Genomic DNA, 111,829 nt, shown 5'->3' with positions numbered 1-111,829 from the left:
AGTCGCCGCGCAGCTTCAGGGTGGGTGCGCCCAGCACCATGCCGAAGAAGCCGGCCAGCGCCGCCCCCAGCGGGATCACAATCCACAGCGGCGAGTGCAGCCCGTCGGGGAAGGCGGCCTTGAAGGCCTCGAAGTTCTCGCTCAGGTGCGGGCTGGCCAAGAGGCCGAACATATAGGCCCCCAGCGCGTAGAAGGCCACATAGCCCAGGTCCAACAGGCCCGCATAGCCCACCACGATGTTCAGGCCCAGGGCCAGCAGCACGTACAGCAGGGCCAGGTCGATGATGCGCACCGGGCCGTTGCCGAACTGCTGTGCAAACAGCGGCACCAGCAGCAGGCCGACGGCGGCCAGCACGAAGACGATCAGTTTGTTCTTTTGCATGGAAGACTCCTCAGCGATGGCCTCGCAGCCATTTGCATTCCCAAGCGAACACCGCAGATCCGGCTTTGCCGGGCTGCCGGTGTTGCCCCCTTGAGGGGGCGCGCGCAGCGCGTAGGGGGTGGTTCATATCAGGCGCGGTCGGCCACGCGTTCGCCCAGCAGGCCGGACGGTCGCAGGGTCAGCACCAGGATCAGCGCGATGAAGGCGAAGATGTCGGCGTAATGGCTGCCCAGCACACCGCCGGTCAGCTCACCGAGATAGCCGGCGCCGATGGCTTCGATCAGGCCCAGCAGGATGCCGCCCACCATGGCCCCGGCCAGGTTGCCGATGCCGCCCAGCACCGCCGCGGTGAAGGCCTTCAGCCCCGGCAGGAAGCCCATCGAGTGCTGCACCGTGCCGTAGTTGGCCGCCCACATGATGCCGGCCACCGCGGCCAGCGCCGCGCCGATCACGAAGGTGGCCGAGATCACGAAGTCCGGCTTCACCCCCATCAGCCCCGCCACGCGCGGGTTCTCCGCCGTGGCCCGCATCGCGCGGCCCAGCTTGGTGTGGTTCACCAGATAGATCAGTCCGGCCAGGATCATCACCGTCAGCCCCAGGATCAGGCATTGGGTGACCGTGATCACCGGGCCGCCCAGATCAAACGGCGTGGTCGGCAAGAGCAGCGGGAAGGGCTTGGGGTTGGGCTTCCAGATGATCATCGCCAGGGTCTGCAAGAGCAGGCTCATGCCCATGGCCGTGATCAGCGGGGCCAGGCGCGGCGCGTTGCGCAGCGGCCTATACGCGATCTTCTCCACCGTGAAGTTCAGGACCGTGCACACCACGATCGCGCACACCGCCCCGATCAGCATCAGCGACCAGCCCGGCAGCCCCGAACCCTCCAGCGCCGTGATCACCGTCCACGCCACCAGCGCTCCCACCATCAGGATCTCGCCATGCGCAAAATTGATCAGGTTGATGATCCCGTACACCATCGTGTACCCCAACGCCACCAACGCATACATGCTCCCCAGCACCAGGCCGTTGATGATTTGCTGGAAAAAAATCTCCATCGCGATCTCCGTTGCGGCCGCCGATCGCTGAGCGCAAAAGGCGGTCTTGTTCTGGTCTGGTAGGGGCCAGATGGCAGAAGGCCCGCCACCAAGGGGGCGGGCCATCGGCCATCGGTCTTGCAGGCTAAGGAAATTCTAGGAGTGCGGGGATCGCCCCCTTTCTGGGATTTACCCGTTGGCCCGGATACATCGTCGAGCCTCAGGGCAGCATCGCCTTCTTCACCACCTCCGGCGAGCCATGGCGGCCGAGGATCTGCTTCAGGCGGCCATCGGCGCGCATCTCGGCCACCGTCTGCGTCATCAGCGCGATGTCGGCCGGCCGCACGCGCTCGCGCGAGAAGGCCAGGCCGGCCTCGATCGTCATCTCCGGACTGCCGGGCAGCACGGCGACCCGACCCTCCAGCTTGTGCGCCTTGAAGATCGGCGACCAGGCCAGGTTGGAGGCGATGAAGGCGTCGGCCTTGCCGCTGCCAATCACCCGCGCCACCGCATTGGCATCGCCGTATTCGCCGACGCGCCCCTGCTGGCGCAGGTCCGCGATGATCGCGTCCATCTGCGGACCGTAGCTGTAGCCCTTGGAGATCGCCAGCTTCCAAGGGCCGCGGGTCACGAAGGTCTGCAGCGAATCGACCGTGCCGGCCAGCTCGGAGCGCACATAGACCGAGGGCTGGCCGCGCAGATAGATCGCGAACTCGGCGTGCAGCTCGCGCTGCGGCGTGCGCACCGCCGAGACCGTGATGTCGGCCGTGCCGCGCGCCAGATGCACCCAGGTCGCGACGCGGGACACCACGCTGGTGATGAAGCGGCAGCCGGTGCGCCGCGCCAGCTCGTCGACCAGCTCCTTGTCCACGCCCTCGCCCTGCCCCTGCTCGCCGCGAAAGTACATCGCGCCGTACTCGTAGAAGGCCACGCGATAGGGCCCGCAGGGCTGGGAACTCGGGACTTGGGTATTCGCGGCCTGGACCGAAAGGCCAATTCCTAACAGCAGCGACGCGAGCAGCACCCGGGGCATGGACCACATGCGAATCCCCTGTTCAAAGCCAGGACCGGCCTCCCTCCGGTCCTTGGCGACAAGGCCTTTATCACATGCCGCGATGAAAGCGTCTAGCCGTTTTTGCCCGCCTCTTCGTCGAGCCGGCGCAGGAAGGCCAGCTTCTCGCCGATCTTGCTCTCCAGCCCGCGCGGCACCGGGCGATACCAGTCCGGCTCCGGCATGCCGTCCGGCAGATAGGTCTCGCCGGCCGCATAGGCATGCGGCTCGTCGTGGGCATAGCGGTACTCGTGGCCGTAGCCCAGCTCCTTCATCAGCTTGGTCGGCGCATTGCGCAGGTGCACCGGCACCTCGCGGCTGCCGTCCTGCTTCACGAAGGCGCGGGCCGCGTTGTAGGCGTTGTAGCCGGCATTGCTCTTGGCCGCGATGGCCAGATAGATCACCGCCTGGCCCAGCGCCAGCTCGCCCTCGGGGCTGCCCAGGCGCTCGAAGGTCAGCGCCGCGTCGTTGGCGATCTGCATCGCGCGCGGGTCGGCCAGGCCGATGTCCTCCCAGGCCATGCGCACGATGCGCCGCGCCAGGTAGCGCGGGTCGGCGCCACCGTCCAGCATGCGGCTGAGCCAGTAGAGCGCGCCGTCCGGGCTGGAGCCGCGCACCGACTTGTGCAGCGCCGAGATCTGGTCGTAGAAGTTGTCGCCGCCCTTGTCGAAGCGGCGCGCGTTCAGGCTCAGCGCATTGCTGACGAACTCGGCGTCGATCTGCGCGATGCCGGCGGCACCCGCCGCAATCTCGCATTGCTCCAGCAGGTTCAAAAAGCGCCGCGCGTCGCCGTCGGCATAGCCGACGATGGTGTCGACCGCCTTGTCCTCGAACTGCAGATGCGCCAGCGCCTGGCCGCGCGCGCGCTGCAGCAGCTGGCGCAGCTCGGCCTCGTCCAGCGACTTCAGCACATAGACCTGGGCGCGCGACAGCAGCGCCGAGTTGACCTCGAACGAAGGGTTCTCGGTGGTCGCGCCGATGAAGGTGAACAGGCCCGATTCGACATGCGGCAGCAGCGCGTCCTGCTGCGACTTGTTGAAGCGGTGGATCTCGTCGACGAACAGGATGGTGCGCTTGCCCTGCGACAGATAGGCTTGAGCCTGCTCCATCGCCGCGCGGATGTCCTTAACGCCGGAGAACACCGCGGAGAGCGCGATGAACTCGCAGTCAAAGGCGGTGGCGGTCAGGCGCGCCAGGGTGGTCTTGCCGACACCCGGCGGGCCCCAGAAGATCATCGAATGCGGCTTGCCGGAGCGGAAGGCCAGCGCCAGCGGCTTGCCCTCGCCGAGCAGATGGCTCTGGCCGATCACCTCGTCCAGGCTGCGCGGGCGCAGCGCCTCGGCCAGCGGCACGCGCGCGCCGGGCGTGGCGGCCGGCACGGGCCGCGGATCGAGATCGGGAAACAGCGATTCGGAGGAGGAAGACGACATGCGCCGATTGTCTCAGGCGGCGCGCGCGCCCATGCCCTCCAGGGCACGGCGCGTCAGCGCCTCGGCCAGGCATTGCTCGGCCACGAACACCTCGCCCAGCTCGGCCTCGCGCAGCAGGCGGGCCTCGTCCTCGTTGTGGGCACGCAGCAGCACCCGCACCGCCGGGTTGAGCTGGCGCGCCGTCTCCACCATCTGGCGCGCCTGCAGGCTGTCGCCGCCGGCGATCACCAGCAGCGCGGCGCGCGCGATATGCGCCTGGATCAGCACCGCCGGCTCGCTGGCATCGCCGGCCACCGCGGCGACGCCGCGCGCGCGCAGCGCCTCGACCACCTCGCGCTCCTGCTCGGCCACCACCAGGTGCAGCCCCTGGGCCAGCAGCGCTTCCGCCACCTGCTTGCCGATCCGGCCGTAGCCAACCACGACCACCTGGCCGCTGAGCTTGGACTCGTCGGTGCTGGCGGGCAGCTCGGCCAGCGGGTCGTCGCGCAGCTCCATCTTGCGGGCCCAGGCCGACTTGCGCAGGATCCAGGCCTTGGCCGGCTCCACCGCCGTGAACAACAGGCTGTTCAGCGCGATCGAGATCAGCGCGCCGGCCAGGATCAGGCTCTGCCCCTGCGCCGGCAGCAGGCCCAGGGCCTTGCCCAGGCCGGCCAGGATGAAGGAGAACTCGCCGATCTGCGCCAGGCTGGCGCCGACGATCAGCGCGGTGTTGAGCGGGTAGCGCAGCGCCAGCACCAGGCCGATCGCGGCCAGGGTCTTGCCGACCACGATGATCGCCACCACGGCCAGCACCTTCAGCGGCTGCTGCAGGATCACCTGCGGGTCGAACAGCATGCCCACCGAGACGAAGAACAGCACAGAGAAGGCGTCGCGCAGCGGCAGCGACTCGTCGGCCGCGCGGTGGCTGTATTCCGACTCGCGCATCATCATGCCGGCGAAGAAGGCGCCCAGCGCGAAGGACACGTCGAACAGCGCCGCCGAGCCATAGGCAACGCCGACCGCCACCGCCACCACGCACAGGGTGAACAGCTCGCGCGAGCCGGTGCCGGCCACCGTCCACAGCAGGCGCGGGAAGACGCGCCGGCCGATCACCAGCATCAGCGCGATGAAGGCCGCCACCTTGGTCAGGGTCCAGCCCACCGTGGCCAGCAGGTCGGCATTGCCATGCGGACGCGCCGCGCCCTGCGGTCCCGCGCCGGGCTCCAGCAGGCCGGCCAGCGGCGGCAGCAGCACCAGCACCAGCACCATTACCAGGTCCTCGACCACCAGCCAGCCGACCGCGATGCTGCCGTTGGCGGTCTCCAGCTGCTGCCGCGCCTCCAGCGCGCGCAAGAGCACCACGGTGCTGGCCACCGACAGCGCCAGGCCGAACACCAGGGCCGCGCCATTGTTCCAGCCCCACCAGCGCGCCAGGCCGAAGCCCATCGCGGTGGCGACCATGATCTGCACCACCGCGCCCGGCACCGCGATGCGCTTGACGGCCAGCAGGTCCTTCATCGAGAAATGCAGGCCGACGCCGAACATCAGCAGCATCACGCCGATCTCGGCGAGCTGGCCCGCCAGGTCGATGTCGGCGACGAAGCCGGGCGTGGCCGGGCCGATCGCGACACCGGCGAGCAGATAGCCGACCAGCGGCGGCATGCGCAGCCGCGAGGCCAGCAGGCCGAGGATGATGGCCAGGCCGAAGCCGACCGCGATCGTGGAGATGAGGCTGACGTTATGCGGCATCCGGTGCCGCCCTTACTGCTCGATCAGGTCGGCACCGGGCGGCAGCACGAAGCGAAAGCGCTCGGCCGCCACCGGCGCATTCGCCTGCACGCCGCTGAACTGCAGCAGCGAGCGCTGGCCGAAGCCGTCCACCACCTCGATGGCGGCCAGCTCCTTGCCCTTGAAGCCGATCTTCAGGCTTTGCAGATTGTTGTCGGCCTGGCGCGGCTGGGCCTGCACCCAGTCGAGCCCGCCGCTGCTGGGTTGGGCCTTCAGCTCGAAGTCCTTCTCCAGGTTGGCTCCCGCCAGCAGGGCCGCGGGCGTGGCGCCCAGGGCCTGGTTCATGCGGCGCGAGCTGGCCTGCTTCAGGTCGGGGTCGTAGATCCAGACCTTCTGACCGTCACCGACGATCAACTGCTCGAAGGGCTTGGCATAGGCAAAGCGGAACTGGTTCGGGCGCTGGAACTCGAAGCTGCCCGAGGAGGTCTTCTTGCGCTGGCCATCCGGCGAGCTCACGGTCTGCGTGAACTCGGCCTTGCCGCTCTTCACCTCGCGGCCGAAGTCCTTCAGGGTCTGCACCGCGTCGGCATGGGCCGCCGAAGCAAGGACAAGCAGCAGTGACGCAAGACGTTTCATCGGTGATCGGGTCTATGGGTGAAGTTCACGATTGGGGCCGCGCGGAGCCCGAGGATCCGGCTTCGCCGGGCCTGCGGGCTCGCCCCTTTGAGGGGGCACGCGCAGCGCGTAGGGGGTGGTCAACCATCGTCTCGCTTCGGGATGATGAGGTCGCGGCTGCCGTTGGTGTTCATCGCGCCGACCAGGCCGGATTTCTCCATCTGCTCCAAGAGGCGCGCGGCGCGGTTGTAGCCGATGCGCAGATGGCGCTGCACCAGCGAGATCGAGGCGCGGCGGTGCTGCAGCACGATGCCGACCGCCTGGTCGTACATCGGATCGGTCTCGCCATTGGCTTCACCCGGTGCCGGGGGCTCGCCGCCGCCATCGCCTTCCAGCACCCCGCCCTCCAGGATGCCCTCGATGTAGTTGGGCTCGCCGCCCTGGGCCTTCAGGTATTCGACGACGCGGTGCACCTCGTCGTCGCTGACGAAGGCGCCGTGCACGCGCACCGGCAGGCCGGTGCCACTGGCCATGTAGAGCATGTCGCCCATGCCCAGCAGGGCTTCGGCGCCCATCTGGTCGAGGATGGTGCGGCTGTCGATCTTGGAGCCGACCGAGAAGGCGATGCGGGTCGGGATGTTGGCCTTGATCAGGCCGGTGATCACGTCCACCGAGGGCCGCTGCGTGGCCAGGATCAGGTGGATGCCGGCGGCGCGGGCCTTCTGCGCCAGGCGCGCGATCAGCTCCTCGATCTTCTTGCCGACCACCATCATCAGGTCGGCCAGCTCATCGATCACGACCACGATGTGCGGCAGGCGCTCCAGCGGCTCGGCACCATCGGGGCTTTCCGCCGAGAGGCTGAAGGGGTTGGGGATCTTCTCGCCGCGCTCGGTGGCGTCGTCGATCTTCTTGTTGTAGCCGGCCAGGTTGCGCACGCCCATCTTGGACATCAGCTTGTAGCGCCGCTCCATCTCGCCGACGCACCAGTTCAGCGCGTTGCCGGCCTGCTTCATGTCGGTGACGACCGGAGCCAGCAGATGCGGGATGCCCTCGTAGACGCTCATTTCCAGCATCTTCGGGTCGATCATGATCAGGCGCACATCGCGCGCCTCGGCCTTGTAGAGCAGGCTCAGGATCATCGCGTTGATACCGACCGACTTGCCCGAACCGGTGGTGCCGGCCACCAGGCAATGCGGCATCTTGGCCAGGTCGGCCACCAGCGGCGCACCGATGATGTCCTTGCCCAGGGCCATGGTCAGCAGCGAGGAGGCGTCGGCATAGACCTGGGAGCCGAGGATCTCGGACAGGCGGATGGTCTGGCGCCGCGCATTGGGCAGCTCCAGCGCCATGTAGTTCTTGCCGGGGATGGTCTCGACCACGCGGATCGAGGTCAGGCTCAGCGAGCGCGCCAGGTCCTTGGCCAGGCCGACGATCTGCGAACCCTTGACGCCGGTGGCCGGCTCGATCTCGTAGCGCGTGATCACCGGGCCCGGCGAGGCCGCCACCACCCGCACCTCGACGCCGAAATCCTTCAGCTTCTTCTCGATCATGCGGCTGGTCATTTCCAGCGACTCGGGCGTCACGCTCTCGACCCGCACCGGCGCGGCGTCCAGCAGGTCGACCTGCGGCAGCTTCGTGTCCGAGAGTTCGCTGAACAGCGGGGTCTGGCGCTCCTTGGCGACGCGGGTGGACTTGGGCACCTCGACCACCGGCGGCTCGATCACGATCGGCAGATGCTCCTCGACCACCTGGCGCTCGACCTCGACCACCTGCTCGCGCTCGCGCTTGGCCTGCTTGCCGACCTTCTGGTCTTCCTTGATCTCGCGGCGCTCCTGGCTGCGCTCGCGCAGGCGCTCCAGCCGCGCGCCCAGCGACTCGGCGACGTTGAGCCAGGAGAAGCGCAGCGCCATCGAGCTGCCGGCCAGCAGCGCAACGATCCAGACCACGCCGGAGCCGGCAAAGCCCAGCGCCTTCATGCCCCAGGGCCCCAGGGTGAAGCCCAGCACGCCGCCGGCATGGCCGGGCAGGCGCGTCTCCCAGGCGTACAGGCGCGACCATTCCAGGGCGCAGCTCGCACACATCAGCAGGATCACGCCGCCCCAGAACAGGCTGCGCTCGCGCCAGGTCTTGCCCTGCTGCTGTACCTGCCCATCGGCACGCAGCCGCCCGGCCAGCGCGCCCAGCCAGGTGCGCAGCCCCACCAGCATCAGCCACCAGGTGGAGAAACCGAAGGCGAACAGCAGCAGGTCAGAGATCCAGGCGCCCAGGGCGCCAACCCAGTTGGCCGACAGCTCGCGGCTGCCGGAAATCGAGAACGCGGCATCGGCGCGGTCATGGCTGAGCAGCGCCAGCAGGGTCAGGCCCCACAGCAGCGCGCCGGCCACCAGCCACAGTGGCGAGCTGGCGCTGCGCACCGGCGCGGCCGGGGCGGCCTTCTTCTTGGGCTGGCGTTGATAGGTCTTGCCGCCGCCGGCGCTCGCGCCGCCACTTGCGGCAGAGGGGGCGGCGTTGGGGGCGGCGGCATCGTCGCCGCCCATCAGGGATCCCAGGGGAAAACTCATGGCGCCATTGTGGCGCATGACATGACCCCCACCGTCAATCGTGCTGTAAGCGTTCTTTGATGACGACGGAGCCGTTTTCCAGGGTCTCGATCACGCCCTTGTCCTCCAGGTCCTTCATGACCCGGCTGACCATCTCGCGCGAGGCGCCGACCACCTTGGCCATGTCCTGGCGCGAGACCTTGCCGCGGATGATCTTCAGGCCCTTCTCGTCCTCGGCCATGTCCAGCAGGGTGCGGGCCACGCGGCCGTAGACATCCAGCAGGGCCAGCGACTCGATCTGGCGGTCCGCATTGCGCAGCCGCGCGACCAGGCCGCGCAGGATCGCGTAGGACAGGCTGCTGCTCTCGGGCAGGCAGCGCGAGAACTCGGTGCGGCCCAGCACCAGCATGTCGGTCTGCACCTCGGCGCGCACGGTGGCCGAATGGGGCTCGTTGTCGATCAGGCTCATCTCGCCGACATAGTCGCCCGGCTGCAGCACCGCGAGGATGACCTCGCGGCCGCGCGTGTCGGCGGTCAGCACGCGGGCGCGGCCGTTCAGCAGGATGAACAGGGCATTCGACTTGGTGCCCTGCTCGACGATCAGCTCGCCGCGCTTGAAGCGGCGCTTGACCACGCTGTCGGCGATCGACTGCGCCTGGTCGGTGGTCAACAGGGAGAACAAGGGCACCCTGCGGATCAGGTCCAGATTGGACAGCATGGCCATGAACTCACTCCTCGGATTGGCAACGTTTGGTTTGTGCTTGTTTCGCGGCGCCAGGCGCATGTGAGGCGCGCCTGCCTAGAATTGCGGCTATTGTGCCAACTAGATCACGTGACTCTATAGGGTCAAGGCCGTATAAGCACGGCCCGACGCCTCTTGTGTGTTGCGTACACAACCCCATATCCAGCCCATGAGCCAAAATCCCCAACACCATTCCCTGCTGATCCTGGGCTCCGGCCCGGCGGGCTACACGGCGGCCATCTACGCCGCGCGCGCCAACCTGAAGCCCACGCTGGTGACCGGCATGGCACAGGGCGGCCAGCTGATGACCACCACCGAGGTGGACAACTGGCCGGCCGACGTGATGGGGGTGCAGGGGCCTGAGCTGATGCAGCGCTTCCAGCAGCATGCCGAGCGCTTCAACACCCAGATCGTCTACGACCATATCAACGAAGTCGATCTCGCGAAGCGCCCGTTCACCCTGAAGGGCGACAGCGGCACCTACACCTGCGACGCGCTGATCATCGCCACCGGCGCCTCGGCCAAGTACCTGGGCCTGCCCTCGGAAGAGAGCTTCATGGGCCGCGGGGTCAGTGGTTGCGCGACCTGCGACGGCTTCTTCTACCGCGACCAGGAGGTCTGCGTGGTCGGCGGCGGCAACACCGCGGTCGAGGAGGCGCTGTACCTGTCCAACATCGCCAGCAAGGTGCATGTGATCCACCGCCGCGACAAGTTCCGCGCTGAACCGATCCTGGTCGACAAGATGATGGACAAGGTCAAGGCCGGCAAGATGGAGCTGCACCTGTTCAACACCCTGGACGAGGTGCTGGGCGACCAGAGTGGCGTCACCGGCGTGCGCATCAAGAGCACCAGCGACGGCGCCACGAAGGAGCTGAAGCTGCAGGGCTGCTTCATCGCGATCGGCCACCAGCCCAACACCGACATCTTCAAGGGCCAGCTGGAGATGAAGGACGGCTACATCATCACCAAGAGCGGCCTGAACGGCTTCGCGACGATGACCAGCGTGCCCGGCGTGTTCGCCGCTGGCGACGTGCAGGACCACGTCTACCGCCAGGCCATCACCTCGGCCGGCACCGGCTGCATGGCCGCGCTGGACGCCCAGCGCTTCCTGGAACAGGAAAACGGCTGATCCGGCCCAGCCTTGGCATGACCCGCATTTGCGGCTATACTCGCCGGCTTGCCTGCTGGATGGACCGCCCCGGGCGCCGTTGACGAGAGTTCGTTCACCGAGACAGCGCCAGGCTTAGCAGGCATAGAGCGGTCATGTGGTCGCTTCGCAGTGCGCGGAGCGGCTGGATAGAAGAGAAGTCAAACCGGAGAAGCGTCATGGCACGCGTCTGTCAAGTCACGGGCAAGAAGCCCATGGTGGGGAACAACGTCTCCCACGCCAACAACAAAACCAAGCGTCGGTTCCTGCCGAACCTGCAGTACCGCCGTTTCTGGCTGGAGAGCGAAAACCGCTGGATCCGCCTGCGCATCAGCAACGCCGCTCTGCGTTTGATCGACAAGGTCGGCATCGACCAAGTCGTTGCCGATCTGCGCGCCAAGGGCGAGCTGTAATCTCAACCGTCCACGAGTAATCAAGGAGCATCACCATGGCATCCAAAGGCGGACGCGAAAAGATCAAGCTGGAATCCACCGCAGGCACCGGCTTCTTCTACACCACGAACAAGAACAAGAAGACCACGCCCGAAAAGCTGGAATTCATGAAGTTCGACCCCAAGGCCCGCAAGCATGTCCTGTTCAAGGAAGTGAAGCTGAAGTAATTCGGCCTCAGGTCTTGCGACCCAAGAAAAAACCGCCAGTCTCCTGGCGGTTTTTTTTGGCTCTTTGCGCATTGCATGATGACGCGTCAGGCCGCGACAGCCAGAGCCAGGAACGGCGTGGGCTGGCGGTGAGTTTGGGCTGACCGGTCCAAGGCGCGGAACCAGCCCAGATAGCTGGCCAAGTACGAACTGGCCACGCCGTTGAAGCGGCGTACCCAGTTCTTGAACCTGGCGTGATACGCGTTGGCGTTCTGGATGTGCCAAGCGCCCTGCATCAGCTCACCTCTGGCGAGATTCGGCGCGTGGTGCTCGACGCCCAGATGCCTGGCGGCCGCTCCTAGCGAGCCACTGCAATCCGTGCACAGCACAACGTCCGGGGCTAGCACTGGCGCCAACGCGATGACGCCAGCGGAAGGCCGTGCTGGGCGCCACCGATAAGGTCTCGGCCGCCTGATGCACGCTCAAGCCCTGGCGCAGCACTTCGGCTTGGCGCTCCCATTTCCCCTTGTGCCACAACCGAGCCCGCGGCGTGTCGGCCAGTGCGTTAAAGGTCCTGTCGCAGTTGCGGCACTTGTAGCGCTGCAACCCGCTGGCGTGTCCATTGCCAACCACGCGCTCACTTTGGCAGTGCGGACAGACCAGCGGACGCGATTGCACCGTCTGCACGACCCGTGCGACCTCATCGGTGCCGCTCAAGGCCTTCATCAACTCCTGCCATTGCCCCGGCGTCAGCTTCAATGCCTCGGCCAGCATCCTATTGAGCTCTCGGCTGCGCATCCGTCGCTCCTGTCGCCCGACCTCCGGGGCCATGCGAGCCAACATCCGTTCTCTCAGGCTCACCATGTGAGCCATCACGAATCAATGCGCAAAAAGCCAAAAACAAAGGCCGGGAAACCCCGGCCTTGCGTTTGAAGCAGCTAGGGCGGACCGCTCAGCTCGAGGCCGCCGAGGCCGCGGGCACGGCGGGGGACGAGGCGGCCGGCTCGTGGTCGATGCCATGCTTCTCGCCGCTCATGTCGATGTCGCCGCCCTTGCTCAGCAGGAACAGCGCCAGCGCGGCGAAGACCGCGAAACCGACCAGAATCTTCCACATACCAGGGTCTCCTTGCTGCTTGTCGATGCATCGATCGACAGATAGATGATGGTTGCTCTGCGGCCGATTCTCAGCCGCCTTGCTGACGGCAGGCTGAGCGCCAGGCGGTGAAGAACTCGTCCGCTTCCGGCAGCGGGCCGCGCGCCTCGCACAACGCCGCCGCATAGCGGTTGGCCAGTTCCAATGTGGCCGGCAGCGCCCGCCCCTGCAGATGCGCGGCCAGCAGCATCGCGCTGAAGCCGTCGCCGGCGCCCACCGTGTCCACCAGCCGCGCCAGCGGCAGGCCGGGCCCCTCGGCCAGGCAGCGGCCCGCGGCGTCGTAGCAGGCATAGCCGGCCGCGCCGCGCGTCAGCACCAGACGCTGCAGCCCAAAGCGCGCCATCAGCGCCGGCACATCGGGCGCGAACCAGGCCAGCAGGCGCGCCAGCTCCTCCTCGTTGACCTTGAGCCAGTCGGCGTGGGCCAGGTTCCAGGCGGCCAGCTCGGGATCGTCGGCACCTTCGCGCAGATTCAGGTCCAGGTAGCGCAGGGTCTCGCCGCCGCGCGGGAAGTCGGCGATCAGCGCCCGCAGGCTGGCGCGCGAGACCGGCGCACGCTGAGCCAGGGTGCCGAAGCAGAGCGCGCGCGGCGCGGGCCGGCCCGCCAGCAGCGCGCGCACCGGCGCCAATTCCAGATGGTCCCAGGCCGCATCGGGCTCGATCACAAAGCGATGATCTGTGCCACCGGGCGACTCCAGCACCCGCACCCGCCCGCTCGCATGCTCGGCGTCGCACTGCAGCCCGGACTCGTCCATGCCAAAGCGGCGCAGGCTGGCCAGCAACAGCGCGCCCGCCGGGTCGGCGGCGCCGATGCGGCCGACAAACAGCGGCGCCAGGCCCAACGCCGCCAGCGAGCGCGCCAGGTTGAAGGGCGCGCCGCCGGCCACCGGGCCGCTGGCGAATTCGTCGACCAGGGCCTCGCCCAGCACCAGGATGTCCATCGTCGTCGCGGTAAAGAGAAAGAAAAAGGGCGGCCATGGCCGCCCTTTGGGATTGATGACACTCAGGCCATCTTAGTTGCCCCTCCCGATTCGCGTGGGTCTCGACGCATGCAGCGCCGATGAATCCCAGCGAGCGGCGCCGATCCGGCTTTGCCGAGCGGTCGGCGCTGCCCCCTTGAGGGGGCCGGCGAAGCCGGTAGGGGGTGGGCCGTCACTTAATCATTGGCGTAGATGTCCACGTCCTTGGTTTCCTTGACGAACATCATGCCGACCACGAAGGTGATCGCCGCGATCACGATCGGGTACCAGAGGCCGTTGTACATATTGCCGGTCTGGGCCACGATGGCGAAGGCGGTGGTCGGCAGCAGGCCGCCGAACCAGCCGTTACCGATGTGGTACGGCAGGCTCATCGAGGTGTAGCGGATGCGGGTCGGGAACATCTCGACCAGCATCGCGGCGATCGGGCCGTAGACCATGGTCACGTAGATCACCAGCACCACCAGGATCGCGATCACCAGCGGCTTGTTGATCTTGGCCGGGTCGGCCTTGGCCGGGTAGCCGGCGGCCTTCAGGGCCGCGCTGACTTCCTTCTTGAACTCGGCGTCCTTCTTCTTGGCTTCGTCCGCGGGCAGGCCCTTGGAGCTGTAGCCGTTGATGACGGTCTCGCCGATCTTGATCGTGGCGGGGGTACCGGCGGGGGCGACCACGTTCTCATAGCTCACCGAACCGGCGGCCAGCACCTGCTTGGCGATGTCGCAGGAGCTGGTGAACTTGACGGTGCCGGTCGGGTTGAACTGGAACGAGCATTCCTTCGGATCAGCCGTGACCACCACCTGGGCCTTGGCCTGCGCGGCGGCCAGATCGGGGTTGGCGGCCTGGGTCAGCGCCTTGAACAGCGGGAAGTAGGTCACGACGGCCAGCAGGCAGCCGGCCATGATGATGGGCTTGCGGCCGATCTTGTCGGACAGCGAACCGAAGATCACGAAGAACGGGGTGCCGATGATCAGCGAGATCGCGATCAGGATGTTGGCGGTGGCGCCGTCGACCTTCAGCGACTGGGTCAGGAAGAACAGCGCGTAGAACTGGCCGGTGTACCAGACCACGGCCTGGCCGGCGGTCAGGCCGATCAGGGCCAGGATCACGATCTTCAGGTTCTTCCACTGGCCGAAGGATTCGGACAGCGGCGCCTTCGAGGTCTTGCCCTCGGCCTTCATCTTCTGGAAGGCGGGCGACTCATTCATCGACAGGCGGATCCAGACGCTGATCGCCAGCAGCAGGATCGAGACCAGGAAGGGAATGCGCCAGCCCCAGTCGGCGAACGCCTCTTCGCCGATCCAGGTGCGGGTGCCCAGGATCACCATCAGCGACAGGAACAGGCCCAGGGTCGCGGTGGTCTGGATCCAGGAGGTGAAGGCGCCGCGCTTGCCATGCGGCGCATGTTCGGCCACATAGGTGGCCGCGCCGCCGTACTCACCGCCCAGGGCCAGGCCCTGCAGCAGGCGCAGGATGATCAGGATCACCGGTGCGGCCACGCCGATCGAGGCGTAGGTGGGCAGGATGCCGACGATGAAGGTCGACAGGCCCATGATCAGGATCGTCACCAGGAAGGTGTACTTGCGGCCGATCATGTCGCCCAGACGGCCGAACACCAGCGCGCCGAAGGGGCGCACGATGAAGCCCGCGGCGAAGGCCAGCAGCGCGAAGATGAAGGCCGAGCCCTGGTCCAGGCCGGCGAAAAACTGCTTGGCGATGATGGCCGCCAAGGAGCCGTACAGGTAGAAGTCGTACCACTCGAACACGGTGCCGAGCGAGGAGGCGAAGATGACCTTCTTCTCCTCGCCCGTCATCGGCGTGTTGGCGGTGGACACCGCGGATGCAGTCGCCATGGTGTTGTCTCCGTTGATGTTGTCCCAGAACCACCGCCCGGTGGTCCATGGGGCGCACTATCGGAGCCGCCTCTGACCCGTCTCTGACGCGAGACTGAATCGAGGCTGACAAAACCCGTTGCAACCCTAGGCCGCCATTTCTCGATGTGAGATGGCGGCGCGGCTGCGGGAAAGCCCCGAGGGGCTTTCCACGCCCTCGATGCTCAATGCTTGCGCACGACGCCGGGCCGCGGCGCGGCGGCGGCCTCCCAGGTGCCGCTGGCGAACCAGGGGTCGCCCTTCAGATAGGCCGCCAGCATCGGCAGCGCATCCAGGCCCCAGAACAGCCGGCCGTCCACCTCGATCGTCGGCACGCCAAACACGCCACGCTGGATCGCGGCCTCGGTGCTCTCGCGCAGGCGCTGCTTGATCGCCTCGCTGCCCGGATCCTGCGCCGGGGCCAGGTCTTGCGTCAGCGCGGCCAGGCGGGCCGGATCGTTGGCATCGGCGCCGGCGGCGCGCCAGACATGGTGGAACAGCTTCTCGACCACCAGCCGGTTCGGCGTGCCGGCCGGGCCGGAGCCGGCGGCCCAGGCCAGGCGCAGCAGCGGCAGCGGGTTGAAGGGATGCTGGGCCGGAATGTCCAGCGGGATGTTCAGCTGATGCGCCAGCCAGGCCACCTGGCGGAAGGTCCAATGGCGCTTGCTCTCGATCTCGGCCGGGCCCTTCTGGCCCAGCGCATGCAGCAGCGCGGCGAACAGCACCGGCCGGTACTCGACCTCGTAGCTGCAGCCCTCGAGCACCTCGGGCAGGCGCTCGAAGGCCAGCGCGGCGTAGGGGGAGACGGGGTCGAAGTAGAAGCTCAGTTTTTTCATGGCGGGGGCCTCAGGGCGATTGGATGGACTCGGCGGCGCTGAACACGCCCTGCTCCACCAGCAGCGCGCGGCGCTCCGGCAGGCGCGCCAGGATGGCCAGGCGGCTCGCGTCATCGGCGCGCGACCAGGCGGCGATCTCGTCGATGGTGCGGGCGCAGCCTTCGCACAGGCCGGTCAGCGCGTGCATGCGGCAGATGTTGATGCAGGGCGAGGCCACCTGGCTCAAGACCTGGCCCGGGAGCGGCGGCGGGCAGGTCACGCTCATGCGGACTCCTGCACCACGTCGATCACCGACGCTCCGGTCAGCGCGGCCAGCTGCTGCGGCGTCATCTTGAACACGCCGTTCGGATGGCCGGCGGCGGCCCAGATGATGTCGAAGCGGAACAGCTCGCGGTCGACGAACAGCAGCGGCGCCGGCGCGCCCTCGATGGGCGCGAAGCCCAGCGGCGAGACGCCGCCGATCGAGAAGCCGGTGCGCGCCTTCACATAGTCGGCATCGGCGCGCGACAGCGGGCCGGTGTGCTCCTTCAGCTTCTTCTCGTCGACGCGGCGGTCGCCCGAGGCGATCACCAGCACCGCCTGCTCGTCGGCCTTGCGGCGGAACACCACCGATTTGGCGATCTGGCCCAGGCTGACGCCTAAAGCGTCGGCCGCCTCCTGCGAGGTGCGCGCGGCGACCTCCAGCCACAGCGGCGGATGGTCGTGGCTCAGGGCGAGCAGCGCGGCGCTGACGCGTTGGAAACCGTCGGGGCGGGGGGTGGTGAGCTCGTCAGGGGCTTGCATGCCCCGATTGTCTCGCAGCCGGCGCGCGGCCGCCGCCGGTCAGCACCGAGCGTGCCTGCACCAGCGCCGCCAGGCGCTCGCGCAGATAGTCGGCCAGGCGCGGATGCTGGCCGAACACCACGTTGAAGCGCAGATGCTCGTCGGGCTCGCCGGCCGGCGGCGGCGCGGCGCGGAAGGTGGCGCCGCGCACCAGCAGGATCTTGTTGCGGTAGGCATCCTGGGCCAGCAGCGCCGCGTCGACGCCCTCCGGCACCCGGCCCCAGAGGAACAGCCCGCCCTCGCCCGGCTGGTCGAAGGCGATGCCGGCCTCGCCGAGCTGGCGCATCGTGACATTGCGCGCCGCCAGCAGCTTGCGCTGCAGCCGCTCCAGATGCTTGCGCCAGCGCCCCGCGGCCAGCAGCTCCAGCAGCACCAGCTCGTTGAGCGCCGCGGTCGTCAGCACGCTGAGGATCTTCTCGCGCAGCAGCACCTTCAGCAGCTCCGGCGCCGCCGCCACATAGCCCAGGCGCAGCGCCGGGCTCAATGCCTTGCAGAAGCTCGAGTAGTAGATCACCCGGTCCAGCCCGGACAGAGCCGCCAGCCGGGTGGCGTGGCCGGGATGGAAATGGCCCTGCACGTCGTCCTCGGCGATCAGGAAGCCATGCTGCTGCGCCAGCATCAGCACCTTGTGCAGATTGGCCGGGCTGCTGCCCCAGCCGGTCGGGTTGTGCAGCACGCTCTGGATGAACAGCAGGCGCGGCGGGCGCGGCGCGCGGCAGGCGGCCTCCAGCGCGGACAGGTCCAGCCCGTCGGCGCGGCGCGGGATCGCGACGATGTTCACCCCGGCCTGGCGCAGCCGGCCGAACATCAGGAAATAGCCCGGGTCCTCGACCAGCACCGTGTCGCCCGGCTGCAGGAAGCCGCGGCAGATCAGGTCGATCGCGTGGCTGCCGCCATAGGTGGTCAGCACCCGCCCGGCATCGGCCGCAATGCCCTGCGAGCGCAGCAGCATCGCGATGCGTTCGCGCAGCTCCGGCAGGCCCTGCGGCGGGCAGCGCGAGGCCATGCCGGCGGTGCTGCGCGCCAGCGCGCGCTGCACCGTCACCGCCGGCACCGCGTCCTCCAGCCAGGCCCCGGGCAGCGCGCCGCTGCTGGCCAGCAGCACGCCGGCGCGCTGGTCGTTGGCCTGCTGGGCCAGCCAGACCGGCTCCTGCTCCTCGGCCGCCTCCAGGAAGCCGTCGTCGTCGGCCGCCAGGCGGCGCGTCTCGCAGACGAAGAAGCCGGCCGTGCCATGCGAGTCGATCAGCCCGGCCGCCACCAGGCGGTCGTAGGCGGTGATCACGGTCTGCGGGCTGACCGACAGCTGCTGGGCCTGCTGGCGGATCGAGCTCAGGCGCGCGCCGGGGGGCAACTGGCCGGACTGGATCAGCTCGCGCAGCCGGGCCTCGACCTGGTCGGCGAGCGGGATGGGGGATTGGCGGTCGATCGAGAACATCAGGCCCCGAGCCTACCGCAGCAGCGACAGCGCCAGCAGCGCCAGGGTCGCGGCCATCAGCCCGTTGAAGATGCGGCGGCGCCGCGCATTGCTCAGAAAGCCGCGGATCGCGACGCCGAACAGCGCCCACATCGAGTTGCAGGGAAAGCCGATCACCCAGCCGACCAGGCCCACCAGCAGCGCACCCTGCAGTGGCGCCATGCCGACCGGCATGAAGACCGAGGCCAGGGTGATCGCCTTGATCCAGCTCTTCGGATTCACCGCCTGGAAGGCCAGCGCCTGCCAGAAACTCAGGCGCCGCGCCGGTGCGCCATCGGCGCTGCGGCTGCCGGACAGCTGCCAGGCCAGCAGCAGCAGGTAGGTGACGCCGGCGATGCGCAGCAGCTGATGCGCCAGCGGATAGGCCTGGAACAGGCTGGCCAGCCCCAGGCAGGCCAGGAAGGTCTGGGCGAACACGCCGGCATTGATGCCCAGGATCGGCGCCAGCGCGGCGCGGTAGCCGAAGTTCGCCCCCAGGCTGGTCAGCATCACATTGTTCGGCCCCGGCGTGCTGGACATCAGCAGGCAGTAGCTCATCAGGGGCAGCAGCTCGTTCATGGGCATCAAGCGTAGGCCGCCGCGGCAGCGCCGGCCAGCCACAGCCGGGGCGGCCGTGCGTGACGCTGTACCGCTCGCGGCAGCGGTACAGCCGGCCCCGAGAGGCAGCTCAGGTCGGCCGCAGCGCCGCCAGCACCTGGTGCGTGATCGACTCGCGCGCCGCCTCGAAGTCGCCCTCCTCCAGCGCCGGCTTGCCCAGCAGGATCGCGAACTGCGGGCCCAGGTCGGCATAGGCCTGGGTGCTGGCCCAGAGGCTGAACATCAGGTGGCGGAAGTCCAGCCGGGCGATGCGCTTCTCGCGCGCCCAGCGCTCGAAGGTCTTGACGTCGGCATTCAGCGCCGGCAGCACCAGGGCCTCGATCGCGTCGCGAAAGCGCGGCGCGCCGGCCATCACCTCGCGCGCGAACACCTGCGAGCCGGCCGGCCGCTCGCGCGAGAAGCGCAGCTTGGCGGCGATGTACTCACGCATCGCGGCCTCGGGGTCGGTGCCCGAGACGATGCCGGCCATGCGCGCCAGCCACTCGGCCAGCACCTCCTCCAGCACGGTGCGGTACAGCGCCTCCTTGCTGGGGTAGTAGTACAGCAGGTTGTGCCGGCTGATGCCGACCGCCGCGGCGATGTTCTCCAGCGATGCGCCCTCGAAGCCGTACTGCGCAAACTGGCGTTCCGCTTCGGCGCAGATGGCGGACTCCTTCTTCAGCCGCGCCGCACGCGGTTGGGGCGCGGCCGGGGCGGAAGGCGCCGCCCTGGTGCGGCGTGCGAGGGATTCACTCGGTTCGGACATGGCGGGATTATCTCGAGCCGCTTCTGAGTCCCGATCTCAGCACAGGCGCGCAAACTTGAACCGAGGGAATTTACCGACTGGTGATTTTTTACCAATGCGTAAATTATTCACAGCACCGCATACCCAGCGAACCGGAGCCCTTGATGGACACCAACACGCCAGGCATTGCCGCCGGCCGCCTCTCGGCCGCGGATTACGCGCTCAACTTCGGCGACGCCCATCCGCCGCTGAACCGCACCCAGGCCCTGATCGAGGCCGAGCGCTGCTACTACTGCTTCGATGCCCCCTGCCAGACGGCCTGCCCCACCGGCATCGACATCCCGAGCTTCATCCAGCGCATCGCGCAGGACAACCTCCGCGGCGCGGCCCAGGCCATCCTGGAGGCGAATCCGCTGGGCGGCATCTGCGCGCGGGTCTGCCCGACCGAGGTGCTGTGCGAGCAGGGCTGCGTGCGGAGCACCAACGAGAGCAAGCCGGTCGAGATCGGCCTGTTGCAGCGCTACGCGACCGACGCTTTTTTCTCCGCCAAACCCGAGGCCAAGCCCCTGTTCACCCGCGCCGCGCCGAGCGGCAAGAAGGTCGCCGTGGTCGGCGCCGGCCCGGCCGGGCTGGCCGCGGCGCACGGGCTGGCGCGACGCGGGCATGAGGTGACCCTCATCGAGGCGCGCGACAAGCTCGGCGGCCTGAACGAGTACGGCCTGGCCAGCTACAAGACCACCGGCGGCTTCGCGCAGCGCGAGGTCGACTGGCTGCTGGCCATCGGCGGCATCACGCCGCGCACCGGCCTGCGCCTGGGCCGCGACATCACGCTGGCGCAGCTGACGGCCGAGTTTGATGCGGTGTTCCTGGGCCTGGGCCTGGCCGGCGTCAATGCGCTGGGCATCGCGGAGCCGCCATGCGAGGGCGTACGCGCGGCGGTGGACTTCATCGCCGAGCTGCGCCAGTCCGATCCGGCCGCGGTGCCGGTGGGGCGCCGGGTCGTCGTGATCGGCGGCGGCATGACCGCGGTGGATGCCGCGGTGCAGAGCCGCAAGCTCGGGGCGCGCGAGGTCACGATGGTGTATCGCCGCGGCGTCGAGGCCCTCTCCGCCTCGCCCTACGAGCAGGACTGGGCGCAAAGGAATGGCGTGACCCTGCGCACCTGGGCCGCGCCCAGGCAGATCCTGGCCGAGGGCGGCCGGGTCACCGGTGTCGAGTTCGCCGTCACCGCCGAGCAGGACGGCCGGCTGGTCGAGACCGGCGAGCGCTTCGTGATCGAAGCCGACCTGGTGCTAAAGGCGATCGGCCAGAGCTTCGTCGCGCGGGAGGTGCCGGAGATCGAGCTGAAGAACGGCCGCATCGCCACCGATGCCGCGGGCCGCAGCAGCCATGCCAAGGTCTGGGCCGGCGGCGACTGTCGCTTCGGCGGGCGTGACCTGACGGTCGAGGCCGTCGAGCATGGCAAGCAGGCCGCCATTTCCATCGATGCCTTCCTGAGCAGGAGCTGAGCCATGGCCGACATCAGCAGCAACTTCCTCGGCATCAAGAGCCCGAACCCCTTCTGGCTGGCCTCCGCGCCGCCGACCGACAAGGAGATCAATGTCGTGCGCGCCTTCGAGGCGGGCTGGGGCGGCGTGGTCTGGAAGACCCTGGGCGAGGACCCGCCGGTCGTCAATGTGTCAGGCCCACGCTACAGCACCCTGATGAGCCAGGACCGGCGCGTGATCGGTCTGAACAACATCGAGCTGATCACCGACCGGCCGCTGAGCACCAATCTGGAGGAGATCGCCCGCGTCAAGCGCGCCTGGCCGGACCGCGCGATGGTGGTTTCGCTGATGGTGCCCTGCACCGAGGCCAGCTGGAAGCACATCCTGCCCCAGGTCGAGGACACCGGGGCCGACGCCGTCGAGCTGAACTTCGGCTGCCCGCATGGCATGAGCGAGCGCGGCATGGGCTCGGCGGTGGGCCAGGTACCCGAGTACATCCAGATGGTGACGGCCTGGTGCAAACAGTACTCGAGGCTGCCGGTGATCGTGAAGCTGACGCCCAACATCACCGATGTGCGGCAGCCGGCGCGCGCGGCCAAGGCCGGCGGCGCGGACGCGGTCTCGCTGATCAACACCATCAACTCGGTGATGGGCGTGGACCTGGACCGCATGGTGATGCACCCCAGCACCGACGGCTGGGGCTCGCATGGCGGCTACTGCGGCCCGGCGGTGAAGCCGATCGCACAGAACATGGTGGCCGAGATCGCGCGCGACGCCGAGACCGCGGGGCTGCCGATCTCCGGCATCGGCGGCATCACGACCTGGCGCGATGCGGCCGAGTACATCGCGCTGGGCTGCGGCACGGTGCAGGTCTGCACCGCGGCCATGGTCTACGGCTTCAAGATCGTGCAGGAGATGTGCAGCGGCCTCGCCAACTACATGGACGAGAAGGGCTACGCCAGCATCGACGCGATGCGCGGCCTGGCGGTGCCGACGGTGAAGAACTGGAACCAGCTGAACCTGAACTATGTGGAGAAGGCGGTCATCCACCAGGACAGCTGCATCCAGTGCGGGCGCTGCCACATCGTCTGCGAGGACACCTCGCACCAGGCCATCCTCGCAAGCAAGGATGGCAAACGCCATTTCGAGGTCAACGAGGCCGAATGCGTGGGCTGCAATCTCTGCGTCTCGATCTGCCCGGTGCCGGACACGATCACGATGCGGCGCGTGATGCCCGGCGAGATCGACCTGCGCACCGGGCGGCCGGTCAGCGGCGAATACGCCAACTGGACCACCCATGCCAACAACCCGATGCGGGTGGCCGGCGCCTGAACCCGCGGCCGGGTTTCCCGCATGGCGGGGCCCGCTCACCGGCACAAAGATTGCTCGTTTCCTGTTGTTGATTGGATGACCCCGATCCGGATGACCTCAACTCAAGGAGAAGCCGAATGAGCCTCAGCGCGAGCGCCAAGCCCGGTGCCCAGCCCGCCGCCCCTCACAACCCGCTGGCCAACGCGGACCTGCTGCCCACCACCGCCGCCCAACGCCACTGGAGCTGGAAGGACTACGCGGCGCTGTGGGTGGGCATGGTGGTCTGCGTGCCGACCTACACCATGGCCAGCTCGATGCTGGACCAGGGCTTCTCCTGGCAGATGGCGGTCTGGCTGGTGTTCCTGGCCAATGTGATCGTGCTGGCGCCGATGCTCTTGATCGGCAAGGTCGGCCCCAAGCATGGCATTCCCTTCCCGGTGCTGGCGCGCGCCTCCTTCGGCGTCAAGGGCGCCAACCTGCCGGCGGTGCTGCGCGGCCTGGTCGCCTGCGGCTGGTTCTCGATCAACTGCTATTTCGGCGCGCTGGCCCTGCATGGTTTCCTCAACGTGCTGGGCATGAGCCTGGCCGGCCCGGCCGAGGGCGAGACCATCAGCCAGTCGCAGTTCCTGTGCTTCCTGGCCTTCTGGGCCCTGCACATCTGGTTCATCTGGCGCGGGCTGGAGTCGATCCGGCTGCTGGAGGTGATCGCCGCGCCGCTGATGATCGCGGCCTCGCTGCTGCTGGTCGTCGTGCTGATGATCCAGGTGCCGGCCGGCCAGCTGTTCAACCTGCCGGCCAAGGTGGTCGAAGGCGGGCCCAAGACCTGGGCCGCGCTGACCGGCCTGGTCGGCTTCTGGGCCACGCTGGCGCTGAACATCCCCGACTTCACCCGCTTCGCCAAGAGCCAGAAGGACCAGGTGCTGGGCCAGGCCATCGGCCTGCCGATCCCGATGGCGCTGTTCTCGATGGTGGGCATCATCGGTTTCTCGGCCTCGGCGATCCTCTATGGCAAGGCGCAACTGTTTCCCGATGGCCTGCTGACCCAGATGGGCCCGGTCGCCGCCGGCCTGGGCCTGCTGGTGATCCTGCTGGCCAATCTGACCACCAATGTCGCGGCCAACCTGGTCTCGCCCTCCTACGACTTCAGCCAATGCGCGCCCAGCAAGATCAGTTTCCGCACGGGCGGCCTCATCGCCGCGCTGCTGGGCCTGCTCTTCATGCCCTGGAAGCTGCTCGCCACCTCGGGCGCCTATCTGTTCACCTGGCTCGGTGGCTACGGCACTCTGCTGGGCGCGATCGCCGGCATCCTGCTGGTCGACTACTACCTGGTGCGCAAGACCGAGCTGAAGCTGGACGATCTGTACCGCCGCGGCGGCGCCTACGAGTACAGCGGCGGCTGGAACCTGCAGGCCGTGATCGCCTTCGCGCTGGGCGTGCTGCCCTGCCTGCCGGGCTATCTGGCGGTGTCCGGCGTGATCGCGAAGGAAGGCGTGCCGCCGCTGCTGCTGAACCTGTACGACTTCGGCTGGTTCTTCAGCCTGGCCGTGGCCGGCCTGTACTACTACCTGACCGCGCCCAAGCAGCGCTAGGAGACCCGCACCATGAGCAGCAGCCCTGCCCTCCTGATCCGCGGCGGCACCGTCGTCAATGCCGACCGCGAGTTCGCCGCCGATGTGCTGTGCCTCGGCGGCAAGATCGCCGCCGTCGGCGCGCGGGCGCAAGACCTGGCCCCCGCCGGCTGCCAGACCCTGGACGCCTCCGGCCAGTACCTGCTGCCAGGCGGCATCGACCCGCACACCCATATGCAGCTGCCCTTCATGGGCACGGTGACGATGGACGACTTCTTCACCGGCACGGCGGCGGGCCTGGCCGGTGGCACCACCTCGATCATCGACTTCGTGATCCCGAACCCGCAGCAGCCGCTGATGGAGGCCTACCGGACCTGGCGCGGCTGGGCCGAGAAATCGGCCGCGGACTACGGCTTCCATGTCGCGGTCACCTGGTGGGGCGAGTCGGTGCATGCCGACATGGGCCGCCTCGTGAAGGAGGAAGGCATCAACAGCTTCAAGCACTTCATGGCCTACAAGAACGCCATCATGTGCGACGACGAGACCCTGGTGAACAGCTTCAAGCGCGCACTCGAATTGGGCGCGATGCCCACCGTGCATGCCGAGAACGGCGAGCTGGTCTACCTGCTGCAGCAGGAGGTGTCCAAGATGGGCATCACCGGGCCGGAGGGGCATCCGCTGTCGCGCCCGCCGATGGTCGAGGGCGAGGCCGCGAACCGCGCGATCGCGATCGCCGATGTGCTGGGCGTGCCGATCTACATCGTCCACGTGTCATGCATCGAGGCGGCCGAGGCGATCGCCCGCGCCCGCGCGCGCGGCCAGCGGGTCTATGGCGAGGTGCTGGCCGGCCATCTGCTGATCGACGACAGCGTCTACCGCCACCCCGATTTCGCCAGCGCCGCGGCCCATGTGATGAGCCCGCCCTTCCGCCCCAAGATCCACCAGGAATTCCTCTGGCGCGGCCTGCAGAGCGGCCAGCTGCACACCACCGCGACCGACCATTGCACCTTCTGCGCCCAGCAGAAGGCCGCCGGCGTCGAGAACTTCGCGAAGATCCCGAACGGCTGTGGCGGCATCGAGGAGCGCATGGCGGTGATCTGGGACGCCGGCGTCAACAGCGGCCGCCTGACGCCTGCTGAGTTCGTCGCGATCACCTCGAGCAACACCGCCAAGTTGTTCAACCTCTACCCGCAGAAGGGCTCGATCAGCGAGGGCGCCGATGCCGACCTGGTGCTGTGGGACCCGCAGGGCTCGAAGACGATCTCGGCCAGGACCCAGCACAGCAAGGGCGACTTCAATATCTTCGAGGGCCGCACCGTGCGCGGCATTCCCAGCCACACGATCAGCCAGGGCGTGATCGCCTACGCGAATGGCGATCTGCGCGCCGAGCCGGGCCGCGGCCGCTACCTGAAGCGCCCCGCCTTCGGCCCGAATTTCGCCGCCGCGCAGGCACGCGCGCAAGACCTGGCCCCGACCGCCGTGGCCCGCTAAGGAGCAGTACATCATGGACATGAAGACCAAGTCCGAGATCGACAAGCTGCGCGTCAATGGCGGGCGCCTGTGGGCCTCGCTGATGGAGCTGGCGCAGATCGGCGCCACCGAGAAGGGCGGCGTCTGCCGCCTGGCCCTGACCAGCCTGGACCAGCAGGGCCGCGACCTCGTCACGCGCTGGGCGCGCGAGGCCGGCCTGACGGTCACGGTGGACAAGATCGGCAATGCCTTCATGCGCCGCCCCGGCCGCAACAACGCCCTCCCCCCGGTGATGACCGGCAGCCATATCGACACCCAGCCGACCGGCGGTAAGTTCGACGGCAACTACGGCGTGCTGGCCGGGCTGGAGGTGGTGCGCACGCTCAACGACCACGGCATCGAGACCGAGGCGCCGATCGAGGTGGCTTTCTGGACCAACGAGGAAGGCTCGCGCTTCGTGCCGGTGATGATGGGCTCGGGCGTGTTCGCCAAGGCCTTCACCCTGGAGCATGCCTATGCGGCGAAAGACACCGAGGGCAAGTCGGTACGGGAGGAGCTGGAGCGCATCGGCTACATCGGCCCCGAGGAACCGGGCGAGCACCCGATCGGCAGCTATTTCGAGACCCATATCGAGCAGGGTCCGGTGCTGGAGGACCATGACAAAACCATCGGCGTGGTGACCGGCGTGCTGGGCATCCGCTGGTACGACTGCACCGTCACCGGCATGGAGGCCCATGCCGGCCCGACGCCGATGGCGCTGCGCAAGGACGCGCTGCAGGTCGCGAGCACGCTGATGCAGGAAGTGGTCGCCTGTGCGCACCGCCACCCGCCGCATGGTCGCGGCACGGTGGGCATGGTGCAGGTACACCCGAACAGCCGCAACGTGATCCCGGGCCGGGTCAAGTTCAGCATCGACCTGCGCAATGCCAGCGACGCGCTGTGCGACGCGATGGACGCCGACATCCGCGGCGTCGCGGCCAGGCTGTCGGAGCAGACCGGCCTGGCCATCGAGATCCAGCCGGTCAGCGCCTATCCGGCCCAGCCCTTCCACCCGGACTGCGTGGCGGCCGTCGCCAAGTCGGCCGAGGCGCTGGGCTACTCGAACATGCCGGCCGTCTCGGGCGCCGGCCACGACGCCGTCTACATGGCCCGGCTGGCGCCGGCCGGGATGATCTTCATCCCCTGCAAGGACGGCATCAGCCACAACGAGATCGAGGATGCCAAGCCCGAGCACATCACCGCGGGCTGCAATGTGCTGCTGCACGCAATGCTGGAACGAGCCGGCCTGGCCTAGCCGGCGTCAGTCGTGGCGGTGGCCGTGCCGGTTGCCGCGGTCGTGATCGCGGTCATGGCCCTTGCCGTGACCCTTGCCATGGCCGCGGTGGTCACGGTCGTCGTCACCGCGCCGGCCGTCGCGACGCTCGTCCCAGTCGCGGCGGTCGCCATGGTCACGGCGGTACTGCGGCACATAGACATCGCGGTACCAGTTGTCGCGCACGAAGTAGACCGGGCGGCCGCAGGCGTTGTAGCGCCCGCAATGCTTGCCCCAGTGTTTCTCGTGGCCGGGCGGCACGCGCAGATAGATCGGCTCGTACACCACCCGCGGCTGGCGCTGGATGTAGACCGGCTCCGCGTAGATCAGCTGCGGGCGCGGCATATTGCCGATATCGATGCGGCCATAGAAGCCGGGTTGCCCCACGCTGACGGAAACGCCTACGTCGGTGGCTTGCGCGGCCAGGGCGCAAAGCGCCAGGCCCGTGGCTAGAACTAGGTGTTTCTTCATGACTCAAGACTCCTGTCGGGGTGCGTATTGAACGCGAAACCAGGGCCTTTGGCGGACGCTGGAAACCTTTCGATACCCGATTTACCAGCCCCGAGGCCCGGGCCGCCCTACCCCAAAGAGGCGGCCGACGTAGCGATGCTGCCGCAAGACGGCGCTTAGCGCCCGTGTTTCATCCCAAATTGTGCCCAACTTGGCCACAATGCACGCCATCACATAGGAGCAACGCATGCCCGCAGCCAGCCCAGCCACCCGCCACGCCTTCGCCAACACGATTGCCGAGTTCCAGACGCCCTCCGGGCGCGGCGGCCGCTACTTCTCGCTGCCCAAGCTGAGCAAGCAGTTCCCCCAGGTCAAGCGCCTGCCGGTCTCGCTGCGCATCGTGCTGGAGTCGGTGCTGCGCAACTGCGATGGCCAGAAGGTGACGCCCGAGCATGTGGCCCAGCTGGCCAACTGGGGCCCGACCGCGGCCCGCAACGAGGAGATCCCCTTCGTCGTCGCCCGCGTGGTGCTGCAGGACTTCACCGGCGTACCCCTGCTGGCCGACCTGGCCGCGATGCGCAATGTCGCAGCCGCCGCCGGCAGGAACCCGAAGGCGATCGAGCCGCTGGTGCCGGTGGACCTGGTGGTCGACCACAGCGTGATGATCGACCACTATGGGACGAAGAAGGCGCTGGACCTGAACATGAAGCTGGAATTCGAGCGCAACCGCGAGCGCTACGAGTTCATGAAATGGGGCATGCAGGCCTTCGACACCTTCGGCGTCGTGCCGCCGGGCTTCGGCATCGTGCACCAGGTGAACCTGGAATACCTGGCACGCGGCGTGCACAAGACCGGTAAGAAGGATGAGAAGGTCTACTACCCCGACAGCCTGGTCGGCACCGACAGCCACACGACGATGATCAACGGCATCGGCGTGGTCGGCTGGGGCGTCGGCGGCATCGAGGCCGAGGCCGGCATGCTGGGCCAACCGGTCTATTTCCTGACCCCGGACGTGGTCGGCTTCGAGCTGACCGGCCGGCTGCGCGAGGGCGTCACCGCCACCGACCTGGTGCTGACCGTCACCGAGATCCTGCGCAAGCACAAGGTGGTCGGCAAGTTCGTCGAGTTCTTCGGCCCCGGCACCGAAAGCCTCAGCGTGCCGGACCGCGCGACCATCGCCAATATGGCGCCCGAGTACGGCGCGACGATGGGCTTCTTCCCGGTCGACGGCAAGACCCTGGACTATTTCCGCGGCACCGGCCGCACCCAGGCCGAGATCGAGGCCTTCGAGGGCTACTTCAAGGCCCAGGGCATGTTCGGCGTGCCCCAGGCCGGCGAGATCGACTACAGCTCGGTGGTCAAGCTGGACCTGGGCGAGGTCGTGCCCTCGCTGGCCGGCCCGAAGCGCCCGCAGGACCGCATCGAGATCACCCATCTGTCCAACAAGTTCGCCGATCTGTTCAGCCGCCCGGTGGCCGAGAACGGCTTCAACCAGCCGGCCGAGAAGCTGCCTCGGGTCTTCAAGACCGACAGCGGCCTGGACATCCGCAACGGCGACGTGCTGATCGCCGCGATCACCTCCTGCACCAACACCTCCAACCCCGGCGTGCTGCTGGCCGCCGGCCTGCTGGCCAAGAAGGCGGTCGAGGCGGGCCTGAAGGTCCAGCCCCATATCAAGACCTCGCTGGCCCCCGGCTCGCGCATCGTCACCGAGTACCTGGAGAAGGCCGGCCTGCTACCCTACCTCGAGAAGCTGGGCTTCAACCTGGCCGCCTACGGCTGCACCACCTGCATCGGCAATGCCGGCGACCTGACCGCCGAACTCAACGAGGTGATCACGTCCAACGACCTGGTCTGCGCCGCGGTGCTGTCGGGCAACCGCAACTTCGAGGCCCGCATCCACCCGAACCTGAAGGCCAACTTCCTGGCCTCGCCGCCGTTGGTCGTGGCCTATGCGATCGCCGGCAATGTGACGGTGGACCTGATGACCCAGCCGGTCGGCCTGGGCAAGAAGGGCAAGCCCATCTACCTGGGCGACATCTGGCCCACCAGCGACGAGGTCTACGCGCTGATGAAGTACGCGATGAACCCCAAGGCCTTCAAGCAGAACTACGAGCAGGTCGACAAGAAGCCCGGCAAGCTCTGGCAGGCCATCAAGGGCGTCGACGGCCAGGTCTACGACTGGCCCAAGAGCAGCTACATCGCGCAGCCGCCCTTCTTCGAGGGCTTCACCCAGGTGCCGGTGTTCGCCGCCGCCGGGGTCAGCGGCGCGCGCGTGATGGCGCTGTTCGGCGACTCGATCACCACCGACCATATCTCGCCGGCCGGCTCGATCAAGGAAAGCTCGCCCGCCGGCCAGTACCTGCTGGCCCAGGGCGTGCTGAAGGCCGACTTCAACAGCTACGGCTCGCGTCGCGGCAACCATGAGGTGATGATGCGCGGCACCTTCGCCAACGTGCGCATCAAGAACCTGATGATCCCGCCCAAGGCCGACGGCAGCCGCGAGGAAGGCGGCCTGACCCTGTTCCAGCAGCCGGGCGAGCGCCAGGGCGAGCAGATGTACATCTACGACGCCGCGATGCAGTACATCGCCGCCGGCACCCCGACCGTGATCTTCGGCGGCGAGGAATACGGCACCGGCTCCAGCCGCGACTGGGCCGCCAAGGGCACGCAGCTGCTGGGCATCAAGGCCGTGGTCGCGAAGAGCTTCGAGCGCATCCACCGCTCCAACCTGGTCGGCATGGGCGTGCTGCCGCTGCAGTTCAAGGCCGGCGACAGCTGGGAAAGCCTGGGCCTGACCGGCAACGAGCTGATCGACATCCAGATCGAGGGCGAGCTCAGCGCCCAGCGCGACGCCAAGCTGGTGATCACCCGCGCCGACGGCAGCCGCGTCGAGCGCGCCCTGACCCTGCGCATCGACACCGCGATCGAGGTCGACTACTACCGGCACGGCGGCATCCTGCCCTTTGTGCTGCGCCAACTGCTGGCGGCCTGAGCTTCCTACTGCGCCGCCGCCATGCGTCGTTGGCCGGATGCTCGGGATCCTCACGTACAGGAAGTACGTTCCGGTCCCTGCGCTCCGGCCGCCTAGCCTGGCGCCGGCTCGCGACGGAAGCGATCCCGGCCTCCGAGGCCCTGGCGGGAGCAACAACGGATTTTCTGCCCCAAACCCGCCAGGGCCGACCTTGTAGGACCTGACAGATTGACCGGGCCGGCCGCGGCCTCCTACTCTTTGCGCCCGCATTGCCAACGCTGCAGTGCAAGATCAGGGAGAAAGAGTCATGCTGGCATGTCAGCCCTTCGGTCCAGGGCGGGCTCGCGCCCCGGCCACCCCATGAGACCCGCGGCCCTGCAGACCCGCGTCATCATCGCCGACGACCACCGCCTGGTGCGCGAGGGGCTGTGCGCCCTGCTGCGCAGCGAGCCGGACATCGCGGTCGTCGCCGAGGCCCGCGACGGCATGGAGCTGGTGCGCCTGGTGCGCGAGCTTCAGCCCGACGTGGCCCTGGTCGACCTGGCGATGCCGCGCATGAATGGCATCGAGGCGATCCGCCGCATCCGCGCCGAGCCGGGCCTGAGCTGCAAGCTGCTATGCGTCTCCGCGCACCAGCTGCCGCAGCAGGTGCAGGCCGCGCTGGACGCCGGCGCCAACGGCTATGTGCTGAAGGAGAACTCCTTCGACGAGCTGGCGCGCGGCGTGCGCCGCGTGATGGCCGGCCAGCTCTTCCTCAGCGGCGAGCTGGTCGGCGCGGTGCTGGACAACTACCGCCATCCCGCGTCGGCGCCGACCGGCGCCTCGACCCTGGGCCGGCTGACGCCGCGCGAGCGCCAGATGGTGCAGCTGCTGTCCGAGGGCTACAGCGCGCAGCAGATCGCCGAGCAGCTGCACCTGAGCGCCAAGACCGTGGCCACCCACCGCGAGCATGTGTTCAGCAAGCTGCGCATCCAGGGCATCGCCGAGCTGACCCGCTTCGCGCTGCGCGAGGGCCTCTCCAGCCTGGATGCCCGGCCGCCGCATTGCTGAGCCGAAAGGCCCTTCCTGCCTCAGAATTTTTCCTAGGGGTCGACCCGCAGCATCGGCCCGTGCCTCGCCGCAGGCAAGACCTGACCCCTGGGAATACCCCCTCAGCAAATCGCCGATGCGGAATCAGCCGCGCGCCGATAGGCGGCGCCGGCCGGCGGCACTAAGTTTGCGGCATCGCCACCACGCCCCGCCGGAGACCCGCCACCATGATCGACGCCGCCTTGAGCCAGATGGCCGGGCAACTCAACGAGCACCTGCGTCGCCGCTTCCAGGTCGACGAGGACCTCGCGGTGCTGTCGAACCTGCATGAGCAGAACGGCGGCCTGGTGCCGCTGGTGGCGAACAAGCTGGTGCTGTTCCTGGCCGGTGTCGAGCGCGACAGCGTGGCCCACCGCGCCGGCACGGGCCAGAACCTGGGCCTGAGCCCGGGTCAGCTGCTGATGCCGGCGCCGGTCTACCTGAACCTGCTGGTGATGTGCGCGGCCAACTTCAGCGGCACCAGCTACCCGGAGGCGCTGAAGTTCCTGTCCGGCGCGATCGCTTTCTTCCAGTCCCATCCGGTGCTGGACCAGCACAACACGCCGGGACTGGACAAGCGCCTGGAGCGCCTGGTGCTGAACATCGAGAACCTCAGCAGCTCCGAGATGCACAGCCTCTGGGGCATCCACAGCGGGCGCTACCTGCCCTCGGTGCTGTACCGCGTGCGCATGATCAGCGTCGACGGCCAGCATATCGACACCCGCGAACCGCTGGTGCGCGAGCTCGACGCGCGGGGCCTGAGCTCATGAGACCGATAACCTACACCCTGCTGGGCAGCGCCCGCGTGCGGCATGGCTATTTCGCCGACGGCCTGGCGCGCAGCCTGCGCTTCACACCCGACGCCCAGACCTGGCGCGCGCTGACGGCGCACCGCCTGCTGCTGCGCTGCAACGGCCATGGCCTGGCGGTGCATGCGGACGCGCTGGCGCTGGAGCGGCTCTGGATCGAGCGCGCGCCGCGCGCGCTGCGCTTCAGCCTGGACTGCGCCGACCCGGCCTTCGCGCTCTACACCGAGCCCGGCGAGCTGCCGGCGCTGAGCCTGCCGCTGTTCGAGGCGGACGATGGCGAGGAGGAGACCGTCTGGCGCGCCCGCCTCGGCGGCGCGGTCGAGCTGGATCTGCCGGCGCGCCGCACGGTCTGGAAGTACCTGCTGCTGGGCGACTGGCGCGAGCACCGGCCGGAGCTGGTCGATGCCGGCGCCGCCGTGCAGTTCGAGCCGCCCAGCGAGGAGCGGCTGCCCGACGGCCGGCTGGCCCTCGTGATCCGTTCTCGCTCGGCCCTCGCGCTGGCCGAGCAGTCGCCGCACCGCTTCCAGCTGCGCGACGCGGCCAGCCAGCCGCCCAAGCTGCTGCGCCAGCGCCTGCCGGCGGCGGCCCCGCGCGGGCTGCAGCGCGAACCCAGTCCCCAGGGCGGCCATATCGCCGTCACCGAGATCTTTGTCAGTCGCTGACCCAACCAGGAGAACCAGATGGGTGTGATGAAAACTCCGGGCGTCTACATCGTCGAGAAGAACGCCTTTCCGAACTCCGTGGTCGAGGTGGCCACCGCGGTGCCGGCCTTCGTCGGCTACACCGAGAAGGCGGACAACCGCAACACGCCGCTGTTGCTGCGCCCCTGGCGCATCAGCTCGATGGCCGAGTACCACCAGTACTTCGGCGGCCCGCCCAAGCCGCTGTTCAAGCTGGCCGAGGCGACCGACCGGATCGACTTCCGCGCCCTCACCCTGCCCGACAAGCCGGAGAGCGCCAAGGGCTATGCGCTGGCCCAGGTCGACGGCAGCGCCGGCGGCAGCTACGGCCTGTACAACGCGCTACGCCATTTCTTCCAGAACGGCGGCGGCCCCTGCTACATCGTCTCGGTCGGCGACTACAGCCAGGACCTGGACCCCGACCAGTTCAAGAAGGGCATCGCCGAGCTGATCAAGGAGCAGGAGCCGACGATGCTGCTGATCCCCGAGGCGGTGCGCCTCGGCCAGAACATCTGCTACGACCTGCAGGAGGCCATGCTCGCGCATTGCGGCTATGTGATGCGCAACCGCGTCGCGATCCTGGACGTCTGGAACGGCGACAAGCCGCGCGAATTCCCCAGCGGCGACCCGGTGGCCCAGTTCCGCAACGGCCTGGGCATCAACTTCCTCGACTTCGCCTCGTCCTACTACCCCTGGCTCAACACCACGGTGGTCGGCGAGAAGGAGCTCAGTTTCGAGAACATCGCGCCCGACAGCGCCGAGCTGCTGAAGACCCTGCTGCGCGCCGAGCTGAAGCTGGAGGCCACCGCGCCGGCCGACACCGGCCCGGCCATCAAGGCCCTGTACGACGCGGTGGACGGCATCACGACCGACTTTGCCGCCCAGGTCAAGGCCGAGCAGAAGCCCGACGCCAAGCCGCTGAGCACCGACGATCTGGCTGCCGCGGTGCTGGCGCGCAAGAGCCTGCTGAACAAGACCCTGGCCCGCATCAGCCCGCTGTTCAACACCGTGCTGACCGAGGCGCGACGCCAGCTCAACGTGATGCCGCCCAGCCCGGCGATGGCCGGCATCTACACGATGGTCGACAACACGCGCGGCGTCTGGAAGGCGCCGGCCAACGTCAGCCTGGCCGGCGTGATCTCGCCGACGGTCAGCATCTCCTCCGAGCAGCAGGAGGACCTGAACGTCACCGCCCAGGGCAAGAGCATCAACGCGATCCGCGCCTTCATCGGCGAGGGCGTGCTGGTCTGGGGCGCGCGCACCCTGGACGGCAACAGCCTAGACTGGCGCTATGTCAACGTGCGCCGCACGATGATCATGCTGGAGGAGAGCTGCCGCCTGGCCGCCAAGGCGATGGTGTTCGAGCCCAATGTGGCCAATACCTGGGTCACGATCAAAAGCATGATCAGCAACTTCCTCACCAGCGTGTGGAAGCGCGGCGGCCTGATGGGCGCGGTGCCCGAGGACGCCTTCAGCGTACATGTGGGCCTGGGCGAGACCATGACCCCGGACGACATCCTCGAGGGCATCCTGCGCGTCACCGTGCTGGTGGCGATGGTCAGGCCGGCCGAGTTCATCGAGATCACCTTCCAGCAGCAGATGCCCAAGTCCTGAGGCCTTGAGCGACAAGAAACCCCCAACGGAGAAATCTCATGGCTGATGACGGCTCCAAGCAATCGACCAATGTCTGGCCCCTGCCCAAGTTCTACTTCCAGGTCAAATGGGATTCGGCCGTGCTGTCCTTCGAGGAGGTCTCGGGCCTCGACGTCGAGGCCCAGCCGATCGAATACCGCCATGGCGACAGCCCGGTGTTCGCGCCCACCAAGATGCCGGGCCTGAAGAAGTACGGCAATGTCACGATGAAGAAGGGCGTCTTCAAGTCGGACAACAAGTTCTGGGACTGGTTCAACAAGATCAAGATGAACACGGTCAAGCGCGTCCCGGTGACGATCAGCCTGCTCGACGAGGAAGGCAAGCCGACCATGGTCTGGACCCTGACCAATGCCTGGCCGACCAAGATCACCGGCACCGATCTGAAGGCCGAGGGCAACGAGGTTGCGGTCGAGACCATCGAGATCGCGCATGAGGGCCTGACGATCGCCAACGCCTGAGCGGGCGGCGCGCCATGGCCACCCGAGCCCCCGCGGCCGCCGCCGATGGCGACAAGCTGCCGGTCGCCTTCGCCTTCAAGGTCGAGTTCATGGGCCTGCCCGACCAGGGCGGCCCGCTGCAGCTCGCCTTCCAGGAGGTCTCGGGCCTGGGCAGCCAGCTCGATGTCGAGGAGCTGGCCGAGGGCGGCGAGAACCGCTTCGTGCATCAGCTGCCCGGCCAGCCGCAGGCGCGCCGGCTCAGCCTGAAGCGCGCGCTGGTGGCGCGCAAGTCGCCGCTGCTGCGCTGGTGCGCCAAGGTGCTGGAGGGCGGCTTCGCCGAGCCGATCAAGCTCGCCAGCGTCAAGGTGCAGCTGCTCAACGAGAACGGCCAGCCGCTCTTGGTCTGGTGGTGCCGCAACGCCTACCCGGTGCATTGGGAGGTGGACGGCTTCGGCTCCACCAAGAACGAGGCCGCGATCGAGACCATCGAGCTGGCCTACCAGACCCTGGGCAGCCCCGACTGAAGGACGACCCGACATGCCGCTCGAGATCCGCCAACTGCTGCTCGACACCGAGATCGCCCGCGGCCGCCAGGCCGCCGAGGCCGACGACGAGGACGAGGAACCCGAGGACGACGATTGCTGCGGCGACGGCGACGGCAAGCGCGAACAGCTCAAGCAGGACATCCTGGCCGAATGCCGGGTCTGGCTGCTGGAGCAGCTGCAGCAATTGAAAGAGCGCTGAGATGGCGACCGCGAACGGCACCAAGCAGTCGATGACGATCACCCGCTGCAGCATCGGCAGCGACGGCAAGGTCTATGTCGAGGACAAGCGCAACTACAAGCTGGTGATCAACCCGTCCGAGTTCAGCCATGAGCGGCGCATCTGCTACAACACCCGCCCGACCCTGGGCCAGACCGGCAACCCGGCGCGCTTCTCGGCGGTGCAGCCGGACAAGATCAGCTTCTCGCTGACCTTCGACGGCACCGGCGTCGTGCCGGTGCCGCCGGGCAACGACGCGCCGGCCGAGGTGGCCGGCCAGATCGAGGCGCTCAGCCGCATCATCTACGACTACGACGGCGCCAAGCATGAGCCCTACCATGTGCAGATCCTCTGGGGCACGCTGATCTTCTACGGCCGGCTGCAGAAGATCAGCACCCAGTACACCCTGTTCAAGCCCAGCGGCGCGCCGCTGCGCGCCAAGTCCGACCTCGGCTTCGTCGGCTTCGTCACCGCCCGGCAGGGCCAGCTGACCGCCAACCGCAGCTCGCCCGACCTGAGCCATTCGGTCGAGGTACGCGCCGGCGACACCCTGCCCCTGCTGTGCCTGCGCATCTATGGCGACAGCCGCTACTACCCCCAGGTGGCCCGCTTCAACGGCCTGCGCGAGTTCCGCCGGCTGGAGCCGGGCCAGCGCCTGCATTTCCCGCCGCTGGGCTGAGACGCAATGGCCGCCAAACCCAGCGACCACAGCGACGGCGCGCTGCGCCTGGTGCTCAGCTGCGACGGCAGCGAGCAGGAGGGGCTGCCCCTGCTCGGCGTCACGGTGCGCAGCGCGCTGAACGCGATCCCCTGGGCCCGCATCACCCTGGCCGACGGCGACATGCCCGAGGGCAAGATGCCGCTCAGCGACGGCGCGCTGTTCAAGCCCGGCGCCGAGATCTCGATCCGCGCCGGCTATGGCGACGACGAGACCCAGATCTTCAGCGGCCTGCTGGTGCGCCACGGCCTGAAGATCGGCAGCAACAACGAGGCCCGCCTGGTGCTGGAATGCCGCGACAAGGCCTGCAAGATGACCCTGGGCCGGCGCAGCGCCAACTATGTGGACCAGAAGGACAGCGCGATCATCCAGGACCTGATCGGCCGCGCCGGCCTCGGCGCCGATGTCGCCGACACCCCGGTCACGCACAAGGAGCTGGTGCAGTACTACTGCAGCGACTGGGACTTCATGCTCTCGCGCGCCCAGGTGCTGGGCCTGGTGGTGCAGGTGGCGGACGGCCAGGTCAGCGTCCAGCCGCCCAAGGCCGAGGCGGCGGTGCTCAGCGTGGCCTGGGGCGACGAGCTGATCGACTTCAGCGCCGACATCGACGCGCGCAGCCAATGGACCGCGGTGCAGGCCAGCTCCTGGAGCCTGAACAGCCAGGCCCTGGTGCAGAGCGCCAGCAGCGCCAGCACCAGCGTCGGCCAGCAGGGCAATCTGGACGGCGCCAAGCTGGCCGCGGTCGCCGCGCCCGACAGCCTGCAGCTGCAGAGCAGCGCGCCGCAGGAGCAGCAGATGCTGGACGCCTGGGCCAAGGCCACCCAGCTGCGCGCCGCGCTGGCGCGGGTGCGCGGGCGCATGAGCTTCCAGGGCTCGGCCCTGGCCAAGCCCGGCGCGGTGGTGGAGCTGGCCGGCGTCGGCGCACGCTTCGCCGGCTCGGTCTACCTCAGCGCGGTCGAGCACCAGCTGGAGAACGGCAACTGGATCACCCAGGCCGAGTTCGGCCTCGATCCCGAATGGCATGCGCAGCGCGCCGACATCAGCGTGCCGCCCGGCGCCGGCCTGCTGCCCGGCGTCGGCGGCCTACAGATCGGCAAGGTGCTGAAGCTCGACGGCGACCCCGAGGGCGAGAACAAGATCCAGGTCAGCCTGCCGACCTGGCAATGCGAGACCGAGGGCGTCTGGGCCCGGCTGCTGCAGTTCCACGCCTCCAGCGGCTTCGGCGCCTTCTTCCTGCCCGAGGTCGGCGACGAGGTGCTGCTGGGCTATCTCAACGAGGACCCCTGCCACCCGGTCGTGCTGGGCAGCCTCTACAGCAGCGCCCGCACCCCGCCCTATGCGCTAGCGGCCGAGAACGACACCAAGGCCCTGGTGACCCGCTGCCAGCACCGCTTCGAGTTCAACGAGGCCGACAAGATCATCACCCTGACCACACCGGCCAAGAACCAACTGGTGCTGGACGACAAGGACAAGAGCATCCTGGTCAAGGACCAGCATGGCAACAGCATCAAGCTCGACAGCGCCGGCATCACCCTGGACAGCCCCAAGGACATCAAGCTCAGCGCCCAGGGCGGCATCTCGCTGGAGGCCGGCGGCGCGATCAAGCTCGACGCCAAGGCCGACATCAAGGCCAGCGGCATGAACATCAGCTGCGAGGCCCAGATGGGCCTCACCGCCAAGGGCGCGGCCAGCGCCGAACTCTCCGCCTCGGGCCAGACCACGGTCAAGGGCTCGCTGGTGATGATCAACTGACCGGAGCCCGCCATGCCGCCCGCCGCCCGTCTGACCGACATGCACAGCTGCCCGATGCAGACCCCGGGCCTGCCGCCGATTCCGCATGTCGGCGGGCCAGTGATCGGCCCCGGCGTGCCCAGCGTGCTGATCGGCAAGCTGCCGGCCGCGGTGGTCGGCGACAACGCGGTCTGCGTCGGTCCGCCGGACAGCATCGTCAAGGGCTCGGCCACCGTGCTGATCGGCGGCAAGCCGGCCGCCCGCGTCGGCGACACCACCGCCCATGGCGGCAGCATCGTGCTCGGCTTCTTCACCGTCCTGATCGGAGGCTGAGGATGGACCACCCCCTACCGGCTTCGCCGGCCCCCTCAAGGGGGCGCGCCCGCAGGCCCGGCAAAGCCGGATCCTCGGGCGCCGCTGGGCTTGATCCGTCGGCCGCGTCGCAATGGACACGCTACATGACGGAGCGAGCAAGATGAGTTTCCTTGGCCGGGGTTGGAGCTTTCCGCCGCGCTTCGATGCCGAGGGCCGGGCGCTGCTGGTCGAGAACGAGCAGGACGTGGCCGAGAGCCTGCGCCTACTGCTGGCCACGCGCTGCGGCGAGCGGGTGATGCAGCCCGGTTACGGTACCCATCTGCACCAGATGCTGTTCGAGAACGCCGACGAGCAGACCCTCACCGCGATCAAGGACATGCTGGAGAAGGCCCTGCTGTTCTACGAACCGCGGGTCGAGCTGGAGCAGATCGAGGCGCGCATCGCCGCCGACGACATGGCGCGGCTGGAGCTGAACCTGCATTACCGCATCCGCAGCACCAACACCCGCCACAACCTGGTCTATCCGCTCTATCTGGACCAGGCCAGCCAGCCGGTGGAGGCCCGCTGATGATCACCCGCATGCGCAGCGGCACCGAGCAGCGCGAGCGCGGCGCCACCGCGCCCGACGGCGCCCGGTTGCGGCCGGACGAATGGAGCCTGGCCGAGCGCCTGGCCCTGAGCCTGGCGCTGGCGCGCCGCCTGCGCTTCGTCGACGAGGCCGGCAGCCCGCGCGGCGACTGGGCCGCGGTGTTGCGCACCGACCCCAGCCTGCTGCTGGCCGAGCTGGCCGCCGCGCCGGCCGGCCCGCAGCCCGCCACCGATGCGCCCGACGACTGGACCCGCCTCGGCCCCGCCCAGCAATGGAAGCAATGCCTGACCCTGGCCGGCCGGCTCGACGAATGGCTGCAGGGGCTGGACGCCGCGCCGCGCGTGCAGGCCCTGCTGCGCCAGCGCATCGCCCAGCGCGCCGGCCCGCTGCTGCTGGTCCTGTCGGCGGCCTTTCGCCGCGTCGACGATCCACGCCAGGCCGCGCTGCCGCGCCATCCGGCCTGGGGCCTGGAGAGCAGCGCGGCGGTCGAGCCGCCGCCGCGCGCGCTGCTGGCGCGGCGCCTGCGCGAGCTCTGGCTGGTGCTGGGCCGGCTGCAGGCCGAGGCCGCCGCGCTGGCCCGCGAGACCCTGGTTGAGAGCCTGGGCGGCGGCCATCACGAGCCGGCCACCGGCCTGCTGCTGGGCCTGCTGCGCCTGCTGGACCATGGCCGCGCGCCGCTGAACGATTTCGGCGAGCGCCTGATCCGCCATTACTACCACGAGCGCCTGGGGTTCGCGCCGCGCCCGGCCGGCCGCGACCGCGTGCATCTGCTGCTGCGCCGCGACCCGCGCCGCCTGCAGCCGGTGCGCATCGAGGCCGGCGCGCTGTTCCAGGCCGGCAAGACCGCCGATGGCCGCAACCGCTTCTTCGCCGCCGAGCAGGCGTTGGAGCTGGGCCAGCTGCAGGTCGCGCGCCTCCTGAGCCTGCGCCTCGAGCATGACCCGCTGATCTCGCCGGAGCGCGAGTATGGCTATCCCAGCCGCGCCCGCGCCGCGCTGCTGGCCCCGCCGGAGCCGCAGCAGGCCGCGCTGCCGCGCGCGCCCAGCTGGCCGGTGCTGGGCGGCGGCAGCGCGCCGGACGCCGAGCTGGGCCTGGCCCTGAGTTCGGGCCTGCTGGCCCTGGCCGGCGGCGAGCGCGGCATCGAGCTGGAGCTGCGCCTGGCCGGCCCCGGCGATGCCTCAGCGCTCGACCCGGCCCGGCGCGCGCTGCTGCAAGAGGCCGGCGTCGCGGCCGCCGAGCTCGAGACCAGCCCCGGGCTCGCGGCCCTGTGCGCCGACTGCCTGCAGACCGCCGAGGCCGAGCTGCTGGCGCCGCGCCTGGGCCGGCTGTTCGCGCTCTGGCTCTGCGCCACCGATGAGCGTTTCCCGACTGGCCTGCGCCGGGCCCTGCAGACCCATGCGCGGCGCGTGCTGCCACTGCCGGCGACGGCCACGGTGGACGACCCGCTGAGCCTGCTGGCCGGCCAGGCGCCGCTGGAGCGCGAACTGGTGTTCGACCGCGTGTTCCGCGGCCTCTGGCAGGCGCGGCTGAGCGCCGCCGGCGGCTGGCTGAAACTGGACGAGGTGCAGGTGCGGCGCCGCGATGCGGCCGAGGGTGGCCCGGCGGGCCTGCAGCTGCGCCTGCGCCTGCGGCCCGAGCAGCCAGCCATCGTGCCCTGCAGTGCGGCCCTGCATGGCCCGGGCTGGCCGGCCCAGCCGGTGCTGCAGCTGCTGCTGAGCGGGCGCAGCCGCCTGTTCGGCCTGGGCCTGCTGCAGCAGCTGCGCCTGCAGGAGCTGCGGCTGGCGGTGCGGGTGGTCGGGCTGACCGACCTGCGCCTGTTCAACCAGCTCGGCCGGCTCGACGCCGGCAAGCCCTTCGCGCCCTTTGGCCCGCTGCCCGACACCGCGTCCTATCTGATGTTCGGCAGCCCCGAGTTGCTGACCAAGCCGTTGCAGTCGCTGAGCCTGAAGCTGCGCTGGGCCGGCCTGCCGCCGGGCGGCCTGGCCCGGCATTACCGCGCCTATCCGCAAGGGCCCTGGCTGCCGGAGCGCTTCCGGGTGCGTGCCGCCGTGCTCAGCGACGGCCAATGGCGCGAGGCCGGCGAGCTGGCGCTGTTCGAGGGCGATGCGGCGCAGCGGCAGCTGGCGCTGGGCGACGCGCGGCTGCTGCGCCTGCACCGGCCGCAGGCGGTCACGCCGGCGCAGGCCGCGGCGCTGGCGGACTACGGCCCGGCCAGCCGCCAGGGCTTCTTCCGCCTGCAGCTGCTGGCGCCGGCCTTCGGCCATGCGCTGTACCCGCCGCTGCTGACCGAGGTGCTGAGCCACAACGGCCGCGGCGGCTGGCGCCTGGTGCCGCGCGAGCTGCCGCAGCCGCCCTACACCCCGGTGCTGGAAAGCCTGAGCCTGAGCTACAGCGCCGCCGAGCGCATCCCGGCGGTCGGTCCCCAGCAGGGCGACGGCAGCCAGCCGCAGCTGATCGAGCTGGGCCCCTTCGGCCGCACGCCGCTGCGGCCGCCGCCCGGTGAATCGCTGCCGGCCCTGCTGCCGCTGTGGCCCGGCCAGGGCCAGCTCTACATCGGCCTGCGCGGCCCGGAGCCGGACTCGGTGCTGAGCCTGCTGTTCCAGCTCGACCGCGGCCTGGCCCGCGAGGCGCTGGACCAGGCCGCGCCGCGCCTGCAATGGGCCGCCTGGACCGACAAGGGCTGGCGCGCGCTGGAGCCCTACCGGGTGCTGCAGGACGGCACCGAGGGCCTGCTGCGCACCGGCCTGCTGATGCTGGACCTGCCCGACGGCCTGACACCCGGCTGCCCGGCGCTGGAGGGCCGCGCGCCGCAGGGCGAGGTCCCCGGCGAGGCGCTGTACTGGCTGCGCCTGTCCGGCGATGCGCGGCTGGAGCAGCTGGCGCCGCTGCAGGGTCTGTGGGCCCAGGCGATCAGCGCGCGCCGCCTGGCCGATGCGGCCGAGGCCCAGCCGCTGCCCGCGCATTGCGTGCAGGCCGCGGTGCCGGCCATCCCCGGCCTGGCCGGGCTGAGCCAGCCGCTGCCGGGCTTCGACTGGCGCGCCGCCGAGGACGAGGCCGCGCTGCGCGTGCGCGCCAGCGAGCGCCTGCGCCACCGCGGCCGCGCGGTCAACGCCTGGGACTGCGAGCGCCTGGTGCTGGAGGAGTTTCCCGAGGTCTTCAAGCTGGTCTGCCTGCCGGCCGACGCGGCCCAGGCGCTGGTCACCCTGGTGGTGGTGCCGGCGCTGCCGCCGGGCCAGGAGGTGGACGGCACCGAGGCGCCGCGCCTGGACGCCGCCACGCTGGCACGCATCCGCCATTTCCTCGCCGCGCGCTGCCCGCCGGGCCTACGCCTGCTGGTGCGCAACCCGGCCTACGAACGCATCCAGGTGCGCTGCCGCCTGCGCCTGAGCGCCGGCGTGCAGGCCGGCGAGCGGCTGCGACTGCTGAACCAGAGCCTGCGCGACTACCTCTCGCCCTGGCGGCCCGGCGGCATCACCGCGCGCTTCGACTGGACCCTGCGCACCGAGGAACTGGAGGCGCATCTGCGCGCCCAGGACGGGGTCGACGCGGTGCTGGGCCTGTCGCTGCTGCACATCACGCGCAGCGATGCCGGCGTCTACCAGCTGCACGACACCGCCCGCGCCGCGCAGGGCCGGCCCCAGCTGCGCCCGCTGCAGCGCTGCAGCCTGGCCCTGCCGACCCGCGGCCATCTGCTGGAGCTGCAGGGCGAGGACCGCAGCAGCAGCCCGCGCAGCACCGGCCTGGGCCGGCTCGCGCTGGGCGCCAGCTTCATCATCGGCAGCGGCGATGGCAACGATCTGCCGGCGGAGGCCGTCCGATGACCAGCCGCAACCGCGAGACCCTGCGCAGCTACTTCCGCGCCGGCCAGCTGCCCAGCGAGGGCCATTTCGTCGACCTGATCGACTCGATGCTCAATATGAGCGATGAGGGTTTCCGCAAGAGTGTCGAGAACGGCGAGGAGATCTATGCCGCGGTCGGCCATGACACCCTGCTGAGCTTCTACCGCGACCGCAACCCCGGCGCCGCGCTGTGGCGGGTGCGCCTGGGCAGCACCGCGGACCAGCTGCAGATCGGCGGCGGCGAGACCGAGCAGCCGCTCCTGAACCTGGACGCCCGCCAGCGCGTCGGCCTGGGCCGCAGCGAGCCGCGCGACATGCTGGACGTCGCCGGCGTGGCCGCCAGCGAGGGCCGGCGCGGCCGCTGGGGCGAGACCCAGCGCGCGCCGCTGCTGGCCGACGGCAGCTGGCAGGACCTCAGCGGCGACCTGCATGGCTGCCATGGCTTCGAGGTGGTGGCCGGCGCCGGCAAGCCCGGCAGCGGCCATTTCGGCCTGCTGCATGCGGTCGCGCTGAGCGCCTACAACCCCGGCGGCGGCCTCCTCGGCTGGCTGCAGCGGCGCCGCGGCATCCGCCAGACCCAGGCCTGGTGGGGCCGGCGCTGCGACCGGCTGGAGCTGCGCTGGTTCGGCGGCCATGGCCGCGACGCCAGCTACCGGCTGCAGATCCGCAGCGGCTGCAACTTCGGCCCGGGCCAGCTGATCCAGGCCCACCTGACCCAGCTCTGGTTCGACCCGCATATGGAAGGCGGCCAGGCCGCGCCCGGAGCCGTCAAATGAGCGCCGTGCAGCCCGTCCAGCGCATCGCCCGACTGCCGAGCGAGGGCGAGCCCGCCTACGGCTTCGCGACCCTGCGCGCGCGGGCGCTGGACTGGGTGCAGCAGGCCAGCGGCGCGCAATGGACCGACTACAACCTGCACGACCCCGGCGTCACCCTGCTCGAGACCCTGGTCTACGCGCTGACCGAGGAGATCTATGCGGCCCAGGACGAGGTGCCGGCCCTGCTGGGCCTGGGCGCGGAGGACCCGGATGCGGCCGCGCGCCGCTTCGCGCTGCATGGGCCCGAGGCGGTGCTGCGGCACCGGCCCTGCAGCGCGCTGGACCAGCTGGCCTGGCTGCATGCGCAGCAGCCCGCGCCGCGCCATGCCGATCTGAGCGCGCTGGAGGACGGCGCCGGCCGGCCGCTGGGCCTGTGGTCCTGGCGCCAGCTGGGGCCGGACCGGCAGCCGCCCGCCGCGCTGCGCCGCCAGGCCGCCGCGCTGGCGCAGCGCTACTGGCGCCAGCGCAATCTGGGCGAGGACCTGTGCGGCCTGCCGGAACTGCTGCGGCCGCATTGGGTGCGGTTGCAGGTCGAGCTGGAGGTGGACGAGGACCATGAGCTGATCGGCCTGCTGGGCGAGCTGGTGCGGGGCTGCGACCGCTTCCTCGCCGCGATGCCCGAGCCGGCCGGGCCGCATCTGCCGCCGCCGGCCGACGAGCTGCTGCGCGTGCAGTCCGGCCGGCTCTATGTCAGCGACCTGGCGCGCGCGCTGCGCCGCGTGCCGGGCCTGCGCAGCATCGAGCGCCTGCTGCTGAGCTCGGTCGACCCGGCGCAGCCGACGCCCGCGCCGGCCGGCGCGGCGGCCGAGCCCGAGGATGCGCAGGCCCTGCTGTGGCGCGGCCCGGGCTGGGGCATGCGCCTGTGCTGGCCGGAGCGCGCGGCCGATCTGGAAGGCTGGAAGGTGCGGCGCGGCGGCGCCCTGCTGCCGCTGCCGGCCCAGGAGCTGCTGCACCATCTGCAGGACCTGCGCCGGGCCGGCAAGGCCGGCGCAGCGCCGCTCAACGGCGCGGTCGCGACAGGAAGCACGCCGGGACGGCCGGCCGTCGCGCCCGAGCCGGTGCCGCGCTACGACCCCGCCAGCCGCCAGCTGCCCGAGGTCTACCGCGAGCCGCTGGCGCTGCGCTGGAGCAGCGAGCAGCCGACCCATCTGCCGCCCGGCCAACGCGCCCAATGGGCCGGCTACCTGGCCCTCTTGGAACATCCGCTGGCCCAGCTGCGCGCGCAGCGCCTGCACCTGGACGCGCTGTACGACATCGAGAACCCCGATCCGCGCAGCTACTGGTGCGAGCGCCTGAACGCGCAGCAGCTGCCCGGCATCGAGGCCCTGTACCTGCCGCCGGCCGGGGACGAGGCGCATTTCGGCAGCGACCTGCTGGCCGGCCATGAGCCCGGCGCCGAGCGCCGCGCCCGCGCGCTGGACCAGCTGCTGGCCCTGCATGGCGAACAGCTGGACCCGACCCCGCTGCAGGACCTGCCGCGCTACCTGGACGAGAGCGCCTGGGCGCTGCGCCTGCTGGACGCCAAACGCCGCTACGCGCGCCTGCTGCTGGACCTCACCGGCGAGCGCCATGCCGGCTTCGACTACAGCCAGCCCGGCCCCGAGCGCGAACCCGAACGCGCCGCCCCGCTGCAGCGCCGCCTGGCCCTGCAGCTGGCCCTGCTGGGCGGGCCGCTGCTGAGCCAGCCGCTGCAGGAGGCCGGCCTGCTGCCGCTGGAGCCGCCGCCACGCCCGCCCTCGCCCGCAACTCTCACCGAACCCGAAGACGAGGCCTGGCAAGTCCTGACCCTCACCCCGGGCGATGGCGCGGAACCGGCGGAACCCGTGCCGCTGGCCGAATGGCTGGGCGCGGCCGGCGGCGATGCCGCGCTGCTGCGCGCGGCGGCGCAGCCGCAGGCCTTTGCCTGCCGCGCCGAGGGCAGCCACTGGCTGCTGCGCGTTGGCCCCGATGCCGAGGGCCGGAGCTGGCCGCTGGGCCGCTTCGCCAGCGCCGAGGCGGCCGCCCGGCGCGCCCAGGCCCTGCTGCGCGCGCTGTGCCGGCTGCAGCTGCGCAGCGAGGGCCTGCACCTGGTCGAGCATCTGCTGCTGCGCCCCGGCGCGGCCGATCAGCGGCCCGAGACCCTGGATGACTTCTTCCGGCAACACCTGACCCTGGTGCTGCCCGGCTGGACCGCGCGCTGCGCCGACCCGCGCCTGCGCAGCCTGGCCGAGGCGCGCCTGCTGGAGGCCGCGCCGGCCCAGCTGCGCTGCCAGCTGCTGTGGCTCGGCGCCGCCTCGCTGCAGCGCTTCGAGACGCTGTGGCAGGCCTGGCTGCTGGCCAAGCGGGCCCATTGCCAGGCGCTGCTGGAGGATGCCGGCGTGGCGGGCGCGCAGCGCCGCGTCGACGAGCGCGCGGCGACCCTGGTCGCCTGGCTGCGCGGCCGCGTCTCGGACGCATGAGGCCCTGGCGATGAGCGCGCACCGGCATCAGATCGAGACCCTGGCCCTGCGGGCCCGGCTGGCCAGCCCCGAGCAGGCCGAGCCGCTGACCCGGCTGCTGCATGGCCGGCTGCTGCCGCTGCTGGCCGAGGCGCTCGATGCCCAGGCGCCGGCCGACCGGACCCGGCGCATCGAACGCCTGGAGCTGCGGCTCGGGCGCCTGCGGCTGGACGACCCGCCCGAGCGCTGGCGCGCGCGCATCGACGCGGCGCTGGCGCGGGCCCTGGGCCCGGCCGGCCCGCCAGTGGCCCTGCCCGCCGCGGCGCTGGAGCTGCAGCAGTTCCTGCATTTCCTGCTGCATGGCTGCCTGCCCTGGCAGCTGGCCCGGCCGCCCAGCGGCCAGGGCCTGTCGGCCTGGCTGGAGCGGCTGGCACGGCGCCAGGGGCGGCGCCTGTGGCAGCAGCTGCAGCGCGCGCCGCAGCAGGGCCTGGTGCTGGAGCGCCTGAGCCGCATCAGCCCGCCCGAGGGCCTGCAGGCCCTGCTGGCCGCGCGCCAGCCGGCGCTGGCCGAGGGCCTGGGCCGGCTCGACGAGGACTGGCTGGCGCCGCTGCAGCGCGGCGGCCGCATCGGCGCCTACCAGGCGCTGCGCCTGCGCCAGCGCCTGCGCGCCACCGCGCTGCGCGCGCTGTGGGGCCAGGGCGGCGGCCAGCCCGGCATGGCCTGGCGCCAGCGCCTCTTCGCCGCGCTGCGCGCCGATCTGGAGCAGACCCTGGGCAGCGGCTGGCAGACCCTGCAGCCGACCACGGCGCCGCGCGGCGCGGCGCCGGACGATCCGCTGGCGCGCGAGCTGTTCGAGGCGGTGCTGGGTCGGCCGCAGGCCCAGGCAAGACCCGACCCCGACACCGAATCCGGCGGCACCTCGGAGCGGCAGGAACCCGCCCGCCTGGCCCTGGCCAAGCTGGGCGAGCTGCTGCGCCGCGAGGGCCGCAGCGGCAGCCGCCAGCGCGAGCGCGCGCGCCAGCTGCTGGCCACCCTGGGCCGCCAGCCGGCGCCGGGCCTGCGCGCCCAGCTGCAGGACTGGCTGCGCCAGCGCCGCCTGCGCCGGCGCTGCAGCGAGCTGCTGGAGCCCGAGGCGCTGCCGGCGCTGCTGGGCCTGCCGGACGGCGGCGCGGGCATGGCCTGGGCCGATTCGCTGCGTCAGACCGCGCTGCGCCTGCAGCGCCAATGCCCGGCCGGCCGGCGCCCGCGCCTGGCGCGGCTGCAGGCGCTGTTGATGGAGGCCAGCCTGGCCGAGCTGGCCGCCGGGCGCCGCCTGCCGGACAGCCACAGCGGCTGGCAGGCGCTGTGGCGGGCCGCCTGGGCGCGCTGGCAGCGCAGCGAGGAGCAGGCCGAGGCCGCGCCGGCGGCCGCCCCGCCCCCCGTCGCGCCGCTCAGACCGGCCGAGGCATCCCCTGCACGCCGAGCGCCACCCACCGCCCTGCAGGCGCTGGCGCGCGACTGCCAGCAAGGGCGCTGGGGTTGGAGCCAGCGCCTGCGCCTGGCGCGCCTGCTGGAGACGCCGCGCGCCTGCCTGCGCTGGCTGCGCGCCACGCCCGAGCCGCAGCGCTGGCAGCTGCTGCGCGCCCAGTTCGGCCGCGCGGTCGAGGGCCTGCGCCTGCGGCTGCAGCGCCTGTTCGGCCTGGCAAGACTCGACCCCGCGCCAATGCCCAGCGATGCCACGCCACGCCGGCGCGAGCGCCTGTGGTTAAACCTGTGCCGCCGGCTCTTCGTCGAAGGGCTGGGCCTGGGCCGCGAGGCGCTGGCAGCACCGGCGAGCGTGCCACCGTCCCGCGCCGCCCTGCCCGCCCCCGCGCCGCTGCCGGCGGGGCAGCCGCTGTGGGTGGACGATGCCGGCCAGGTGCTGCTCGCCGCCTATGCGCCGCGACTCTTCGCCCGCTTCGGCCTGCTCGACGCGAGCGGCCGGCAATGGCGCGGCGAGCCGGGTCGCGCGCAGGCGGTGGCCTGCCTGCAGTACCTGGTGCGCGGCGACGTGGCAGCGAGCGGCGAAGACGAGCATCGCCTGCCGCTCAGCAAGCTGCTGTGCGGCGCCGCGCCGAACGCGCTGCTGGCCGAGGCACCGCCGCTGCAGGCCGAGCGCCGCGCCGAGCTGGACCAGCTGCTGCAGGCGCTGATCGCGCATTGGGGCGCTTTAGGCAGCACCCGCAACGAGGGCCTGCGCGAGAGCTTTCTGCAGCGGCCAGGCCGCCTGGTGCTGGACGCCGAGGCCGAGCAGGCCGGCCCGGACAGCGCCGCCAGCCCGGCGCGCTGGCGGCTCAAGGTCGAGCCGCGCGCCTTCGACATGCTGCTGGACCGGCTGCCCTGGAGCTACGGCCTGATCCGGCTGCCCTGGATGGGAGGAGTGATCCATGTCGACTGGCGGTGAAAAGCTCACCCCCTACGGCCTGCGGCTGCCCCCTGCAAGGGGGCAGCGACGACCGCCCGGCGGAGCCGGATCGGCGTCGCTCGCGCGGGAACGCAACCGTGGCATGCGGAGGCGCTGAAATGGACCAACAGCATGCCGAGGCCTTGACGCTGGAACTGGACTGGCTGCAGCGCCTGCTGGACCTGCGGCTGGAGCAGCATTTCCAGCAGCGGCCGGCCGAGCTGGCCGAGGCCGGGGCGCCGCCGCGGCTGCCGGCGGGCAGCGCGCTGGGCGGGCTGGTCGAGCGCTTCAGCCTGGGGCCGCGCGAGCGCGCGGTGCTGGCGCTGGCGCTGGCGCCGCATCTGCGGCCGGCGATGCTGGACCTGCTGTTCATGCGCAATCAGAACCTGGACCGCGGCTTCACCGAGTTCGGCGGGCTGAAGGCGCAGGGGCATGGCGGCTTCCTGCCGACCGGCGAGACCGCGGCCTTCCTGGCCGCCGGCGAGGACCTGGGCGCGCGCATCGCGCTGCTGGCGCTGTTCGATGCCGGCCATGCCTTCGCGCGCGAGAACCTGCTGAGCCTGGAGGCACCGGCCGCGGGTGAACCGCAGCTCAGCGGTGCCCTGCTGCCCAGCGCCGAGGCGCTGCAGCGCCTGGCCAGCGGCGAGGCACGCAAGCCCGACTTCAGCGCGCAGTTCCCGGCCAAGCTGATCACGAGCCCGCTGAACTGGGACGACCTGGTGCTGGCACCCGAGGTGATGGACGAGGTGCAGCAGCTCTGCGCCTGGATGCGCGAGGGCGAGACCCTGCTGCGCGACTGGGGCCTGGCGCGCAGCCTCAAGCCCGGCTACCGCGCGCTGTTCCATGGCCCGCCGGGCACCGGCAAGACGCTCACCGCGACCCTGATCGGCCAGGCGGCGCGCGCCGACGTCTACCGGATCGACCTGTCGATGGTGGTGTCCAAGTACATCGGCGAGACCGAGAAGAACCTGGCGCGGGTGTTCGACCAGGCGCAGTCGCGCCGCTGGATCCTGTTCTTCGACGAGGCCGATGCGCTGTTCGGCAAGCGCGGCCCGGCCAACAACGCCAACGATCACCATGCGAACCAGGAGATCGCCTACCTGCTGCAACGAGTCGAGGACTTCCCCGGCATGGTGATCCTGGCCAGCAATCTGCGCAGCAATATCGACGAGGCCTTCTCGCGGCGCTTCCAGTCGATGGTCTATTTCCCGCTGCCCGACGCCGAGCAGCGCCTGCGCCTGTGGCGCGGCATGCTGGCGGCCGAGCATCTGGACGCGGATGTGGACCTCGCCGGTCTGGCCGAACGCCATGAGCTGTCGGGCGGTGCGATCGCCAACGTGATCCGGCATGCGGCGCTGAAGGCGCTGCGCGACGGCCGCAGCCGCCTGCGCGGCGCCGAGCTGCGCGCGGGCCTGGCGCGCGAGCTGCGCAAGGAAGGACGGACGCTGTGAGGACGACGATGCGCGCCGGGATCGCCGCCGGCTGCTGCGCGGGCCTGGCGGCGCTGACGGTGCTGTCCGCCGCGCTGCTGGCGCTGGGGCTGGCCGGTGCGGACACGCCGGCGCCGCCGGCCTCGGCCCCTGTTGCCAGCATCGCGCCGGCCGGCGCGCCCGCCTCGGCCACCATCGGCATCAGCATGGCCCCCACCACCGGTGCCGCGATCCTGACGACGACCGATTGCGGGACGCTGACCCGCAGCACCCTGCCGGAGCAGCCGCCGCTGCCGCTGAGCCTGGCGCCGCCGCGCCAGCCGCTGCCGGCGGCGCGGACCGGCCGGGCCTATGCGGTCCCGCTGTATGCCGAGGGCGGCCGCATGCCCTATCTGTTCGGCCTGGCCAGCGGCACCCTGCCGCCGGGCCTGCGCCTGGATCGCCATGGCCGCCTGTGCGGCATGCCCGAAGCCCAGGGCAGTTACCAGTTCGGCGTGCTGCTGACCGATGCCGACGGCCGTCAGGCCAGCCAGACCTATCTGCTGCGCGTGGCCGGCGCCGCCAGCGCCAAGCCCGCCCCGGCGACGCCGGCCGCCAGCAGCCCCCCGCCACCGCCGAAGCCGGCCATCCCGGCGCTGCGCGGGCTGGACCCGAGCCGGGCCGAGGTGCGCGCCGAGAGCCTGCCGCCCAGCGCGATCATCTACCGGCTGCAGGCCGCGCAGCTGGACGCACTGCTGGCCGAGCCCGAGCCCGCGGAAGCGACAGCGGCGGCGGCGCCGCCTCGCGCGGCGACCGGCAGCCTGCCCCCCCCGGCGCCGGCGCTGGAGCCGGCCTGGACCGAGGCACAGCAGGCGCAGCTGCTGCAGATGCTGGCGCCAATGCTGGAGCGCGAGTACCCGACCCGCGACCTGTTCCTGGCCGCGCTGGAGGCACAGCGCTGCCGGCACAGCCGCGAGCTGCTGTTGGCCAGCGCCCGCCAGCAGGTCGCGGAGACGCCCGACGAGGCCACGATCGCGCGGATCTGCCGCTTCCGGCCCCCACCTGCCGCAACACCCACGGACTCATCCAAAAAGCCCAGAAAGACCGGCGCCACCGCCGCCCCGCCGGTCAAGGCGGCGCCGCTGAAACCTGACCAGATCGCCTGGGAGGAGCTGCCGGACTGGCTGCTGCCCGCGGCCCTGCGCGACTGGCTGGTGCTGGCGGCGCAGCGCCTGGTGAGCCTGCAGCCGGCCCAGCCGCTGGACTGGCGCGCGGTGCCGGACTGCGACTGCCTGAGCGAGAACAGCCAGGGCCTGGTCTACGGCATCTACCCCGCCTGGACCGACCTGTCGCCGCCCGCGCAAGCCGCCGCCGAGGAAGACGCCACGCCCAAGAAGAAAACAAAGCCGGCGCCTCCGCCCTCGATCCTGGACTTCAGCCTGCTGCATCGCATCAGCTACCTGGGCCTGCCCTTCGACACCGACCTGAAGCTGAACCAGCCCGAACTCTGGTCGGAGACCAGCACCGAGTTCATCCGCCGGGCCAAGCATTACGGCACCCAGATCGACTTCATGCTGTACCGGCGCGACTGGGATTTCTTGCGCACCGAGCCCGACGCGGCGCGCGAGCAGCTCGTGCAGCGCATGCTCGAGAACGTGCCGAGCCAGGCGCGCGAGCTGATCGACCGCCCGCTGCCGGGCCTGCGCGCGCGCCTGCAGGCCTGGCTGCCCGGCTTCGGCAAGCGCCAGCACATGGGCGACGGGCTGAGCCTGTTTTTCGACGAGATCCCCGACGCCGGCGCGGACGCAAAGCTGAGCCAGCGCTTCGCCGAGTTCTATCCGCGCTTCGTCAAGGCGCTGGCCGACGAGCTGCGCAAGCAGGAGGGTAAACGCCGCTATGCGTTGAACCTGGCGTTCACCGAGGCCCAGCTGCGCCAGGTGCCGCCCTTCGCGATCGAGCGCCTGTTCGAGCTGCTGAAGAACATCGAGGAGCCGCTGATGGACGAGGGCGGCCGCATCGCCGACGAAGGCGGCGACTATGTCAGCAAGACCAATGTGGAGCTGCGCTTCATCGTGCTGCTGCCCGATCCCAGCGGCGAGAGCAAGAAGCGCCTGCGCGCCTGGGTGGAGCAGTCGTCGGGCCTGCAGGGCAGCAACCGCCGCGCGGTGTTGCGCAGCATCGTGCCGGTGCAGTTCCTGCCGGCGAAGGACCCGCTCCAGCTGCAGGACGACCTGGTGTACTTCCAGGACAACTTCGCCGGGGTCGGTTTCTGGCCGCCCCCCTTGCGGGGCCAGAACTTCACGGCCGAGGAGCAGGTTCGGCTGAAAACCACCATGGTGCGCCATCCCCCCAACGAGGTCACGATGAACATCTGCGCCTTCGTCTGCCAGCAGCGCTGGCCGCTGCGCGTGGTGTTCGAGATGCTGCTGCTGGCCGGCGCCACGATCTGGATCGCGCTGCAGCTGAACTGCGACTGGCGCGCGCGCTGGGGCCGCTATGCGCTGCTGGCCGGCATCCCGCCCTTCCTGCTGGGCGCCGCGCTGCTGCACTGCGACCCCGCGCTGCGCGCGCTGCGCGACGGCAATGCACAGCTGATCCTCTTGATCGCGATCCCTGTCCTGGTGGCACTGTGGGTGCTGCTGAAACCGAAGGTGGAGAAGCCATGAAGGAAAAACTCGCCACATCCAATCCGCGCCTGTCCCCGCGCGCCGCGGCTGGCCACTCGGGGCACGAAGGGGCCACCGGCTCGCCGCGTCAGCAGGCCCAGGGCTCGCGCATCGCACAGCTGCAAGCAGAGCTACCGGTACAGCTCCACCCCGATCGCAAGACCAAGGGCTTCAACCGCGGCAAGTCGCATTCGACGGCTACGCCCAGCGGCAAGGTGACATCGCACAAGCCTGGCAAGGGACGCGAGGAGAAACCGAGCAAGAGCCGGGCGATGAATCGCAAGCGTGATCGCATGCTGGCGGCGAATGTGGCGAATTCGCAGGCCAAGTCCTAGCCCGCGCCGCCGACCAACCAGCTTGGGATTCAGCCATGGGTTTATCGACAACTTCGAGAACAAGGACCGAGCGCCCGTCTCAGCGTCGTATGCCAGCGGCATCAGTGGCTCAATTCCAGACCTCAGACGAGGCGACGCAAGGCAATGCGGATGCGCAGTGGTTCGACGCATTGCGCGAGGCCGTGCGGGCTTGCGCAGATCAGGAACTGGCCGTGCGCCGCCAGAGCAGTGACGACTGCCCCTACATCGCGGCCTGGTTCGCCAAGCATGAAGGAGATGGGCGAGGTCGCCTGCGGCAGGCCGCGCTGCGCTACGCGCCCGAAGCCGCCTCGGCCCGCAACGACGAGGAACTGATCGCCCGTGTCGTCGAGCGCGTGCGCGCAGGGCTGCGGGTAAACATCGCGACCGGCTCGGAGCGAGGCATTCCGGGTGAACTGCTGTTCGCACGCGCGCCCACCCCGCCACCGCGTGCGCCGGTACTTCAGCGCTGCGGCGACGACACCGATGAAGCCCCGGCTCGGCGGGACCCGTTCGCCCAAGCCGAGGCAGCCAAGCGCCGCTACCTGCAGGATCCAGATCTCAGCAAGCTACTTGTCTGGCGGCGAGAACTGAGAGCCGCGCGGGAAAGGGCCGGCGGCTTTCGAGCCTTGCCTCAAACGCGGCAGCGCCAGGTCACGGCCGACTTCGAGCAAATGGCTCGCGACGAGATTCCCTTGCGCAGAGAAGAGCGGCGTCGGCGCGCGCGCCAGGTACGCTCCGACCTGGACATCCTGGACACCAGCGACACCCTGCACGGCGTGCCAGATTCAAAAGTCATTGAGGACTACACCTCGCCCAGCACCGGAAAAGCGGAACGCTACTTCAACAAGCCCCTGCGCGATCTCGATGCGACCGAGGAGCAGGCCGGTGCGATCATTTCCTTGCAGAACGCGCTGCTGATGAGCCCGGTACACAAGGGTGACGAGCTGTGGCGCGGCACTGGTCATCTGATCGGCGGGGCGAGTCTGGACACGCTGGCAGTCGGCAAAACCTATAGGGAACCAGGATTCCTGTCGACCTCGATCAAACGCTCGATCGCCGAGGGCTTCGGCAAGGGCAGCGACACCCATTTCATGATCCGGATTCGCAGCTACCGATCCGGCCGGGACATCATCAGCCTGGGTGGTGATGAGTATGGCGGCGGCGAGGAGGAAGTCCTGTTCCCGGCCGGCTGCACCTTTCGCTATCTGGGCTACAGCAAGGAGGATCGCTGCCATGACTACGACGAGGGCTGAACACACGAACGGTCAGTGCTCGCAACCAACCAGGGGCGCCTGATGAAGGACCATGCCAGCACCTCGACGCAGGGTCAGCGCGTGCATGGTCCGGTCAGCACACACGCGCCGGGCGGCAGTAGCGTCGGTATGACGGGCGACGGACCGAGGCAACTGCAGCAAGGCGAGCGCATCGCCCAACTGCGGCGGGCCGCACCCGCATCCAACAGAACCGGTTTGCCCGAATCGCTCAAGAGCGGCATCGAAGCCTTGTCCGGCATGGACATGTCCGGCGTGCGCGTGCACCGCAACTCCAGCAAGCCGGCCACCCTTCAGGCCCATGCCTACGCGCAGGGCACGGACATCCATCTAGGCCCGGGGCAGGAGAGGCACCTCCCGCACGAGGCCTGGCATGTGGTGCAGCAGGCACAAGGCCGAGTAGGCGTTACCCAGCGCAGCGAACGCGGCGAGGCCCTCAATGACAGCCCACAGCTGGAGCACGAAGCCACGGTCATGGGCGAGCGCGCACTCCAGCTCGGTCCAGTTCGCACTCCCTACGGCCTCGCGCCGCTGGGCCGGGACGGCAACACCCATCAGCTGTTCGGGTTCAAAGACTACTTCTGGGGCCCCGCTCTGCCGGCCCTGCCCGTGGCCGCGCCGCATGCCGCGCCACAGAATGATCTTCCTGCAAACCACTCGGCGACCCGCAGCAGCTATCTCGGCTGGTACGACTGGGCTAAACAGGGAGCCAATGCCGGATGGAACCTGCTTCAGCCTGACGCGGTGGTGCCGAACGAGAGTCCGCTGCTGCGTGGAGTTCGAACCATGGGGGGGGTGGTGACGGGTGCCGCCGGGGGGCTGATCGGCGGCGCGATAGGGACGGTCGGCAGTCTGGCCCACACGGTCCACAAGGGAGTCAGCGGCGCCTGGGATCACAGCCGTCATGCACTGGAGCTGGCCGACGGCGATGTCGAAGCAGCAGGGCAGTTGCCCGGAAACGGCTACCTGGCCAATGCGAAGAAGAAGGGGCTCGCCTCCCTCGCCGGCCTGGTCTCACCCATTGCGCGCGGTCTCGGCAGCGGCTTCATCGGCCAGGGGCAGAATGCGCAGGCCCGGCCTTCGGCCATGTCCGACATTTACACCCGCATGAGCGACGGGTCCGGAGGCTCTCTGTTGGAGAAGGCCGGCGCCGGTGCGCATGCAGTGCTGGGAGGGCTGCTGCAGAGCGGCATCGGCGGCCTGGTCGGCACGGCAAAAAGCACAAAGAACCTGGTCGATGCGGTCTCGGGCCTGATCGCTCCCGGGCCGATCTCCTCGATCACCGGGCCGATGGGCGCGCACCAGATGCTGGAGCGAAGCAGCGATCCCGGCAGCCAAATAATGGGTACCGTGGGCGCCTCCGGCGACAGCCTGGGGGCACTGGCACAACTTGGGTCCGCAACGCTCAACATACCGGCCAGCGCGCTCAACTACCTACTGGCCGACCGCAGCACCGAGGAAGGCCGATTCATTGCCAAGGAAAACCTCAAGGAGCAGTGGCAAGGCATCGGCAGCAACCTCGCACGCGGTGGCGGTTTCACCCTGGCCGAGATGTCCAAGGGAAGAGATGCCAGCTGGCTGACCCAACAGACGGGTCTGGAGAGTGCCCTGCCGACGGGCATGGCCTACGGCGCCGGCGGCATCTATAGCGCCTACCACCTCTGGAAGGGCGGCTGGGCCGCGCATGACTACTACAAGTACCGAAACATGGCTAACACCGAGCAGTCCGACCAGCATGCAGCGATCGGCAGCGGTGTGCCCACGACAGATCTCGACAAGTTTCTGCTTTTCGCCCGCGAGAAGAAGCAGTCGTCGGTGCTCAGAAATTCACTGGCCCTCGCCAGCCTTGGCTTAGGCATGGGTGGGCTGCCGGTCATGGCCGGAGCCATCGGCCTGGGTCTCGGCGGTATGCAGCTCTGGCATTGGCTGAGCGACGGTTCGCGCGACACCCATGCGAACTGGCTCGTTGCGCAGGCACAAGGCCCCGTCGCCGGCACCACGCAAGAGTTGGTGAACATGCTGATTCCCGCCGATTTGCTGGCGCTGATCCAACCAGGCGCGAATCCGACGCCCGACATCATCGCGACCGCCAGAAAAATCGTTGAGGAGCGTCTGGCGAGTTGGTGACTCTCAGCCCAGCCGCGGCGGCCTGGCCAACTCGTCCACGCTCTGCCCCTGCTGCGCCAGCAGCTTCTCCAGCGCCGGCAGCAGCGGCCCCAGCCGCTCCTCGATCGCGTCGCGCACCGTGTCGACAAACACCTGCGTCGAGCGCTCGATCTCGATGTTCAAGGACGCCCCCACGGCCTTCTCGCCGAAGGTGGTCATGCGCAGGGTCTCGGGGATCAGCCAGACCTCGAACCAGCCGGCGCCGCCGCTCTCGCGGCCCGCTTCGGCCACCGTCAGGCTGGCGCCGTTGATCGCGATATAGCCCTTGGCGAAGATGTAGCGCATCCAGGGTGCGGGCACGTGGATGCGCATCACATGGTTGTTCTCGGGCTTGCGCACGCTCTCCAACGTGGCCATGAAGTCCACATGGCCGGACAGCGGATGGCCGCCGATCTCGGCGCCTTCCTTGGCGGCACGTTCGACATTGATCGCGCTGCCCTGCTTCAGGCCGGCCAGGGTGGTCAGGTTCAGGCTCTGCTGCATCACGTCGAAGTCGGCCGCGTTCGGGCCCTTCAGCGCGGTGACGGTCAGGCAGACGCCATCGCAGGCGACGCTGGCGCCGATCTCCAGGCCCTCACAGAAGCCCGCCGGGAAGTCCAGGGTGAAGCTGGTCAGGCCGGGCTTCTCGGTAATCGCGGCCACCTGGGCCAGGCCTTGCACGATGCCGGTGAACATATCAGGCATGCTCCTTGTCGAACAGTTCGGGGCTGAAGCCCAGCGACAGATGCTCGTCGGCCCATTGCACGACCGGGCGCTTGATGACGCTGGGCTGCTGCTGCGCCAGCGCGGCCGCGCTCGCGGCGTCGGTGACGCCGGCCTTGACCGACTCGTCCAGCTTGCGCCAGGTGGTGCCGGCACGGTTGATCACCTTGTCCCAGCCGAACTCGGCGATCCAGCGCTGCAACTGGTCTGCGGGCACGCCGGCCTTCTTGTAGTCGTGGAACTGGTAGGCCAGGCCGCGCTCGTCCAGCCAGGCGCGGGCGCGCTTGACGGTGTCGCAATTCGGAATCCCGTAGACGGTGATGATGCTGCTGTTCTTCATGGGCGACACGCTACCATGAAGCCGATGATCGACTGGCTGCACGAGTCTTCGCTGGAATTCCCCCCCGCCGAACAGGCGCTCGGACCCGAGTCCGAGGCGCCGGGCCTGCTGGCCGCCGGCGGCGACCTGGCGCCCGAGCGCCTAGAGGCCGCCTACCGGCGCGGCATCTTTCCCTGGTACGGCCCGGGCCAGCCCATCCTGTGGTGGTCGCCCGACCCGCGCATGGTGCTGCAGACGCGCCACTTCAAGCTGAGCCGCTCGTTGCGCAAGACGATCGCGAAGTTCCGCGCCACGCCGGGCTGCGAGATCCGGGTCGACAGCGCCCTGCCCCAGGTGCTGCAGGCCTGCGCGCAGACGCCGCGCGAGGGCCAGAACGGCACCTGGATCCTGTCGGAGATGCAGGCCGCCTATGTGCACTGGGCGCGCGAGCGCGGTGCGGTGCATTGCGTCGAGACCTGGATCGACGGCGAGCTGGTCGGCGGGCTCTACGGCGTCAACCTCGGCCGCATGTTCTTCGGCGAATCGATGTTCATGCGCCGCACCGATGCCTCGAAGATCGCGCTGGCGGCGCTGATCTGCCTGTGCCGGCGCAACGCGATCCCCTGGATCGACTGCCAGCAGAACACCCGCCACCTGGCCTCGCTGGGCGCGGCCGAGCTGCCGCGCGCGCAGTTCCAGGCCCATCTGGCCGCGGCGATCGGGCAATCCTCCCCATTGCCCCCCTCCGCCTGGGTGTTCGAGCCCGGGCTGTGGGCGCGGCTTGACGCAGAATAATGTCCATCAACCCGCCCGCCGACCGGACCCACCGCCGTGACTCATCCCAAGGAACTACCGCTCTCTCAGCTGCAGTTCTACGCCACTGCGCCCTATCCCTGCAGCTACCTGCCCGAGCGCCAGGCGCGCTCGCAGGTGGCCACGCCCAGCCATCTGATCCATGCGGATGCCTACAGCAACCTGGTCGAGGCGGGCTTTAGGCGCAGCGGGCTGTTCACCTACCGCCCCTATTGCGACGGCTGCAAGTCCTGCGTGCCGATGCGCATCCCGGTGGCGGACTTCCAGGCCTCGCGCAGCCAGCGCCGCGCCTGGCGCCAGCACCAGGACCTGCGCGCGCGCGTGATGCGGCTGGGCTACAGCGAGGAGCATTACCAGCTCTACCTGCGCTACCAGGCCGGCCGCCACAGCGGCGGCGGCATGGACCATGACAGCGTCGACCAGTACACCCAGTTCCTGCTGCAAAGCCGCATCAATTCGCGCCTGGTCGAGTTCCGCGCCCCGCCGGCGCCGGGCGCCGCCGAGGACGACGAAGGACGGCTGTGCATGGTCTCGATCCTGGATGTGCTGAACGACGGGCTGTCGGCCGTCTACACCTTCTACGAGCCCGAAGACGGGGCCTGCTACGGCAGCTACAACGTGCTGTGGCAGATCGAGCAGACCCGCCAGCTGGGCCTGACCCATCTCTACCTCGGCTACTGGATCGCCGAGAGCCCGAAGATGGCCTACAAGGCGCGCTTCCGCCCGCACCAGCTGCTGCGCGACGGGAAGTGGGAGCTGGCGCAGCAGCAGCCCTAAAGGCTCAGCACGCGCAGCGGCTCTGGCCGCTTGTCGCCACCCGCCCCCGCCTGGTACAGCTCGACCCGCGCGCCCTTGAGCAGCGGCGCGGCGGCCAGGGTCGCGGCCACGCTGCGGTAGATCGCCTCGGCGTCCTCGCCGTACATGAACAGGGTGCAGCGGCCGGCGCCGAACTCGTCGCCATCGAACTCGCCCTGGCCCGAGGCCTCCAGCTGCGCCGCGAGCCGGTCGCTCAGCACATGGATGGCTTCGCGCTCGGCCGCGCCGCCGAACTCGCCGCCCTCGGGTCGCAGCGCGAAGCTCACCTGCACCGCGGCCCGGGGCCGCGCGGCGCGCACGACAGCCGCCCCGCCGATGCGGATCTCGCGGATGCAGACCCAGTAGACCAGCGGCGCATAGATGAGCCAGAACAGCAGCAGCCGCCACGGCGCGCCGCCGAGCCGGAAGCGCTCGATCATCGCGAAGCCGGCACAGGCAAAGCCGACGGCCACGATGCCGCGCAAGGCCCAGGTGGCGCCATCACGCCAGGTCGGTCGGAGTAGCAGCTTCATGGTCGTCGATGCCGGTGCTGATGGCGGCTAGAAACGGGAAGCCGCGATTGGAGCAGCGGCCGCGGATCCGCGCCATCGTCCCCTGGAGCGATGCTGCACCTCCGGTCTGCCGATTTCAAAAACTGGTAGCACATTGGTCGCAATTAGGAACACTGTTTCATAGCAAATTCCGCAACTTTCTTGCCGACTTTGACGATTAACAAGGCATATAAAGACAAACTTACCTGAAGTTACGCTACTTATCCGGGTTTGTGCGAATAACAGACCGTCAACTGGTATCTACATTAAATACCACCAAGACATCGCTGCAGTACCGCGACTTGGCCGCCGGTCCGCAATGCTGTGGCGGACCCCTGACGTAGCGCACATCCATCCGATCCGAGAGAGAGGAGTGACGTTCATGTTGGTTCACCTGCAACACGCCATGCACCTGGCCACGCGCCCGCCCCCCGACCTTTTGGCCCCGCCACGCTGACCGGCCCGGTTCGATTTTTTCTTTCCTTCCGTCGCCGCAGCCGCCGTATCCGTTCGTTTGCTGTTGTTGATGCCGTCATCGCCGTGCGCCCCGTCGCGCGGCGTGCACGGCCTGTATTCGGCCGCCCGGCCCCCAAGAAATCCCAAGGGAGCATAAGAAGATGAGGATGACTAGAGGACGACGTTGGGGCCTGAGCGCCCTGACCCTGCTGGGGAGCGGCGTCGCCGCGGCCTATGACTGCACCGGCGTGCCGGAGTGGAACGCCCAGGCCGCCTATGCCGCGAACGCGCGCGCGCAGCTGGGCCAGCAGGCCTTCCAGGCACGCTGGTGGAACCAGAACGCCAGCCCGGCCAGCAATGCCGGCCCCTGGCAGGCCTGGGCGTCGCTGGGCGCCTGCGATGCCGGCGGCCCGGGCGGCGGCAATCAGGCGCCGCAGCCGCAGTTCACGAACACGATCGACCGCCTCAGCGTCGCGCTCGATGCCAGCGGCTCGCGCGACCCCGACGGCAGCATCGCCAGCTACGCCTGGAACTTCGGCGACGGCAGCGCCGCTGCCAGCGGGGCCCGGGTCAGCCATGCCTACGCAAGACCTGGCACCTATGCGGTGACCCTGACCGTCACCGACAACCAGGGCGCCAGCGCCAGCCGCTCGGCCAGCATCACCGTCGCCAGCGTCACGCGCGACCCCGCGACCAGCAAATGGCTGCTGCGCCAGGCCGATGTGCTGGCCGCCGAGGCGCGCCTGACCGACAGTGCGCTGTTCCGCTCGGTCAAGGCCTCGGTCGCGACGCGCGACAACGTGGCGGTGGCCGCGGTCGCGCCGGGCGCGGCCGCCAACCCGGAGAACGTCAAGCGCGTCGAGCGCCTGCTGCCGGCCAGCCAATGGGAGTTCCTGGTGCCGCAGCGCCATCCCTCCTACACCTACACCGGCCTGCTGCAAGCCTTCGCCAAGTTCCCCGGCGTCTGCGCCGCCTACAGCGACGGCCGCGACGCCGATGCGATCTGCCGCAAGACCCTGGCGACGATGTTCGCGCATTTCACCCAGGAGACCGGCGCGCACGACCGCAACAGCGTCATCCCCGAATGGCGCCAAGCGCTGTACTACGTGCGCGAATCCGGCTGCAGCGAGGACGGCCAGGGCTGCCCCTACAACAACGAATGCCTGCCCAGCACCTGGCAGGGCCAGGCCTGGCCCTGCGGCAAGGATGCGCAGGGGCGCTTCAAGCAGTATTTCGGGCGCGGCGCCAAGCAGCTCTCCTACAACTTCAACTACGGCCCCTTCTCCGACGCGATGTATGGCGACGTGCGGGTGCTGCTGGACCGGCCCGAGCTGGTGGCCGACACCTGGCTGAACCTGGCCTCGGCGGTGTTCTTCTTCGTCTACCCGGCCTCGCCCAAGCCCAGCATGCTGCATGTGGTGGACGGCAGTTGGGTGCCCAATGCGGTGGACAGCGCCGCCGGCATCAAGCCCGGCTTCGGCGCCACCACCAACATCATCAACGGCGGCATCGAATGCGGCCAGGGCGCGGAGAAGCCGCAGTCGGTGAACCGCATCGCCTACTACCACCAGCATGCCGCCGCGCTCGGCGTGCCGATCGCCGCCAACGAGGAGCTGGGCTGCGGCAACCAGAAGCGCTTCGAGGTCGGCGGTGCCGGCGCGCTGGACATCTACTGGGACCAGGACTGGGCCTACTACCCCGACATGCCCGAGGGCAAGGCCTTTGCCTGCAAGCGCGTCGGCTACCAGACCGCCCATTTCGCCCTGAAGGCGGGCGACTACCAGCGCTGCGTCGAGAAGTACTTCGACGTGATCGTGCGGCCCTGACCGAACGCCCCCCGCCGCCGCCCCTACCGCTTTCTCATCCGACCACCCCGTGCCCATCGGCACAGGGGTCAGGTCTTGCTCATTCCAACGGTCCGAAATTTCCCCAAGCAAGGAGTGCTTCCATGCGATTTTCCTCGTCACCCCCGCTGACCCTGCTGCTGATGGCCGCTGGCCTCCTCAGCTCCGCAGCCCAGGCCTATGACTGCACCGGCCTGGCCGAATGGAGCCCGAGCGCCACCTACACCGCCGGCCAGAAGGCCAAGCAGAACAATGCCGCCTACCAGGCCAACTGGTGGACCCAGAACAACTCGCCGGCCACCAACTCCGGCCCCTGGGCCGTCTGGAAGCCGCTGGGCGCCTGCGACGGCGTCAACCAGCCGCCGGTCGCCAACTTCACGGCCACCGCGAATGCCTTGACCGTGGCGGTCAACGGCAGCACTTCGACCGACCCGGACGGCAGCATCGCCAGCCATGCCTGGACCTTTGGCGACGGCGGCAGCGCCAGCGGCGCCACCGCCAGCCGCACCTATGCGGCGGCCGGCACCTACTCGATCACGCTGACCGTCACCGACAACAAGGGCGCCACCGCCACGCGCTCGCAGCAGGTTACGGTCAGCACCGGGCCGGTCAACCAGATACCGACCGCGCAGCTCACCGCCCCGGCTGCCGGCGCCAGGCCCACCGTCGGCGACGCGGTGACGCTCTCGGCCAATGCCGCCGACTCGGACGGCAGCGTCGCCAAGGTCGGCTTCTACATCAACGGCGCCCTGGTCGCCGAGGACAGCACCGCGCCCTATGAGGTGGTCTGGACCGCCCGCGCCGGCGCGGCCGAGATCGTGGCCCGCGCCACCGACGACAAGGGCGCCATCGGCAACAGCGCCGCCGTGACCATCACCGTGAACGGCCCGGTCGTCGGTGAAGAACGCTGCCGCCCCGAAGGCCTGGTCACCTCGCCCGGCACCACGCCGGCCTACTGCAAGGTCTATGACGAGCAGGGCCGCGAGAAGATGGGCGCCGACAAGCCGCGCCGCATCATCGGCTACTTCACCAGCTGGCGCACCGGCAAGAACGGCCAGCCCGCCTATCTAGCCAACCAGATCCCCTGGAGCCAGCTGACCCACATCAACTACGCCTTCGCCAGCGTCGATGCGAGCAACCGCATCTCGGTGGGCAACACCGCCGACGCCAACAACCCCGCCACCGGCCTCTCCTGGCCCGGCGTGGCCGGCGCCGAGCTGGATCCGTCCCTGCCCTACAAGGGCCACTTCAACCTGCTGAACAAGTTCAAGAAGCAGTACCCGCAGGTCAAGACCCTGATCTCGGTCGGTGGCTGGGCCGAGACGACCGGCTTCTACACGATGACCACCAATGCCGACGGCAGCCTGAACCAGGCCGGCATCAACACCTTCGCCGACTCGGCCGTGGCCTTCATCCGCCAGTACGGCTTCGACGGCGTCGATGTCGACTACGAGTACCCGACCAGCATGAAGGACGCGGGCAACCCGAACGACTTCACGATCTCCAACGCACGCCGCGCCACGCTGATGAAGAACTACGTGGAGCTGATGCGCGTGCTGCGCGCCAAGCTCGACGTGGCGGGCCAGGCCGATGCGCGCCACTACATGCTGACGATCGCGGCCCCCTCCTCCGGCTATCTGCTGCGAGGCATGGAGGCCTTCCAGGTGACCCAGTACCTGGACTACGTCAACATCATGAGCTACGACCTGCACGGCGCCTGGAACCAGTTCGTCGGGCCCAACGCGGCGCTCTATGACGATGGCCGCGACAACGAGCTGATCGCCTGGAACTACTACGGCAGCGCCCAGTACGGCCGCATCGGCTACCTGAACACCGACTGGGCCTACCACTACTTCCGCGGCGCGCTGCCGGCCGGCCGCATCAACATCGGCCTGCCCTTCTACACCCGCGGCTGGAAGGATGTGACCGGCGGCACCAACGGCCTGTGGGGTCAGGCGGCCCAGGCCGACCAGACCAAGTGCCCGCCCGGAACCGGCGGCGGCACGGTGCAGAAGTGCGGCGCCGGCGCCGTGGGCATCGACAACCTCTGGCATGACCTGGACGTCGGCAACCGCGAGGTGCCCGCCGGCTCCAACCCGATGTGGCATGCGATGAACCTGGCCCAGGGCCGCCCCGGCAGCTACCTGGCCGCCTATGGCCTGAACCCGGCGACCAACCCGATCGACCAGCTGGTCGGCACCTATGTCCGCAACTACGACGCCACCCTGGTCGCGCCCTGGCTGTGGAACGCGCAGAAGAAGGTGTTCCTGTCCACCGAGGACGAGCAGTCGGTCGGCATCAAGGCCCAGTACGTGGCGGACCGCGGCATCGGCGGCGTGATGTTCTGGGAGCTGGCCGGTGACTACGGCTGGGATGCGGCACGCGGCGAGTACTTCATGGGCAACACCCTGACCCAGACCCTGTACAACAAGCTGAAGACCGCCGCCCCCTACGGCAACCGCCTGAGCCCGGCGACCCTGCCGGCCGAGGCGCTGGACATCGGGGTCAAGCTGTCCGGCTTCAAGCTGGGCGACGCCAACTACCCGATCAACCCGAGCCTGACCGTCACCAACAACACCGGCCAGACCCTCCCCGGCGGCACCGAGTTCAGCTTCGACGTGCCCACCGCGATCCCCGCCACCCTGACGGACCAGAGCGGCTTCGGCCTGACGGTGACGCAGAGCGGCGCCAACGCCTCCGGCCACAACATCGGCGGCCTGCTGAAGGACTTCCACCGCGCCACCTTCAAGCTGCCCGGCTGGCAAAGCCTGGCCCCCGGCGCCAGCGTCAGCATCACGCTGAACTACTACCTGCCGATGCCGATGCCCAGCAACTGGGTCGTCACCTTCGGCGGCAAGAGCTACACGCTGGTGCAGGAAGCACGCCGCGGCACGGTGCCCGCCGTCGTCGCCCCGGCCGCCGCCAAGGCAGCGGCCACCACGGCCCAGCAACGCAGCATCAAGCGCTGATCCTTCACCCCACCCCACGATCGATCCACAGATCCATCAAACGCAGAGGAAATCTCAGCATGAAACTGAAGAAACCCGCACAAACCCGCCGCGCCCTGCGCTGGACGGCGCTGGCCGCCGGCCTGCTGGCCGGCAGCGCGGCCCAGGCCTATGACTGCACCGGCGTGCCGGAATGGAGCCCGAGCGCCACCTACACCGCCGGCCAGAAGGCCCAGCAGAACAACGCCGCCTACCAGGCCAACTGGTGGACCCAGAACAACTCGCCGGCCACCAACTCCGGCCCCTGGGCCGTCTGGAAGCCGCTGGGCACCTGCGACCCCGTCGGTCCGGACATCACAGCGCCCAGCGTGCCCGGCACGCCCACCGCCAGCAACCTCAGCAGCAACAGCGTAACCCTGAGCTGGAGCGCCTCCACCGACAACGTCGGCGGCAGCGGCCTGGCCGGCTATGAGCTGCTGCGCGGCGGCACCCTGATCGCCTCGCCCGCCGGCAACAGCCATACCGACACCGGCCTGACCGCCGGCACCAACTACAGCTATCAGGTGCGCGCCAAGGACAAGGCCTCCAATGCCTCGGCCCTCAGCGCCTCGCTGCTGGTCACGACGCCGGCCCCCTGCACCAGCATCCCGGCCACGCCCGGCGGTCTGAACTCGCCCTCGCAGGGTGGCGACAACGTCAACCTGAGCTGGAACGCGGTGACCGCCGGCCCCAACTGCACGGTGCAATACCGCGTGCTGCAGGGCGCCACGCAGGCCACCCAGACCGCACTGACGCAGGCCAGTATCGGCGGCCTGGCACCCAACACCACCTACAACTTCAGCGTCGTTGCCGTCAGCCAGGCCGGCGCCTCCCAGCCCTCGGCCCCGATCTCGGTCACGACCACCGGTGCCACCGACAAGACCGTGCTGGGCTACTTCGCCCAATGGGGCATCTACGGCCGCAACTATCTGGTCAAGAACATCGAGACCAGCGGCTCCGCCCCGCTGCTGACGCACATCAACTACGCCTTCGGCAATGTGCGCAACAACCGCTGCGAGGTCGGTGTGACCCAGGCGGTCAACGAGAGCACTGGCGCGGGCGGCGATGCCTTCGCCGACTACACCAAGAGCTTCAGCGCCGCGCAGAGCGTGGACGGTATCGGCGACACCTGGAACCAGCCGCTGCGCGGCAACTGGAACCAGCTGAAGAAGCTGAAGGCCAAGTATCCGAAGCTCAAGGTGCTGATCTCGCTGGGCGGCTGGACCTACTCGCGCGGCTTCTCCGAGGCGGCCAAGCCGGAGAACCGGGTCGCCTTCGTCAAGAGCTGCATCGACGCCTACATCAAGGGCGATCTGCCGCGCGTCGAGGACGCCGGCGGACCGGCCGCGCTGGCCGGCGTGTTCGACGGCATCGACCTCGACTGGGAATACCCCAACGCCTGCGGCCTGGGCTGCGGCAAGCCCGAGGACCGCGAGAACTTCACCGGCCTGCTGGCCGAGTTCCGCAAGCAGCTCGACGCCCACCGCGCGGGCCTGCTGCTGACGATGGCCGCCCCCGCCGGGGTCGACAAGATTCGCGCCTGGGATCCGGATAAGGCTCACCCCTATCTGAATTTCATCAACGTGATGACCTACGACTTCCACGGCGGCTGGGACCCGATCACCGGCTTCCACTCGCCGCTGTACCCGAGCAGCGCCGACCCCGCGGCCGGCGACGTGCGGCTCTACAACACCGACGATGCGCTGAAGGCCTATCTGAACAAGGGCGTGCCGGCCACCAAGCTCAACCTGGGCATCGGCTTCTACGGCCGCGGCTGGACCAATGTGCCCAATGTCGGCAACGGCCTGTACCAGAGCGGCGTGCCCGCACCGGCCACCTGGGAGAAGGGCAACGAGAACTACAAGGTGCTGAAGGCCCTGAACTGGCCCAGCTTCGTCGATCCGCAAAGCCGCGCCCAGTGGATCTACAACGGCACCACCTTCTGGAGCTTCGACACGCCGGTGCAGATCACCGAGAAGATGAACTACGTCAAGACCAAGGGTCTGGGCGGCGCCTTCTTCTGGGAGTTCGACGGTGACGACGCTCAGGGCACGCTGATCAAGGCGATCAGCAACGGGTTGAAGTAAAAAGCCCGTCGACTAGTTAGCTAGCGCACTCGCACCGCCCGCGGCAGCTGTTGCCGCAGGCGGTGCGTTTTTTCTTCTGGCGTGCTTTCGTCACTCCAGCATTCAACGCCGACACCGCTTCAAGACGAAGTCGGTGAAATGACTCACCGGACCACCGCGACGCCAGGTCCTATCGCGGCCCCAGCCAGACGGTATCCCGCCCGCTGCTGGAGGGAATGCGCCGGATCTTGAAGACCGAGGCGCTGCGGGGATGGCCCTCGGGGCTCAGCTGCAGATCGAAGCGGCCGTTCTCCAGCGCATGCAGCTCGGCATGGGTCAGCTGCCCGTCCAGGCCGAACAGCAGGGCGACCGAGCCGGCGGGCACGACCGGGTAGCGGATGATGCGGCCGCAATGCTTGCGGCCCGCGCCGATGAAGGCGCAGATCTGCTCGCGACTGGTCTCGGCCGGGAAGAAATAAAAGCGGTCCCAGCCGAAGCTGGTCAGCCGGGCGAGATCCAGCTCCTGGGCGGCCGGATCGCGCACGACCTCGCCGATCTTGCGGCTGATCGGTCCGGTGCCGCCGCCGAACTCGCTGCAGGCGGCCGCCGCCAAGGCCAGCAGCAGCAAGGCGGCAACCTTCATCTGGGCTCGACGACGCATCGGCCCCTCCCCTTCGAATGGTTCTGTTGGGTGCCGAATGTAGCGCGGCGGCCGCGCGCGAACTTAACTCAGGCGAGGCGCGCCAGCACCTCGTCCGCGATCGCCAGGCAGCTGGTCAGCCCCGGCGACTCGATGCCCAGCAGGTTGACCAGGCCCGGCACGCCATGCTGGGCCGGGCCGTCGATGCGGAAGTCCGGGGCCGGCTCGCCGGGGCCATGGATCTTCGGGCGCACGCCGCTGTAGGCCGGCTGCAGCGCGCCGTCCGGCAGCAAGGGCCAGTAGCGGCGCACATCGGCATAAAAGCCCTCGGCGCGCGCCGGGTCGACGACATAGTCCAGCCCATCCGGATCGGCCACGCCCTCCAGCCATTGCGCATCGGGGCCGAAGCGGGCCTGGCCGCCCAGGTCCAGGGTCAGGTGCACGCCCAGCGAGGCTTCCTGCGGCAAGGGGTAGATCAGGCGGCCAAAGGGTGCGCGCCCGGCCAGCGAAAAATAGCTGCCCTTGCAGTAATGCGCCGCCGGCACATGGACCGCGTCCAGGCCCTCGCTGCATGCCGCCAGCCAGGGGGCCCACAGGCCCGCGGCGTTGATCACCAGATCGGCCAGCAGCTCCATCTCGGCGCCGTCGGCGCGCACGCGCAAGACCTGGCCCTCGGGCGTGGCGCGCAGGCCCAGCACCTCGGAGCCTAGGCCCAGCATGCCGCCGGCGGTCTCCATATCGCCCTGCAGCGCCAGCATCAGGCCGTGGCTGTCGACGATGCCGGTCGAGGGCGAGAGCAGCGCGGCCTCGCAGCGCAGCGCCGGCTCCAGCGCGCGCGCCTCGGCGCCGTCCAGCCAGCGCAGGTCGTCGACGCCGTTCTGCTGCCCCTTCGCGGCCAGCGCCCGCAGGCCCGCCAGCTGCGCCGCGTCGGTGGCCACCACCAGCTTGCCGCAACGGCGGTGCGCGACGCCATGGCTGGCGCAGAACTCGTAGAGCCGGTGCTTCCCGGCCACGCACAGGCGCGCCTTCAGCGAGCCCTCGGGGTAGTACAGGCCCGCGTGGATCACCTCGCTGTTGCGCGAGCTGACGCCCTGCCCGATCGCCGTCTCGCGCTCCAGCACCAGGGTCTCGCGCCCGCTGCGGGCCAGCGCCCGCCCCACCGCCAGCCCGACCACGCCGGCACCGACCACCACCACATCGACTTTGTCCATGCGTCCGATTGTGCCGACCCGACACGCGCCGCTTGTTTCGGTGTTCACTAATTCACGCCCGGGCAACGCAGGCCCTGCGGATGCGGGCTTATCCCGAGCCGCCGCGTTACGCTTGGTCGCACACTCCCGACCCAAGTCGACCCTTCGGGCGACAGGCGCACAAGACGCCACCACAACGGCCCCGGGAAGGCCAACGAGGGAACACACCAGCCATGCTCAGCAGTCCGATGCCGCAGGAGGAGCGCCTGCCGCGGCCCCCTCGCGTGCTGATCGTCGACGACAGCCGGGCCATCCAGGCCATCATCCGGCGCGCGCTGGAGGGCGGCGTGGACGACGACGACAACCCGCTGCCGCCGCTGCAGATCGACACCGCCGACGACGGCGCCGCCGCGCTGGACCGGGTGGCGGCCGAGCGGCCCGATCTGGTGCTGTCGGACTGGCATATGCCCAATGTCGGCGGGCTGCAGCTGCTGCAGGCGCTGCGCCGCGGCGGCCATGCGGACCTGCCGGTCGGCATCGTCACCACCGAGACCCGCGCCGAGCGCCTGCACGAGGCGCGCCGCCGCGGCGCGCGCTTCGTGCTGCCCAAGCCCTTCGACGACCGCGCGCTGCGCCGTGCGGTGGCTGGCCTGCTGCCGCAGCGCGCCGGCGGCCCGGCGCTGGAGGTGCCGGAGCTGCCGCGCGGTAGCGCGATCGATTCGCTGGCCCAGCTGCAGCAGCAGCTCTATATGCATCTGGGCACGCGCGGCTTTGACCTGCGCCGCGCCGAGCAGGACGCGGGCCTGGCCGAACGCCCCACCCAGCTGGTGGCGCTGTACGGCAGCGCCGGGCGCAACGGCCCCTATGCGATCGGCCTGCTCGACGCCAGCGCCTGCTGGCTGGTCGGCGGCATCGCCGCGGGTGCCAGTTCCGCCGAGATCCAGGCCGGCATGGCCGCGGGCCTTGAGCCCGGCCCGCGCCTGGTGGACCAGGCCGGACGCTTCATGCGCGCCTGCGCGGCCCAGCTGCGCAAGCGCAGCGCCAGCGACGTGCCAGCGCTCAGCGCGGTGCGGCTGGCACGCCAGCGTTTCGAACGCCTGCCCGAGCTGATGGCCCGCAACAGCGGCCGTAGCGAGTTCAGCCTGCGCCTGCCCGGCCTCGGTCAGGGTAGGCTCGCCTTCCTGTTGGTCTGAAGAACGAAGATGGTGGAATTGGAAAACTTGGCCAGCCTGGGCGTGCTGGTCGCCAACCTGGTGTTCGTGGTGATCGCGATCGCGGCCTATCTGCGCATGAACGCGCAGGAGGATGAGCGCCGGCAATACCTGAGCCATGCCCTGCACGACAGCCGCGAGGCCGGCCTGGCACTGAAGGGCGTGGCGCGCGACCTGCAGCGCCTGCTGGAGCGAAGCGGCAGTGGCACGGCGCGCGGCGCGGAGCGGCACCCGGCGGCGATGCCGCTCGACGCGGCCTCGATCGGCGAGGACTCGATGGACTTCGCGCGCCTGAGCCCGCCCGAACATCCGCCCGAGCCTGACGACTACGACGACTGGCGCCGCCACCAGCAGGTGGAGCTGGCGCGGCTGCTGCAGCAGCGCCGCCAGCTGCAGCAGGCGCTGGACGGTGCGCGCGCCCAGGCGGCGCGGCGCGAGCCGCATCCCGCGCTGACCGATCAGCTGCAGCAGCTGCGCCAGCAGGTGAACGAGCTGCAAGCCCAGCTGCAGCGCAGCCGGGTCGAGAAGGAATTCATCGAGGAGCGCCTGCTGGCACTGGATGCCGCGCAGCGCCGCGCGGCGCGAGCCGAGGCCGAAGCCTCAATCGAGGCCTGAGGCCGCGACCAGGGTCGCATCGGGGCTGAACTCGCCGGCCGCCAGGCGCCGGCGCAGTTCCTCGGGCGCCAGCGCCAGGAACTCGGCCACCTCGCCATCCTGGTTGCGCGGCGTGAAGCCGGCCGGCAGCCGCAGCGCGTAGATGTGCAGCACCTCGTCGTGCAGGCCCTCGCCCGGCACCGCGCGGCGGCTGCGCAGCACGCCGGCGGGCTGCAGCAGCGAGCCGGCGCTCAGCGCGGGCGGCACGCCGGCCTCCTCCCACAGCTCGCGACGTGCGCAGTCCAGCAAGTCCTCGCCGGCCGTCAGGCCGCCGGCGGCCAGGTTGTCCAGCTTGCCCGGATCGGTGGCCTTGCTCGCCGCACGGCGGCCGCAGCACATGCGGCCCTCGGCGTCCCAGCCATTGACATGCACCGCGCGGCTCATCAGGCCGAAGAAGCGAAAGGCCGCGCGCTCCAGCCGGAACAGCTCCGCGCCGCGCTCGCTGCAGGGATCGGCCACCGGTGCCTCGCAGGCATAGAGCTCGCCGCGCCAGCCGCGGATCAGGCCACGCGCGCGCAGCGCCTCGGCCGCGGCCTGGATCAGCGCCGAGCGCGCCGTGGGCGGCGGGGACCAGAGCAGATCGCCATCACGCAGCACGGCATGCGGCGCCAGCAGCGGCAGCGCCAGCTCCAGATGGCCGGGCGCCAGCGCGCCGATGGGCTGGCCATCGAGCAGCAGGCGTGGCCAGGTCTCAGGCATCGGCCATGCCGCGCTCGTCGGTGGCGCGCAGGCGGGTCTGGGCGAGCACGCCGGCCGAGTCGAGGATCGGGTAGGCGATCGAGCAGATATGGCCGTTGATGCGCTTCAGGTCGCTGATCAGGTCCAGGTGCAGCGAGCTGGTCTCGATGCTCTGCGCGGTGTTCTCCTGCAGGCGCGCGATATGGGTGCCGGCGTATTCCAGCTCCAGATCGCGGAAGCGCGCCTTCTCCTCCAGCAGCTTCTGCGCGTCGCGCACATGGCCGTCCAGGAACACGCTCATGCCCAGGCGCAGATTGGCCAGCAGGCGCTCGTGCAGGTGGCTGATCTCGGCCATGCCGGCCTCGGAAAAGTTGCGCGCCTTCTTGATCTTCTTGTCCTCGATGTCCTCGAGGATGCGTTCGATCGTGTCGCCGATCTGCTCCATATTGATCGTGAAGCTGACGATGTCGGTCCAGCGCCGCGCCTCGCGCTCCGACAGGGCCTCGCGCGAGATCTGGGTCAGATAGAACTTGATCGCCGAGTAGAGATCGTCCACCTGGTCGTCGAGCCGGCGCAGCTCGGCCGAGAGCTGCAGGTCATTGTTCTTGATCACCGGCAGGATGCCGCGCAGCATGGTCTCAACCACATCGGCCTGGTGCAGCGCCTCGCGCGCCGCGCAGGAGATCGCCAGCGAGGGCGTGGCCAGGGCCATCGGGTCCAGGTGGCGCGGCCGGGTGGCCGGCGGCGCGGGCGGGGCCACCATCCAGCGCTCCAGCAGCTTGGCGGTCGGCGAGACCAGGGCGACGAACAGCAGGGTCTTCAGCAGGTTGAAGCCCAGGTGCAGCGCGATCACCTGCTCATGCACGGTCGGCAGCCAATGCTGCAGCTCGACATGGATCATCGGCAGGAAGGGCACGACGATGGCGCAGGTGGCCAGCTTGAACAGCAGGTTGCCGACCGGCAGGCGGCGCCCGGCCATCGTGGTCTTGGCGGTGGACGGCAGGGCCAGCACGCCGTTGCCGACATTGGCGCCCAGCACCAGGCCCATCGCCATCATCGCCGGCACCATGCCCGACTCGGCCAGGGTCGCGGTCAGCAGCACGATGGCCAGGCTGGAATAGGACATCACGGTCAGCACCGCGCCGACCAGGATGTCGATCATCAGGTCGTTGGGCAGGGCCACCAGGATCGCGCGCACCGCCGGGCTCTGGATCAGCGGCTCGGTGGTCTCGACGATCAGTTTCAGCGCCAGCGTGATCAGGCCCAGGCCGATCGCGACGCGGCCCAGCCGCCCGGCCGTGGTCTTCTCGCGCGAGATGAACAGCACCACGCCGGTGAAGATCAGCGCCGGCGAGAGCCAGGACAGGTCGAAGGAGAACACCACCGTCATCAGCGCGGTGCCGATGTCCGCACCCAGCATCACCGCCAGCCCGCCGGCGGTGGACATCAGGCCCTGGCCGACGAAGGAGGTGATCAGCAGGCAGGTGGCCGTGCTGGACTGCACCAGGCAGGTCACGCCCATGCCGGAGCAGATCGCGTAGAAGCGGTTGCTGACGCTGCGCGCCAGCACCTCGCGCAGATTCGCCCCGAAGATGCGCAGCACCCCGGTGCGGACGATATAGGTGCCCCAGACCAGCAGCGCGATGGCGGCCAGCAGATTCAGCAGATGCAACATGATCGGGCGATTCTGCGCCAAGCCCGAGTGCCGGCGCGGGTCATCAAGGCGCCAATCGCACAAACTGTCATAAAGCAGACAGAACGAGCCATCTTGGCGACGGGTAGAGAAAGAAAAACCCCGCAAGGCGCGAACCTTGCGGGGTTGGTCTGGTGGGCGGTGCAGGGTTCGAACCTGCGACCCCTGCCGTGTGAAGGCAGTGCTCTACCGCTGAGCTAACCGCCCGGTATCTGGCGGCGTGGCGACTATTCAAGACTCCAGGCAAGACCTGGTGGGCGGTGCAGGGTTCGAACCTGCGACCCCTGCCGTGTGAAGGCAGTGCTCTACCGCTGAGCTAACCGCCCGGTTCTTGTCGCCGACGAAATTCGTCAACCGGGAAGCCCGCGATTATGCCATGGCTTTTGCGCGGGACTCAAGCGCTTTGCCAGATTCTTTTACCGCCGCTGGCCTTGTCGAGATCGGCCAGCACCGCCTCATGCGCCTGCAGCTCGGCCGCGGTGGGCGCCAGCACCGGCAGCTGGAAGGCGCTGAAATCGACCGCGGCCATCTGGCCATCGCCCGTGCCGGCACCGCCGCCGCTGGCGTCGTCGATCACCAGCGAGTCCTGCCCGCGGGTCATGTTGATATAGACCTGGGCCAGCAGCTCCGCATCCAGCAGCGCGCCGTGGAAGGTCCGGTTCGAGTTGTCCACCTCCAGGCGGCGGCACAGCGCGTCCAGCGAGTTGGCCTTGCCGGGGAACATGTCGCGCGCCATCAGCAGCGTGTCGCGCACACCGCCGGCGATGTCGGTGATCGGCGGGCGGCCCAGGCGCTTCAGCTCGGCGTTGATGAAACCGAGGTCGAAGGGCGCGTTGTGGATCACCAGCTCGGCCCCGGCCACATAGTCGAGGAACTGCTCGGAGACCTCGGCGAACTTGGGCTTGGTGGAGAGGAACTCCTCGGTCAGGCCGTGCACCTTCAGCGCTTCCTCATGGCTGGCGCGCTCGGGGTTCAGGTAGAGGTGCAGGTTGTTGCCGGTGAGCTGGCGGTTGACCATCTCGACGCAGCCGATTTCGACCAGGCGATCGCCCCCCTCGGCATACAGGCCGGTGGTTTCGGTGTCGAAGAAGATTTGGCGCATGAACGAAGAAAAGGAATCAGGAGGTTTTGCGGCGCCCGGCCCAGAGCCAGATCGCGACGCCCGCCGCGATCATCGGCAGGGACAGCCATTGTCCCTGACTCAGGGAGAGCGCCCGCAGGCCCAGGAAGTCGTCCGGCTCACGGAAGAACTCGGCCAGGAAGCGGAAGAAGCCATAGCCGATCAGGAACATGCCCGACACCTGGCCGGTGGCGCGTGGCTTCTTCGCATAGAACCACAGCAGCACGAACAGCAGCAGGCCCTCGCCGAGGAACTGGTAGACCTGCGAGGGATGGCGGGCGATGCCGCCGTCCTGCGCCTGCGGGAACACCATGGCCCAGGGCAGCGAGGGGTCGGCCGCCCGGCCCCACAGCTCGCCGTTGATGAAGTTGCCGACCCGGCCCGCGGCCAGGCCGGTGGGCACGCAGGGCGCGATCAGGTCGGTCACCTCGAAGAAGGAACGCTGGCGCAGCTTGGCGAACAGCCACATCGCGACGATCACGCCGAGCAGCCCGCCATGGAAGGCCATGCCGCCCTTCCAGACCGCGAGCACCTCGCCCAGGTTGTGCAGGTAGTAGCCGGGCTTGTAGAACAGCACATAGCCCAGCCGCCCGCCCAGCACCACACCCAGCACGCCGAAGAACAGCAGGTCGTCGACATCGCGCTTGGTCCAGCCGCGGGCCGCGTACTGCGGCTGGCGCACCTTCAGATTGGCCAGCCAGAGGAACAGGCCGAAGGCGGCCAGATAGGTCAGGCCGTACCAATGCACGGCCAGCGGGCCGAGCTTGATGGCGATGGGGTCGAACTGGGGATGAACCAGCATGGCAACGGCGGCGCCCGGCGGCGCAAGGACAAGAGGTCGCGCATCATAAGTCGCGGCTCAGCCAGAGCCTGTCAGACAGGCACGGATATGCTCGACAAAGCGCAGCACCGCCGGCGAGGCGTCGCGGCGCCAGATCAGGCTGGTCGCGCAGACCGGCACCGGCCCCGACACGCGCCGGTAGACCACGCCGCTGCGCTGCAGGCCCATCACCGATTCCGGCACCCAGGCCAGGCCCATGCCAGCCGAGACCAGGTTGACGATGGTCTGCATCTGGATCGCCTCCTGCGCGATCTGCGGCGCCGCGCCATGCTGGCGGTAGAACGCCAGCACCGCGTCGAACAGCGAGGGCGCGATCTCCCGCGGGAAGATCACCAGCGGCTGGGCCAGGATGTCGGCCGGCGCCAGGCGCTCGTGCCGCGCCATGGCCTCCTCGGCGCTGAGCGCCAGCACCAGCGGCTCGCGTGCGATCGGCAGCGCCTCAAAGCCCGGCGGCAAGGCACCCGGCGCATGGATCACGAAGCCGGCGTCCAGCTCGTCGGCATCGAAGCCCTGCAGCTGCACGTCCAGGGTCGCCTCGCGCAGGCTCAGGCCGACCTCCGGCTGCCGCTCGCGAAAGATCCGCAGCCAGCGCGGCAGCTCGCCGAAACCCACCGTCGAGACGAAGCCCAGGCGCAGCCGGCCGCGCCGCCCCTCGGCCGCGGCGCGCACCAGCGCGGGTAGGCCCTCGGCCTCGGCCAGCAGCCGGCGCGCCTCCGGCAGCAGGGCCAGGCCGGCCGGGCTCAGCGCCACCGAGCGGCTGCTGCGCTCGAACAGCGGCGCGCCCAGCAGGGCCTCCAGCTTCTGGATCGCCTGCGTCAGCGGCGGCTGGGTCATGTGCAGGCGCGCGCTAGCGCGGCCGAAATGCAGCTCCTCGGCCACCGCGATGAATTGACGCAGGCTGCGCAGCTCGATCATTCACATGAAATGTATTGATTAAGACTGAATAATATATTTGATAAGCATTGCAGCGCGACCGATACTGGCCGGCATTGATCCCCCAAGCATTCGCCAGGAGACGCTGTCCATGAGCTTCAACCGCCGCTCCAAGAACATCACCGAAGGCGTGGCCCGCGCCCCGAACCGCTCCATGTACTACGGCATGGGCTACCAGGAGAGCGACTTCGGCAAGCCGATGATCGGCATCGCCAACGGCCACTCGACCATCACCCCCTGCAACTCCGGCCTGCAGAAGCTGGCCGACGCGGCCGTGATCGGCCTGAAGGCGGCCGGCGCCAATGCGCAGCTGTTCGGCACGCCGACCATCAGCGACGGCATGGCGATGGGCACCGAGGGCATGAAGTACAGCCTGGTGTCACGCGAGGTGATCTCCGACTGCGTCGAGACCTGCGTCGGCGGCCAGTGGCTGGACGGCGTGATGGTGATCGGCGGCTGCGACAAGAACATGCCCGGCGGCATGATGGGCATGCTGCGCGCCAATGTGCCGGCCATCTACATCTACGGCGGCACCATCAAGCCGGGCCATTACAAGGGCCAGGACCTGAACATCGTCAGCGTCTTCGAGGCGGTGGGCCAGTTCTCGGCCGGCAATATGTCGGAAGAGGACTTCTGCCAGATCGAGAAGCGCGCCATCCCCGGCAGCGGCTCCTGCGGCGGCATGTACACCGCCAACACCATGAGCTCGGCCTTCGAGGCGCTGGGCATGTCGCTGCCCTATTCCTCCTCGATGTCCAATGTCGAGGACGAGGTGGTCGAGAACACCAAGAAGGCCGCGGCCGTGCTGGTCGAGGCGGTCAAGGCCGACCTGAAGCCGCGCGACATCGTCACCAAGAAGGCGATCGAGAACGCGGTGGCGGTGATCATGGCCACCGGCGGCTCGACCAATGCGGTGCTGCATTTCCTGGCCATCGCCCATGCGGCCGAAGTCGACTGGACCATCGACGACTTCGAGCGCATGCGCAAGAAGATCCCGGTCCTGTGCGACCTCAAGCCCAGCGGCCGCTTCCTGGCGGTGGACCTGCACAAGGCCGGCGGCATCCCGGCCGTGATGAAGGTCTTGTTGAAGGCCGGCCTGCTGCATGGCGACTGCATCACCATCACCGGCAAGACCGTGGCCGAGAATCTGGCCGAGGTGCCGGACCTGAGCCCCGAGCAGGAGGTGATCCGCGCGGTGGACCGGCCGATGTACGAGCAGGGCCACCTGGCCATCCTGCGCGGCAATCTCTCGCCCGAGGGCTGCGTGGCCAAGATCACCGGCCTGAAGAACCCGGTCATCACCGGTCCGGCGCGCGTGTTCGACGACGAGCAGAGCGCCCTGGCCGCGATCATGGCCAAGCAGATCAAGGCCGGCGACGTGATGGTGCTGCGCTACCTCGGCCCCAAGGGCGGCCCGGGCATGCCCGAGATGCTGGCCCCGACCGGCGCGCTGATCGGCCAGGGCCTGGGCGAGAGCGTGGGCCTGATCACCGATGGCCGCTTCTCCGGCGGCACCTGGGGCATGGTGGTCGGCCATGTGGCACCCGAGGCCTATGAGGGCGGCACGATCGCCCTGGTCCGGGAAGGCGACTCGATCACGATCGACGCCCACAAGCTGCTGCTGGAGCTGCATGTCGACGCCGCCGAACTGGCCGCTCGCCGGGCCGCCTGGAAGCAGCCGGCGCCGCGCTACACGCGAGGGGTGCTGGCGAAGTTCGCGAAGAGCGCTTCTAGTGCCAGCTCCGGCGCTGTTCTTGATAAGTTTGACTGAGCTTCAATCGCTGAAGTCATAGCAAAAGGGCGCCCGAGGCGCCCTTTTCCTTTTGCAGGTCGAGCGACCGGCTCAGCGCCGCCGCTGCTTCTCCCCCTGCCCCAGCGCCTCCAGCGCCTTCTCGCGCCGCGCTTCCTTCTTCTCTTCCATGCGCCGCATCGCGCGCTTCTGCGTCAGCCCGCTGGAATCCGCCCAGGCCCACCACAGCACGGCCAGACCGAAGGGGGCCAGCACCAGCCACCAACTCCACTCACCCACCGGCCCGAAAGCGGTCAGTTTGAGCAGGAGCAAAACAACGCCAATTCCAATCAACCACATTGCGCCCAACTCCTCTCGCGGTCCCGGCGCCGCCGGGACACCGACACTACAATGCCTCACGGCTGTCCTGCCAGGAATGTAGTGCAGATTGCCCCACACCACCCCAGCTGAATGGAAGAGAAAGGAAGCCATGAAGTCCTCGATCGCCCTGGCCGCACTGGCCGCCACCCTGGCCGCCCCGGCCGTTTTCGCCAGCCCCGAACTGGCCCAGAAGAAGAACTGCATGGCCTGCCACGCCACCGACAAGAAGCTGGTGGGCCCGTCCTACAAGGATGTGGCGGCGAAGTACGCGAAGGACAAGGATGCCGTCGCCAAGCTCGCCGACAAGATCGTCAAGGGCGGCTCCGGCGTCTGGGGCCCCGTGCCGATGCCGGCCAATGCCCAGGTCAATGCCGATGAGGCCAAGCAACTGGCGCAATGGGTCTTGACGGTCAAGTGACCCTCGCTCGCCGCTGAGCGAGCAAGCCCCCCCAGGCAAGGCCCCGCAGCGCGGGGCCTTGTTGTTTATGGCGCCGAGCGGCGCAGCTCGCGCACGCTGCCCTCGGCATCGGTCCAGCGCAGGGTCTGCCCGTCCGGCATCGCCTCGAAATGCTCCGGCAGGACCAGGCTCAATGCCCGTTCCGGCCCCTGATCGCCAACCCGCCGCAGCGGGCAGGACACCTCGACGACATAACGGCGCCGGCTGCGTGCCCGCAGCTCGCCGGGCTCCACACCGGGCTCGATCCGCAGCTCGCTGCCCTGCCCATCCGCATAGCTGCCAGGTCGGAAATGGCGCGCGTCGGCCGGGTCTGCGTCGCCGTGCGGCAGTGGCGCCACCGCGTCGCCTGCCTCCAGCTGCGCCAGCTCGCGCGCCAGGCGCTGCACCGGCAGGCCGAAGGCATTGAACAGCACCGCCACCGCGCTGCCCTGCGGCAGCCGGGCCATCTGCGCGAAGAAGCCGTTGACGTCGCCGAAATGCCCGGCCAGCCGCCGCGGCCGTCCGCCCATCATCCAGCGCTCGGCGGCGAGGCCGCAGCTCAACTCCCGCTGCGACACATCCAGCATCAGGTCGGCAGAGACCGGCGACAGCAGGCGCGGCAAGCCCACCAGCCAGCGGCACAGATCGCTGGCGTTCGCCACCAGGTCGAAGGCGCCCCAGGCCACGCTCATGTCCATCGGCTCGGCATAGGACCAGCGGCCCATCATGATGCAGGCCGCGGGCGGCCCCCGCCAACAGGCAGCGCCCGTCGTCCGCCGCCAGGCTGGACAGCCCCAGCGGCTCAAACAGCTCGCGCCGTCGGAATTCGGAGAAGTCCTGCTCGGCCACCCTCTCGACGATGGCCGCCAGCAGCACATAGGCGGTGTTGCTGTAGGCCACGCGCTCGCCCGGCGGGCCCAGCGGCGCCAGCTCATGCAGCCAGTCGATCAGCTGTGCCGGCGTATGCGGCAGGCGCATGCGCATCGGCCAGTAGTCCGGCTGCGCGGTGTAGTTGGCCAGGCCGGCGCGATGCTCCAGCAGCTGCAGCGGCGTGATCTCGGCCGCATGGGGCAGCCGGGGAAAGAAGCGCGCTACCGGCGCCTGCAGATCGAGCCGCCCGGCATCGACCAACCGCAGCAGCGCCGCGGCGGTGAAGCTCTTGCTCAGCGAGCCGATGCGAAACCGCGTCGCCGCCTCGTTAGGCAGGCCATGCGCCGGATCGGCCAGGCCGCCCGAGGCCTCGAGCAGCCGCCCGTCCGGCCGCAGCAACGCGACGCTGCCCTGCAGACAGCCGCGCTGGCGCCAGGCGTCCAGATGGACTCGCAGGCGGCGATCGGCCTCGGCGTTCAGTAGGCCTGGCCCAGTTGCTCGAGGATCGCGGGGTTCTCCAGCGTGCTGGTGTCCTGCGTCACGCTCTCGCCCTTGGCCACCGAGCGCAGCAGGCGGCGCATGATCTTGCCGCTGCGGGTCTTGGGCAGGTTGTCGCCGAAGCGGATGTCCTTGGGCTTGGCGATCGGGCCGATCTCCTTGGCCACATGGTCGCGCAACTGCTTGGCGATCGCCTTGGCCTCGTCGCCGGTCGGGCGCGGGCGCTTCAGCACGACAAAGGCGCAGATCGCCTCGCCGGTGGTGTCGTCGGGGCGGCCGACCACGGCGGCCTCGGCCACCAGCTCGGTGCAGCTGACCAGGGCCGATTCGATCTCCATCGTGCCCATGCGGTGGCCCGACACGTTCAGCACGTCGTCGATGCGGCCGGTGATCGTGAAGTAGCCGGTCTCGGCGTCGCGGATGGCGCCATCGCCCGCCAGGTAGTAGCCCTTGAGTTCGCTGGGGTAGTAGCTCTTCTTGAAGCGCTCCGGGTCGCCCCAGATGGTGCGGATCATCGAGGGCCAAGGCTTCTTGACGACCAGGATGCCGCCCTGCCCATTGGGTACGTCGTTGCCGGTCTCGTCGACGATGGCCGCGGTGATGCCCGGGAACGGCAGGGTGCAGGAGCCCGGCACCAGCGGCGTGGCGCCCGGCAGCGGCGTGATCATGTGGCCGCCGGTCTCCGTCTGCCAGAAGGTGTCGACGATCGGGCAGCGGCCGCCACCGATGTTCGCGTGGTACCACTCCCAGGCGGCCGGGTTGATCGGCTCGCCGACCGAGCCCAGCAGGCGCAGGGACGACAGGTCGTAGTTCTTCGGATGCACGGCCTCGTTGCTCTCGGCCGCCTTGATCAGCGAGCGGATCGCGGTCGGCGCGGTGTAGAAGATCGAGACCTTGTGCTTCTGGATCATCTGCCAGAAGCGGCCGGCATCCGGGAAGGTCGGGATGCCCTCGAACACGATCTCGGTGCCGCCCAGGGCCAGCGGGCCGTACGTGATGTAGGTATGGCCGGTGACCCAGCCGATGTCGGCCGTGCACCAGAACACATCGTCATCCTTCAGGTCGAAGGTCCACTTGGTCGTCAGCGCCGCATGCAGCAGATAGCCGCCGGTGCTGTGCTGCACGCCCTTGGGCTTGCCGGTCGAACCCGAGGTGTAGAGCAGGAACAGCGGATGCTCCGCCTCCACCCATTCCGGTTCGCAGCTGCTCGACTGCCCGGCCAGCAGCTCATGCAGCCACAGATCGCGGCCCGTCACCCAACCGATCGTGCCGCCGGTGCGCTGGTAGACGATCACGTCCTTGCACGTCGGGCAGCTGTTGTCGGCCAGCGCCTCGTCGACGATGGCCTTCAACGGCAGGGCCTTGCCGCCGCGCTGCTGCTCGTCGGCGGTGATCACCATCACCGCGCCGGCATCCTGCACGCGGTCGCGCAGGGATTGCGCCGAGAAGCCGCCGAACACCACCGAATGGGTCGCGCCGATGCGCGCGCAGGCCTGCATCGCGGCCACTCCCTCGACCGACATCGGCATGTAGATCACGACGCGGTCGCCCTTCTTGACGCCGCGCGCCTTCAGCGCATTGGCCAGCTGCGAAACCTTGGCCAGCAGCTCGCGGTAGCTGACCTTGGTGACCTCGCCGTTGTCGGCCTCGAAGATCAGCGCGGTCTTGTCGCCCTTGCCGGCCTCGACATTGCGGTCCAGGCAGTTGTAGGAGACGTTGAGCTTGCCGTCCTCGAACCACTTGAAGAAGGGCGCGTCGCTGTCGTTCAGCACCTTGGTGAACGGCGTCTGCCAGCTGATCAGCTCGCGCGCCAGGCGGGCCCAGTAGGCCTCGTGGTCGGCCTCGGCCTCGGCCACCAGCGCGCGGTAACCGTCCATGCCCTTCACATGGGCCGCCGCGCTCCAGGCGGCTGTGGGCAGGTATTGCTTGCTTTGCGACATGGCTGCTTGTCTCCTCGGATCCTTGGAATGGAATGCGCTGGAATGGCCCGCACTTTGCGGGCCCTCTCTGACGAAGCGCTTACTCTAACCTCGTAACCCCATGTGCCCGGCGTGCGGGAAGCGTCATGTGAGCCCCCTAGAATCCCAGGCCACGCCTCCCTAGAACTCCGCGATCAGATGAGCCAGAAGCCTCCCCCCTCCCTGCGTCCCCTGCCCAACATCATCTTCATGAGCCGCTGGCTGCAGCTGCCGCTGTACCTGGGGCTGATCCTGGCGCAGGCCGTCTACGTGTTCCAGTTCTGGACCGAGCTGGTGCATCTGGTCGAGGCCGCCTTCGGCAACCAGGACGCGCTGGCGATGCTGGTCAAGAGCATCGGCTACAAGGCCACCCCGATCAAGGACGCCGCAGGCCTGGTGATCGGCTACGAGCCGCTGACCAAGATCAACGAGACCATCCTGATGCTGGTGGTGCTGGGCCTGATCGATGTGGTGATGATCTCCAACCTGCTGATCATGGTGATCGTCGGCGGCTACGAGACCTTCGTCTCGCGCATGCATCTGGAAGGCCACCCCGACCAGCCCGAATGGCTTAGCCATGTGAACGCCTCGGTGCTGAAGGTCAAGCTGGCCACCGCGATCATCGGCATCTCGTCGATCCACCTGCTGAAGACCTTCATCAATGCCGACAACTACACCGAGAAGGTGCTGCTGTGGCAGACCCTGATCCATGTGGCCTTCCTGTTCTCGGCCCTGGCGATCGCCGCGGCCGACCGGCTGATGAGCCATAGCGGCGGCGACAAGCACTGAGGTCCCCGCTCATGGAAACGGCCAGGATGCCCGCAGCTTCCTGGCCGTTTCTCTTGGTGGGTCAGGGACGATGGGCGGGCGCAGGAGGATGGGCAGACCTGCTGCTACGTGTCCCCCGGCCGCTTCGCGGCCTCCTCCTTTACCTCCGCATCAGGCCTGCCCACCCTCCTGCCAAACGCTGCATCGGGTGTCTTCGGCAGGCCCGCCGCGTTCAGCCTCGGCGCCCTCCCTCGGCGCGCGCCAGGATCAGCGCGCCCAGCGCGCCAGAGATCAGCGAGCCGCCCAGCACGCCCAGCTTGACGCGGGTCTCGAAGTCGCCCTCCAGCCCGGCGAAGGCCAGGCCGCCGATGAACAGGCTCATCGTGAAGCCGATGCCGCACAGCACGCAGACGCCGAAGAACTGCATCCAGTTGGCGCCGGCCGGCCGCGCCGCCAGGCCGAGCCGGATCATCAGCCAGCTGCTGCCGAACACGCCGATCGCCTTGCCCAGCAGCAGGCCCAGCGCGATGCCCAGCGGCAGCGGGTCCAGCAGGTCGGCGAAGCTCAGCCCGGCCAGCGACACGCCCGCGTTCGCGAAGGCGAACATCGGCAGGATCATGAAGGCCACCCAGGGATGCAGGCCATGCTCCAGCGTCTCCAGCGGGCCATGCTCCGTATCGCTGCTGCCCTCGGCGCGCATCGGGATGAACAGCGCGGTCGCGACGCCGGCCAGGGTCGCATGCACGCCCGACTTCAGCACGCACAGCCACATCACGAGGCCCACCGCCAGGTAGACATCCACCCGCGACACGCCAGCGCGGTTCAAGAGCGCCAGCACCACCAGGCAGGCGCCGGCGCCCAGCAGCATCAGCGGCGAGAGCTGGTGGGTGTAGAACAGCGCGATCACGACGATCGCGCCCAGGTCGTCGATGATGGCTACCGCGGTCAGAAAGATCTTCAGCGAGGCCGGCACCCGCGAGCCCAAGAGCATCACGATGCCGATCGCGAAAGCGATGTCCGTTGCTGCGGGAATCGCCCAGCCGCGCAGCGCGGCCGCGTCACCCCAGTTGATCGCGCTGTAGATCAGCGCCGGCACCGCCATGCCGCCCAGCGCCGCCACCGCCGGCAGCAGCGCCTGCTTGCGGTCGGCCAGTTCGCCGGCGACGAACTCGCGCTTGATCTCCAGCCCGACCAGCAGGAAGAACACCGCCATCCACAGGTCGTTGACCCAGACGATCAGCGGCTTGGCCAGCACCAGGGCGCTCTCCGAACCCGCGGGGCCGATGCGCAGTTCGCCCGGCAGCTGGGTGAAGGCCTGATAGAACACCGACAGCGCCGGGGTATTGCTGCACACCAGGGCGGCCAGGGCCGCCAGCGCCAGCACGATGCCGCCGCTGGACTCGCTGGCAAAGAACTTCCTCAATCCCGGCGTCATCCACTCTCCTTTTCAGTCATCAGTAAAATCGCGTTCCAGTTTCCTAGAGTTTCTCACCGACTGGATTCCTCCCCGCCATGAGCACGACCATCCGCTATGCCGACCTCGTCGAGAGCGTCGCCGCCGCCCTGCAGTACATCAGCTACTACCACCCGGCCGACTACATCCAGCATCTGGCGCGCGCCTACGAGCGCGAGCAGAGCGAAGCGGCCAAGGACGCGATCGCGCAGATCCTGACCAATTCGCGCATGTGTGCCGAGGGCCGCCGCCCGATCTGCCAGGACACCGGCATCGTCAACGTGTTCCTGAAGATCGGCATGGACGTGCGCTGGGCGGATTTCCCGGGCTCGATCCAGGACGCCGTCAACGAGGGCGTGCGCCGCGCCTACAACCACCCGGACAACAAGCTGCGCGCCTCGGTTCTCGCCGACCCGATCTTCGAGCGCAAGAACACCAAGGACAACACGCCCGCGGTGATCTTCATGGAAGTCGTGCCGGGCAACACGGTGGACGTGATCGTCGCGGCCAAGGGCGGTGGCTCGGAAAACAAGAGCAAGGTCTACATGCTCAACCCGAGCGAGAACATCGTCGACTGGGTGCTGAAGACCGTGCCGACCATGGGCGCGGGCTGGTGCCCGCCGGGCATGCTGGGCATCGGCGTCGGCGGCACGGCCGAGAAGGCCGCGCTGCTGGCCAAGGAAGCCCTGATGGACGACATCGACATGTACGAGCTGCTGGAACGCGGCCCGCAGAACAAGCTCGAAGAGCTGCGCATCGAGCTGTACGAGAAGGTCAACGCGCTGGGCATCGGCGCCCAGGGCCTGGGCGGCCTGACCACGGTGCTGGACGTCAAGATCAAGACCTACCCGACGCATGCCGCTTCCAAGCCGATCGCGATGATCCCGAACTGCGCCGCCACCCGCCATGCGCATTTCGTGCTGGACGGCTCCGGCCCGACCTACCTGGAAGCGCCCAGCCTGGACCTATGGCCGGACGTCAACTGGGCGCCGGACTACAACAAGAGCAAACGCGTCGACCTCAACACGCTGACGAAGGCCGAGGTCGCCAGCTGGAAGCCGGGCGACACCCTGCTGCTGAATGGCAAGATGCTGACCGGCCGCGACGCCGCGCACAAGCGCATCCAGGACATGCTGGCCAAGGGCGAGAGCCTGCCGGTGGACTTCACCAACCGCGTGATCTACTACGTCGGCCCGGTCGACCCGGTGCGCGACGAGGTCGTCGGCCCGGCCGGCCCGACCACCGCCACCCGCATGGACAAGTTCACCGACATGATGCTGGAGAAGACCGGCCTGATCGCGATGATCGGCAAGGCCGAGCGCGGCCCCGTCGCGATCGAGTCGATCAAGAACCACAAGTCGGCCTACCTGATGGCCGTCGGCGGCTCGGCCTATCTGGTGTCCAAGGCGATCAAGGCGGCCAAGGTGGTCGGCTTCGAGGACCTGGGCATGGAAGCGATCTACGAGTTCGACGTGGTCGACATGCCGGTCACGGTGGCGGTCGATGCCGGCGGCACCAGCGCCCACATCACCGGCCCGGCCGAATGGCAGGCCAAGATCGCCAGCGGCAAGCCGGTCAAGATCCCGGTCGCGGCCGGCTGATCCCCGCCCCGCGATGAGGCAACCGGGCCACCGCATGCGGTGGCCTTTTTTATTGCTCTTTGCGCGTTGATTGATGACGCTGTGATGGTGAAGGTCTGGGCGCAGGAGGGCGGGCAGACCTGCTGCTACCTGCCAGTGCCTTCCGGCCCTGGCTTCAGGCCCGAGCACGGAGCAATTGCGCGCACCCGCGTCCCGGCGCAACCCGGCTCTTTGCAGGGGTCATCGAGACCACGCCACAAGTCAATGAACAAAAAGCCTTCTTCATGACGCCTACACTGGGCCGCCAAGGAGGTCGGCGCATGACGACGAGGAGCTGGATCGCGGGGCTGATGCTGGCGCTGCTGGCGGGACTGGCGGTCGGCCAGACCGCTCCACCGCCGCTGCGCGAGCTGGGCGGCATCAGCGAGTACCGCCTCGCCAACGGCCTGCAGGTGCTGCTCTTCCCCGATGCCTCGCGGCCCAGCATCACCGTCAACCTGGTCTACAGGGTCGGCAGCCGCCACGAGGGCGCCGGCGAGGCCGGCATGGCCCATCTGCTGGAACATCTGCTGTTCCGCGGCACGCCCGAGTTCCCCGACATCCCGGGCGAGCTGAGCCGCCGCGGCATCGCCTACAACGGCAGCACCACCGCCGACCGCACCAACTACTTCAGCAGCTTCAATGCCGACGAGGCCACGCTGGCCTTCATGCTGAAGCTGGAGGCCAATCGCATGCTGCGCTCGCGCATCCTGCAGGCCGACCTGGAGCGCGAGATGCCGGTGGTGCGCAACGAGCTGGAGATCGGCGAGAACAACCCGGCCCAGCTGCTGCGCCAGCGCGTGCTGGGCATCGCCTACCGCTTCCACCCCTACGGCCAGCCGACCATCGGCACGCTCAGCGATCTGCAGCATGTGCCGATCGAGCGCCTGCGCGAGTTCTACCGCCTGCATTACCGGCCCGACAACGCGGTGCTGATGGTGGCCGGCCAGGTCGACCCGGCGCGCGCGCTGGCGCTGATCGAGCGCGAGTTCGGCGCGCTGCCGCGCCCGATGCGCGCCCGGCCCGAGGTCTACACGGTGGAGCCGCCGCAGGACGGCGAGCGCGTGGTCAGCCTGCGCCGCGTCGGCGGCGCGCCGCTGCTGGTCGCGGCCTACCATGTGCCGGCGCTGGCCCATCCGGACTGCGCGGCGCTCGCCCTGCTGACCCCGCTGCTGGTGCAAAGCGGCAGCGGCAGCCTGCACAAGGCCCTGGTCGAGGGCAAGCTGGCGAACCAGGTCTTCGCCGGCGGCTGCGGCGGCTGGGATCCGGGGCTGTTCCATGTCGGCGTCGCGCCGGCCCCGGGCGTCGAGCTGCGCGAGCTGGAACAGCGCCTGTTCGAGGAGCTCGAGAGCCGCAGCCACCAGGGCTTCGCCGCCGCCGAGGTGCAGCGCGCCGTGACCCAGTTCGAGCTGGGCTACCGCCAGATCCTGAAGCAGCCGGAGCGCGCGGTGCTGCTGCTGTCCGAGGCGGTGGCGGCCGGCGACTGGCGGCTGATCTTCAAGACCCTGGAGGAGGCGCGACGCGTCACGCCCGAGGACCTGCGGCGCGTCGCTACGCGTTATCTGCGCGCCAGCAACCGCAGCTATGGGCGCTACCTGCCGGTGGCCGAGGCGGACCGGGTCGAGGTGCCGCCGGTCGCGGACCGCAGCGCCGGGCTCGACGCGCTGCGCCCGGACCAGGCCCTGGCCCAGGGCGAGGCCTTCGACCTCGCCCCCGCCGAGCTGCAGGCGCGCACCCGCCGCCTGACCCTGCCCAGCGGCATCCGCCTGGCCCTGCTGCCCAAGCGCAACCGCGGCGAGGCGGTGAGCCTGCAGATGCGCCTGCGCTGGGCCGCGCTGCCGGCGGTGCAGCAGCTGCGCGGCGCGGCCTTCGTCGACGGCATGCTGACCGAGGGCAGCCTGCGGCGCGACCGCCAGGCCCTGATGGACGAGGCGGTGCGCCTGCGCGGCAGCTTCGTGATCAATGCCGCGCCGCAGGGCGCGACGATCCGGCTGCAGGCCGAGCGCGACACCCTGCTGCCGCTGCTGGCCCTGCTGCAGGAGGTGCTGCAGCAGCCGGCCTTCCCCGAGGCCGCCTTCGCGCGCCTGAAGACGCGGGTGCTGACGGGGCTGGAGGGCGAGGCGCGCGACCCCGACGCGCTGCGCCAGGAAGAGGTGCGCCTGCATTACAACCGCGCCCGCGGCCTGCACCTGGGCCAGCCCGACTATCTGTGGAGCCGCGCCGAGCGCGCCGCCCTGATGCGCGCCACCGAGCTGGCCGATGTGCGCGAGTTCCACCGCCGCTACTGGTCGGCCAATGAGGCCGAGATCGCGGTCGTCGGCACCCTGCCCGAGGGCCTGGAGACCGAGATCGAGCGCCTGTTTGGCGGCTGGAAGAAGCCCGGAGCGCCGGCCTTCGAGCGCTGGAGCACGCCCTATGTCGCGGTGCCGCCGCTGCGCGTCGATGCGCAGGCCGACGACAAGGCCAACGCGGTGCTGCAGATGCGCCAGGAGCTGCAGCTCTCGACGCTGGACACCGACTACCTGCCCCTGGTGCTGGCGAACCGCCTGCTCGGCGGCGGGCTGGATTCACGCCTGGCCAAGCGCCTGCGGCATCGCGACGGCCTCAGCTACCGCCATGCCAGCGAGCTGCAGGCCGACCGCTGGGACCGGGCCGGGGCCTGGCTGCTGATGGCGGACTTCGCGCCGGAGCAGCGCGAACGCGTGCTGGCCGCGATCCGCGAGGAGGTCGATCGCCTGCTGGCCCAGGGCTTCGAGGCCGAGGAGCTGGAGCGGGTGCGCCTGGAGGCGCTGCAGGCGCGCCAGCGCGCACGCAGCGAGGACGGTGCGCTGCTCGGCGCGCTGCTGGCCCAGCTGGACAGCGGCGAGGACTGGCTGGCGCAGGCGCGCGACGAGGAGCGCCTGCGCGGCCTGAGTCTGGCCGAGCTGAACGCGGCGCTGCGCCGCCATCTGCGGCCCGAGGCCTGGGTGATCTCGACCGCCGGCGACTACCGCGCCCGGCCCCCGCGTTGACGGGGTGATCTCCCCCCGGCTTCCCCCTCAGGGGGTATGGCGGGGCCGGGTCTTGCCGGGCCATCATGGCCCCGCCCATCGCCGCCACGGCCGGCCGCGGGCAAGGATCAGACCGGATCAAGCCTCGGGAGGGCTCATGTGGATTTCACCGTTCTGGTATGAAAAGCTGCCCATGCTCTATGCCGGCGCCGGTCTGGCCAGCGCCGCCCTGCTGGGCACGCCGGGGCTGCCCAGCGCCGCGCTGTTCCTCGGCGCGGCGATGCTGATCGGCTGGTGGCGCCACGACTTCAGGCGCGAATAGCGCAGGCTTAGGCTAGACGGAACACCTTGACCAGGGCGCTCAGGCGCTCGGCCTGCTGGCTCAGGCTCTGCGCCGCGGCCGTGCTCTGCTCGACCAGCGCGGCGTTCTGCTGCGTCACCTCGTCGAGCTGACCGACGGCCAGGCTGACCTGCTGGATGCCGCCGCTCTGCTCGCTGGTGGCGGTGGAGATCTCGCTGATCAGGTGCGAGACGCGCTGCACCTGCCCCACCAGCTCGCCCATGGTCTGGCCGGCCTGCTGCACCTGGCGCGCGCCGTCCTCGACCTTCTCGACGTTCTCGGCGATCAGGCCCTTGATCTCGCGCGCGGCCTGCGCGCTGCGCTGCGCCAGGCTGCGCACCTCGGAGGCCACGACCGCGAAGCCGCGCCCCTGCTCGCCGGCGCGCGCCGCCTCGACCGCCGCGTTCAGCGCCAGGATATTGGTCTGGAAGGCGATGCCGTCGATCACCGCGGTGATGTCGGCGATCTTGTTGCTCTGCGCGCTGATCGCCTGCATGGTGCTGACCACCTGGCCCACCGCGCTGCCACCCTGGCTGGCGACGCCGCTGGCCGCGCTGGCCAGCTGGGTCGCCTGGCGGGCGGATTCGGCGTTGTGCTGCACGGTCGAGGTCAGCTGGTCCATCGAGGAGGCGGTCTCCTGCAGGCTGCTGGCCTGATGCTCGGTGCGGCTGGACAGGTCCTGGTTGCCGACCGCGATCTCGCTGGAGGCCAGCGCGATGCTTTGCGCCGCCTCGTTGACATCGGCCACCAGCGCGCGCAGCGCGTCGCGGGTGCGCTGCAGCGCGGCCATCATGCTGCTGTCGTCGCCCTGCTGCACCGGCACCGCGGCCAGCAGGTCGCCGGCGGCGACGCGCTCCAGCACCTGGCGTGCGGTGGCCGGGTCGCCGCCCAGCTCGCGCTGCACATGGCGGCGCAGCGCCACCAGGGCCAGCAGGCCGACCACCACACTAAGGCCCACCAGGCCCAGCACGACCCAGCGCGCCGATGCCATCGCCGCCGCGGCCTGCACCCGCGCGGCCTCCTTGTCGGCGCCGCTGAGCTTCTTCAGCTCCAGCAGCTCGGCGCGCAGCTCGCGCCAGGCCGGCGTTTCCTGCTTGTTCAGCAGCGCGGCGGCGGCCGGCGCATCCTGCTGGGACAGCTCGCGCACCCGCTGCTGCACCTCGGCCAGCCGGCCGCGCATCGCGGCCATCGCCTGCAGCTTGGCGCCCTGCTCCGCGCTGGCCGCGGCGCGCGCCTGGGTCTCGGCCTTCTCGTAGGCCTTGGCCGCGCCGTCCAGGTTCTCGTAGGCGCGCTTGTTGGCCGGGTCCAGCACGATGTTGCGCAGCGCCTGGCCCATCTGCAGGCCCTGGGCATACATCTCGTTGACCTCGGTGGCCAGCGCGTCCTGCTGCTCGAAATAGGCGGCCAGGCGCCGCTCCATCGTGTGGGTGCCGACGCTCACCGTGACACCCAGCACCAGGGTCAGCGCGGCGGGCACGGCCATCGCCAGGGTCAAACGCTGCATGAATCGCATATTCGCCTCCCATTCGAGTTATTCAACTCATAAGAGGTCGATGCTACGAAGCCGGCCGGCGTTCGTGGCGGCGCGGCACCCGCAAAAGCGGGCCTATGTCACAGGCCGGGCGCGATGCAGCACGCGCTGCGGGAAGGGGATGTCGATGCCCGACGCGTTGAGGCAGCGCAACACCGCGAGATTGACCGCAGATCGCACACCGCCCGCGCCGTTCTCAGGATCGGCGATCCAGAAGTTCAGGGTCAGCTCCAGGCCGTCGGCCGCGAAGTTGGACAGCTGCACGCTCGGGCCTGGCTCGGCCAGCACCCGCGGCACCGCGCCGACGACCTCGGTCAGGCGCGGCATCAGCGCCTCCAGATCGGTGCCATAGGCGACCTGCACCACGGTGCTGAGCGCCACGCGCGGATCTGCCAGCGAGCTGTTCTCGACCCGCTGCGTGATCAGCATCTCGTTGGGCACCACCGCCTCGCGGCCGTTCAGCGCGCGGATCACCGTGTAGCGGGTCTTGATGTCGCTGATGCGGCCCTCGAAGTTGTCGACCTTGACCATGTCGCCGATGCGCAGCGAGCGCTCGGCCAGGATCACGAAGCCCGACACATAGTTGGCCGCCAGCTTCTGCAGGCCGAAGCCGATGCCCACGCCCAGGGCGCCGCCCAGCACGCCCAGCGCGGTCAGGTCGATGCCGGCGGCCGACAGCGCGAACAGCAGACCGACGAAGAGCAGCAGCGCGCGCGTGATGTTGGCGCCGATCTTGCGCATCGACAGGTCGCTGGTGACATTGCGCAGCAGCCGCGCCTCGATCACCGCCGACAGCCACAGGGCCAGCACCAGCACCAGCACCGCGGTCAGCCCGCCCTCCAGCAGCGCGCGCAGCGACATCTGGGTCGCGCCCATCTTCCAGCGCACCTCCTCCAGCTCCTGCATCAGCAGCGGCAGCAGGCCGGCGATCCACAGGATCGAGCCGCCCCAGGCCAGCCAGGACACGCTGCGCTCCACCAGCCGCACCCAGCCCGATTCCGGCAGCGCCGCGCGCAGCACCCGCGCGGTCAGCCGGATCGCCAGCAGCGACACCAGCACCGGCACCGCCAGCTTGAACAGCGCCGGCGTCACGCCCAGGCTCGGCAGCAGGCGGCGCGCGCCGAAGGCCAGCAGCAGGGCCAGCACGGGGAACAGCACGCCGTCCACCACGTGGCGGCCGAACAGCACCGACTGCGGGCCGGGCTGGCCGGACAGGTGCGACTTCAGGCGCCAGACGATCAGCCAGGCCAGGCCCAGGCAGGCCAGCAGCAGGCCCAGCTCGGTCAGCGCGGCGGGTTTCAGCAGGGCTGCGCCCAGCGCCTGCAGTTCGTCAAAGGTCAAGGTCTCATTCATGCCCCGCATTGTCGCGGCCCCGACTTGGCCGCGAGGCTCGCGCTTTGCGCTATCGTCCGGCGGTCCAGCCGCCACCTGCCCGCACGCCATGACCTCGATGTCCTTGACCCGCCGCCTGCTGACCGCCCTGCTGCTCGGCTCGGCCCTGGGCGCGGCCAGCGCCCAGTCCCTGCCCGAGCTGGTGGCCCGGGCCAAGCCCTCGGTGCTGCTGGTCGGCAGCTACGGGCTGATGGACAGCCCGCGCTTCAATTTCCGCGGCACCGGCTTCGTCATCGGCGACGGCAACCTGGCCGTCACCGGCTCCCATGTGCTGCCGCCCGCGCCGCCGCCCGGCACCGAGCGGCGCCTGGCCCTGCAGATCCTGGGCGCCGACAAGCAGTGGAGCCTGCGCGGCGCCACCGTGCTGGCCAACGACCCGGCGCATGACGTGGCCCTGCTGCGCTTCGACGGCCCGCCGGCGCCGGCGCTGAAGCTGGGCGGCGAGCAGGCGCCGCCCGAGGGCAGCGACATCGCGCTGATCGGCTTCCCGATCGGCGGGCTGCTGGGTTTCTCGCATGTGACGCACCGCGGCATCCTGGCCGCGCTGACCGCGATCACCCTGCCGACGCCCAACGCCCAGACCCTGAACCCGCGCGCCATCCTGCAGCTGCGCCAGGGCGCCTTCGAGGTGCTGCAGCTGGACGTGATCAGCTATCCCGGCAACAGCGGCGGCCCGGTGCTGGACATCGCCAGCGGCGAGGTGATCGGCGTGATGAGCCTGGCCCTGATCAAGGGCACGCGCGAATCCGCGCTCAGCGCCCCGACCGGCATCAGCTACGCGATCCCCAGCCGCCATGTGCGGGCGCTGCTGGCCGAGGCCGGCCTGGGCAGCAAGCCCTGACCCCGCGGGCTACAGCCCCGCCAGCGCCCGCAGGTGCACGCCGACGCTGCGCGCCAGCGCGCCCAGGTGGTAGCCGCCCTCCAGGCAGGAGACGATGCGGCCCTTGGCATGGCGCCTGGCCACATCCATGACGCGCAGGGTGATCCACTCGTAGTCGGCCTCGGTCAGGCCGAGCTGGCCGAGGTCGTCGTCGCGGTGCGCGTCGAAGCCGGCCGAGATGAAGATCATCTCGGGGCGGAACTCTTCCAGCGCCGGCATCCACATCGCCTCGATCATCTCCCGCACCTCGCCGCCCTTGGTATAGGCCGGCACCGGCAGGTTGATCATGTTCTCGCCCTTGGGCACGGCGCCGCTGTAGGGATAGAGTGGGTGCTGGAAGATGCCGACCATCAGCACCCGCTCGTCGCCGGCCAGGATGTCCTCGGTGCCGTTGCCATGGTGCACGTCGAAATCGACCACCGCGACCCGCCGCAGCCCGCGCCGGTCCAGCGCGTGGCGCGCCGCGATCGCGACATTGTTGAAGAAGCAGAAGCCCATCGCCTGGTCGCGCGTCGCATGGTGGCCGGGCGGGCGCACCGAGCAGAAGGCGTTCTCCACCTGGCCGTCCAGCACCAGATCGGTGGCCTGCACCGCGGCGCCGGCGGCACGCAGGGTGGCCGACCAGGTGTAGGGATTGGCGATCGTGTCCGGGTCCAGCGCGCGCGATTCGCCGGTGGCGGCCAGCGATTCCAGCAGGTCGCGCAGATGGGCCACATGATGATGGCTGTGCGCCCGCTCGACCGCCGCCAGATCGACGCTCGCGGCGTCGTAGCGCTGCAGCGCCACATCGAGCCCGGTGCCGATCAGCCAGTCCTCGATCGCGGCCAGGCGCTGCGGGCATTCCGGGTGGCCCGCACCCATCTCGTGGCGCTGGCAGTCGGGGTGGCTGATGAAGGCTGTGGACATGGCTTTAATGCAAGGACTGCCGCCCGGTGTTTTGAGTTATGGTCGCCCGCATGACGCAGACCGAAGCCGCATCCCAGGCGGGCCATCTGGCCCGGCAACTCGACGCGCTGCAGCGCCAGATTAGCACGATCATCAAGGGCAAACCGGCGCAGATCCTGGACTGCGTGGCCTGCCTGATCGCCGGCGGCCACCTGCTGATCGAGGACCTGCCCGGCGTCGGCAAGACCACCCTGGCCCATACCCTGTCGGTCTGCCTGGGTCTGCGTTTCTCGCGCGTGCAGTTCACCTCGGACCTGATGCCCTCCGACCTGCTGGGCGTCAGCGTCTATGAGCGCGAGCAGGGCCGTTTCGCCTTCCATCCCGGTCCGGTATTCGCCCAGGTGCTGCTGGCCGACGAAATCAACCGCGCCGGTCCCAAGACCCAGAGCGCGCTGCTGGAGGCGATGGAGGAGCAGCAGGTCAGCGTCGACGGCCAGACCCATGCCCTGCCCCTGCCCTTCTTCGTGATCGCGACCCAGAACCCCAGCGAGCAGCTGGGCACCTACCCGCTGCCCGAATCGCAGCTGGACCGCTTCCTGATGCGCATCTCGCTGGGCTACCCGGACGAGCGCGCCGAGCGCGAGCTGCTGATGGGCGAGGACAGCCGCGACGCGATCAAGGCGCTGCGCCCGGTGATGACGCCCGCCGAGCTGCTGGCCGCCCAGGCCGCGGTGCGCCGGGTGCATGCCGCGCCGCCGCTGCTGGACTATCTGCAGGCCTTGCTGGCCGCGACCCGCTCCGGCCAATGGTTCATCGACGGTCTGAGCCCGCGCGCCGGCCTGGGCGTGCTGCGCGCCGCCCGCGCCCGCGCGCTGCTGGACCAGCGCGACTATGTCTCGCCCGACGATATGCAGGCCATCCTGCCCCAGACCATCGCGCACCGCCTGCGCCCCAAGGCCGGCGCCGGCCGCGGCGCGCGCGAGCAGGTGCGCGCGATGATCGAGGCAGTCCCTTTGCCATGAGCCTGCGCCAACGCTGGCGAGCCTGGTGGCAGGCGCGCCATCCCGAGAGCGACACGCACCGGATGGTCCAGCGCAATATCTACATCCTGCCCAGCCGGCCGGGCCTGTTCTTCTGCGCCACCCTGGCCGTGCTGCTGCTGGCCTCGATCAACGACCAGCTGAGCCTGGGCTATCTGCTGACCTTCCTCTTGGCCGGCGCCGGCTTCGCGTCGATGCATGCGACCCATGCCAATCTGCGCGGCCTGAGCCTGGACCTGAAGGCGCCGGCCCCCGGCTTCGCCGGCGAGGAGCTGCGCCTGGAGGTGCGGCTGCACAACAGCGGGCGCGCCCGCTTCGGCATCGGCATCCGGGTCGGCGCCGGCGAGCCGGCCTGGGTCGACGTGCCGGCCCGCGGTCATGCGCAGTTGAACCTGGCCTGCCCGGCGCCGCGCCGCGGCCTGCAGGGCCTGCCGCCGCTGCGCATCGAGACGCGCTTCCCGCTGGGCCTGTTCGGCGCCTGGAGCATCTGGCGCCCGGCCGCGCGCGCCTGGGTCTATCCGCGCCCCGAGGCGCCCTGCCCGCCGCTGCCGGCCCAGGGCGCCAGCGCCGGCGACGGCAGCCTGGGCGCCGGCCTGCTGGTGCGCGGTGAGGATTTCGAGGGCGTGCGGCCCTATCGCCATGGCGACTCGCCCAAGCAGGTGCTGTGGAAGAAGGCGGCCGGCAGCGGCGCCGAGGGCCAGTTGTTGGTGCGCGAGACCCTGGCCCCGGCCAGCCGGCGGCGCTGGCTGGGCCTGGCCGACACCGCCGGGCTGGACTGGGAGGCGCGGCTGTCGCGCCTGGCCGCCTGGGTGCTGGAGGCCGAGCGCCGCGGCGATCCCTGGGGCCTGAGCCTGCTGCCTGGGCAAGACCTGGCCCCGGACCTGGGCTCGCAGCAGCAGCAGGCAGCGCTGGAACTGCTGGCCGCGGCGCCGGCACAGGCGCCGCGATGAGCGCCGGCACCGCCCAGCCCTGGCGCCAGCGCCTGGCGCATCTGCCGCGCGACACGCGCGACACCTTGTTCCTGCTCGGGGCGATCGCCGCCACCGTGCTGCCGCATATCGACCATGTGCCGAGCTGGTGCAGCGCGCTGACCGGGCTGATCCTGTTCTGGCGCGGCCTGCTGGCCTGGCAGGGCCGGCCGCTGCCGGGGCGCTGGCCGCTGCTGCTGCTGATCGCCACCACCGCCGGCCTGACCCTGCTGACGCACCGCACCCTGCTGGGCCGCGAACCGGGCATCACGATGCTGGTGATGCTGATGGCGATGAAGACGCTGGAGCTGCGCGCGCGGCGCGATGCCTTCGTGGTGTTCTTCCTCGGCTTCTTCCTGGTGCTGACCCAGTACCTCTACTCGCAGTCGCTGCTGACCGGGCTGTGGACCCTGATCAGCGTCTGGGCCCTGATGAGCGCGCTGGTGCTGGCGCAGATGCCGGTCGGCCAGCCCAGCCTGAGGCTGGCCGCGGCCCAGGCCCTGCGCACCACCGCGATGGGCCTGCCGCTGATGGTGCTGCTGTTCGTGCTGTTCCCGCGCATCGCGCCGCTGTGGGGCGTGCCGGCCGACGCGGTCGGCAAGACCGGCCTGTCCAATGAGATGCAGTTCGGCGCGATGAGCGAGATCGCCAACGACGACAGCATCGCGATGCGGCTGCGCTTCGAGGGCCCGCCACCGCCGCCGCAGGCCCTGTACTTCCGCGGCCCGGTGCTGAGCCGCTTCGACGGCCGCAGCTGGCGCGCGCAGAACCCCAACGCCAACCCCTTCGGCGCGCGCGGCGCGGCCCCACGCACGCGCGGCCCGGCGTTGCGCTACGAGCTGACCCTGGAGCCGCTGCGCCTGTCGGTGCTGCCGCTGCTGGAATCCGGCCCGGAGGCGCCCGGCACGCGCATCGAGGTGCAGGGCCTGCCGCTGTGGCGCTCGGCCGAGCTGCAATGGCTGTCGCCGCGGCCGATCACCGAGCGGCTGCGCGTCGAGGCCAGCGCCCATCTGGACTACGACAGCGGCCCGCTGCAGATGACGCCCGGCCTCACACCCTATCTGGAGCTGCCGCCGGGGCTGAACCCGCGTACCGCGGCCTGGGCCGCGGCGCTCAAGCGCGAGCGCCTGCAAGACCTGGCCCCGGCCGACTTCGGCCCGGCCGCGATCCGTGCGGTGCTGGACCATATCCGCAGTGCCGAGTTCCTCTACACCCTGGCGCCGGGCCGCTATGGCGAGAGTTCGCCGCACCTGATCGACGAGTTCTGGCTGGACCGGCGGCTGGGCTTTTGCGAGCATTTCTCGGCCGGCTTTGTCGTCGTGATGCGCCAGCTGGGCCTGCCGGCGCGCATCGTCACCGGCTTCCAGGGCGCGGACCGCGAGCTGCAGGACGGCTATCTGGTGGTGCGCAATGCCCAGGCCCATGCCTGGGCCGAGGTCTGGATCGAGGGCCGCGGCTGGCGGCGCGTCGACCCCACGGCCGCGGTGGCGCCGGAGCGGGTCGAGGCCGGCCGCACCCTGCAGCCGGTGCCGGGCGCGCTGGCCGGCGCGATGGGCCAGTGGAGCCCCGCCCTGCTGCAGGGCCTGCAGAGCCTGCGGCGCGGCTGGGAGTCGCTCAACAACCGCTGGCAGCAATATGTGCTGAACTATTCGCGCCAGGACCAGTTCGACCTGCTGAAGAGCCTGGGCTGGAGCGCGCCCGACTGGCAGGCGCTGGGCCAGCTGGCCGCCGGCCTGATCGCCGCGATCGCTGCGGCCGGCGCCGGCTGGGCCGCCTGGCAGGCGCGCCCGCATGACGGCTGGAGCCGGCTGCGCGCCGCGCTGCTGCGCGAGCTGCAGCGCCTGGACGTACCGGCGCGCGCACACCAGGGGCCGCGGCTCTGGGCCCAGTTGCTGCGCGAGCGCCATGGCGCCGCGGCCGAGCCGCTGGCGCGGCAGCTGCTGGCGCTGGAACGTGCGCGCTATGGTGCCGCCGCCACTGATGCGAAACAAGAACCCGCCGGCTGGCGCGCGCGCCGGCGCTGGCTGCAGGAATTCCGTGCCGCAGGCCGTATGCTGCGCAACCAGATCCCGAAGACTTCCGCGCCCTGATGCTGTTCCCCCACCTCCGCTCCCTGACCATCCTGCTGCTGAGCCTCGGCCTGCTGGCCGCGCCCGCGGTGCAGGCCGATCCGAAGAAGAACCACAAGGCCACCAAGCGGGCGCCGCCGCCGCGGGCCCTGACCCCCGTCGCGCCGGCCTATGGCGAGCGCGAGGACCTGATGCGCTTCGCCGACGAGCTGGCCGCGCAGGAGGGCTGGGAGGCCGCGCCGCTGCGCGCGCTGCTGGCCCAGGCCAGGCGCCAGGCCACGGTGCAGCGCCTGATCATGCCGGCGCCGGCCGGCACCGCGAAGGACTGGGGCGCCTACCGCGCCCGCTTCGTCGAGCCGCGCCGCATCCAGGCCGGCCTGGCCTTCTGGAGCGCCAACGAGGAGACGCTGGCGCGCGCCCAGACGCGTTTCGGCGTGCCGGCCGAGCTGATCGCGGGGCTGATCGGCGTCGAGACCTTCTACGGCCAGATCATGGGCGGCTTCTCGGTGCTGGATGCGCTGAGCACCCTGGCCTTCGACTTCCCGCCCGGCCGCAAGGACCGCAGCGCCTTCTTCCGCGAGGAGCTGGTCGAGTTTCTGAAGCTGTGCCGCCGCGAGGGGCTGGACCCGCTGGCGGTCAAGGGCTCCTATGCCGGCGCGATGGGCTGGCCGCAGTTCATGCCCGGCAGCTGGAACCGCCACGCGATCGACTTCGACGGCGACGGCCATGTCGATCTGGTCAAGAGCCCGGCCGATGCGATCGGCTCGGTGGCCAACTACCTGGCGCGCCATGGCTGGCAGCCGGGCCTGCCGACCCATTACAACGTGGCCGCGCCGGTCGAGACATCGGAGCGCGCGCGCCTGCTGGCGCCCGACATCCTGCCCAGCTTCAGCGCCCAGCAGTTCGCCGAGGCCGGCGCGGAACTGAGCGAGGCCGGCCGCGAGCACCCGGGCCCGCTGGCCCTGGTCGAGCTGCAGATGGGCGACGCTGCGCCGGTCTATGTGGCCGGCACCAGCAACTTCTACGCGCTGACCCGCTACAACTGGTCCAGCTACTACGCGATGGCGGTGATCGAGCTGGGCCGCACCCTGCGCGGCTACCGCGACGCCGCCACCTCCTCCACCACGCCGCCCGCTCAGAAGCCCTGATCCGGCTCCGGCGGCCCGGCCGGGCCGTCCAGATCCGGCGCGGGGCGGTCTCGCCAGTAGCGTCGCCGCTGTTCGCGCTCGCAGGCCGCCGCGCGCGTGTCGCTGCGCCAATGCAGCGCACCGCAGGCGACCGACTGCAGCACCGGCACGCCGGCCGCCTGATAGCGCGCCAGCACCGCCGGCGCCGGATGGCCGAAGCGATTGCGGTAGCCGGCCTGCACAAAGACCAGTCGCGGCGCGGCCGCCGCCAGCAGCGGGGCGCTGGACGAGGTCTTGCTGCCATGGTGCGGCGCCATCAGCAGGTCCACCGGCGGCGGGGCCAGGTCTTGCTCCTGCGCCGCCTCGATGTCGCCGGTCAGCAGCGCGCCGGCGCCGTCCGCCGCGCGTACCAGCAGCACGCAGGACAGCGCGTTCGGCTTGCTCGTGCCGCGCCGCGCCAGGTCCGCCGCCCGGGGATGCAGGATCTCGAAGGCCACGCCGTCCCAGACCCAGCGCTGGCCGCGCTCGCAGGTGCTAGCGGGCGTGGCGCCGGCCAGCAGCGCATGGCCCGGCTCCAGCGAGCTGAGCAGGCCGCGCACCGGCAGCCCGGCCAGCAGCGCCGCCGCGCCGCCCACATGGTCCTGGTCACGGTGGCTCAGCAGCAGCAGGTCCAGCTCGCGCTGCCCCAGCGCGCGCAGCAGCGGCAGCAGAACGCGCTGGCCGGCGTCCGAGACCGGCGTGTACTGCGGCCCGGCGTCGTACAGCAGCGCATGCCGGCGCGTGCGCAGCAGCACCGCGCTGCCCTGCCCCACATCGGCCGCCAGCAGCTCGAACTGCCCCGGCGCCGGCCGCGGCAGCGCCGGCCACAGCAGCGGTACCAGCAGCGGCGCGGCCAGCAGCCGCAGCCGCCAGGGCAAGGGCAGCACCAGCAGCACCGCACCGAGCAGGCCCGCAGCCTGCGCCCACAGCGGCGCCACCGCGACGCTCCAGACCGCGCTCGGCAGCGCCGCCAGCGCGCGCAGATAGGCCAGCAGCCCCTGCAGCAGCCAGGCCGCCAGGCTCCAGAGCTCCGGCAGCAGCGCGCCGGCCAGGGCCAGCGGCGTGATCAGCAGGCTCACCAGCGGGATCGCCAGCAGATTGGCCGCCAGCCCGACCAGCGACAGCTGCTGGAAGAACACCAGGGTCAGCGGCGCCAGCCCCAGGGTCGCGATCCACTGGCTGCGCAGCGCGGCGCCGAGCCGCGGCCAGAATCCCCGGCCCGCATCGCCGCCGGCCATCAACAGCGCCACCGCCGCGAAGGACAGCCAAAAGCCCGGCTGGCACAGCGCCCAGGGATCGAGCAGCAGCACCGCACCGGCGCTGGCCAGCAGCGCCAGCGGCCAGGGCCAGGCCAGCCCCGCCTGGCGCAGCAGGGCCAGCGCCAGCAGCATCCAGACGGTGCGCTGCGCCGGCACGCTGAATCCGGAGAACAGCGCATACAGCAGCGCCGCCGCGACGCCGGCCCAGCGCGCCGCCAGCGGCGCCGGCAGCCACAGGCAAGACCCGGCCCCGAACCGCCACAGCCGCCCGACCAGCAGGCCCGCGCCCCAGGCGAACATCGTGATGTGCACGCCGCTGATCGCCATCAGATGGCTGGTGCCGGTGTCGCGGAACAGGTTCCAGTCGGCCCGGGTGATCGCGGTCTGCTCGCCCAGGCTCAGCGCCACCAGCACCCCGGCCAGACCCGGATCATCGATGCGCTGGCGGATCGCGCGGCGCAGTTGCTGGCGCCAGCGGTCGATCAGGCCGTTCCAGCCGCGCGCTTCTTCAAGCCTGGTCCAGCGACGCAGCTGGCCGGTGGCGCGCAGGTCCTGTTCGAACAGCCACAGCTCGTAGTCGAAGCCATGCGGATTGGCCTGCCCATGCGGGCGGCGCAGCGTGGCCAGCACCCGCCAGCGTTCGCCCGGCACCCATTCCGGCAAGACCTGACCCGCCTGCGCATAGGCGCTCAGCAGCAGGCGCGCCGGCATCGGCGGCCGCGCGCCCTCCGGGTTCTGCGGATCCACCACCTGCTCGAGCGCGAAGGCAAAGCGCCAGCCCGGCGCGCCGCCCTGGCCCAGCAGCGGCTGCGGCAGCGCATCGACACGGCCGGTCAGCCATAGCTCGCGCCCCTCCCAGGCCGGCGGCAGGGCCTCGGCCAGCCGCAGCTGGGCGCGCCAGGCGGCCCAGCCGAAACCCAGCAGGGCCGCGGCCAGCAGCCAGGGCAGCCACACGAAACGCTCTTGCATGCGGCGCGCCAGCCCGCACAGGATCAAGGCCGCCAACAGGCATAGCAGCGGCACGCGGGCCGACGGCAGCTCCGGCAACTGCTGCAGCACTGCGATGCCGGCCATCGCGGCCAGCATCGACACAACGAGCATGGGCGGGCGCGGCGTGGCGGCCATGCGGGGCTCCTCCCTGGAGACGCGCGACAAGCCCCGGTTCTAACCCCTTTCGGCCCGGCCGGATAGCCCGCGCCGCCGGCGCCTCACGACGCGGCGAGGCCGCGGCTCAGGCAGTCGATGAAGGCGCGCAGCTTGGGCGAGGGCTCGCGGCTGGCGGGCCAGAGCACCCACAGCGCGCCGCGGTGCTCGCCGCCATCGTCCAGGATGGTCAGCAGCCGGCCGCTGCGCAGATGCGGCGCCACGATGAAGTCGGGCAGGCAGGCGATGCCCTGGCCCTGCAGCGCCAGATGGATGCGCATCTCCACGCTGTTGCAGACCAGGCTGCGCGGCAGCTCGGCGAACAGGCCGCGGGCCTCCACCGGCAGCGGCCAGGGCTCCAGCCGGCCGGTGCTGGGAAAACGGTAATGCAGGCAGGCATGCTCCCGCAGGTCCTCGGCACGCCGGGGCCGGCCATGGGCCGCGAAGTAGGCCGGGGCTCCGACCAGCACGCGGCGGAAGCTGCCGAGGCGGCGGCGCTTCAGGTCCGAATCGGCCAGCACGCCGGCGCGCACCGCGGCGTCGAAGCCATCGCCGATCACGTCCACCAGCCGGTCCGAGAAATCCAGATCCAGCTCCACCGCCGGATAGCGCCGCATGAAGTCTGCGATCACCGGTTCGAACAGGCCGCTGTGCCGCGGCAGGCTGACCCGCAGGCGCCCCTGCGGCGCCTCGCTGGCCTGCGTCATCTCCAGCTCGGCCGCCTCCAGCTCGCCGAGGATGCGGCGGCAGCGCTCGAGGAACTTCTCGCCCTCGGCCGTCAGGGCCAGGGTGCGCGTGCTGCGATGGAACAGCCGCACGCCCAGGCGTGCCTCCAGGCGCGCCACCGCCTTGCCCACCGCCGACGGCGACAGACCCAGCTCGCGCGCGACGGGCGAGAAGCCGAGGCGCTCGGCCACGCGCACGAACAGGCCGATGCTGCCCAGCCGGTCCGTCGTCATCGCGCTATCCCGCTTGAGAATTTTCTTCCGAGGTGCTGATCCCTCGCGCCGGTTTTTCTTTGCATGGCCCGACTCTAAGCTGGGCGCCCAGAACCTCAGAAGAACCATGTCCGACCATCGCCCCGCCCGAACCCTGCGCCTGCTCCAGCTGCTGGCGACCTGCCTGACCGGCCTGCTGATACCGCTGTGCTTCACCGGCCCCGCCGTCGTCCTGCCCTCGCTCAGCCGGGAGCTGGGCGGCAGCCCGGCCCAGCTGAGCTGGGTCATGAACGCCTACATCCTCAGCTATGGCGGCGCGATGATGGTATCGGGCAGTCTGACCGACCTCTACGGGCGCCGGCGCATCTGGCTGCTCGGGCTGGCCGGCTTCGTCGCGATCACGGGGCTGATCCCGCTGGCCGGCTCCCTGCCGTGGATCGACCTGCTGCGCCTGCTGCAGGGGCTGGGCGGTGCGGCGGCCTTCGCGGCCGCCATGTCCTCGCTGGCGCCGCTGTTCGAGGCCGGGCCGGCGCGTGCGCGCGCCTTCGGCCTGCTGGGCACGAGCTTCGGTATCGGCCTGGCCTTCGGTCCGCTGGCCGCGGGCTGGCTGGTGGAGACCGCCGGCTGGCGCGGCGTCTTCCATGCCACCGCCGGGGTCGGCGCCCTCGCCTGGCTGCTGGTGCTGGTCAGCACCCGGCCGAGCCGGGAGTCGGCCCGCGGCGGCCTGGACTGGCCCGGTGCGATCAGCTTCACCTTGGCCCTGGGCCTGTTCACCTTCGGCATGCTGCGGTTGCCGGAGCGGGGCTGGAGCGATGCCTCGGTGGGCCTCGCCCTGCTGGTGTCGGCCCTGCTGTTCGCCGCCTTCGTCGCGATCGAACGCCGGGTCCGGCGCCCGATGCTGGATCTGCGCTTCTTCCGCGACCCCGGCTTTGTCGGCGTGCTGGCCCTGGCGGCCTCGCCGGCCCTGCTGTTCATCGTGCTGATCGTGATGCTGCCCGGCCGCTTCATCGGCATCGACGGCTATGGCGCGCTGCAGACCGGCCGGCTGATGAGCTGGCTGGCCGCGCCGCTGCTGCTCGTACCGCTGCTGGCCGCCGGACTGACGCGCTGGTTCAGCGCCCGGGCTCTGTGCAGTCTGGGGCTGCTCCTGGTCGCCGGCGGGCTGCTCTGGCTGGCCCAGGTCTTCACCCAGGGCGGTGGCGCGGCGCTGCGCTTCCCGCTGCTGCTGATCGGCGTCGGCATCGGCCTGCCCTGGGGCCTGATGGATGCGATGGCGGTCGAGGGCATGCCGCCGGACCGGGTCGGCATGGCGACCGGGCTCTTCAACACGGTGCGCATCTCCGCCGACGGCGTCGCGATCGCGCTGGCCGGCGCCCTGCTCGCCGGCCTGATCCATCGCGAGCTCGCCGCGGCGGCCGCTACGCCGCTACCGGACAGCGTCGTGCTGGAGGCTTCCAGCCGCGCCGCGCTGGGCGAGCTGCACGCCGCCGCCCGCCTACTGCCGGGCCAGGAGGCGCGGCTGGCGCAGAGCTATGCGGCCGCCTTCGTGACCCTGCTGCAGCTGCTGGCCGGACTGGCCGTCGCCACCGCGGGTGGCCTGCTGATGCTGCTGCGCGGACCGCGGATCGCGGTCCGACCGACCGCGGGTCAAGGGACCTAGGTCTCAGCTGCGCGCGCGGGATGGGCGGCCCGGTGGGCTCGCGACCGCCGGCACCAGGCCGCCTTCGTCCTCCCAGCGTTGCACGGCCTCGCGCTCCTCGCGGCGGCGGCGATGTGGCGAGCCCGGTGCCGCGCCGCCCTGCTTCCACCAATGCTTGACGGCGGCGGCGGCCAGCGAGGTGGCGGCGAGCCAGGCGAGTTTTCTGATGATCATGATGGGGACTCCTTCTGGGCTTGCGAAATCCGGTCTTACTGCGAAGCGGCCGACGCGGGAGCCTGAGCCGGCTCGATGCGGCGCGTCACCAGCTCCTTCAGCACCGCGCCCTCGGCCACCGAGCCGCTGACGGTGCCGCCGCCGCGCGCCATGCGCTCGCAGGCGGCGCGGTCTTCGGTCGGCACGGCCTGGCAGCGCAGCAGCGCGTTCTCGCTCAGCTGGCGGGCATCGGCGCCGCGATCCAGGCGGCCACGGCGCGCCTCGGCATAGGCCGCGCCGGCCTCCTTCAGGCAGGTCGGGCGGTCCTGCGCGCTGCGGCCGGCCAGGCAGTCGGCGCGCTCCTGCTGATACTGGCGCGCGGCCTGGCGCTGCGCCTCGCTGGAATTCGCCGCGAAGGCCAGGCCGGTCAGCAGCGCGGCGGCGGCCACGCAGCCGGCCCGGAGCATCGACGGTGAGTTGAGATGTTTCATCACAAGACTCCTGAACATCGGGTTTCGGTTTCAGGCGGCCGCGGGGCGCGGCAGCGCGCCCGGCCACTCAAGCACGGGCACCCAGCCGCCATCCACGCGAATCAGCACGCGGCAGAGCCGGCGCACCGCGCTGCCGCAACGGCTCAGGCGCACCGCGCACAACCAGGCCGCGGCCTGCAGCGCGGCAAGCGTCGGCCGGTCGCCGCGGCAGCCGCCCTGGCGGGCGATCACCAGGCCGGCCTCCTGCGTGACCGAGCCGTCGTCGAACTCGGCGCGGGCCCGCACGACGATGCTCAGCGGCGTGCTCAGCAGCAGCTCGAGCACGGCATCGGCGGACAGGCCGAGGGGGGAAACGGTGGGCTTGTCATCGAACTTGTCCATACCTTGATGCTAGGAAGCGCTCCGCGGCAGGCTTGTCGGGACTGGCCCCCGGGACCTGTAGGACAAGGCCGCATCGGTCCGAAAACACCCAGTATTTGCAAGCAAACCCGCGCGCTTGCAAGCAGACGAACGCGGTGCCGTCCTACAGCCGCCGGCGACCCGCACCGATGCCCGGCGCCCGGCCGCGGCTCCTAGAGTCGATTCATGCGCCGGCCATGCGGCCCAGTGCCGAAGACCCGTCGGTCTTTCTTCCTTCTTCAACCTCGACCAGGAGCCAGACATCATGCTCAAGTGGGCCCTCATCTTCGCGCTGATCTCCGTCGTGGCCGGCGTGCTGGGCTTCGGCGGCCTCGCGGCCGGCGCCGCCGGCATCGCCAAGTTGCTGTTCTTCGTGTTCCTGTTCGTCTTCCTGCTGTTCCTGGTGCTGGCCGCCCTGGGCGTCGGCGCCCTGCGCAAGTGACGCCGAACCGCCCAGGGCCCGACTGACCGAGACCCGTCGCGATGGCGCCGCTGCCGCATCGGACGACGCTCGGGCGCGCAGCGCTGCTGTCGACGCTCGCGCTGGCCCTGAGCGCCTGTGCCTCGTTCAAGACGATGCAGCCGCGCGCCGACCTGCCACCGCCGCCGCGCGCGGCCTCGGCCGCGACCGGCGCGGTGGCGCAGCAGCTGGAGGTGCGCAGCGCGCAGGGCCGGCGCCTGGGCCCGCAGGAGCGCGCGGCGCTGCTGCGGCGCGTCGGTGCCCAGGGCAGCGCCGCGCTGATGCAGCAGCACCTGGCCGTGATGAATGCGCTGGGGCCGGTGCAGCTGCATGCCGACAACGAGGTGCGGCTGCTGCTCGATGGGCCGGCCACCTTCGCGGCGATGTTCGAGGCGATCGAGCAGGCGCGCGAGACCGTGCTGCTGGAGAGCTACATCATCGACGACGCGCCGATCGCGCAGCAGCTGGCCGCGCTGCTCAAGCGCAAGCGTGAACAGGGCGTGCGCGTCGCGATGATCTACGACGCGCTCGGATCGCTGGGCACCGAGCGCGCCTACTTCGACGGCCTGGCCGCGGCCGGCATCGCGGTCTGCGCCTTCAACCCGGTCGGCCCGAGCCGCCGGCCCGGCTACTGGGACATCACGCACCGCGACCACCGCAAGATTCTGGTGGTGGACCGCGGGCTCGGCTTCACCGGCGGCATCAACATCAGCGCGGTCTACTCGCGCGGCTCCTTCGGCAGCAAGGGCAAACCGGCCTCGCCCGAGGCCGGCTGGCGCGACACCCAGATCCAGCTGCGCGGCGGCGCCGCGCAGGCGCTGGAACAGCTGCTGCGCGAGACCTGGGCGCAGCAGGGCTGCCCGGGCGAGCTGCCGCCGCCGGCCGTTGCCACGCCGCGCCCGGCCGGCGCGCAGCTGGTGCGCATCCTGCCGTCGACGCCGGACGATGAGTTCAACCAGATCTACGCGATGCTGCTCGGCGCGATCGATGCGGCCCGGCAGAGCGTGCATCTGACGATGGCCTACTTCGCGCCCGGCCAGGACATGATCGATGCGCTGTGCGAGGCCGCGCAGCGCGGCGTCGACGTGCAGCTGATCCTGCCCTCGCTCAGCGACTTTGCGCCGGTGCTGCATGCCGGGCGCAGCTACTACACGCGGCTGCTGGCGGCCGGGGTCGGGATCCATGAGCTGCAGGACGCGGTGCTGCACGCCAAGACCGCGGTGATCGACGGCGTGGTCTCGACCGTGGGCTCCAGCAATATGGACTGGCGCAGCTTCACCGGCAACAACGAGGTCAACGCGGTCGTGATCGGCGAGGACTTCGGCCAGCAGATGGAGCGCATGTTCCGCCAGGACCTGGCCGCCTCGCAGCCCATCACCGCCGCGGACTGGCGCCGCCGCCCGCTATGGCAGCGCGCCCGCGAGGCGCTGGCGCGGCTGTTCGAGCGCTGGTGGTAAACCGGGAACGGCCCTGGGCGCCGACGCCGCCATGCGTCGCCGTCCTACAAGGCGGCTGCCACCCGGCCGATGCCGCGCCGACAAGCCCCTTCCTAGACTGGATGTATCGGTTCCCTCCGGACCGAGACAAACCGAAACAGCACAAGGAGCCCACCATGATGTTTGCACGCCCCGTACTTGCCGCCACCATCAGCGCCCTGGCGGTGCTGACCGTCCTGCCCGGCTGCGCCGTTTCCCGCGGACAGTCCACGGTGGGCGAATACATCGACGACGCCGCCATCACCACCGCCGTCAAGGCCAGGTTCGTCGAGGCCAAGACCGTCGATGCCGCGGCGATCAAGGTCGAGACGCTCAACGGCGAGGTGATGCTGTCCGGCTTCGCCAAGAACAGCACCGAGCGCAGCGACGCCGAACGCCTGGCCCATGAGGTCAAGGGCGTCAAGAAGGTCAAGAACGAGGTCAGCGTGCGCCCCTGAGCGCGCCGACACGAAGCAAGGAGAGCCCGCCATGAACTGGGACCGCATCGAAGGCAACTGGAAACAGCTCAGCGGCACCGTGCGCGAGCAATGGGGCCGGCTCACCGACGATGACCTCGACGTCATCGCCGGCCGGCGCGAACAGCTCAGCGGCAAGCTGCAGGAACGCTATGGCATCGCCAAGGACGAGGCCGAACGCCAGCTGCTGGGCTGGGAGGACTATCTGGAGCAGCACTGGTTCCGCCCGTGAACCGGCCGTTCGCTCCAAGCATCACACCATCAGGAAGGAAAGGACCCTCACCATGATGACCACCCCCACCAAGAAGCATTCCCTGTCCCTTGCGCTCGCGATCGCCGGCAGCGCCCTGCTGCTGAGCGCCTGCGGCCGCCAGAACGAGCAGGAGCGTAGCGCCGGTGAACGCCTGGACGAGGCGATCACCAAGACCGAGCAGCGCGCCGATGCGGCCAAGGACGCGATCAAGCGCCAGGCCGAGGACGCCAAGGTCGCCACCGAGGCCGCGGCCCAGAAGGTCGAGTCCAAGGTCGAGGACGCGGAGATCACCGCCGGCGTCAATGCCGAGCTGGCCAAGGATCCGAAGCTGAGCTCGCTGCGCATCAATGTGGACACGGTCAATGGCCGCGTCGCGCTGCGCGGCACCGCCCCCGACCCGGTCTCGCGCGACCGCGCCACCCAGCTGGCGATGGCCGTCAAGGGCGTGCTGAGCGTCGACAACCAGCTGGAACTGCGCGGCTGATCGGGCCACGCGGCACAGCCAACAAAGACATGGGAGAACCACCGATGAAGAGAAGCACATCCACACCCACCTCCTCCTCACCCTTCACCCTGCCGCGCCATTGCGCCGGCCTCGCGCTGGCCATGGTGCTGGGCGCCGGGGTCGGCGCCGCCCAGGGCGCCAACTTCTCCAAGGGCGCCTATGACGCGGCCAAGGCCGACATCGAATCCGCCTACAAGACCGAGCGCGAGGTCTGCGGCGCGCTGGCCGGCAATGCCAAGGACGTCTGCGTCGAGGCCGCCAAGGGCCGCGAGAAGGTCGCCCTGGCCCAGCTGGAGTTCAACTACAGCGGCAACAGCAAGGACCGTTTCAAGCTGATGGAAACCCAGTACGAGACGCGCTACGAGCTGGCCAAGGAACGCTGCGACGACCTGTCCGGCAACAGCAAGGACGTCTGCGTGCGCGAGGCCAAGACCGCGCGCGACAAGGCCAAGGCCGATGTCAAGCAGGGCAAGCAGGTCGTGGCCGCCAACGAGGAGGCCGAACTGGCCCAGCTGAAGGCCGACTACAAGCTGGCCCGCACCCAATGCGACAGCCTGTCCGGCGACGCCAAGGACGCCTGCGTGGCCTCGGCCAAGGCTCGCTACCGCGAGAACTGGTGATCGGGCTCGGCCCGCAACGCAGAACGAAAAGCCCGCCGGCCGGCGGGCTTTTCTTTAATGATCGCGCGATGCGCCGAGTGATCGCCGGACTGCGGGTGCACGCGCTTGCTCCGTGTCCCCCGGGCCGCTGCGCGGCCCTCCTCCTTGACCTGCGCAAGCGCGCACACCCACAGCCCGGCTCTACCGGCGCAGCGCCTCTTCGACGAGAAACCCAGCCGGCCACGAGGCGCAAGCAGGAGGGCGGGCGGGCCTGATGCGGAGGTCAAGGAGAAGGCCGCGAAGCGGCCGGGGGATTGAGCCCGGACACCAGAAGTCCGGTGGACTTCTGGTGCCTGGCGAAAGCCAAGGCCGCAAGCCCTGGCAGGCAGCAGCAGGCCTGCCCGCCCTCCTGCGCATTCGGCAGGCATCGAACACTCAGCCCGCCGGCTCGGTCAGGAAGATCTCGACGCGGCGGTTCTGCGCCCGGCCGGCATCGGTGTCGTTGCTGGCGACCGGTTCGCGCGAGCCGCGGCCCTCGATGAAGAGGCGGCTCGGCGCGACGCCGCGGTTGCCCAGATAGGTGCGCACCGATTCGGCCCGCTCCAGCGACAGCGGATTGTTGATCGCATCGTTGCCGGTGCTGTCGGTATGGCCGACCACGGTCACCTGCACCTTGGGGTCGAGGTTGCGGCCGATCTCGTCGAGCACCGGGCGCATCTGCGGCTTGATGTCGGCGCGGCCGACGTCGAAGGAGAAGTCGCTCGGCACATTGAGCTTAAGGCGGTTGTCCTGGGTGCGGCCGACCTCGATGCCGGTGCCCTCGCTGGCCTTCTCCAGCGCGCGGCGCTTGTCCTCCAGATGCTTGGACCAGAGGTTGCCGGCCACCGCACCGATCGCGCCGCCGATCAGCGCGCTCTGGCCGGCCTTGCCGCCGGTGGCCGAGCCGATCACCGCGCCGGCCACGGCGCCGATGCCCGCGCCCTGGGCCGTGCCGCGTTCGCGCTCGCTCATATTGGCGCAGCCGCTGGCCAGCAGGGCCGCGGCCAGCAGACCCAGGGTGGCGACGGGGGTAGCAGTCCTCATCATGATGAAGCCTCCTTGTGGCAGAAGAAGAAAACGATGGTGCCGACCATGCTAGGCGCCGCCCCGCGGCGGCCCTGTAGGCAAGCGTAGCAGGCCGCTGTCGGCGCGCACCGACAAGCCCCGGCACGCGGTGTAGGATGCGCGCCAAAGCTCTCCGATCCAACCGAACCGAGTCCGTGCCATGAGCCAATCTCCCATCTACGATCGCCTGAACCAGCTGGGCATCACCCTGCCCCCGGTGGCCGTGCCGGTCGCCGCTTATGTGCCCTTCGTGCGCAGCGGCAATCTGGTGTTCCTGTCCGGCCATATCGCCAAGAAGGACGGCAAGCCCTGGGTCGGCCAGCTCGGCCGTGATATCGACACCGCCACCGGCAAGGCCGCCGCGCGCGCGATCGCGATCGATCTGATGGGCACCTTGCAGGCCGCCGTCGGCGACCTGGGCAAGATCACGCGCATCGTCAAGCTGATGAGCTTGGTCAACAGCACGCCGGACTTCACCGAACAGCATCTGGTGACCAACGGTGCCTCGGAGCTGTTCGCCGAGGTCTTCGGCGAGGCCGGCGCCCATGCGCGCAGCGCCTTCGGCGTGGCCCAGGTGCCGATGGGCGCCTGCGTGGAGATCGACCTGGTCGTCGAAGTGCAGGCGGAAGACTGATGTTCCTGCCCGCCTCCAAGCTGCCGGCCCGGGTGCTGGCCGGCATCGCCGTGGCCGCCTTCGCCGGCGTGAGCTTCGCGCTGATCGCCCAGCATGTCTTCGGCGTCAAGCCCTGCCCCTGGTGCGTGATGCAGCGCGGCATCTTCCTGCTGATCGGCGCGGTGGCGCTGCTCGGCTGGCTGGCGCGCGGCCTGCGGCCGCTGCGGCTGGCGAGCCTGGGCCTGATCGTGCTGCTGGCGCTGGCCGGCCTGGCCTCGGCCTATTACCAGCATGACGTGGCGGCCAAGATGGCCTCCTGCAGCATGACCGTGGCCGACAAGCTGATCACCGCCCTGAACCTGGAGGAGCTGTGGCCGCCGGTCTTCATGGTCACCGCCAGCTGCGCCGAGGCCGCGGCCTACAAGCTGCTGGGCCTGCCCTACGAGGCCTGGAGCGCGCTGCTGTATCTGCTGCTGGCCCTGGCCGCGCTGCTGGGCCTGCGCACGCGCCGCTGAAGCCAATAGAGCTGCGCGGGATCAAGGCGCGCCGCCGGCCTTGGCCTTAGGCTTGGCGACCATGTCCAGAAGCCAAGATCCCGCGAGCGCCCCTCCCCTGCTGATCGTCGGCGGCGGCCCGGTGGGCCTGTCGCTGGCCTGCCTGCTGGCCGACGCCGGCCTGCCGAGCCGCGTGCTGGAGGCCCAGCCGCTGGCCGCGCTGGCAGACCCGCCCGAGGACGGCCGCGAGATCGCGCTGACCCAGCGCGGCATCGCGATCCTGCAGCGCCTGGGCGCCTGGCAAGACCTGGCCCCCGAGGAGTGCCACCCGCTGCGCCGTGCGCGAGTCTTCAACGGTGCGCAAGCCGACTCCCTGCTGTTCGAGGCGGGCAGCGAGCTCGGCACCCTGGTGCCCAACCACGCGCTGCGCCGCGTCGCCCATGCCGGCGCACGGCGCCGCGCCGAGCTGGTCGAGCTGCGCGGCGAGGCGCGGGTCATGGCGCTGGAGCTCGGCCCGGAGGGCGCGGCCGTGACCCTGGCCGATGGCGAGCGGCTGCAGACGCCGCTGGTGGTGGCGGCGGACAGCCGCTTCTCCGCGTTGCGCCGCCTGGCCGGCATTCCCTGCGAGATGCTGGACTTCGGCCGCAGCGTGCAGCTGGCGCGCATCGAGCATGAGCGGCCGCACGAGGACCAGGCGCTGGAATGCTTCCACCATGGCCACACGATGGCCTGGCTGCCGCTGGGCGGCCGCTCGCCGCATCTGAGTTCCCTGGTGCTGACCCTGCCGGCCGACCTGGCCGAGACCCTGCGCGGCCTGGACGACGCGCGCTGGCTGGACTGGGTCCAGGCCCATGCCCAAGGCCGCCTGGGCCGGCTGCGCCTGGCGGGGCCGCGCCATCAGTACCCGCTGGTGG

The 111,829-nt window shown here is 70.0% G+C and carries 98 protein-coding genes, 2 tRNA genes and 2 pseudogenes (2 of these 102 cut by a window edge); 57 read left to right on the top strand and 45 right to left on the bottom strand.

All coding sequences use genetic code 11. The features are described 5' to 3' along the window. From G8A07_RS11185 to G8A07_RS11150, 8 genes are all read right to left on the bottom strand, one after another. Positions 1-382: the beginning of an ABC transporter ATP-binding protein gene (locus G8A07_RS11185; protein ID WP_195796875.1), read on the bottom strand. 698 nt of this gene lie to the left of the window's left edge; only the first 382 of its 1,080 coding nucleotides appear in the window; the start codon lies at positions 380-382; its stop codon lies off the left edge, out of view. Positions 383-510: 128 nt separating this feature from the next. After that, on the bottom strand, positions 511-1,434 hold the full coding sequence (locus G8A07_RS11180) for a branched-chain amino acid ABC transporter permease (RefSeq protein WP_195796874.1): 924 nt from the start codon (positions 1,432-1,434) through the stop codon (positions 511-513). Between the two features lie 199 nt (positions 1,435-1,633). Beyond that, positions 1,634-2,455, bottom strand: coding sequence for an ABC transporter substrate-binding protein (locus tag G8A07_RS11175; protein ID WP_195797068.1), 822 nt, complete (start codon positions 2,453-2,455; stop codon positions 1,634-1,636). A gap of 83 nt (positions 2,456-2,538) precedes the next feature. Further along, positions 2,539-3,894 carry a replication-associated recombination protein A gene (locus tag G8A07_RS11170; RefSeq protein WP_195797067.1) on the bottom strand — a complete coding sequence of 452 codons (1,356 nt, stop codon included), beginning with the start codon at positions 3,892-3,894 and terminating at the stop codon, positions 2,539-2,541. A 12-nt stretch (positions 3,895-3,906) separates the two neighbouring features. Next, entirely contained in the window at positions 3,907-5,622 is a 1,716-nt protein-coding gene (gene ybaL / locus G8A07_RS11165; protein WP_195797066.1) for a YbaL family putative K(+) efflux transporter, read from the bottom strand. Positions 5,623-5,634: 12 nt separating this feature from the next. Beyond that, positions 5,635-6,237: an outer membrane lipoprotein chaperone LolA gene (lolA, locus tag G8A07_RS11160; protein ID WP_195797065.1), complete on the bottom strand. Its 603-nt coding sequence runs from the start codon at positions 6,235-6,237 to the stop codon at positions 5,635-5,637. A 119-nt stretch (positions 6,238-6,356) separates the two neighbouring features. Beyond that, on the bottom strand, positions 6,357-8,777 hold the full coding sequence (locus tag G8A07_RS11155; protein WP_195797064.1) for a DNA translocase FtsK: 2,421 nt from the start codon (positions 8,775-8,777) through the stop codon (positions 6,357-6,359). Positions 8,778-8,811: 34 nt separating this feature from the next. After that, a complete protein-coding gene (locus tag G8A07_RS11150) occupies positions 8,812-9,480 on the bottom strand; it encodes a Crp/Fnr family transcriptional regulator (RefSeq protein ID WP_195797063.1) in 669 nt (222 codons plus the stop codon). Positions 9,481-9,667: 187 nt separating this feature from the next. Between G8A07_RS11150 and trxB the strand changes: the two genes are divergently transcribed. From trxB to rpmG, 3 genes are all read left to right on the top strand, one after another. Continuing rightward, the gene (trxB, locus tag G8A07_RS11145) at positions 9,668-10,627 is read left to right on the top strand and encodes a thioredoxin-disulfide reductase (RefSeq protein ID WP_195797062.1); all 960 of its coding nucleotides are present in this window, start codon (positions 9,668-9,670) and stop codon (positions 10,625-10,627) included. Positions 10,628-10,824: 197 nt separating this feature from the next. Beyond that, complete coding sequence (rpmB, locus tag G8A07_RS11140; protein ID WP_133602947.1) at positions 10,825-11,058, top strand: 50S ribosomal protein L28; 234 nt, start codon at positions 10,825-10,827, stop codon at positions 11,056-11,058. A 35-nt stretch (positions 11,059-11,093) separates the two neighbouring features. Beyond that, complete coding sequence (rpmG, locus tag G8A07_RS11135) at positions 11,094-11,264, top strand: 50S ribosomal protein L33 (protein WP_195797061.1); 171 nt, start codon at positions 11,094-11,096, stop codon at positions 11,262-11,264. An 86-nt stretch (positions 11,265-11,350) separates the two neighbouring features. On the opposite strand, the pseudogene G8A07_RS11130 reads toward rpmG, so the two are convergent. The 10 genes and pseudogenes from G8A07_RS11130 to G8A07_RS11085 all read right to left on the bottom strand — a co-directional run bounded on the left by G8A07_RS11130 (position 11,351) and on the right by G8A07_RS11085 (position 19,714). Beyond that, a pseudogene (locus tag G8A07_RS11130) lies at positions 11,351-12,041 on the bottom strand (IS1595 family transposase). A 154-nt stretch (positions 12,042-12,195) separates the two neighbouring features. Beyond that, the gene (locus tag G8A07_RS11125; RefSeq protein WP_195797060.1) at positions 12,196-12,357 is read right to left on the bottom strand and encodes a hypothetical protein; all 162 of its coding nucleotides are present in this window, start codon (positions 12,355-12,357) and stop codon (positions 12,196-12,198) included. 70 nt (positions 12,358-12,427) lie between these two features. Further along, a complete protein-coding gene (locus tag G8A07_RS11120) occupies positions 12,428-13,336 on the bottom strand; it encodes a PfkB family carbohydrate kinase (RefSeq protein WP_195797059.1) in 909 nt (302 codons plus the stop codon). A 215-nt stretch (positions 13,337-13,551) separates the two neighbouring features. Then, positions 13,552-15,222: an MFS transporter gene (locus G8A07_RS11115; RefSeq protein WP_249937301.1), complete on the bottom strand. Its 1,671-nt coding sequence runs from the start codon at positions 15,220-15,222 to the stop codon at positions 13,552-13,554. A 203-nt stretch (positions 15,223-15,425) separates the two neighbouring features. Next, positions 15,426-16,076 carry a 2-hydroxychromene-2-carboxylate isomerase gene (locus tag G8A07_RS11110; RefSeq protein WP_195797058.1) on the bottom strand — a complete coding sequence of 217 codons (651 nt, stop codon included), beginning with the start codon at positions 16,074-16,076 and terminating at the stop codon, positions 15,426-15,428. A gap of 10 nt (positions 16,077-16,086) precedes the next feature. Then, positions 16,087-16,341: a DUF1289 domain-containing protein gene (locus G8A07_RS11105; RefSeq protein WP_195797057.1), complete on the bottom strand. Its 255-nt coding sequence runs from the start codon at positions 16,339-16,341 to the stop codon at positions 16,087-16,089. Next, a complete protein-coding gene (locus G8A07_RS11100; protein ID WP_195797056.1) occupies positions 16,338-16,859 on the bottom strand; it encodes a YbaK/EbsC family protein in 522 nt (173 codons plus the stop codon). Before G8A07_RS11100 ends, G8A07_RS11105 begins: the two co-directional genes overlap by 4 nt. After that, positions 16,846-18,333 carry a PLP-dependent aminotransferase family protein gene (locus G8A07_RS11095; protein WP_195797055.1) on the bottom strand — a complete coding sequence of 496 codons (1,488 nt, stop codon included), beginning with the start codon at positions 18,331-18,333 and terminating at the stop codon, positions 16,846-16,848. The genes G8A07_RS11100 and G8A07_RS11095 overlap by 14 nt, the downstream gene beginning before the upstream one ends. Before the next feature lie 12 nt (positions 18,334-18,345). After that, positions 18,346-18,930, bottom strand: a complete 585-nt coding sequence (locus G8A07_RS11090; protein ID WP_195797054.1) for a LysE family translocator — start codon at positions 18,928-18,930, stop codon at positions 18,346-18,348. Between the two features lie 109 nt (positions 18,931-19,039). Further along, a complete protein-coding gene (locus tag G8A07_RS11085) occupies positions 19,040-19,714 on the bottom strand; it encodes a TetR family transcriptional regulator C-terminal domain-containing protein (RefSeq protein ID WP_195797053.1) in 675 nt (224 codons plus the stop codon). A 143-nt stretch (positions 19,715-19,857) separates the two neighbouring features. On the opposite strand from G8A07_RS11085, the gene G8A07_RS11080 reads away from it, so the two are divergent. The 5 genes from G8A07_RS11080 (at position 19,858) to G8A07_RS11060 (ending at position 26,823) form a co-directional block, all read left to right on the top strand. Then, positions 19,858-21,201 (top strand): NAD(P)-dependent oxidoreductase, encoded by a 1,344-nt coding sequence (locus G8A07_RS11080; protein ID WP_195797052.1) that lies wholly within the window; start codon positions 19,858-19,860, stop codon positions 21,199-21,201. 3 nt (positions 21,202-21,204) lie between these two features. After that, complete coding sequence (gene preA / locus G8A07_RS11075) at positions 21,205-22,512, top strand: NAD-dependent dihydropyrimidine dehydrogenase subunit PreA (protein WP_195797051.1); 1,308 nt, start codon at positions 21,205-21,207, stop codon at positions 22,510-22,512. Positions 22,513-22,628: 116 nt separating this feature from the next. Next, positions 22,629-24,080, top strand: coding sequence for an NCS1 family nucleobase:cation symporter-1 (locus tag G8A07_RS11070; protein WP_195797050.1), 1,452 nt, complete (start codon positions 22,629-22,631; stop codon positions 24,078-24,080). 12 nt (positions 24,081-24,092) lie between these two features. After that, positions 24,093-25,550 carry a dihydropyrimidinase gene (gene hydA / locus G8A07_RS11065; protein ID WP_195797049.1) on the top strand — a complete coding sequence of 486 codons (1,458 nt, stop codon included), beginning with the start codon at positions 24,093-24,095 and terminating at the stop codon, positions 25,548-25,550. A gap of 13 nt (positions 25,551-25,563) precedes the next feature. Next, the gene (locus G8A07_RS11060) at positions 25,564-26,823 is read left to right on the top strand and encodes a Zn-dependent hydrolase (protein ID WP_195797048.1); all 1,260 of its coding nucleotides are present in this window, start codon (positions 25,564-25,566) and stop codon (positions 26,821-26,823) included. Positions 26,824-26,829: 6 nt separating this feature from the next. On the opposite strand, the gene G8A07_RS11055 is transcribed toward G8A07_RS11060, so the two are convergent. Then, positions 26,830-27,312: a hypothetical protein gene (locus tag G8A07_RS11055; RefSeq protein ID WP_195797047.1), complete on the bottom strand. Its 483-nt coding sequence runs from the start codon at positions 27,310-27,312 to the stop codon at positions 26,830-26,832. Between the two features lie 226 nt (positions 27,313-27,538). On the opposite strand from G8A07_RS11055, the gene acnA reads away from it, so the two are divergent. From acnA to G8A07_RS10950, 21 genes are all read left to right on the top strand, one after another. Next, complete coding sequence (gene acnA / locus G8A07_RS11050; RefSeq protein WP_195797046.1) at positions 27,539-30,286, top strand: aconitate hydratase AcnA; 2,748 nt, start codon at positions 27,539-27,541, stop codon at positions 30,284-30,286. 339 nt (positions 30,287-30,625) lie between these two features. Next, the gene (locus tag G8A07_RS11045; RefSeq protein ID WP_195797045.1) at positions 30,626-31,315 is read left to right on the top strand and encodes a response regulator transcription factor; all 690 of its coding nucleotides are present in this window, start codon (positions 30,626-30,628) and stop codon (positions 31,313-31,315) included. Between the two features lie 206 nt (positions 31,316-31,521). Next, positions 31,522-32,103, top strand: coding sequence for a DUF4255 domain-containing protein (locus tag G8A07_RS11040; protein ID WP_195797044.1), 582 nt, complete (start codon positions 31,522-31,524; stop codon positions 32,101-32,103). Then, positions 32,100-32,804 carry a hypothetical protein gene (locus G8A07_RS11035; RefSeq protein WP_195797043.1) on the top strand — a complete coding sequence of 235 codons (705 nt, stop codon included), beginning with the start codon at positions 32,100-32,102 and terminating at the stop codon, positions 32,802-32,804. Before G8A07_RS11040 ends, G8A07_RS11035 begins: the two co-directional genes overlap by 4 nt. 18 nt (positions 32,805-32,822) lie before the next feature. Continuing rightward, positions 32,823-34,436, top strand: coding sequence for a phage tail sheath C-terminal domain-containing protein (locus G8A07_RS11030; RefSeq protein WP_195797042.1), 1,614 nt, complete (start codon positions 32,823-32,825; stop codon positions 34,434-34,436). Between the two features lie 38 nt (positions 34,437-34,474). Further along, positions 34,475-34,933, top strand: a complete 459-nt coding sequence (locus G8A07_RS11025) for a phage tail protein (protein ID WP_195797041.1) — start codon at positions 34,475-34,477, stop codon at positions 34,931-34,933. 14 nt (positions 34,934-34,947) lie between these two features. After that, complete coding sequence (locus G8A07_RS11020) at positions 34,948-35,436, top strand: phage tail protein (protein ID WP_195797040.1); 489 nt, start codon at positions 34,948-34,950, stop codon at positions 35,434-35,436. 13 nt (positions 35,437-35,449) lie between these two features. Then, on the top strand, positions 35,450-35,656 hold the full coding sequence (locus G8A07_RS11015; protein ID WP_195797039.1) for a DUF5908 family protein: 207 nt from the start codon (positions 35,450-35,452) through the stop codon (positions 35,654-35,656). A 1-nt stretch (position 35,657) separates the two neighbouring features. After that, entirely contained in the window at positions 35,658-36,353 is a 696-nt protein-coding gene (locus G8A07_RS11010) for a peptidoglycan-binding protein (RefSeq protein WP_195797038.1), read from the top strand. 6 nt (positions 36,354-36,359) lie between these two features. After that, the gene (gene vgrG / locus G8A07_RS11005; protein WP_195797037.1) at positions 36,360-38,144 is read left to right on the top strand and encodes a type VI secretion system tip protein VgrG; all 1,785 of its coding nucleotides are present in this window, start codon (positions 36,360-36,362) and stop codon (positions 38,142-38,144) included. Between the two features lie 12 nt (positions 38,145-38,156). Next, positions 38,157-38,456 carry a PAAR domain-containing protein gene (locus tag G8A07_RS11000; RefSeq protein ID WP_195797036.1) on the top strand — a complete coding sequence of 100 codons (300 nt, stop codon included), beginning with the start codon at positions 38,157-38,159 and terminating at the stop codon, positions 38,454-38,456. Between the two features lie 142 nt (positions 38,457-38,598). Beyond that, on the top strand, positions 38,599-39,006 hold the full coding sequence (locus G8A07_RS10995) for a GPW/gp25 family protein (protein WP_195797035.1): 408 nt from the start codon (positions 38,599-38,601) through the stop codon (positions 39,004-39,006). After that, positions 39,006-42,848, top strand: a complete 3,843-nt coding sequence (locus G8A07_RS10990; RefSeq protein ID WP_195797034.1) for a hypothetical protein — start codon at positions 39,006-39,008, stop codon at positions 42,846-42,848. The genes G8A07_RS10995 and G8A07_RS10990 overlap by 1 nt, the downstream gene beginning before the upstream one ends. Then, on the top strand, positions 42,845-43,642 hold the full coding sequence (locus G8A07_RS10985; RefSeq protein WP_195797033.1) for a hypothetical protein: 798 nt from the start codon (positions 42,845-42,847) through the stop codon (positions 43,640-43,642). The genes G8A07_RS10990 and G8A07_RS10985 overlap by 4 nt, the downstream gene beginning before the upstream one ends. Then, positions 43,639-46,119 carry a hypothetical protein gene (locus G8A07_RS10980; protein ID WP_195797032.1) on the top strand — a complete coding sequence of 827 codons (2,481 nt, stop codon included), beginning with the start codon at positions 43,639-43,641 and terminating at the stop codon, positions 46,117-46,119. Before G8A07_RS10985 ends, G8A07_RS10980 begins: the two co-directional genes overlap by 4 nt. Before the next feature lie 10 nt (positions 46,120-46,129). Further along, positions 46,130-48,520: a contractile injection system tape measure protein gene (locus G8A07_RS10975; RefSeq protein WP_195797031.1), complete on the top strand. Its 2,391-nt coding sequence runs from the start codon at positions 46,130-46,132 to the stop codon at positions 48,518-48,520. A 119-nt stretch (positions 48,521-48,639) separates the two neighbouring features. Beyond that, a complete protein-coding gene (locus tag G8A07_RS10970; RefSeq protein WP_195797030.1) occupies positions 48,640-49,971 on the top strand; it encodes an ATP-binding protein in 1,332 nt (443 codons plus the stop codon). Between the two features lie 8 nt (positions 49,972-49,979). Then, entirely contained in the window at positions 49,980-52,595 is a 2,616-nt protein-coding gene (locus tag G8A07_RS10965) for an Ig domain-containing protein (protein WP_195797029.1), read from the top strand. Further along, positions 52,592-52,930, top strand: coding sequence for a hypothetical protein (locus G8A07_RS10960; protein ID WP_195797028.1), 339 nt, complete (start codon positions 52,592-52,594; stop codon positions 52,928-52,930). The genes G8A07_RS10965 and G8A07_RS10960 overlap by 4 nt, the downstream gene beginning before the upstream one ends. 104 nt (positions 52,931-53,034) lie before the next feature. Continuing rightward, positions 53,035-54,204, top strand: coding sequence for an ADP-ribosyltransferase (locus G8A07_RS10955; RefSeq protein WP_195797027.1), 1,170 nt, complete (start codon positions 53,035-53,037; stop codon positions 54,202-54,204). 42 nt (positions 54,205-54,246) lie between these two features. Beyond that, a complete protein-coding gene (locus G8A07_RS10950) occupies positions 54,247-56,349 on the top strand; it encodes a DUF4157 domain-containing protein (protein WP_195797026.1) in 2,103 nt (700 codons plus the stop codon). Between the two features lie 3 nt (positions 56,350-56,352). Here G8A07_RS10950 and G8A07_RS10945 read toward each other — a convergent pair whose 3' ends face one another. Both G8A07_RS10945 and G8A07_RS10940 read right to left on the bottom strand, forming a co-directional pair. Next, positions 56,353-57,063, bottom strand: a complete 711-nt coding sequence (locus G8A07_RS10945; protein WP_195797025.1) for a riboflavin synthase subunit alpha — start codon at positions 57,061-57,063, stop codon at positions 56,353-56,355. 1 nt (position 57,064) lies between these two features. Continuing rightward, positions 57,065-57,430, bottom strand: a complete 366-nt coding sequence (locus G8A07_RS10940; RefSeq protein WP_195797024.1) for an ArsC family reductase — start codon at positions 57,428-57,430, stop codon at positions 57,065-57,067. Between the two features lie 15 nt (positions 57,431-57,445). Here G8A07_RS10940 and aat point away from each other — a divergent pair, with 15 nt between their 5' ends. Both aat and G8A07_RS10930 read left to right on the top strand, forming a co-directional pair. Next, positions 57,446-58,204, top strand: coding sequence for a leucyl/phenylalanyl-tRNA--protein transferase (aat, locus tag G8A07_RS10935; RefSeq protein ID WP_371816441.1), 759 nt, complete (start codon positions 57,446-57,448; stop codon positions 58,202-58,204). A 36-nt stretch (positions 58,205-58,240) separates the two neighbouring features. After that, positions 58,241-58,999 carry an arginyltransferase gene (locus G8A07_RS10930; RefSeq protein WP_195797023.1) on the top strand — a complete coding sequence of 253 codons (759 nt, stop codon included), beginning with the start codon at positions 58,241-58,243 and terminating at the stop codon, positions 58,997-58,999. Here the strand turns inward: G8A07_RS10930 and G8A07_RS10925 are convergent. Then, complete coding sequence (locus tag G8A07_RS10925) at positions 58,996-59,550, bottom strand: hypothetical protein (protein WP_195797022.1); 555 nt, start codon at positions 59,548-59,550, stop codon at positions 58,996-58,998. The two genes, G8A07_RS10930 and G8A07_RS10925, sit on opposite strands and share 4 nt — an antisense overlap. A 635-nt stretch (positions 59,551-60,185) precedes the next feature. Between G8A07_RS10925 and G8A07_RS10920 the strand changes: the two genes are divergently transcribed. The 3 genes from G8A07_RS10920 (at position 60,186) to G8A07_RS10910 (ending at position 66,942) form a co-directional block, all read left to right on the top strand. After that, positions 60,186-61,850, top strand: a complete 1,665-nt coding sequence (locus G8A07_RS10920; RefSeq protein ID WP_213086266.1) for a glycoside hydrolase family 19 protein — start codon at positions 60,186-60,188, stop codon at positions 61,848-61,850. Between the two features lie 122 nt (positions 61,851-61,972). Beyond that, the gene (locus G8A07_RS10915) at positions 61,973-64,837 is read left to right on the top strand and encodes a chitinase C-terminal domain-containing protein (protein ID WP_195797021.1); all 2,865 of its coding nucleotides are present in this window, start codon (positions 61,973-61,975) and stop codon (positions 64,835-64,837) included. 59 nt (positions 64,838-64,896) lie between these two features. Continuing rightward, the gene (locus G8A07_RS10910) at positions 64,897-66,942 is read left to right on the top strand and encodes a glycosyl hydrolase family 18 protein (RefSeq protein WP_195797020.1); all 2,046 of its coding nucleotides are present in this window, start codon (positions 64,897-64,899) and stop codon (positions 66,940-66,942) included. Between the two features lie 169 nt (positions 66,943-67,111). On the opposite strand, the gene G8A07_RS10905 is transcribed toward G8A07_RS10910, so the two are convergent. Both G8A07_RS10905 and G8A07_RS10900 read right to left on the bottom strand, forming a co-directional pair. Then, positions 67,112-67,582, bottom strand: coding sequence for a hypothetical protein (locus G8A07_RS10905; protein ID WP_195797019.1), 471 nt, complete (start codon positions 67,580-67,582; stop codon positions 67,112-67,114). A gap of 68 nt (positions 67,583-67,650) precedes the next feature. Then, the gene (locus G8A07_RS10900) at positions 67,651-68,772 is read right to left on the bottom strand and encodes an NAD(P)/FAD-dependent oxidoreductase (protein WP_195797018.1); all 1,122 of its coding nucleotides are present in this window, start codon (positions 68,770-68,772) and stop codon (positions 67,651-67,653) included. A 212-nt stretch (positions 68,773-68,984) separates the two neighbouring features. Between G8A07_RS10900 and G8A07_RS10895 the strand changes: the two genes are divergently transcribed. Together G8A07_RS10895 and G8A07_RS10890 are read left to right on the top strand one after the other, a co-directional pair. Beyond that, positions 68,985-69,944: a response regulator gene (locus G8A07_RS10895; protein ID WP_213086265.1), complete on the top strand. Its 960-nt coding sequence runs from the start codon at positions 68,985-68,987 to the stop codon at positions 69,942-69,944. 9 nt (positions 69,945-69,953) lie between these two features. Further along, positions 69,954-70,577 carry a hypothetical protein gene (locus G8A07_RS10890; RefSeq protein ID WP_195797017.1) on the top strand — a complete coding sequence of 208 codons (624 nt, stop codon included), beginning with the start codon at positions 69,954-69,956 and terminating at the stop codon, positions 70,575-70,577. Here G8A07_RS10890 and G8A07_RS10885 read toward each other — a convergent pair. From G8A07_RS10885 to G8A07_RS10855, 7 genes are all read right to left on the bottom strand, one after another. Next, positions 70,563-71,315, bottom strand: coding sequence for an NUDIX hydrolase family protein (locus tag G8A07_RS10885; RefSeq protein ID WP_195797016.1), 753 nt, complete (start codon positions 71,313-71,315; stop codon positions 70,563-70,565). The genes G8A07_RS10890 and G8A07_RS10885 overlap by 15 nt on opposite strands. Further along, complete coding sequence (locus tag G8A07_RS10880; RefSeq protein ID WP_195797015.1) at positions 71,308-72,969, bottom strand: Na/Pi cotransporter family protein; 1,662 nt, start codon at positions 72,967-72,969, stop codon at positions 71,308-71,310. The genes G8A07_RS10885 and G8A07_RS10880 overlap by 8 nt, the downstream gene beginning before the upstream one ends. Positions 72,970-73,119: 150 nt before the next feature. Further along, positions 73,120-73,194: transfer RNA gene (locus tag G8A07_RS10875), tRNA-Val, on the bottom strand. A 44-nt stretch (positions 73,195-73,238) separates the two neighbouring features. Next, a tRNA-Val gene (locus G8A07_RS10870) sits at positions 73,239-73,313 on the bottom strand. Positions 73,314-73,381: 68 nt separating this feature from the next. Further along, complete coding sequence (gene dnaQ, locus G8A07_RS10865; RefSeq protein WP_195797014.1) at positions 73,382-74,089, bottom strand: DNA polymerase III subunit epsilon; 708 nt, start codon at positions 74,087-74,089, stop codon at positions 73,382-73,384. Positions 74,090-74,105: 16 nt separating this feature from the next. Then, on the bottom strand, positions 74,106-74,909 hold the full coding sequence (gene lgt / locus G8A07_RS10860) for a prolipoprotein diacylglyceryl transferase (RefSeq protein WP_195797013.1): 804 nt from the start codon (positions 74,907-74,909) through the stop codon (positions 74,106-74,108). Positions 74,910-74,966: 57 nt separating this feature from the next. After that, entirely contained in the window at positions 74,967-75,863 is an 897-nt protein-coding gene (locus G8A07_RS10855) for a LysR family transcriptional regulator (RefSeq protein WP_195797012.1), read from the bottom strand. Positions 75,864-75,972: 109 nt separating this feature from the next. Between G8A07_RS10855 and ilvD the strand changes: the two genes are divergently transcribed. Next, positions 75,973-77,652 carry a dihydroxy-acid dehydratase gene (gene ilvD, locus G8A07_RS10850; RefSeq protein WP_195797011.1) on the top strand — a complete coding sequence of 560 codons (1,680 nt, stop codon included), beginning with the start codon at positions 75,973-75,975 and terminating at the stop codon, positions 77,650-77,652. 72 nt (positions 77,653-77,724) lie between these two features. On the opposite strand, the gene G8A07_RS10845 is transcribed toward ilvD, so the two are convergent. Continuing rightward, positions 77,725-77,970 carry a TIGR04438 family Trp-rich protein gene (locus tag G8A07_RS10845; RefSeq protein ID WP_195797010.1) on the bottom strand — a complete coding sequence of 82 codons (246 nt, stop codon included), beginning with the start codon at positions 77,968-77,970 and terminating at the stop codon, positions 77,725-77,727. Positions 77,971-78,100: 130 nt separating this feature from the next. Here G8A07_RS10845 and G8A07_RS10840 point away from each other — a divergent pair, with 130 nt between their 5' ends. After that, the gene (locus tag G8A07_RS10840) at positions 78,101-78,409 is read left to right on the top strand and encodes a c-type cytochrome (protein ID WP_195797009.1); all 309 of its coding nucleotides are present in this window, start codon (positions 78,101-78,103) and stop codon (positions 78,407-78,409) included. Between the two features lie 65 nt (positions 78,410-78,474). Here G8A07_RS10840 and G8A07_RS10835 read toward each other — a convergent pair whose 3' ends face one another. The 3 genes and pseudogenes from G8A07_RS10835 to acs all read right to left on the bottom strand — a co-directional run bounded on the left by G8A07_RS10835 (position 78,475) and on the right by acs (position 81,735). Next, positions 78,475-79,155, bottom strand: coding sequence for a hypothetical protein (locus G8A07_RS10835; RefSeq protein ID WP_195797008.1), 681 nt, complete (start codon positions 79,153-79,155; stop codon positions 78,475-78,477). A 112-nt stretch (positions 79,156-79,267) separates the two neighbouring features. Beyond that, positions 79,268-79,696, bottom strand: a pseudogene (locus G8A07_RS28270) (serine hydrolase domain-containing protein); the annotation flags it as partial. A 77-nt stretch (positions 79,697-79,773) separates the two neighbouring features. Beyond that, entirely contained in the window at positions 79,774-81,735 is a 1,962-nt protein-coding gene (acs, locus tag G8A07_RS10825) for an acetate--CoA ligase (RefSeq protein WP_195797007.1), read from the bottom strand. 177 nt (positions 81,736-81,912) lie between these two features. Between acs and G8A07_RS10820 the strand changes: the two genes are divergently transcribed. Then, the gene (locus G8A07_RS10820; RefSeq protein WP_195797006.1) at positions 81,913-82,542 is read left to right on the top strand and encodes a YqhA family protein; all 630 of its coding nucleotides are present in this window, start codon (positions 81,913-81,915) and stop codon (positions 82,540-82,542) included. Positions 82,543-82,753: 211 nt separating this feature from the next. Here G8A07_RS10820 and nhaA read toward each other — a convergent pair whose 3' ends face one another. Continuing rightward, positions 82,754-83,956 (bottom strand): Na+/H+ antiporter NhaA, encoded by a 1,203-nt coding sequence (gene nhaA, locus G8A07_RS10815; RefSeq protein ID WP_195797005.1) that lies wholly within the window; start codon positions 83,954-83,956, stop codon positions 82,754-82,756. Between the two features lie 77 nt (positions 83,957-84,033). Between nhaA and G8A07_RS10810 the strand changes: the two genes are divergently transcribed. From G8A07_RS10810 to G8A07_RS10800, 3 genes are all read left to right on the top strand, one after another. Further along, positions 84,034-85,575, top strand: coding sequence for a fumarate hydratase (locus G8A07_RS10810; RefSeq protein ID WP_195797004.1), 1,542 nt, complete (start codon positions 84,034-84,036; stop codon positions 85,573-85,575). A gap of 299 nt (positions 85,576-85,874) precedes the next feature. Further along, positions 85,875-88,604, top strand: coding sequence for a pitrilysin family protein (locus G8A07_RS10805; RefSeq protein ID WP_195797003.1), 2,730 nt, complete (start codon positions 85,875-85,877; stop codon positions 88,602-88,604). 136 nt (positions 88,605-88,740) lie between these two features. Next, complete coding sequence (locus tag G8A07_RS10800; RefSeq protein WP_195797002.1) at positions 88,741-88,905, top strand: hypothetical protein; 165 nt, start codon at positions 88,741-88,743, stop codon at positions 88,903-88,905. A gap of 7 nt (positions 88,906-88,912) precedes the next feature. Here the strand turns inward: G8A07_RS10800 and G8A07_RS10795 are convergent, their stop codons facing one another. Further along, positions 88,913-90,427 carry a methyl-accepting chemotaxis protein gene (locus tag G8A07_RS10795; RefSeq protein WP_249937299.1) on the bottom strand — a complete coding sequence of 505 codons (1,515 nt, stop codon included), beginning with the start codon at positions 90,425-90,427 and terminating at the stop codon, positions 88,913-88,915. A 102-nt stretch (positions 90,428-90,529) separates the two neighbouring features. Further along, complete coding sequence (locus G8A07_RS10790; RefSeq protein ID WP_195797000.1) at positions 90,530-91,807, bottom strand: mechanosensitive ion channel family protein; 1,278 nt, start codon at positions 91,805-91,807, stop codon at positions 90,530-90,532. A gap of 97 nt (positions 91,808-91,904) precedes the next feature. Between G8A07_RS10790 and G8A07_RS10785 the strand changes: the two genes are divergently transcribed. Next, positions 91,905-92,687, top strand: a complete 783-nt coding sequence (locus G8A07_RS10785; RefSeq protein WP_195796999.1) for a serine protease — start codon at positions 91,905-91,907, stop codon at positions 92,685-92,687. Positions 92,688-92,696: 9 nt separating this feature from the next. On the opposite strand, the gene G8A07_RS10780 is transcribed toward G8A07_RS10785, so the two are convergent. Continuing rightward, on the bottom strand, positions 92,697-93,632 hold the full coding sequence (locus G8A07_RS10780; RefSeq protein ID WP_195796998.1) for a histone deacetylase family protein: 936 nt from the start codon (positions 93,630-93,632) through the stop codon (positions 92,697-92,699). 50 nt (positions 93,633-93,682) lie between these two features. Here G8A07_RS10780 and G8A07_RS10775 point away from each other — a divergent pair, with 50 nt between their 5' ends. From G8A07_RS10775 to mltB, 4 genes are read left to right on the top strand one after another with little or no spacing between them, the layout of a single operon-like run. Beyond that, complete coding sequence (locus tag G8A07_RS10775) at positions 93,683-94,633, top strand: MoxR family ATPase (RefSeq protein WP_195796997.1); 951 nt, start codon at positions 93,683-93,685, stop codon at positions 94,631-94,633. After that, complete coding sequence (locus tag G8A07_RS10770) at positions 94,630-95,601, top strand: DUF58 domain-containing protein (protein ID WP_195796996.1); 972 nt, start codon at positions 94,630-94,632, stop codon at positions 95,599-95,601. The genes G8A07_RS10775 and G8A07_RS10770 overlap by 4 nt, the downstream gene beginning before the upstream one ends. Continuing rightward, on the top strand, positions 95,598-97,709 hold the full coding sequence (locus tag G8A07_RS10765; RefSeq protein ID WP_195796995.1) for a DUF3488 and DUF4129 domain-containing transglutaminase family protein: 2,112 nt from the start codon (positions 95,598-95,600) through the stop codon (positions 97,707-97,709). Before G8A07_RS10770 ends, G8A07_RS10765 begins: the two co-directional genes overlap by 4 nt. Further along, positions 97,709-98,836 carry a lytic murein transglycosylase B gene (gene mltB, locus G8A07_RS10760; RefSeq protein WP_195796994.1) on the top strand — a complete coding sequence of 376 codons (1,128 nt, stop codon included), beginning with the start codon at positions 97,709-97,711 and terminating at the stop codon, positions 98,834-98,836. Before G8A07_RS10765 ends, mltB begins: the two co-directional genes overlap by 1 nt. Here mltB and G8A07_RS10755 read toward each other — a convergent pair. Both G8A07_RS10755 and G8A07_RS10750 read right to left on the bottom strand, forming a co-directional pair. Continuing rightward, positions 98,824-101,238, bottom strand: a complete 2,415-nt coding sequence (locus G8A07_RS10755) for a DNA internalization-related competence protein ComEC/Rec2 (RefSeq protein ID WP_195796993.1) — start codon at positions 101,236-101,238, stop codon at positions 98,824-98,826. The genes mltB and G8A07_RS10755 overlap by 13 nt on opposite strands. 83 nt (positions 101,239-101,321) lie before the next feature. Beyond that, positions 101,322-102,215, bottom strand: coding sequence for a LysR family transcriptional regulator (locus G8A07_RS10750; RefSeq protein ID WP_195796992.1), 894 nt, complete (start codon positions 102,213-102,215; stop codon positions 101,322-101,324). A gap of 106 nt (positions 102,216-102,321) precedes the next feature. Between G8A07_RS10750 and G8A07_RS10745 the strand changes: the two genes are divergently transcribed. Next, positions 102,322-103,854, top strand: coding sequence for an MFS transporter (locus G8A07_RS10745; protein ID WP_195796991.1), 1,533 nt, complete (start codon positions 102,322-102,324; stop codon positions 103,852-103,854). A 3-nt stretch (positions 103,855-103,857) separates the two neighbouring features. On the opposite strand, the gene G8A07_RS10740 is transcribed toward G8A07_RS10745, so the two are convergent. From G8A07_RS10740 to G8A07_RS10730, 3 genes are read right to left on the bottom strand one after another with little or no spacing between them, the layout of a single operon-like run. After that, entirely contained in the window at positions 103,858-104,067 is a 210-nt protein-coding gene (locus G8A07_RS10740; RefSeq protein WP_195796990.1) for a hypothetical protein, read from the bottom strand. 35 nt (positions 104,068-104,102) lie between these two features. Next, the gene (locus G8A07_RS10735; RefSeq protein WP_195796989.1) at positions 104,103-104,537 is read right to left on the bottom strand and encodes a hypothetical protein; all 435 of its coding nucleotides are present in this window, start codon (positions 104,535-104,537) and stop codon (positions 104,103-104,105) included. 30 nt (positions 104,538-104,567) lie between these two features. Beyond that, complete coding sequence (locus tag G8A07_RS10730; protein ID WP_195796988.1) at positions 104,568-104,918, bottom strand: hypothetical protein; 351 nt, start codon at positions 104,916-104,918, stop codon at positions 104,568-104,570. Positions 104,919-105,201: 283 nt separating this feature from the next. Between G8A07_RS10730 and G8A07_RS10725 the strand changes: the two genes are divergently transcribed. From G8A07_RS10725 to G8A07_RS10700, 6 genes are all read left to right on the top strand, one after another. Beyond that, a complete protein-coding gene (locus G8A07_RS10725) occupies positions 105,202-105,378 on the top strand; it encodes a DUF1328 family protein (RefSeq protein ID WP_195796987.1) in 177 nt (58 codons plus the stop codon). A 41-nt stretch (positions 105,379-105,419) separates the two neighbouring features. Continuing rightward, positions 105,420-106,853 (top strand): phosphatidylserine/phosphatidylglycerophosphate/cardiolipin synthase family protein, encoded by a 1,434-nt coding sequence (locus tag G8A07_RS10720; protein ID WP_195796986.1) that lies wholly within the window; start codon positions 105,420-105,422, stop codon positions 106,851-106,853. Positions 106,854-107,008: 155 nt separating this feature from the next. Then, positions 107,009-107,329, top strand: coding sequence for a BON domain-containing protein (locus tag G8A07_RS10715; protein ID WP_213086264.1), 321 nt, complete (start codon positions 107,009-107,011; stop codon positions 107,327-107,329). A 31-nt stretch (positions 107,330-107,360) separates the two neighbouring features. Beyond that, the gene (locus G8A07_RS10710; protein WP_195796985.1) at positions 107,361-107,579 is read left to right on the top strand and encodes a CsbD family protein; all 219 of its coding nucleotides are present in this window, start codon (positions 107,361-107,363) and stop codon (positions 107,577-107,579) included. Between the two features lie 52 nt (positions 107,580-107,631). After that, positions 107,632-108,084 carry a BON domain-containing protein gene (locus G8A07_RS10705; protein WP_249937298.1) on the top strand — a complete coding sequence of 151 codons (453 nt, stop codon included), beginning with the start codon at positions 107,632-107,634 and terminating at the stop codon, positions 108,082-108,084. A 44-nt stretch (positions 108,085-108,128) separates the two neighbouring features. Further along, positions 108,129-108,725 (top strand): hypothetical protein, encoded by a 597-nt coding sequence (locus G8A07_RS10700; RefSeq protein WP_195796984.1) that lies wholly within the window; start codon positions 108,129-108,131, stop codon positions 108,723-108,725. Between the two features lie 414 nt (positions 108,726-109,139). Here G8A07_RS10700 and G8A07_RS10695 read toward each other — a convergent pair whose 3' ends face one another. Further along, positions 109,140-109,790 carry an OmpA family protein gene (locus G8A07_RS10695; protein ID WP_195796983.1) on the bottom strand — a complete coding sequence of 217 codons (651 nt, stop codon included), beginning with the start codon at positions 109,788-109,790 and terminating at the stop codon, positions 109,140-109,142. Between the two features lie 178 nt (positions 109,791-109,968). Between G8A07_RS10695 and G8A07_RS10690 the strand changes: the two genes are divergently transcribed. The 3 genes from G8A07_RS10690 to ubiM form a co-directional block, all read left to right on the top strand. Continuing rightward, a complete protein-coding gene (locus G8A07_RS10690; RefSeq protein ID WP_195796982.1) occupies positions 109,969-110,442 on the top strand; it encodes a RidA family protein in 474 nt (157 codons plus the stop codon). Next, positions 110,442-110,936 carry a disulfide bond formation protein B gene (locus G8A07_RS10685; RefSeq protein ID WP_195796981.1) on the top strand — a complete coding sequence of 165 codons (495 nt, stop codon included), beginning with the start codon at positions 110,442-110,444 and terminating at the stop codon, positions 110,934-110,936. Before G8A07_RS10690 ends, G8A07_RS10685 begins: the two co-directional genes overlap by 1 nt. Before the next feature lie 61 nt (positions 110,937-110,997). Further along, positions 110,998-111,829: the 5' portion of a 5-demethoxyubiquinol-8 5-hydroxylase UbiM gene (gene ubiM / locus G8A07_RS10680; protein WP_195796980.1), read on the top strand. It continues 356 nt past the right edge of the window; only the first 832 of its 1,188 coding nucleotides appear in the window; its start codon is at positions 110,998-111,000; the stop codon falls past the right edge of the window.

Source organism: Roseateles sp. DAIF2 (assembly GCF_015624425.1).
GTDB lineage: Bacteria > Pseudomonadota > Gammaproteobacteria > Burkholderiales > Burkholderiaceae_C > Kinneretia.
The sequence above is the reverse complement of the archived record's forward strand: the minus strand, read 5'-3'. Positions and strand labels throughout refer to the sequence as shown.

What these genes read in the sequence shown, in the direction of transcription:
- trxB (WP_195797062.1), top strand. Translation starts at nt 9,668, where the DNA reads ATGAGCCAAAATCCCCAACACCATTCCCTGCTGATCCTGGGCTCCGGC.
- G8A07_RS10700 (WP_195796984.1), top strand. Translation starts at nt 108,129, where the DNA reads ATGAAGAGAAGCACATCCACACCCACCTCCTCCTCACCCTTCACCCTG.
- G8A07_RS10990 (WP_195797034.1), top strand. Translation starts at nt 39,006, where the DNA reads ATGATCACCCGCATGCGCAGCGGCACCGAGCAGCGCGAGCGCGGCGCC.
- G8A07_RS10795 (WP_249937299.1), bottom strand. Translation starts at nt 90,427, where the DNA reads ATGCAGCGTTTGACCCTGGCGATGGCCGTGCCCGCCGCGCTGACCCTG.
- G8A07_RS10950 (WP_195797026.1), top strand. Translation starts at nt 54,247, where the DNA reads ATGAAGGACCATGCCAGCACCTCGACGCAGGGTCAGCGCGTGCATGGT.
- acnA (WP_195797046.1), top strand. Translation starts at nt 27,539, where the DNA reads ATGCCCGCAGCCAGCCCAGCCACCCGCCACGCCTTCGCCAACACGATT.
- G8A07_RS11060 (WP_195797048.1), top strand. Translation starts at nt 25,564, where the DNA reads ATGGACATGAAGACCAAGTCCGAGATCGACAAGCTGCGCGTCAATGGC.
- G8A07_RS11100 (WP_195797056.1), bottom strand. Translation starts at nt 16,859, where the DNA reads ATGCAAGCCCCTGACGAGCTCACCACCCCCCGCCCCGACGGTTTCCAA.
- G8A07_RS10740 (WP_195796990.1), bottom strand. Translation starts at nt 104,067, where the DNA reads ATGATCATCAGAAAACTCGCCTGGCTCGCCGCCACCTCGCTGGCCGCC.
- G8A07_RS10970 (WP_195797030.1), top strand. Translation starts at nt 48,640, where the DNA reads ATGGACCAACAGCATGCCGAGGCCTTGACGCTGGAACTGGACTGGCTG.
- G8A07_RS10965 (WP_195797029.1), top strand. Translation starts at nt 49,980, where the DNA reads ATGCGCGCCGGGATCGCCGCCGGCTGCTGCGCGGGCCTGGCGGCGCTG.
- G8A07_RS10735 (WP_195796989.1), bottom strand. Translation starts at nt 104,537, where the DNA reads ATGAAACATCTCAACTCACCGTCGATGCTCCGGGCCGGCTGCGTGGCC.
- G8A07_RS11125 (WP_195797060.1), bottom strand. Translation starts at nt 12,357, where the DNA reads ATGTGGAAGATTCTGGTCGGTTTCGCGGTCTTCGCCGCGCTGGCGCTG.
- G8A07_RS10780 (WP_195796998.1), bottom strand. Translation starts at nt 93,632, where the DNA reads ATGTCCACAGCCTTCATCAGCCACCCCGACTGCCAGCGCCACGAGATG.
- G8A07_RS10900 (WP_195797018.1), bottom strand. Translation starts at nt 68,772, where the DNA reads ATGGACAAAGTCGATGTGGTGGTGGTCGGTGCCGGCGTGGTCGGGCTG.
- G8A07_RS11000 (WP_195797036.1), top strand. Translation starts at nt 38,157, where the DNA reads ATGCCGCCCGCCGCCCGTCTGACCGACATGCACAGCTGCCCGATGCAG.
- nhaA (WP_195797005.1), bottom strand. Translation starts at nt 83,956, where the DNA reads ATGACGCCGGGATTGAGGAAGTTCTTTGCCAGCGAGTCCAGCGGCGGC.
- G8A07_RS10890 (WP_195797017.1), top strand. Translation starts at nt 69,954, where the DNA reads ATGGTGGAATTGGAAAACTTGGCCAGCCTGGGCGTGCTGGTCGCCAAC.
- G8A07_RS10840 (WP_195797009.1), top strand. Translation starts at nt 78,101, where the DNA reads ATGAAGTCCTCGATCGCCCTGGCCGCACTGGCCGCCACCCTGGCCGCC.
- G8A07_RS10880 (WP_195797015.1), bottom strand. Translation starts at nt 72,969, where the DNA reads ATGTTGCATCTGCTGAATCTGCTGGCCGCCATCGCGCTGCTGGTCTGG.
- G8A07_RS10895 (WP_213086265.1), top strand. Translation starts at nt 68,985, where the DNA reads ATGCTCAGCAGTCCGATGCCGCAGGAGGAGCGCCTGCCGCGGCCCCCT.
- G8A07_RS10820 (WP_195797006.1), top strand. Translation starts at nt 81,913, where the DNA reads ATGAGCCAGAAGCCTCCCCCCTCCCTGCGTCCCCTGCCCAACATCATC.
- G8A07_RS10725 (WP_195796987.1), top strand. Translation starts at nt 105,202, where the DNA reads ATGCTCAAGTGGGCCCTCATCTTCGCGCTGATCTCCGTCGTGGCCGGC.
- G8A07_RS11090 (WP_195797054.1), bottom strand. Translation starts at nt 18,930, where the DNA reads ATGAACGAGCTGCTGCCCCTGATGAGCTACTGCCTGCTGATGTCCAGC.
- G8A07_RS11080 (WP_195797052.1), top strand. Translation starts at nt 19,858, where the DNA reads ATGGACACCAACACGCCAGGCATTGCCGCCGGCCGCCTCTCGGCCGCG.
- G8A07_RS10720 (WP_195796986.1), top strand. Translation starts at nt 105,420, where the DNA reads ATGGCGCCGCTGCCGCATCGGACGACGCTCGGGCGCGCAGCGCTGCTG.
- G8A07_RS10705 (WP_249937298.1), top strand. Translation starts at nt 107,632, where the DNA reads ATGATGACCACCCCCACCAAGAAGCATTCCCTGTCCCTTGCGCTCGCG.
- mltB (WP_195796994.1), top strand. Translation starts at nt 97,709, where the DNA reads ATGCTGTTCCCCCACCTCCGCTCCCTGACCATCCTGCTGCTGAGCCTC.
- G8A07_RS11025 (WP_195797041.1), top strand. Translation starts at nt 34,475, where the DNA reads ATGGCTGATGACGGCTCCAAGCAATCGACCAATGTCTGGCCCCTGCCC.
- G8A07_RS11105 (WP_195797057.1), bottom strand. Translation starts at nt 16,341, where the DNA reads ATGAGCGTGACCTGCCCGCCGCCGCTCCCGGGCCAGGTCTTGAGCCAG.
- G8A07_RS10845 (WP_195797010.1), bottom strand. Translation starts at nt 77,970, where the DNA reads ATGTGGTTGATTGGAATTGGCGTTGTTTTGCTCCTGCTCAAACTGACC.
- G8A07_RS10800 (WP_195797002.1), top strand. Translation starts at nt 88,741, where the DNA reads ATGTGGATTTCACCGTTCTGGTATGAAAAGCTGCCCATGCTCTATGCC.
- G8A07_RS11175 (WP_195797068.1), bottom strand. Translation starts at nt 2,455, where the DNA reads ATGTGGTCCATGCCCCGGGTGCTGCTCGCGTCGCTGCTGTTAGGAATT.
- G8A07_RS10940 (WP_195797024.1), bottom strand. Translation starts at nt 57,430, where the DNA reads ATGAAGAACAGCAGCATCATCACCGTCTACGGGATTCCGAATTGCGAC.
- G8A07_RS10690 (WP_195796982.1), top strand. Translation starts at nt 109,969, where the DNA reads ATGAGCCAATCTCCCATCTACGATCGCCTGAACCAGCTGGGCATCACC.
- G8A07_RS10905 (WP_195797019.1), bottom strand. Translation starts at nt 67,582, where the DNA reads ATGCGTCGTCGAGCCCAGATGAAGGTTGCCGCCTTGCTGCTGCTGGCC.
- G8A07_RS10915 (WP_195797021.1), top strand. Translation starts at nt 61,973, where the DNA reads ATGCGATTTTCCTCGTCACCCCCGCTGACCCTGCTGCTGATGGCCGCT.
- G8A07_RS10785 (WP_195796999.1), top strand. Translation starts at nt 91,905, where the DNA reads ATGTCCTTGACCCGCCGCCTGCTGACCGCCCTGCTGCTCGGCTCGGCC.
- lolA (WP_195797065.1), bottom strand. Translation starts at nt 6,237, where the DNA reads ATGAAACGTCTTGCGTCACTGCTGCTTGTCCTTGCTTCGGCGGCCCAT.
- G8A07_RS11095 (WP_195797055.1), bottom strand. Translation starts at nt 18,333, where the DNA reads ATGTTCTCGATCGACCGCCAATCCCCCATCCCGCTCGCCGACCAGGTC.
- G8A07_RS11030 (WP_195797042.1), top strand. Translation starts at nt 32,823, where the DNA reads ATGGGTGTGATGAAAACTCCGGGCGTCTACATCGTCGAGAAGAACGCC.
- G8A07_RS10920 (WP_213086266.1), top strand. Translation starts at nt 60,186, where the DNA reads ATGAGGATGACTAGAGGACGACGTTGGGGCCTGAGCGCCCTGACCCTG.
- G8A07_RS11010 (WP_195797038.1), top strand. Translation starts at nt 35,658, where the DNA reads ATGGCGACCGCGAACGGCACCAAGCAGTCGATGACGATCACCCGCTGC.
- G8A07_RS10685 (WP_195796981.1), top strand. Translation starts at nt 110,442, where the DNA reads ATGTTCCTGCCCGCCTCCAAGCTGCCGGCCCGGGTGCTGGCCGGCATC.
- lgt (WP_195797013.1), bottom strand. Translation starts at nt 74,909, where the DNA reads ATGCTGGTTCATCCCCAGTTCGACCCCATCGCCATCAAGCTCGGCCCG.
- G8A07_RS11085 (WP_195797053.1), bottom strand. Translation starts at nt 19,714, where the DNA reads ATGTCCGAACCGAGTGAATCCCTCGCACGCCGCACCAGGGCGGCGCCT.
- G8A07_RS10805 (WP_195797003.1), top strand. Translation starts at nt 85,875, where the DNA reads ATGACGACGAGGAGCTGGATCGCGGGGCTGATGCTGGCGCTGCTGGCG.
- G8A07_RS10995 (WP_195797035.1), top strand. Translation starts at nt 38,599, where the DNA reads ATGAGTTTCCTTGGCCGGGGTTGGAGCTTTCCGCCGCGCTTCGATGCC.
- G8A07_RS10710 (WP_195796985.1), top strand. Translation starts at nt 107,361, where the DNA reads ATGAACTGGGACCGCATCGAAGGCAACTGGAAACAGCTCAGCGGCACC.
- G8A07_RS10715 (WP_213086264.1), top strand. Translation starts at nt 107,009, where the DNA reads ATGATGTTTGCACGCCCCGTACTTGCCGCCACCATCAGCGCCCTGGCG.
- G8A07_RS10755 (WP_195796993.1), bottom strand. Translation starts at nt 101,238, where the DNA reads ATGGCCGCCACGCCGCGCCCGCCCATGCTCGTTGTGTCGATGCTGGCC.
- G8A07_RS11170 (WP_195797067.1), bottom strand. Translation starts at nt 3,894, where the DNA reads ATGTCGTCTTCCTCCTCCGAATCGCTGTTTCCCGATCTCGATCCGCGG.
- G8A07_RS10885 (WP_195797016.1), bottom strand. Translation starts at nt 71,315, where the DNA reads ATGCCTGAGACCTGGCCACGCCTGCTGCTCGATGGCCAGCCCATCGGC.
- G8A07_RS10765 (WP_195796995.1), top strand. Translation starts at nt 95,598, where the DNA reads ATGAGCGCCGGCACCGCCCAGCCCTGGCGCCAGCGCCTGGCGCATCTG.
- hydA (WP_195797049.1), top strand. Translation starts at nt 24,093, where the DNA reads ATGAGCAGCAGCCCTGCCCTCCTGATCCGCGGCGGCACCGTCGTCAAT.
- G8A07_RS11155 (WP_195797064.1), bottom strand. Translation starts at nt 8,777, where the DNA reads ATGAGTTTTCCCCTGGGATCCCTGATGGGCGGCGACGATGCCGCCGCC.
- G8A07_RS11110 (WP_195797058.1), bottom strand. Translation starts at nt 16,076, where the DNA reads ATGAAAAAACTGAGCTTCTACTTCGACCCCGTCTCCCCCTACGCCGCG.
- G8A07_RS10775 (WP_195796997.1), top strand. Translation starts at nt 93,683, where the DNA reads ATGACGCAGACCGAAGCCGCATCCCAGGCGGGCCATCTGGCCCGGCAA.
- G8A07_RS11180 (WP_195796874.1), bottom strand. Translation starts at nt 1,434, where the DNA reads ATGGAGATTTTTTTCCAGCAAATCATCAACGGCCTGGTGCTGGGGAGC.
- G8A07_RS11015 (WP_195797039.1), top strand. Translation starts at nt 35,450, where the DNA reads ATGCCGCTCGAGATCCGCCAACTGCTGCTCGACACCGAGATCGCCCGC.
- G8A07_RS10770 (WP_195796996.1), top strand. Translation starts at nt 94,630, where the DNA reads ATGAGCCTGCGCCAACGCTGGCGAGCCTGGTGGCAGGCGCGCCATCCC.
- G8A07_RS11040 (WP_195797044.1), top strand. Translation starts at nt 31,522, where the DNA reads ATGATCGACGCCGCCTTGAGCCAGATGGCCGGGCAACTCAACGAGCAC.
- G8A07_RS10810 (WP_195797004.1), top strand. Translation starts at nt 84,034, where the DNA reads ATGAGCACGACCATCCGCTATGCCGACCTCGTCGAGAGCGTCGCCGCC.
- G8A07_RS10910 (WP_195797020.1), top strand. Translation starts at nt 64,897, where the DNA reads ATGAAACTGAAGAAACCCGCACAAACCCGCCGCGCCCTGCGCTGGACG.
- G8A07_RS11045 (WP_195797045.1), top strand. Translation starts at nt 30,626, where the DNA reads ATGAGACCCGCGGCCCTGCAGACCCGCGTCATCATCGCCGACGACCAC.
- G8A07_RS11120 (WP_195797059.1), bottom strand. Translation starts at nt 13,336, where the DNA reads ATGGACATCCTGGTGCTGGGCGAGGCCCTGGTCGACGAATTCGCCAGC.
- G8A07_RS11035 (WP_195797043.1), top strand. Translation starts at nt 32,100, where the DNA reads ATGAGACCGATAACCTACACCCTGCTGGGCAGCGCCCGCGTGCGGCAT.
- ilvD (WP_195797011.1), top strand. Translation starts at nt 75,973, where the DNA reads ATGAGCTTCAACCGCCGCTCCAAGAACATCACCGAAGGCGTGGCCCGC.
- G8A07_RS10960 (WP_195797028.1), top strand. Translation starts at nt 52,592, where the DNA reads ATGAAGGAAAAACTCGCCACATCCAATCCGCGCCTGTCCCCGCGCGCC.
- acs (WP_195797007.1), bottom strand. Translation starts at nt 81,735, where the DNA reads ATGTCGCAAAGCAAGCAATACCTGCCCACAGCCGCCTGGAGCGCGGCG.
- ybaL (WP_195797066.1), bottom strand. Translation starts at nt 5,622, where the DNA reads ATGCCGCATAACGTCAGCCTCATCTCCACGATCGCGGTCGGCTTCGGC.
- G8A07_RS10855 (WP_195797012.1), bottom strand. Translation starts at nt 75,863, where the DNA reads ATGATCGAGCTGCGCAGCCTGCGTCAATTCATCGCGGTGGCCGAGGAG.
- G8A07_RS10745 (WP_195796991.1), top strand. Translation starts at nt 102,322, where the DNA reads ATGTCCGACCATCGCCCCGCCCGAACCCTGCGCCTGCTCCAGCTGCTG.
- G8A07_RS10835 (WP_195797008.1), bottom strand. Translation starts at nt 79,155, where the DNA reads ATGATGGGCCGCTGGTCCTATGCCGAGCCGATGGACATGAGCGTGGCC.
- rpmG (WP_195797061.1), top strand. Translation starts at nt 11,094, where the DNA reads ATGGCATCCAAAGGCGGACGCGAAAAGATCAAGCTGGAATCCACCGCA.
- G8A07_RS10790 (WP_195797000.1), bottom strand. Translation starts at nt 91,807, where the DNA reads ATGAATGAGACCTTGACCTTTGACGAACTGCAGGCGCTGGGCGCAGCC.
- G8A07_RS11070 (WP_195797050.1), top strand. Translation starts at nt 22,629, where the DNA reads ATGAGCCTCAGCGCGAGCGCCAAGCCCGGTGCCCAGCCCGCCGCCCCT.
- rpmB (WP_133602947.1), top strand. Translation starts at nt 10,825, where the DNA reads ATGGCACGCGTCTGTCAAGTCACGGGCAAGAAGCCCATGGTGGGGAAC.
- G8A07_RS11020 (WP_195797040.1), top strand. Translation starts at nt 34,948, where the DNA reads ATGGCCACCCGAGCCCCCGCGGCCGCCGCCGATGGCGACAAGCTGCCG.
- G8A07_RS10925 (WP_195797022.1), bottom strand. Translation starts at nt 59,550, where the DNA reads ATGAAGCTGCTACTCCGACCGACCTGGCGTGATGGCGCCACCTGGGCC.
- G8A07_RS10985 (WP_195797033.1), top strand. Translation starts at nt 42,845, where the DNA reads ATGACCAGCCGCAACCGCGAGACCCTGCGCAGCTACTTCCGCGCCGGC.
- aat (WP_371816441.1), top strand. Translation starts at nt 57,446, where the DNA reads ATGAAGCCGATGATCGACTGGCTGCACGAGTCTTCGCTGGAATTCCCC.
- G8A07_RS10695 (WP_195796983.1), bottom strand. Translation starts at nt 109,790, where the DNA reads ATGATGAGGACTGCTACCCCCGTCGCCACCCTGGGTCTGCTGGCCGCG.
- G8A07_RS11115 (WP_249937301.1), bottom strand. Translation starts at nt 15,222, where the DNA reads ATGGCGACTGCATCCGCGGTGTCCACCGCCAACACGCCGATGACGGGC.
- G8A07_RS10730 (WP_195796988.1), bottom strand. Translation starts at nt 104,918, where the DNA reads ATGGACAAGTTCGATGACAAGCCCACCGTTTCCCCCCTCGGCCTGTCC.
- G8A07_RS10945 (WP_195797025.1), bottom strand. Translation starts at nt 57,063, where the DNA reads ATGTTCACCGGCATCGTGCAAGGCCTGGCCCAGGTGGCCGCGATTACC.
- dnaQ (WP_195797014.1), bottom strand. Translation starts at nt 74,089, where the DNA reads ATGCGCCAAATCTTCTTCGACACCGAAACCACCGGCCTGTATGCCGAG.
- G8A07_RS11055 (WP_195797047.1), bottom strand. Translation starts at nt 27,312, where the DNA reads ATGAAGAAACACCTAGTTCTAGCCACGGGCCTGGCGCTTTGCGCCCTG.
- G8A07_RS10975 (WP_195797031.1), top strand. Translation starts at nt 46,130, where the DNA reads ATGAGCGCGCACCGGCATCAGATCGAGACCCTGGCCCTGCGGGCCCGG.
- G8A07_RS10980 (WP_195797032.1), top strand. Translation starts at nt 43,639, where the DNA reads ATGAGCGCCGTGCAGCCCGTCCAGCGCATCGCCCGACTGCCGAGCGAG.
- vgrG (WP_195797037.1), top strand. Translation starts at nt 36,360, where the DNA reads ATGGCCGCCAAACCCAGCGACCACAGCGACGGCGCGCTGCGCCTGGTG.
- G8A07_RS10750 (WP_195796992.1), bottom strand. Translation starts at nt 102,215, where the DNA reads ATGACGACGGACCGGCTGGGCAGCATCGGCCTGTTCGTGCGCGTGGCC.
- preA (WP_195797051.1), top strand. Translation starts at nt 21,205, where the DNA reads ATGGCCGACATCAGCAGCAACTTCCTCGGCATCAAGAGCCCGAACCCC.
- G8A07_RS11150 (WP_195797063.1), bottom strand. Translation starts at nt 9,480, where the DNA reads ATGGCCATGCTGTCCAATCTGGACCTGATCCGCAGGGTGCCCTTGTTC.